This window comes from Geothrix sp., assembly GCF_030219325.1.
Taxonomy (GTDB): Bacteria; Acidobacteriota; Holophagae; order Holophagales; family Holophagaceae; genus Geothrix.
The window spans coordinates 1,127,464-1,238,183 of sequence record NZ_CP126625.1; the positions used below are offsets into that span (position 1 = coordinate 1,127,464).

The following is a 110,720-nucleotide window of genomic DNA, read 5'->3' on the forward strand; positions in this document are numbered from 1 at the left end:
CAGGATCCGGTCCGCGCCGAAGGTGGCCGCCAGGCCCACGTCGTTGGTGTAGAGGTCCACCAGGTTCTCGCCCGCCACGGTGACGCTGAACTTGAACTTGCGGGGCAGGTACGTGGCGCCGAAGAGGCGCTCCTGCTCCTTCTCCGGGTTCACGCGCTCGCCATCCAGCCAGATCTCCGCATAGGCGTTGGACACGGCCTGGAAGTGCGCGGCGAGGCGATCCACCACCGCGTCCAGTTGCGCGAGGTCGCGCCGCAACCAGGGATTCGGCGCCTGGGTCACCGTGCGCACCACGTCGCCGCAGGCGCCCTTGGTGGTCTGCAGGGCCGCGTGGAGGCCCTGCAGCGTGGCCTTGAGGTCGCCCTTGAGGACGCCGTGCAGCTCGATGCTCTGGCGCGAGGTGAGCCGCAGGGTGCCATCGCCGTAGCGGTCCGCGAGGTCATCCCAGGCCAGGTACTGTCCAGCGCTGAGGCGGCCCCCTGGGATGCGGCCGCGCAGCATCAGCACCGGCGGCTTCTCCTTCTCGAAGCGGTCCTTCTGCTGGTAGAGGCCGTGGAACTTCACCAGGGTCTGGGCCTCCTTGGAGAAGGAGGGCTCCGGACTGGCGAGCTCCTCGGCGAGGCTCCCCCGCAGGTGGCGGGAACCGGCCTTGAGGGCTTCGATGGGGCTGGCGGTCATGGGCGCACCTCCACGGGGAGAACCTCTTCCTGGAGCTGGCGCAGGAGGGAGCGGAGCACCTCGGCACGGCGGGCAGGATCAGGTAGCGTCCGCTTCAGCTCCTGGCGGAGACGGACCAGGGCTTCGAATTCGGGGAGGGTCTCGTCCGGCACCAGGCCCTCGAGGGCCTCCCGCACCACGCGGCTCAGGCCGGCGAAGGCGCCCTCGGTGGAAATGGCGGCCACGAAGGGGCCCCGGCGCAGCACGCTGGGAAAGAGGGCATCGCAGGAGGCGGCATCGTCCACGGCATTGACCCACAGGCCCCGGGCCCGCGCCTGGGCGGCCACGAAGGCGTTGGCGTGCGGATCATTGGTGGCGCTGATGACCAGGTGGGCGCCCTCCAGATCCTCCGGGGCGAAGGCCCCCGTGCGGAGCTCCGCGTCGAAGCCCTCCAGCTCGTCAAGGAAGGGCCGGGTGAAGGCCAGGGCGACGACGCGCAGGCGGCAGCCCGTGGGCCGGAGGGCCCGCAGCTTAGCCTGCGCGACGCTCCCGGCGCCCACCACGAGCACCCGCTTCCCGCGGAGATCCAGAAACAGGGGCAGCAGGCTCATGGGACAGCTCCTGGGTCGGGTGGAAGCGGTGGTGGAGGGACTCGCCGATGAAGAGGATTCCGGGGCCATCGGTGACGGGGTGGAGGGAGCCGGCGGCGGCGTGGGCCAGGGTCGAGAAGGTGCTGGTCTGGCCGGGACACTGGGCCTGCTCCACCAGCGCCACCGGCAGACCCGGCGGGGCGCCGTGGTCCAGCAGGGTGCGCGCCAGGCCCTGGAGCGTGCGGGTGCCCATGTAGACGGCGATGGTGCCGCGGGAGGCGGCCAGGTCCCGCCACGCGGCCGGCGAGTCGGGCAGGTGGTGCCCCTCCAGGATCGTGATGCGGCGGCTGACCTCGCGGTGGGTGAGGGGGAAGCCCGCGCCCGCCGCGGCGGCCTGGAGGGCGCTCACGCCGGGGATCACCTCGAAGGGGACGCCCGCGGCTTCGAGGGCCAGGGCCTCCTCGCCGCCCCGCGCGAAGATGAGGGGATCGCCACCCTTGAGGCGTGCCACCCGCCGGCCGGCCCGCGCGTGGCCGATCATCAGCTGGTGGATGTCGGCCTGCGGGGTGCTGGTCCTGCCACAGCGCTTGCCCACGGCGATGGCCAGGGCGCCGGCGGGGAACAGGGTCGCGAAGGCGGGATCGATCAGGGCGTCGTAGAGGATGACCTCGGCCGCCTCCAGCGCCCGGAGGCCCCGGACCGTGATCAAGTCGGGACTGCCGGGGCCAGCTCCGACGAGGCTGACGAATCCCGGGGGCTGGGAGGGGAGGTGGGACATCGGGACCTGGGTATGGGCGGGGGCTGAGGGATTCAGAAGGAACTCGACGGGGCGGAAGGCCCGGGGAATGGCCAGAGCCAAAGGTTCGCCCGGTTTGTGATAATTGTCAAGTTTGTTAATTAAAATAGTTATATATTAACGACGATTTCATTCATACATTTGTTTGTGGCGACAGGTTCTCCCTGGTGGCGGTGCCCTCTCACGACTACACTCGCCGCACGCGGCGGCGGGCCAGAGAAGGGCCTGAATAGGCACGGCGCGATCCACAGGAGCTGGCCATGACCCAAGAGCCTTCCAGCCCGATGCACCGAGTCATCAAGCCCAGGGCGTGCTGGGACCAGCTGGTCCTGCCCCCGGAGCAGCTGGACCTCCTGCACCAGGTCACCGATCAGGTCCGCCACCGGCAGAAGGTCCAGGAGACCCGGGGCTTCGCCGAACGGATGCCCCGCGGGCAGGGCATCGCCGTCCTGTTCGCCGGCGGGCCCGGCACGGGCCGGAGCACCGCGGCCAAGGCCATCGCGGGCGCCCTGCAGCGGGACCTCTTCCGCGTCGACCTGTCCGCCGTGGTCAGCAAGTACATCGGGGAGACGGAGAAGAACCTGCGCCAGCTGTTCGCCGCCGCCGAAGCCAGTGAAGCCGTTCTGTTCTTCGATGAGGCCGACGCCCTGTTCGGCAGGCGCAGCGAGGTCAAGGACAGCCACGACCGCTACGCCAACCTCGAGGTGGCCTACCTGCTGCAGGAGATGGAGGCCTACAGCGGCCTGGCCATCCTGGCGACCAATCACAAGCAGGCCCTCGACCCGGCCTTCCTGCGGCGCCTGCGCTTCGTCATCGACTTCCCCCCGCCGACTGTCCCCGTGATTCCGCGGCTGGTACCCTGACGACCATGGCTCTCGAACTCCTCGCCCCCGCCAAGAATGCGGAACAGGGCATCCTCGCGCTGCGTTGCGGGGCGGACGCGGTGTACATGGGCGGTCCCCAGTTCGGCGCCCGGCAGGCGGCGGGGAATGGGCTGGAGGATTTCGAGCAGGTCACGCGGGAGGCGCGGCTCTGGGGCGCGAAGGTGTTCGCGACCCTCAACACCATCCTGTTCGACGCCGAGCTGGAGGCGGCGCGGCGCCAGGCCTGGGAGCTGTACGAGGCCGGCGTGGATGCCCTGATCATCCAGGACATGGCCTTCCTGCAGATGGACCTGCCACCGCTGCCGCTGCACGCCAGCACCCAGGCGGCCTGCGACAGTCCGGAGCGCGTGGCCTTCCTGGCCAGCGCGGGCTTCAGTCGCGCCATCCTGGCCCGGGAGCTGAGTCTGGACGACATCCGGGCCATCCACGGGGCCGCGGACATCGAGCTGGAGGCCTTCGTCTTCGGGGCCCTCTGCGTGGGCGAGAGCGGGCAGTGCTACCTGAGCGGCGCCATCTGCGACCGCAGCGGCAACCGCGGGGAATGCGCCCAGCCCTGCCGCGCGCCCTGGAACCTGGTGGATGCGTCGAACCGGGTGGTGGTGCGGGAGAAGCATCTGCTGAACATCCGGGATCTGGATCTTTCCGACCACCTGGAGGAGCTGGCCGACGCCGGCATCCTGAGCTTCAAGATCGAGGGGCGCCTCAAGGATGCGGACTACGTGAAGAACATCGTCAGCCAGGTGCGCCGCAAGCTCGACGAGCTGCTGCAGCGGCGGCCCGAGCTGGGCCGGGCCTCTCTCGGCTCCGTGAGCCAGACCTTCGCGCCGGATCCCACCAAGACCTTCCAGCGGGGGCTGTCCAGCTACCGCATCGACGGAGAGCGCCGGCCCATGGGGAACCTGGATTCAGGCCGGCACCTGGGCGAGTTCATCGGCGAGGTGCGCTCCATCCAGGGCGACCGGCTGGTGCTGGACGCGACCACGGACCTGCATCCCGGCGATGGCCTGGCCTTCGTGGATGGCGTCGAGGTGGCGGGTACCGTGATCAACGCCGTGGAACCCCGCCAGCTCTTCGTGCAGGATCCCTCCCGCATCCGGCCCGGCACGCGGCTGCACCGCAACCTGGACCTGCACTGGCTCAGGGCCCTGCGCAGCGCCAAGGTGGAGCGCCGCATCCCGGTGCAGGCCACGCTGGACTTCCCGGAGGGGGCCGTGCGCCTGCGCCTGGAGGACCCCGCCGGTCTCCATGGGGAAGCCCAGGCCCCGGGGGACTTCGCGTCGCCCCGGGACGCGGAGGCCGCGGCCAGGACCATCCAGGAGGCCCTGGGCCGCCTGGGGAACACGCCCTTCGAACTGGCGGGGCTGCAGGTGGCCGAACCGCGCTTCGTGCCGGTCAGCGCGCTCAACGCCCTCCGCCGGGATGCAGCCACTGCGTTGGAGGCCCTGCGCCGGGCCCCGCGGACCCGGGAGGGGCGCCGGGCGCGGGCGCCGAAGCTGAATCCGCTGCCCGTGCGCGGCCTGGATTTCACCTGGAACATCGCCAACCGGGCTGCCCGCGCCTTCTACGAGCAGGCGGGCGCCCAGGTCCTCGAACCGGCGGCGGAGCTACAGGCCAGCCTCGACGGCCGGGTGGTGATGACCACGCGGCACTGCGTGAAGTACGAGATGGGCTGGTGCCATGTGCATGAGAACCCCGAGCCCTGGGTCCGCGTGCCGGAACCCCAGGGACCCGTCTTCCTGGAGAACGGCCCCACGCGCCTGGAATGCCGCTTCGACTGCGCCCGGTGCCGCATGGAGCTGGTGCTCTGCGAGCCGCAGGGGCAGGGGTGAAGCCCGGCGAAGGGGCCTGGGATGTGGTGGTGGTCGGCGCGGGACCCGCGGGTCTGCTGGCGGCGGGACGGGCCGCCATGCTGGGCGCCCGCGTCCTCCTGCTGGAGAAGATGGAGAAGCCGGCCCGCAAGCTGCGGATCACGGGCAAAGGGCGGGCGAACATCACGAACATGAAGGCGCTGGAGGAGCAGCTCAAGGAGATCCAGCCGGAGCCGCGCTTCCTGCGCCAGGCCTTCCAGGCCTTCTTCAACCGCGACCTGATCGCGCTGCTGGAGGCGCAGGGCGTCGCGACCAAGGTGGAACGCGGCGACCGCGTGTTCCCCGCCAGCGATCTGGCCTGGGACGTGGCGGACGCCCTGGTGGCCTGGGCCGGGGCCCAGGGCGTCGAGATCCTCCCCCACGCCCGGGTCGAGCGCCTGGTGATCCACGAGGGCGTGTTCACCGGCCTTGGGGTTGCGCGCAAGTCGTCCCGGACGCCACTGGAGATCGAGGCCCGCTGTGGCATCCTCGCCACCGGCGGGCAGTCCTATCCCGCCACGGGGTCCACGGGGGACGGCTACCGCTTCGCCGAGGCCACCGGGCACCGGATCGAAGCCCTGCGGCCCTCCCTGGTGCGCATCGAGACGCGTCCGGTCCATGAAGGTGCCCAGGGACTCACCCTCAAGAACGTCAACCTGACCCTCTGGATCGACGGGAAGAAGCAGGCCAGCGAATTTGGCGAAGTGGAATTCACGGCCAGAGGACTGGCGGGCGCCAGCGTCCTCCGGCTCAGCCGGAAGGTCGTGGACGCCATGGCCGCCGGTCGGATGGTGGCAATGACCCTCGATCTGAAACCGGCCCTGGATCCGGCGAAGCTGGAGGCGAGGCTGGCGCGGGATCTCGAGGCCCATGTGGGTGGCACCTGCGGCCCCCTGCTGCGGTCGCTCCTGCCGACGCCTCTCGTGGCGGTGTTCTGCGAGCGCCTCGGCCTGGGCCCATCGGCACCCGCGGCTCAGATCCAGGGCTCGAAGCGGAAGCAGCTGCTGGGCCTGCTCAAGGAGCTGCGCTTCGAGGTGACGGGCCACGGGAGCTGGGAGGAGGCCATCGTCACCGCCGGTGGCGTCTCCCTCAAGGACATCGACCCCAGGACCATGGCCTCGCGGAAGGTGGGGAACCTCCACTTCGCGGGCGAGGTGCTCGACCTGGACGCGAACACCGGTGGCTACAACCTCCAGATCGCGTTCTCCACAGGCTGGCTGGCGGGGGAATCCGCGGCCCGGCAGGCCGTCGGATCATGGCTCGGGGGGGCCTCCCTGACGCCCTGAAGCGTGGTGCCTCAATCGGCCTGGGCTTCCCCGGATGCGGCGCGCCTGGTCCACGCCAGGATGAGCCGGAAGATCGCGTCCAGCCCTTCGTCCGGCAGCGGGCCGCGGTTGGCCTGGCGCAGGGCGGCGAGGAGCCGATCCTCCTGGGCGGCATCGAAGAAGCTGATCCCCTGGGCTTCCTTGTGCTCCTTGAGGCGCCTGACCAGCCCGATCCGCGCGTTGAGCGCCTCCAGGACCCTCAGGTCGAGCTCGGCGATCTGCGCCCGATGGGCCTGGATGATCGGATCTTGGTTCGAATGCACCACTTCCCCTCCCTTGCCGATAATGCCGCTGCGGCTCTTCGCATCATCCAGGTTGGATCCCGGTGTGCTTTTAAGCACATTCTCGCCCGCTGGATGGATGCGGCGGTTCCATTCCGAGTAGCCTTGGCCCCAGTTCATCCTACATCCATGCCAGCCTGCCTCCATTCCCACCCATGGGATGGAGCAGGTCCATATTCCAAACCATAGGAGGGGTCCTGCCATGAGCAGTGAGATGTACGAGCACATGCGCACCAATCCGAAGTTCCAGACACTCGTCGCCAAGCGGGGGCGGTTCGCCTGGACCCTGGCCTTCATCGTGCTGGGGATGTTCTACGGCTTCGTGCTGCTGGTGGCCTTCAAGCCCGCCCTGCTCGGCCGGCCCATCTACCAGGGCTCCATGGTGACCATCGGGGTCGCCTTCGAACTCTTCATGTTCATCTTCTTCTGGGTGCTCACCGCGGTGTACGTGCGCAGGGCCAACGGGGAATTCGACGAACTGACCGCGGACCTCATCAAGGACGCCTGGAAGGAGAACAAGTGATGCGCCTCCTGAACCGCATTGGCCTGGCCCTGGGCCTGCTCGCCACCTCCGTCATGGCCCACGCGGGCCCGGCCCTGGATGGCATCCAGGAGAAGCAGGCCACCAACTGGCACGCCATCATCATGTTCTGCCTCTTCGTGGCCCTGACCATGGGGATCACCTACTGGGCCGCCAGCCGCACCAAGTCCACCGCCGACTTCTACACCGCGGGTGGCGGCATCACCGGCTTCCAGAACGGCCTCGCCATCGCCGGCGACTACATGTCGGCGGCCACGCTCCTGGGCCTCAGCGCCATGGTCTACGGCCAGGGCTACGACGGCTACATCTACATGCTGGCCTTCTTCGCCGGGTGGCCCATTATTCTCTTCCTCATGGCCGAGCGCTTACGGAACCTGGGCCGCTTCACCTTCTCCGACATCACGGCCTACCGCCTGGACCAGGGCAAGGTGCGCACCATGGCCGCGATCTCCTCCCTGACCGTGGTCTGCTTCTACCTGTTGGCCCAGATGGTGGGCGCCGGACAGCTCATCAAGCTGCTCTTCGGCCTAGAGTACAAGATCGCCATCTTCGTCGTGGGCATTCTGATGATGTTCTACGTCATCTTCGGCGGCATGGTGGCCACCACCTGGGTGCAGATCATCAAGGCCTGCATGCTCCTCGTGGGCGGCACCCTGGTCATGGTCCTGGCCATGAGCAGGTTCGGCTTCTCGTACCACAACCTGGTCCAGCAAGCCACCGCCGTGCACAAGCTCGGGCCCAAGCTCATGTATCCGGGCAGCCTGCTCGCCGATCCCGTGACCGCCATCTCCCTGGGGCTCGGCCTCATGTTCGGCACCGCCGGCCTGCCCCACATCCTCATGCGGTTCTTCACCGTCACCAACGCCAAGGAGGCTCGCAAGTCGGTGCTGTACGCCTCGGGTTTCGTGTCCTACTTCTTTAACGTCATCTTCCTCATGGGCCTCTGCGGCATCCTCATCGTGGGCCAGAACGGCTCCTTCTTCGAGGGCGGGAAGATCGGCGGCAAGCTCATCGGCGGCGGCAACATGGTCGCCATGCACCTGGCCAAGGCCGTGGGCGGCAACATGCTGCTGGGCTTCCTGGCGGCGGTGGCCTTCGCCACCATCCTGGCCGTGGTCTCGGGCCTGGCCCTGGCGGGTGCCTCCGCCATCTCCCATGACCTCTACGCCCGGGTCATCATGAAGGGCAAGGCGTCGGAGTCTACCGAGATCAAGGTCTCCAAGATCGCCACCATCTGCCTGGGCTTCGTGGCCATCGTGCTGGGCATCCTCTTCGAGAAGCAGAACATCGCGTTCATGGTGGGCCTGGCCTTCGGCGTGGCGGCCGCGGCGAACTTCCCGGTGCTCATCCTCTCCATGTACTGGAAGGGGCTCACCACCCGCGGCGCCCTCTGGGGCGGCTACGGCGGCCTCGTGTCCGCCGTGCTCTTCGTGCTGTTCTCCAAGTCGGTGTGGGTGGACGTCATCGGCAACAAGGCGGCCCTCTTCCCCTACACCCAGCCCGCCCTCTTCGCCATGCCCATCGCCTTCCTGCTGGCCTTCATCTTCTCCAAGCTGGATGGCAGCGAACGCGCGAAGGCCGAGATCGAGGCCTTCGAGGATCAGTACGTCCGGGCCCAGACGGGCTTCGGTGCCGCCACCGCCACCAAACACTGAAGCCTGGCTCGGCCAGGTGTCCAGGACGGCCGGGATCCCCCTCCCCGGCCGTTTCTGGTTCAGAAGTGCGTGTGGCCCTCCTGGTCTGCCAGGCTGGCCAGCTGACGGCGGGGATCCCCGACCCTCCGCAGGCCCGAGAGGCTCGCGACGCCCGCCTGCTGGAGCAGGGGCAGGAAGCGCTGGAAGAGCTGGGCGGTAACGTAGGCATCTCCAATGGCCGAGTGGGCTGCTTCCACCGGAATCTCGAAGGCTTCGGCCAGGTCGAAGAGGCTGGGGGCCGGAAGCTCGAGGGCGAAGGCGGGGTGGTCCACGGAGCGCCGCCGGAGCCAGCCGAACAGGGACAGGGTGTCCACCGCCGCATTGCGGAAGGGGGCCCGCCCCGACCGCTTGGCATCCCGGTTGAGGAAGGCCAGGTCGAGGGCGAGGCAGTGGCCCACCAGGACGGTGCCCGCCGCGTAGTCCAGGAAGGAGGCCAGCACCTCGCCGATGGCGGGCCGGGCCTCCAGCTCCGAGGGGGTGATGCCGTGGATCACGACGGTGCGGCCATCGAGCACGGCGGTGGGTTTCACCAGCTCCTGGAAGGCGTTCCCCAGCTCGATCCGCCCGCCCTGCATGTGGAGGGCCCCGATGGCAATGATGTCATCCCGGCGGGCGTCGAGGCCGGTCAGTTCCGTATCGAGCACTGTGAACCGGAGCTCGGGAACCGGCAGGTCCCCGCCGGGTGACCACCCGCCCAGCTTCCCCCGGCCCCATGCCATCAGACCCATGCTGCGCCTCAGATGATGAAGGATTTGTACCGGTCCATGACCTGGTCCTGGACCTTGAGGATGAGGCGGAAGGCGTTCTTGAGGGATTGCCGCTCGAGGCTGCTCAGGCCGTCGTAGCGGATGAAGTTGTCGATGGGCTGCCCGGCCTCCGCCTGCCGGTACTGGTGGTGGATCCTCAGCAGGGTGACGAACTCGAAGGAATACTCCAACTCGTCCACCAGATCCGAGATGAGCGAGGTGCCGCTCCGCAGCGCCTCCAGGCGGTCCACGGTGGAGACCTGCTGGATCCCCTTCTCCAGGGCGAAGAGCCGGGCGATGTCCACCAGGGGCGCCACGGCCTTGATCTTCAGGTTCAGGCCATCCTTGTGCTCGCCGTTCCGCTCCACGGCCACTCCCCCGAAGAAGCCCAGGGGCGGCCGGTTGCGCACGAGCATGTTGGCCAGGAAGCCCAGGAAGGTCGGGTAGTCCGGGATGAGCCGGCCGAAGTGCTCCCGCAGGCCCCAGGCCAGGGACCGGTCGCCGTGCAGCGGCCTGAAATCGAAGAAGATGAGCGACTTGAGCACGGCCTCGGGGGTGGGTTCGGAAATCCAGGTGCTGAAGTACCGCTTCCACTGGGCGAGGGGCTGGCACCAGTCCGGGTTGCTGGCCATGTAATTGGCCGGGCAGGCCTCGAACCCGCACTGGACCAGGCCATTGCGCATGAACACCGCGAAGCGCCGGAAGTACTCTGCGACCCTGGGTTTCTGGCTGTCGAAGACATCCGCATAGATCAGGGCGTTGTCCTGGTCGGTCCGGAAGGTCTGCTCCTTGCGCCCCTCGCTGCCCAGGGCGAGCCAGCAGTAGGGCACGGGCGGGGGCCCGAGCTCCCGCTCGGCCAGTTCCAGCACCTTGCGCACCACCCGGTCGTTCAGCTCCGAGATGATGCGGATGATGTTGGTGGCCCGGGCGCCCTCGCGCAGCAGCACGCCGATGATGGACATGGCCTTGCGCGAGACGGGTGCCAGGCCTTCCAGGGTGGTTTGGTGCTCGATGTCCTCGGAGAAGGCCAGGGGGCTCCGCCCCTGCAGCACCAGGAAGTCATGGTTGGTCACCACGCCCCGGATGGCGCCCCCCCGGGTGACGGCCACGTGCTCGATGTCGCACTGCAGCATCTTGAGCACCACCTCGAAGCAGGGATCCTGCTCGTCCACCGAAACCACCGGGTGGCTCATCACCCGCGAGACCGGGCCGTCGATGGGCTGCCCCTCGGCCACCACCCGGGTGCGGAAATCCGAATCCGTGAGGATGCCGATGGGCTCCCCGTTGGGCCCGACCACCAGGGCCGCGCTCTGCCGCTCCTCCGCCATGCGGCGGGCCGTCTGGCGGATGCTCGTGTCCGCCTCCACGACCGTGGTGAACCGCTGGCAGATCTCCCCCACCTGGGCCGTGAACAGCAGGTGGTCGCTGCTCTCCAGGAACAGGCTCTTGCCCTGGATCTCCCGGGAGGTCATGTCGGCGTACTTGGTGAGGTGGAACTGGAGCAGGTATTCGGTGATGGCCGGGTGGCTCAGCACCAGCTCGTTGAACCGCTCCTTCGGCAGCAGGTAGCAGGTGGTGTCCTGGATGGCCAGGATGGTGGTCCGCTGCTGCCCGCCCATGAGCGAGACCAGGCCGAAGGTCTCGCCCCGCTCGCGGTAGTCCACCACCACCTCATCCCCGTTACCCTCGGGGCGCAGCGTGATCTTGACCGCCCCCTTCTTGATGATCTGCAGGTGCTCGCTGACGGGTCCGTCCTGGTGCAGGATCACCTCGCCCTTGGGATGGAAGGCCATCGTCAGGCTCTGGACCAGTTCCCGCAGCAGGGGCTCCTCCAGGAACTGGAAGGGGGGGACCTGGGACAGGAACCGGACCGTCTCGTCGATCAGCATGGGCCAACCCTAGCACTCAGTTGATGCGGGTCTTGCGGCCCTGCCACTCCTTGTCGCGCAGCAGGAATTTCTGGATCTTGCCGGTCGAGGTCTTGGGCAGGGCGCCGAACTCGATGTGCCGGGGCAGCTTGAAATTGGCCAGGCGGGTGCGGCAGTGCGCGACCAGCTCTTCCGTGGTGACCGAGGCGCCCGGCTTGAGCGTCACGAAGGCCTTGGGCACCTCGCCCCACTTAGGGTCGGGCACGGCGATGACGGCGCACTCCATCACGGCGGGGTGGGAGACCAGGGCCTGCTCCACCTCGATGGTCGAGATGTTCTCGCCGCCCGAGATGATGATGTCCTTGGCCCGGTCGCGCAGCTCGATGGCGCCGTCCGGGTGCTGGACGCCCAGGTCGCCGGAGTGGAACCAGCCGCCGTGGAAGGCCCTTTCAGTGGATTCCACGTCCTCGAAGTAGCCCGTCATCACGACATTGCCGCGCATGACCACCTCGCCCATGGTCATGCCGTCCCGGGGCACGTCCTGCATGTCCCCATCGACGATGCGCACCTCCCCGGCACAGACGTTCGGCATGCCCTGGCGGGCCCGCAGCTCCGCCTGCTTCGCCGGGGGCAGCGTCTCCTGCCCGGGGGCCGGCACGTTGATGGTGAAGGGGCCATAGACTTCCGTGAGGCCGTACACGTGATCCAGCTGGAAGTTGAGTTCCGCCATGCGGGCGATGAGCGTCGGTGAGGGTGGCGCCCCCGCCGTGAAGAGCCGCACGGGCCGCTCGAGGCGGTGGGCGGCGGGATCGGTCACGAGCATGGTGCAGACCGTGGGGGCCGCGCAGAAGTGGGTGACGCCGCCATCGAAGAGCCGCCAGGTGGGCCCGGACTCGATCTTGGGAATGCAGATGCTCTCCGCGCCCACGGCCGCCAGGCCCCAGGTGAAGCACCAGCCATTGCAGTGGAACATCGGCAGGGTCCAGAGGTACTGGGACTCGGCCTGCACCCGGTGGTCGAGCACCATGGCCAGCGCGTTCAGGTAGGCGCCCCGGTGGTGGTAGACCACACCCTTGGGCCGGCCCGTGGTGCCGGAGGTGTAGTTGATGGTGATGGGCTCGTCCTCGCTCGCCAGCCAGGGTTCCACCGGGGCCTCGGAGCCGCCCTGGAGCAGGGTCTCGAACTCGGGGCCCTGTACGATGCGGGGGACCGTCGGCGGCACGCTGGCCAGTTGCGGCAGCAGCTCGGGCGACACGAAGACCTTGGTGGCCCCACTGTGGCTCACGATGTAGGCGATCTCATCCGGGTTCAGGCGGGTGTTGATCGCCACCAGGATGCCCCCCGCCAGCGGGACCGCGAAGTGCGCCAGCAGCAGCGGCTCGGAGTTGAAGGCGAGGAAGGCCACGCGATCACCCTTCTGGAGACCGCCCGCCCGCAGCGCCGAGGCGAAGCGCCTAGCCCGGTCGCGGAATTCCCGCCAGGTGTATCGCTGGTCGCCATCCGTGACGGCGGGGCGTTCCGCGAACACCTCGCCCGCCCGCTCGAGCAGAAAGATGGGCGAGAGCTCCTGGCGGTTGGGCTGGGTGACCCGGGGCAGGGAAGGGGAGGGCTGCATAGGAGGCCTCATGCCGAGCCATCCCCGAATGAGGGAATGGCGTTGGGTTGCAAGGGAGTTGTAGCCACAATGCCACAGCCCCGGCCCGGGTCCCATCCCTCAATCTTCGGCCGGCCAGGTTCTCCGAGGCCGAGGTTGTTGGGGAAGGCGATCTCCTGGTCGTTATATTTGTATAAGATCATCGTGGGCCCTGAAGGAAGGGACGACGGCCGGATGATTGCATTCCGATGAAATGGAAGCGTGCTGTGCCCCTCTTTCGGGGGAGTTGCAACAAGGATTGGGAGGTGGATCTTGAAGGGCTGGCTGCGATTCTTCGTCTCCGTTCTGGTTCTTCTGCCTCTGCGGGTGGCAGCCCAGGAGAGCAAGGGCTTCGTCTACCTGGCTAGTACGATCGGCCCCATTGATGCCGGGATTGTGGACGCTCTGGAGATCGCCTTTGAGAAGGAGACCGGCATCCGCGTCAGGCATGTGGGGGCAGGGACTGGCGCGGCCTTGGACCTGGCCAGACAGGGCAACGTGGACCTGGCCCTGGTGCATGCCAAGGCTCTTGAGGAGAAGTTCGTGGCCGAAGGCTACGGACTCCAGCGGGTGCCGCTCATGTACAACGATTTCGTCATTGTGGGGCCGGCTTCGGATCCTGCCGGTATCAGGGGTTCCAAGAGCGCTGTCGTGGCCCTTCAAACCCTCGCTGAGAAATCTTCACCGTTCATCACGCGTGGCGACAATTCAGGCACTCATGTGGCCGAAAAGGAACTCTGGTCCAAGGCGGGCGTGAAGCCTCAAGGAGCCTGGTACAAAGCCTTCTCCAAGGGCAGTGAGGGCAACGTTCCAACGCTTCTCTACACCGATGCTCAGGGTGCCTACACCGTCATCGACCGGGCAAGCTACCTGGGTGCGAAGGACCGCATCAAGCTGGTCATTCTGGTGGAAGGGGACGAGGTGCTGCTGAACCACATGTCTCTGATCCCTGTGAACCCGGCCAAGTGCCCGAAGGCCAACCTCAAGGATGCAATGACCTTCCTGGATTGGCTCACCGCCGCTGATCGGGGCCAGAAGCTCATCGCGGAGTTTGGCAAGGAGAAGTACGGCCAGTCCCTGTTCATCCCCGAATCCAAAGCATGGAAGGCGGCGCACGCTTCCAGGTAACCCGAAACGGGCATTCCCAGATTGACCAGTCAGAAAGTGAACCTTGTCCATCCTCGAAATAGGATGGCTCTCCACGCCTGACGCAACTCCGCACCATTGATTCGCAGGTCTCAAGCAACTGGCGAGCTAGGGTGTTGCCTCCACCGGCAAGGGCGGCGCTGCTCCATGTCGGGTGCAGGTTTCCGCTGGTTCGGTGCCGGAGATGAAAAACTCGTCCTGTTTCTGAGGGCATTCCTCCCGGGCGAGGAGTCCGGTGGCGGGATCGATGCTGCGGGTCACGACGGTCTCCGGCCTGGCGAAATCCATGGCAGGCCGGGAGGTCACGACCTTGTTCATGAACCGTTCCCAGATTGGGGCGGCGACGGTCCCGCCCGTGAACCCTTTCCCGCCAGACCGGGGCTGGTCGTACCCGATCCAGATGCCCGTCAGCAGGTTCGGCGTATAGCCCACGAACCAGGCGTCCACGCCGTCGTCAGTGGTTCCGGTCTTCCCGGCGGAGGAATGGGCCTGGCTGAAGCGGTGAAGGGACTTGGCGGTGCCGTAGGTCAGGACGTCCTTCAGCATCTGAGTGGTGACGAAGGACGCTGCCGGAGACAGCACCTGGGATACGACTGGTGGGTTCTCGATCCAGACCTGGCGTCTGCGGTCGTAGATCCGGAGGATGGTCCTGGCCTCGGCCTTCATGCCTCCCGTGGCCAGGGGCGTGTACACCTGCACCAGATCCTTCAGGGTGACCTCGTCCGTTCCGAGAGCCAGCGAGAGGCCGTTCTGGGCGTGCAGCGAAAGGCCCATCCTTCCGGCAAATTCCACGAAGGCCGGCACACCGACGGCCTCCAGCACCTTGACGGTGATGATGTTGTTGGAGTGAGCCAAGGCCTGCCGGAGGGAGAGCTCCCCGAATTGTTCCCGGCCGTAGTTCTGGGGTTTCCAGACCTGGCCATTCCCGGCGTCGTAGGCCACGGGGTCATCGCTCCAGAGGCTGGCGGCGGTGAGGCCCTTTTCCATGGCCGCGGCAAAGATGAGGGGCTTGATGGCTGAGCCGGGCTGACGCCTGGAGACGAAGGCGCGGTTGATGGCGCCAGGGACTCCTTCAGCGTCCCCCACGGCGGCGAGGACGTCGCCTGTAGTCGGATCCAGACAGACCAGGGCGCCCTGCAGCCCAGGGGAGAGCCGCTTGACGCCATCCTTCAGGGTCTTTTCAGCCGCCTTCTGCAGGTCCAGATCCATGGCGGCGATCACCTCCAGACCCCCCTGCTCGACGGCTTCGGCCCCCAGGCGCCCGATCAGCTGCGCGCGGATCTGGGCCAGGTACTGCGGGGCCTGCCCCAGGGGGCGCGTGGCCGCGCCGTGGGCCTGGAGGGCCAGTTTGCGCTGAGTCGAAATGAGCTTGAGATCCTCCATGCGCTTGAGGACGACGTCCCTCCGTCCCGCCACATCGACCGGTTTCCCGAAGGGGTTGTACCGGCTCGGGTTCTTGGGTACGCCCGCCAGGAGGATGCATTCGCCCTCGGTCAGTTCCTCCGGGCTCTTGTCGAAGTAGAGACGGGCGGCCTGGACGATGCCCTGGGCGCCATTTCCGAAATAGATCTCATTGAAGTACATCTCCAGGATCTGCTGCTTGGTGTACTGCTTCTCGAACTCCAGGGCCAGCTTGGCCTCCTCGAGTTTCCGGTCGAAGGTTCGGGCTGAGGTCAGGAATTTGTTCTTGATCAGCTGCTGGGTGATGGTCGAGCCCCCCTCGGCCATTCGTCCCTTGAGCACATCCTTCATCGCCGCTCGCGCGATGCTCCGGTAGTCGAGGCCGGAGTGCTCGTAGAACCTGGCATCCTCCACCGCCAATAGCGCCTGCTGAAGGAAGCTGGGAATCCGTTCGAGAGAGGCCCAGTACCGGTTCTGGGGCGGAATGCGACCCACGTACCTGCCCTGGCTGTCGAGCACCGTGACGGAGCTGACCCCGGTCGGCAGGGGGGGGAAGGTCGCGAAGCTGCTCTGGGGTGGCTGGCCGGCAGCCAGGCCCTGAACCGTGCCCAGCATCAGGAGCACCGCACCACGCCACGGACCGCAATGGGATCGCTTCAGATGGATCATGGTTCGATTTGAACACTGATTCGTGTCGCCTGCAGAGCAGGGGGCTTGACGGCTGGACCGTCATCACATCAAACTACACCCCATGAGGTGCTAGTTTGAATTCATCCATGTACGGCGCCGGTGCGGAATACGCCCTGCACTCGCTCCTCACCCTGGCGACGCGGCCGGAGCCGGTGAGCGTGCGGGATCTGGCCACCTATCAGAAGATCCCCGAGCGCTTCCTGGCGAAGGTCTTCACCCGCCTCAAGAAGGCGAAGCTCGTGGCGAGCATCGAAGGCATCTCCGGCGGCTTCGCCCTGGCCCGCCCGGCGGCGGAGATCCGGGTGATGGAGGTACTGGCGGCGGTGGATCCGGACCGGACCCTGTTCGCCTGCGCCGAGATCCGCAGCAACTGCGCCCTCTTCGACGCCACGGCCCCCGAATGGGCCACGGTGGGGACCTGCCGGATCCATGCCTTCATGCTCGATGCCGAGCGGGTCCTCCAGGATTTCCTCGCCTCCAAGACGCTGGCGGACCTGGTCTGCGAATTCGAACACAAGGCCCCGAAGGCCTTCCTCCAGGACACGGGAGCCTGGTTCCAGCAGCGCAAGGACACCCGAACCCAACGAAACCCCATCAACCGGAACGGTTGATCCACAGGAGAAAACAGCATGAACGTATTCGTCGCGGGAGCGAGTGGGGCCATCGGCCTGCCCCTGGTGGCCGCCCTGGTCCGCCAGGGCCATGGGGTGACGGGCATGACCCGTTCGGAACTCGGAGCGAAGAACTTACTCGCCCTGGGCGCCAAGGTCGCCCGGGTGAGCGCCTTTGATGCGCCCGCGTTGGAACAGGCGCTGCGGGAGGCGGAGGCCGAGGTGGTCATCGATGAGCTGACGGCGCTGCCGAGGGATCCGGCGGAATACGGCGCGGCTTTCCCCGGGGATCGCCAGCTGCGGCTCGAGGGCGGTGGCAACCTCCACCGCGCCGCCCAGGCCTGCGGCGTCCGGCGCTACATCCAGCAGGCCAGTGGCTTCTTCCTGCGCGCGGAAGCAGGGCTGGCCGACGAATCCGCGCCTCTGGCGGTCGACGCCAGCCCGGGCATCGCCGCAGGCGCGCAGATGTACGCCGAGATCGAATCGCGGCTGCGGAACCACTCGGGAAAGATGGAAGGCGTCCTCCTGCGGTACGGCTTCTTCTACGGCCCGAACACCTGGTACCACCCCGATGGCGCCACCGGGGCCAGCGTCCGCCGGGGGGAATTCCCCATCATCGGCCAGGGCCAGGGGGTCTGGTCCTTCGTGCACGTGGACGATGCGGCCCTCGCCTCGGTGGCCGCCCTGACGGCCGATCCGGGCACCTACAACGTCGTCGACGACCACCCGGCCCCGGTCAGCGCCTGGCTGCCGGAGTTCGCCCGCTGGGTCGGCGCGCCGCCTCCGCCCCACTGCACCGAGCAGGAGGCGCTGGATGCCGCCGGACCGGATGCGCTGTATTTCGGCACGAGGCTCTGCGGTGCCACCAACGCGAAGGCCAGGCAGGCGCTGGATTTCCGCCCCCGCCGCCCGGAATGGCTTCAGGCTTGATTGCAGGCGATCATCTGAAGGTCTTCCGCTCCAAGCAGTCCATCCGATCCACCCCTCATGCCAGGAGGCAGTCATGGTCATCCCCGAAACATTGCTGGAAGTCTTGAAGCAGGATGGCGTGGTCGCCATCGCCACCCTGGGCCAGGACGGCCCCCACATGGTCAACACCTGGAACAGCTACATCCGCGTGACGGAGGATGGGCGATTCCTGATCCCGGCCGGCTACATGCAGCAGACCGAGGCCAATGTCGCGTTCAACAACCAGGTGCTGGTCACCCTGGGGAGCGCCAAGGTCGCCGGCCAGCACGGCCCCGGCACCGGCTTCCTGATCAAGGGCCAGGCGGCCTTCCTCGCGTCTGGGCCTGATTTCGACGTGCTGAAGGCCAAGTTCGCCTGGGCCAGGGCCACGCTGGCCATCACCCCTGAATCCATCACCCAGACGCTCTGATCCCCGGCCGTCCCACTCGATCCCAGAGGAAGCCCCATGCCCACCGATACCCCGACCCTCATCACAGCCAGCGCCATGGCCAAGGATCTGGGCGTCTCCGACGCCAAGATCAAGAAGGCCATCCTTGAACTGGGCCTGGTACCTGCAGCCAAGAAGGGGTGCTGCAGCTACTACAGCTCCGAGGACCAGAAGAAACTCAAGGCCATCCTCGGATAGGCGTGGCTGGGCCGCCTGCGGACACAAATTCGGGTGAACCCTCCGAGCCTGCACGCTGCGCTCCTGAGGAAACAGAACGTGTGGCGGCTTCGGGGCGGGCGTAGTGGCGCTGTTGGCCGGTCGGTGTGCTTGCGTGGTAAGTTCGGCGTCACCATGCACAGGGATCCTTCCGCGCCCCTGGTCTGCCCTCTCCCCTTGTTTCTCAATCGCAGAATCTCGTGTCCTACACCCCTTCCATCCGATGGCCTCGACTTCGGTTTGAACGTCGCGGGCCACTGCCACCGGCGGGCCCCGGGGCCCGCGCCCAGCGGCGGTGGATCGCGTTCGGCGCGGCGCTGGCCCTGGGGATCTTCCTTTACCTCGGCGCCCTGACGCTGCTCCGCACGGCACCCGCCCGGCGCGCCCTCCGCGAACGGGCCGTCGCCGAGCTCGCCCGCCGGCTACCAGACGCGCATCTGGAGGGCGCGGTCGGCGTGGACGCAGCCTTCCAACTGGTGATGGGACCGATCCTGCTCGGCCCAGCCGGGGATGGGGCGCCGCTCCTCATGGTCGACCGGGTCACCGTTCGACCCCGTCTGTGGCGCCTCGTCAGCGGTCACCTGGAGGCCGGGACCGTCACCCTGCAAGGCGTGCACATCCAGGCGGGCGGACAGGGGGAGCGTCTCGCGGATCTCGCGCACGCCCTCCGCCCAGACAAGCCGCGAGCGACCAGCCCGGGGCCGGGACACCATGTGCCTGAGCCGCCGGTGGTCGCATTCTCCGGGCTGGAGGTGCGTTTCGAGGGCCCGCCGTCCAGACGGCCGCCCGTCGTCCGACCCCTCGTCCCATCCCTCGTCTTTGGTCCGCTGGGCGGGCGCATTCACCTCGATCGTCTGGGCGAGCGCACCCATGCCTCGATCGCAACCGAGGGACCAGGGCGCGCGGTGGGCGCGCTGGAGGTCACCTGGGGCGGCGGCCCTGGCGCGCTGCGGATCCGACTTCACGGGCTGGGCGCGGAGGCGCTCCCGGAAAGCCTGCGCGCGGACCTACCCTTCGAGATCCGAGCCGGTGCGGTCGACCTCTTCTTCGAGGCCCCCCACGTTGAGAGGCTCTCGCGGGGCGAGGGCCAGCTCACGCTCGCCACACGCAACCTCACGGTGTTCGCGGAGGGGCTCGCTCCCGAACCCGTGGGCCCGCTCTCGCTCCACGTCGCGGGTCGCCTGCGGTGGGACGCCGGCACACGGACTGCGGCCCTGGCGGAGGCCACCGTGGCCCTGGACGATGCGGGGCGTGCCGCGCTGAAGGTCGTGCTCTCGGTCGCGGCCCGCCCCGAACCTCACTTCGAGCTCGCGCTCCGCGCGACCGCGGTGGACTGGACGGTCCTTGCCGCATCTCTCCCCCCGACGCTCGCGCCTCCGCGCGGAGCCCCGGGGCTCACGGGCCTGCTGGCCGGGGCACTCAAGGTCGCCGGTCCCCTTCGCCAGCCGGCCGAATGGCAGGTCGACGGAGAGGTGGACCCGAGCCACCTCGTGCCAGCCCTGGGCAACGGCGGACCCGATCTGACGCGCCCCTTCGTCTACGAGGCCCTCCTCACGCGTGGCGGCAGGCGGCAGATGACCATCGGCCCGGAAAATCACTCGTTCGTGCCGCTGGGCGAGCTCCCGAACCACCTCGTGCGCGCGGTGCTCGAAAGCGAGGACGCGGGCTTCTACGGGCACAAGGGGTTCGACCTGTCCGAAGTCCAGGAGGCCCTGTCCAATGGGGGCCGCCTGCGCGGGGCTTCCACCCTCACCCAGCAGCTCGCGAAGAACCTCTTCCTGTCACGCGACCGCACGCTCTCGCGCAAGGTCCGCGAGGCGCTCGCGACCGTCGCGCTCGAGGTGGCCGTGGGCAAGCGCCGGATCCTCGAGATCTATCTCAACCTGGCGGAGTGGGGTGACGGTGTGTATGGGATCGGCGAGGCCGCCCAGCACTGGTTCGGCAAGGACGCACGCACCCTGAGCCTCAAGGAGGCCACCCTGCTCGCCACCGTGATCCCCAACCCGGTGCGCTATGAAATGTACCGCCGGCGAGGCGCACTCACCCCCGCGTGGGAAGAGCGCGTGAATGACCTGCTCGCAAAGCTTCACACCACAGGCGTCATCGACGACGAAGGCCTGCGTGCCGCGGAGGCGGAGACGCTCACATTTGCCGGAGGCCCGCCGCTGAATCGAGGCCAGTCTGGGAAGCGGGTGAAAGGTGAGTGAATGCGGAGGAGAGCGAGTTTAACGAGAGACCCACTGACACTCGGCCATGGTGCTCTCAACCCAGGGGCCAGCAGGGTTCCGGTGGATCTCGATCCATTACCGCAAGCAGCTGGCTGAAGACGGCTGTCGTACCTGGCGATCAGATTTCCTGAGCAGCCTTCAGTTCCTGTGACCGTCGGCGTTCTGCCCGCGTCAGAAACACCACGGCCACGAGTACGAATCCGAGCGAGATCCAATTCTGAAGGCTGGGGAGGCGGCTCTTGAACAGCCAATGGCCCAACAAAGTGGCCGTGGTCCCGGCCACGAGCGAGGTGAGGCGATTCATGAGACCCGTGAAGGTGGCCGTGCGTCCCTTGAACATGAAGATGAACACGGAAAAGAAGGCGACCAGACCAAAGGCGAGACCGGAGAGGGACGCCCACAACCAGCTGGGATGAGGTGACTGAACGGCGCCGACGAAATCTGTCATCTGCCGGACTCCTGCCAGAGTCGGGAAGGCTCTTTGGGCATAGAACGCGCCCATGGCCAGACACACCATCGTTATGGTGGCGGCGATCTGCTCTACAGCAAAGAACGCCTTGTTGTCCAAAGGTGCGCCCTTTGGCCGCGTATTCTTGTAGTAATTCATGATGTAGATGCGGATGGCGTACGATGCGATGTAGCTGGTGAAGACCACCACCGCTGCGTGGTTGCGCAGGAAGGCGAAACCTCCGGAATGAGACCCGAAGAGCTCGATGCAGGCTGCCAGAACGGCAAAGGCCACGGCGGCGTTCTCTTCCCAGTAAATATGCTTATCCAGGATCCCTTGGGCGATCTGTAAGCCATCCACCACGCGTCCGATGACGATCACCGAAGCCCGCATGATGACCATGGCCACCATCACCGAAATGGGGAGGGTGTACATGAGCGTCGTGGTTGGGATGACGATGGCAGTGCAAATCCCACTCGGAATGATGTAGAAAATCTCCGAAGGAACCGTGACGCCCCAGATTCGAACAGGGCGGATGGAGGCGAGGCGCCACCACCCCAGGGCCACGGCAGGGACGAGACAGGTCAGGGTGGCCCCCAGGGTGTTGTAGCCCAGGAAGGCGATGTCGTTCATCCGGGGAGTGCCCAACGGGGTCTGGGCGGAGCCGGTGAAAGCCTTCACGACTAGGCCCGTGAGGACATAGAAGAAGAAGTAACCCCCACAAAGCTGCAGGAGTCGTTCGGTGCTGCCCTCAGTCGTTTTCCACATGGCGTTACCGGTCCAAGTGCCGGAATTGGACACCGGCGCGTCGTGGAGGAGGTGGGCATGGAGTGCTCGTGACCATCGGGAAATCCTTCGTCCGATCGAGGTGGTGGAAGTAATAAGGACCTGTAGGTTGAGAATTGATCATGCCACAGGCAGAGCGATTGGCCCACGCTCACCAGCCCCAGAGTGGGTTGGGCCAGCGTGGTTTCGAGCCGCCCGCGAAGAACAGACTGTGATCGATGGGTTCCCTGCCGGAGATGTGGCAACCGTCGCCGTCAACGATTCGCACCTTCTTCCGCTGCGAAAGCCCTCCAAGCTGTCTTCGCGGGGCGCTCATCGGGTGGCTGCCACTCGCAGGGTCAAATTCCTTGCTCTCCGCCCATCTCGTCGGCCCACACCATCACGATTTGAAGGGGGTCCGCTGCGCGGTCCCCGGCCTCGCTCCCGGCCCTCCACCGGGAGCACAGTGCCCCGCACTGTGCTCCCTTCGCCTGTCGGCTCAGGGCGGCGGAACCTCCCTCCCGGAGGGCCTCCGCGATCCCACTCGCAGGTTCAAATCCTGCCGTTCTCCGCCGGTCTCGTCGACGCACACGATCAGGATTTGACCGGGGTCCGCTGCGCGGTCCCCGGTCTCGCTCCCGGCCCTCCACCGGAGGGCCTCCGCGATCCCACTCGCAGGTTCAAATCCTGCCGTTCTCCGCCGGTCTCGCCGACTCACACGATCAGGATTTGAACTGGGTCCGCTGCGCGTCCCCGGTCTCGCTCCCGACCCTCCCCCGGAGGGCCTCCGCGATCCCACTCGCAGGTTCAAATCCTGCAGGCTGTTCCGGGCGTACGCGAGAACCGGAGCACTCGGCTCCGGTCATCGTTCGTTTGGTAGCGGGGGCAGGATTTGAACCTGCGACCTTTGGGTTATGAGCCCAACGAGCTACCGGACTGCTCCACCCCGCGGTAGGGACTTGAGTGTAGCAGGGATTGGGGGAACGGCAAGGGCGCATGTCGGGCGGGACTTGGTATGCTCGACGGACGCTCGGGAGTATCGATGGGACGGCGCTTGATCGCTCTGCTGGTGGTGTTTGCCGCCGTTGGACTGGCGGCGGGGCCGCGCACCTGGACGCCGGAGAAGTGGTTCGACAAGGCCCGGTCCCCCAGGATCGCGAACTACCGCATCGAGGCGACGCTGGACTTCGAGCACAAGACGCTGCAGGGCCGGGAGACGATCTCCTGGCGCAATACGGGCTCCGCGCCGACTCAGGAGCTGCCTCTGCACCTCTATCTCAACGCCTTCAAGGGGCCCCAGAGCCAGTTCGTGAAGGAGAGCGGCGGCCACCTCCGGAGGGACCAGCTGGAACAACAGACCGAGGCGTCCTCCTGGGGCTACTGCCGGCTGACCAGCGTGCGGATGGAGGGACGGGATCTGGATGGCCACGATGGCGAGGATGAGACGGTGCGGTGGCTGAAGCTGCCCCGGGCCGTTCCCCCGGGCGAGACGATCCATGTGGACATCACCTGGGAGAACCGCTATCCGAAGGTCTTCGCCCGCAGCGGCTGGGCGGACGACTTCCTCATGTCGGGGCAGTGGTTCCCCAAGGTCGGCGTCTACCAGGGCGACCGTTGGAACTGCCACGCCTACCATGCCAACACGGAGTTCTTCTCGGACTTCGGCACCTACGACGTGGTCCTGTCGCTTCCCAACGCGCTGGGGCTGGCCCATACGGGGACCCAGACCAACCACGTGACGGAGATCGAAAAGGATCCACAGCGCCCCTTGAATGTCATCTGGCGGCTCCACGCCGAGGACGTCCACGACTTCGCCTGGGCCGTGCGCCCCAGCGCGGCTTGGCGCGAGCCGGCGATGTTCGAGTACCGCGGCGTGCAGGTCTTCTACTACATCAATGGCCCCAACCGGGGCAACTTCCAGCGGCAGCGCCGCGCCGTGGAAAGTGCGCTGCGGTGGAGCGAGGAGTGGTTTTTCAAGTACCCCTATCCCACGCTGACGGTGATCGATACGCCGAAGGAGGCGGGGGGCGCCGATGGCATGGAGTACCCGACCCTCTTCACGGCCAGTTCGGTGGCCTTCGACCCACTGGGGGTGCGGGAGCCCGAGGTGGTGGCCATGCACGAGTACGGGCACCAGTACTTCTACGGGTTGCTGGCCAGCAACGAGTTCGAAGAGGCCTGGCTGGACGAGGGCTTCACCAGCTGGTTCACCCACAAGGCCATGGAGCGGAGCTACCACTCGATCCTGGGCGGGCGGCGCTTCCAGGTGGGAACGGACTTCCTGGAATGGGTTGGCTACTGGCATCTCCCGAGCGCCGATCCCCTCACCCGCTTCGGCTTCAAGACCCTGAACATGGAGAGCTACTTCGTCACGGCCTATGCGAAGCCCACCCTGCTGCTCAACCAGCTGGAAGCCATGCTGGGGCGCCCCGTGATGGAGCAGGTCCTGCGCGCCTACGCCCAGGAGATGGCCTACCGCCACCCGACCCGCCACGACTTCAGGCGCATCGCGGAACGCGTCTCCGGCCGGGACCTGGGGGGCTTCTGGCGGGATTTCGTGGAGGGGACCGAGGTCCTCGACTACGCCATCCGGGGGGTGAAGACCCGGGAGGTCACCCAGGGGGGCTGGCTCTTCTCGGACAAGGTGCCGGTCTTCGCCTCGCCCCAGCCAGCGGCTCCGGGCCGGGTCGGATCCATCACGCTGGAGCGGAAAGGCGGCCTCCGCGTCCCCATCACCCTGTGGGTTCGCCTGGAGAACCGGGAGGAACAGCGGCTCGTCTGGGACGGGCAGGACCGCTGGATCACCTACGAGTTCGACTCGCCCGTGGCCGCGGCGGTGCTGGATCCCGATGGCAACTACCCGATGCTCAAGGACCGCCTCCACGCGAGCTACACCCCGAAGCCCGTGCGGCGCGGCTTCCACTACTGGGCGCAGATGGCGTGCGGCGCCGTGGCCGGCTGGCTGCAGGGCTGCGGGATCGGCTGATCGGGCAGGCTTCAGGCCTAGGGCCGTTCCGGCGCGGCATCCCCCATGCGGATGGACCGGATGCCGCCCTTCCCATCCAGTTCGATGAGGATGGGGAACCAGACCAGGCCGAGCCGCTCGAAGGCGGGGCGGCTGGCGGCGAAGTGCGCGGTGCTGCCCGCGGCCTGCAGCCGTTGCTCCAGGGCCCGGCCCTCGGCTAGCAGCAGCTCCGAGAGGGAGGCATCCCGCTCATCCAGGCCGCCCGAGGCGCTGGGGATGATCCAGGCGGTGCCGGGCGGCAGGGCTGGAGGAGGTCCCTCATCGAGGGGGCAGATCCAGATGCGGGCACCCAGCTGGTCCAGGCCCAGGTCGCGGTAGGCCAGGCCCGGCAGGGTCCAGAGGCGCAGCGTGGGTGAAGGGCCACCGAGGCGCCCGAAGAGCCCCTGGAAGGTTTTCAGGATGGCTTCGGAAGCAGGGCCCGTCGCGGACCGGAGGCTCGCAAACCGGGCCTCGTCCTGTTCGGCCAGGGCCCAGCACAGGGCGTGGCGGAGGGCGTAGCCGCGGGTCAGGGCCGGGCCGGCAGTTCGAAGGCGATCCTCCCAGGCCCGGCGGATCCCCGGGTCGAAGACCCCGGTCCTGACCTGAACCTGGCCCCACCGCCAGAGAGCCAGTGCGCTCCCGGTTTCCTGGAGGGACAGCGCCTTCAGGGCGGCCGCAAGCCGTTCCTTCGGTACCGTCGGCAGGCGCCGGAGGGCCTCCGTTTCCAGCCGCTCTCGCCCGGCGGCGAAGGGAGCGGCGGGCATGCCCCCTCCGGGATCGAAGGTCGCCGCACGCCTCAACCACTGGTACCGCAGGGCCGCCTGGCCCTTCAGCTTCGGCGGCGGGGGCAGGGGGCGGCCCCAGTCGAAGGCCTCCAGCAGGGCCGCCAGGGCCTCGGCACCACTGGGCGCAGACGCGGTGATGGCAGGCGGGGTGGACGATGGTGGGAGCGGCATGGCGCCTCGCTTGGTGGCAAACTGGTCCTCCGCATCATACGGGAGTCCCCTTGTCCGCCTCTGCCTTGATCCTCACGCCCCGCGAACGCCTCGTGGTGGCCCTGGACGTCCCCACGGCGAAGGAGGCGGTGGCCATGGCCGAGCGGCTGTCGGGCCGGGTGGGGATGTTGAAAGTGGGACTGGAACTCTTCTGCGCCGAGGGCCCGGCCTTCGTGAAGGAGCTGCAGGCCCGGGTGCCGGTCTTCCTCGATCTGAAGCTGCACGACATCCCCACCACGGTGCGGCGCGCCCTGGAGGCCGTGCTGAAGCTCGATCCGCGCCTGGTGAACGTCCACGCCCAGGGCGGGCCGGCCATGCTGGAGGCGGCGGTGGAGGCCATCCGCGCCCACCGGGCCGCCGGTGGCCGCACGGAGCTGCTGGCCGTGACCGTGCTGACCAGCCTGGACCGCGAGGCCCTGGCGGCCCTGGGCCATGCCGGCCAGCCCGAGGACCTCGCGCTGGCCTACGCCAGGCTCGCCCACCAGGCCGGTTGTGCGGGCGTGGTCTGCTCCGCCTGGGAGGCCACCGCCATCCGGGAGGCCTGTGGTGAGGCCTTCCATCGGCTGACCCCCGGCATCCGTCCTTCGGGGGCCGCCACCCAGGATCAGGCCCGGGTCATGACCCCCGCCCAGGCCCTGAAGCAGGGCGCCACCTGGCTCGTGGTGGGGCGGCCCATCACCCATGCGGCGGATCCCGCGGCCGCGGCCGAGGCCATCGTGGCTGAGATGCAGGCCTAGGTTCCTGATGTCAGCCGGATCGCCCCTCGTCTTCCGCCCCTCCTTCGCCCAGCGGGCCATGGCCATGCTCCTCTTCGCGGGCTCCTGGCTGGTGGGCGTCCGGGCCCTGGCCCAGATCATGGAACGGCTCCCGGTCCTGCGGGCCTCGCTGAAGGTGGCCGAGGCGGCGGGCGAGCCGACCTGGTCCTTCTGGGTGGCCGTCACGGCGGCCTTCGGCGCGGTGGTGGCCGGCAGCGTGCTGTTGCTGGGGACCCTGCTGGGCGTGCTGATGGTCGAGGGCTCTCAGGTGCTGGTGGACGACCTGGGCCTGTCGGTGGAGCACAACGCGCTGCCCGCGCCCATCGCGCGGCGAGTGGGCGCGGGCCGGCTGCTCTGGAAGCAGGTGTCCCGCATCGAGCGCTCCGGCCCCTTCTTCGTGCTGCGGGGCGGCGGTGAGCCTGCCCTTGGGCGGAAGGACCCGACGCTGCGCTTCCTCATGGTGGACGAGCTGGAGCGACTGGTGCTCATGATCCTGGAGCGCAGCCCGCACATCCGGCACGACGACTGATGCCCGGCTGGATGGAGGTCTTCGGCTTCCTCACGGGTGCGGCCTGCGTGGCCCTGCTGGTGCGGCAGAACATCTGGAACTGGCCGCTGGGCATCGCGAACAACCTCGTGTTCATCGCGCTGTTCTACCGCACGGGGCTCTACGCGGACGTGGGCTTGCAGGGCTTCTACATCGTGATCTCCGTGTACGGCTGGTGGAGCTGGCTGCACGGCGGCCGGGACCACGGCGCCCTGACCGTGAGCCGCGTGAGGCCGGTCATCGGGGCCCTGCTGCTCCTGGCCGTGGCGGCCATCACGGCCGTGCTGTCCTGGCTGCTCCGGCGCTACACCAACAGCACCGTGCCCGTGCTGGATTCCCTCATCACGGCCCTCAGCCTGGTGGCGCAGTTCATGATGACCCGCAAGTGGATCGAGAACTGGCCCGTGTGGATCGTGGCCAACTGCATCTCCGTGGGCCTGCTGATCTACAAGGGGCTGTATGTCACCAGCGGCCTGTACCTCGTGTACCAGGTGCTCTGCGTCATGGGGCTGCTGGAATGGCGGCGGGCGCTGAAGCGCGAAGCTACACCTTCGGCCGGCTGAGGTAGGCCTCGGCGCCCTTCATCTCGGCCGTGGGGCCGTGGGCCGGTCTCTTCGGGCGGGTCCTGCTCTGCTTCATGCCCCACAGCGCCGCCAGCCCGGTGGCTTCGGGGTTGCCCGGGGCCAGGGCCAGCACCTCGGCCAGGTCGGTCCGGGCCTTGACGGTTTGGCCCAGCTTCTCCCGCAGGAGGGCCCGCTTCATGAACCCCCAGGGGTTGGCGGGTTCCTTCGCGATGATCTCGGCGTACTCCGCCTCGGCTTCGGTCCAGTGGCCCTCCTCCTCGGCGGCCTCGCCGCAGAGCAGGTTGGTGACGGCGCAGAAACCCAGCCAGCGCTTCTGCTCCGCGAACTCGGCCGGGGAGAAGCGGGACCTGGCCTTGGCCCGCTGGGCGGCCTGGTCCAGGTGGCGCAGGGCCTTTTCCGTGTGGCCGTCCACCCGGGCGAAGATCTCCGCGTCGCCGCTGGCCCGGTAGAAATCCTTCTGGATGCGGCCCTCGGCGCGGTACTGATCGAACATCCGCGTGCCGGGGTACAGGGCGAGGGGACTGATCTGGCAGTCGCTGGGCCGGGTGTCGTGGATGAAGGCGGCACTCTCCTCCACGTCCGCCCAGGTCTCGCCGGGGATGCCCGTGATCAGGTAGATGCCCAGGTTCATGCCCACCTTGCGCACCAGGTCCAGGGCGCGGCGCGCGTGGCGCAGGTTGGTGCCCTTGTCCAGCAGGACCAGCACCCGCTCGCTGCCGTGCTCCACGCCGAACTGCATGAACTCGCAGCCGGCCCGCTTCATGGCCACCAGGCGATCCTCGTCCACCAGGTTCACCCGGCTCTGGCAGTTCCAAAGGGGGTGGAGACCGCTGCCCTGGATTCCTTCCATCAGCTTCAGCACCCGGTCGCGATTCGCGGTGAAGGTGTCGTCCCGGAAGCTGAAGTAGGTGAGGCCGTGCCGTTCGCGCAGCAGGCGCATCTCGCGCAGCACCGAATCGGCCCCGCGGAAGCGGATGGAGGTGCCCCAGAACTCCGGCGTGTTGCAGAAGTTGCAGGTGGCGGGGCAGCCCCGGCTGCTGCTCAGGTAGGCCAGCTGCCCCACGTCGTCGAGGAAGTCGGCCTCCAGGTGCTCGGCGGGCACGCCGACGGTGTCGAGGTCCTCCAGGGGGGGCTGAGGCAGGGTGCGGCCCCCCCGCAGGATCAGGCCCGGGGTGCGCTGCCACAGGTCCGATCCTGGGGCGGCCTGCAGGCGCTCCACGATGCCCAGAAGCACCGTCTCGCCCTCCCCCTGCACGATGGCATCCAGGGCGGGGCAGTCCTCGAAGACTTCCTGGGACAGGTGGGTGGGGTGGGGACCTCCCGCCAGGAGGATCGCCTCCGGGCAAGCCTCCCGCGCCCAGGTCAGCAACTCATAGGAGCGCTTGCGGTTGAAGGTGAACATGGAGATGCCCAGCACCGCCGGGTTCTGGGCCCGGAAGTAGGCCAGGACCTCCTTCCGGCCCTTGCCGCTCAGGTTGGCCACCCGGCAGGGGAACGACCGGGATTTGAGCATGGCCTGCAGGTAGCCGAGACCAATGGGCAGGAAGGTCATCCACTCGTCCCCGAAGCCACTCCGGGGGGCGCTGTAGGCAAGGAGGGTGTGAGGAGGGGTCATGGGATCCGAAAGCAGAGCTTTCCAGTGTACGGAACGGAATACATGATGGAAGCAAGAACACTTGTGGAGGAGCCTTGGCAGGCAACCTGATCCGGAATCCGGAGACCATCCTGGAGATCTTCCAGCGCGCGTGCGGTCGCCGTGAGCTGCTGATCCTGGTGACGCCCTACCTCCGGTTCGAATCGTCCTTCGTCAAGGTCGATGGCTCCGAGTTCCACGTCGTGGCGACCATGGGCCAGGAGGACGCCACCTTTGGTCTGCGCAACGCCGGGCTGAAGATGCGGTTCCCCCACGGGGTCAGCTTTCTGGAGGCCCCCACCGAGATGAAGGGCTTCGGCATGTACGACGGCCGACGCACGCTGCGTTTGCGGTTGCCGGATGTGCTCCAGGACGAAGATCACCGTGGCTCGTACCGCGTCGACCGCGTGGGCCGGATCCCCGTCACCTTCAGCACGCCCAAGTACGACCTGATCGTGGGGACCCTCGTGAACGTCAGCACCACAGGTGCCAGGATCTACAGCAGTCGGGATTTCATGGATGGGGAGTTGGAGCCGGGACAGGAAATGGCTGTGACCATCCAGGTGACGGACCAGATCCGCATCAACAGCAAAGTGAAGCTGCGCCATGTCCAGGGCCGCACCTTCGGCGTGGAGTACCGCCCACAGCTGGATGAGCAGGTCCTGCACCCCCTGTCCCGCTGGGTCTTCGAGAAGCGGGAGGAGGATCTCGAACGGATCGCGCAGCGCGGCGTGGAGACCGCCACCCCTTCCGGGGTCCCAAAGGTGGTGCTCGGCCGGCCCACCGGGCTGGTCCTGGTCTCCGGGGACGCGGCCCTGGAGGAGTCGCTGCAGGGACTCCTGGGCGGGCTCCAGGCGCTCAAGCGGGTACCCCCCACCATGGCGGCCCTGAAGGATGCCCTGAACCTGAGGCCGGCCCTGGTGCTCTACCACCTGCCCAGCCTCAGCCTGGATGAGCGTCGTCGCCTCAAGCCGATGGTCGAGAGCATCCAGGGACGGGTGCCCTTCCTGCTCCTGGGGACCGGCATCGAGGGTGGCGCCCTGCTCGAACTGGGCACGGAGCTCAAGGCCGCGGTGTCCATCGTGTTCAACCCCGAGCGCGGCACCTTCTTCCAGCGCCTCGTCCAGGGCGTCCTGCGCCGCACCTACGAGGGCGGGGAATCCCCCATGGCGCCCATGGACGCCGAACCCGCCTGACGCTTGTCAAGCCTCGTTCGGAGGGGCGGGAACCGGTAGAATCAAGGCTTCCGGAGCCTCCATGTCCGCTGCCCACGAACCGGCTGTCACCGAATCCCTGGCCCTGGAGTTGGGGCTGTCCAAGGACGAATGGCAGGTCATCCTGCGCCTCCTGGACGGCCGCCTGCCGACCTACTCCGAGCTGGGCGTGTTCAGCGCCATGTGGAGCGAACACTGCTCTTACAAATCGAGCCGCATCCACCTGAAGAACCTGCCCACCGAGGGCCCGCGGGTCATCGAGGGCCCCGGCGAGAACGCGGGCGTGGTGGACATCGGCGACGGTTGGGCCGTGGCCTTCAAGATGGAGAGCCACAACCACCCCAGCTTCATCGAGCCCTACCAGGGCGCCGCCACGGGCGTGGGGGGCATCCTGCGCGATGTCTTCACCATGGGCGCCCGGCCCCTGGCCAACCTGAACTCCCTGCGCTTCGGGGACATCAACGCCCCGCGCATGAAGGGCCTGGTCAAGGGCGTGGCCGCGGGCATCGCCGGCTACGGCAACTGCATGGGCATCCCCATGCTGGGCGGCGATGCGGCCTTCGACGCCAGCTACAACGGCAACATCCTCGTGAACGCCTTCACCCTGGGCGTGCTGCGCAGCGACAAGGTCTTCAAGGGCTTCGCCTCCGGTGTGGGCAACAAGGTCATGTATATCGGCTCCAAGACGGGCCGCGACGGCATCCACGGGGCCAGCATGGCCTCGGCGGAATTCGGCGAGGGCAGCGAGGAGAAGCGGCCCACGGTGCAGGTGGGCGACCCCTTCACCGAGAAGCTGCTGCTGGAAGCCTGCCTCGAGATCTTCAAGACCGATTGGGTCATCGGCATCCAGGACATGGGCGCCGCGGGCCTCACCTCCAGCAGCTTCGAGATGGCCAGCCGCGCCGGGACCGGCCTGGAGATCCGCCTGGACCAGGTGCCCCAGCGCGAGGAGGGCATGACGCCCTTCGAGCTGATGCTCAGCGAAAGCCAGGAGCGCATGTTGCTGGTGGCCCGGCCCGGCTGCGAACCGAACATCATCGCCGTGCTCCACAAGTGGGGACTCGATGCCTGCGTGGTGGGGGAGGTCACGGACAGCGGCCGCTTCATCGGCAGCTGGCACGGCGCGTCCGTCATCAACCTGCCCATCCAGCCCCTGGTGGACGCGGCGCCGAAGTATGATCGGCCCCGCCAGCGCCCCGGCTACCTCGATGCGGTGAACGCCGCGCCGCTGCCCGCCGACCTCAAGCCCACCGAGGTGGAGCGCACCCTGCGCCAGATCCTCCAGCAGCCCACGGTGGCCAGCAAGCGCTGGATCTTCGAACAGTACGACGGCACCGTCCGAAGCAACACGCTGCTGGGCATGGGCCGCGGCGACGCGGGCATCATCCGCGTGAAGGACGAGGCCGGCCAGGATACGAACAAGGCCGTGGCCATGAGCAGCGACTGCAACAGCCGCTTCTGCTACCTGGACCCCTTCTGGGGTGCGGCCCACGCCGTGGCCGAAGCCTGCCGCAACCTCGCCTGCGTGGGCGCCGAGCCCATCGGCCTCACGGACTGCCTCAACTACGGCAACCCCGAGAAGCCCGAGAACATGTGGACCTTCGAGCAGGGCTGCCTGGGCATCCGCCAAGCCTGCCTAGCCCTCGACGTGCCCATCGTCAGCGGCAACGTGAGCCTCTACAACGACACGGAAGGTCAGAGCATCTTCCCCACGCCCATGATCGCGGCGGTGGGCCTGGTCGAGGATTGCGCGGGCCCGGTGGCCATCGACGCACCCGATGCCACGGCCCTATCGAAAGTGGGCAACCGCATCTGCGGTTCCAGCTTCCGCGCGGCCCACGATGGCATCTTCCTGCTGGGCGAGACCCGCGAGGAACTGGGCGGCAGCGAGTACCTGAAGCTGCGCACGGGCCGCACCGAGGGCGCCTGCCCCGAGCTGCGCCTGGACGAGGAGCTGCGCCTGCAGGCCTGCGTGCGCGAAGGCATCCGCCTCGGGCTGATCCGCAGCGCCCATGACACCAGCGAGGGCGGCCTCCTGACGACGGTGCTCGAAAGCGCCTTCGGAGGCGAGATGGGCTGCCAGCTGATGCTGACCAAGGGCGCCCTGCGCCTGGACAGCCTGCTCTTCGGCGAGTCCGTGGGCCGCATCGTGGTCAGCGTCAGTGGCGAGGGCGAAGGCAGCCTGGCGACGCTTTGCGCCACGCACCGCGTGCCCTGCGCCAAGATCGGCACCGCCGGCGGCGCTCGCCTCACCGTCGCCGTGGACGGCCAGCCCCTGCTGGACGCGGATGCCGCGGAGCTGAAGGGGCTGTACGCCAACGCCCTGGAAGCGGCCCTGGGCTGATCCTGAGGACGCCTTGCCCACCCCCGGGAAGTCCCCCCAGCCGCCCCTGCTCTTCCTCGGCTGCCTGCTCCTGGGTGCGGGACTCCGATTTGTCCACCCCCTGGGCCTCGGCCTGCCGCTGACCGTCAGGCTGGGCCTGGGCGGGCTGATGCTGGGGCTGGTGATCCTCCACGGTGGCTGGGGCCTGCTGACCTTCCGGCGCATGGGCACCACGCCGGAGCCCAATGGCGTGGCCTCGGCGCTCCTGACCTCGGGCCCCTTCCGCTGGACGCGGAACCCGCTCTACCTCGGCCTCGCGACCCTGATGGTCTGCTTCGGCATCCTGCTGGATTCGGCCTGGGTGCTGGGTATGGCCCTGGTGCTGGTCCTCCTGCTGGACCGTCTGGTCATCGTCCGGGAGGAGGCCCGCCTGCTCGCCTTGTTCGGGGACGAATATGAGGCCTACACCCGGCGCGTGAGGCGATGGCTATGAGGCCGCTTTCGCGGTTCGCGGCCCTCTGCCTCCTGATCGCCGCCCCGCTCATGGCGGCCGACGAACACCGGCAGATCGAGAACCGGCGGCTCAGCTGGACCGATTTCCGGGGCGTTCCCGAAGCGGACAAACCCTTTGACGCCTACACCTACTGGACTGTGCACTACCGCTACGAGGCGCCGGTCCGGGAGGGCGATGGCTTCCGGATCACGGTCAGGGTCTGGAACCAGCTGGGGGATCGCTCCTGGGTGCGACCCCACGCCCTCCGGGGCGCCCGAAGTGCCGAGCTCCTGAACCACGAGCAGGGGCACTACACGCTGGGCCTTCTGTGCGCCCTGGAATTCAAGAAGGCGGCCACGGAACGCCGGTTCGGCCCGCGCCCTCAAGTGGAGATCAGAGACCTCTTCGATCAGGTCCTGCGGAAGTACGTGGACCTGGAGAAGACCTACGACGCCGAGACCCAGCACATGCGGGACCGGGCGGCCCAGCGGACCTGGGACCAGCGGCTGGCGCAGATGGTCGGCGAACGCTGGGTGGAGCGCTGACGGTTCACATCCCCATGGCGATGGGGGTCTTGAGCTTCCCCAGGAGGGCGCGCAGCGTCGCCTCATCCGATTTGAGGATTGCCTTGAAGGCCGCGCGATCCGTGTGGTGGATCTCCCGCTGGAGGTCCTCGAGGCGGTGCTCCAGGGTCCGGGTGAGGAGTTCCATTTCCTTGGCGTCCAGATCGAGTTCCATGGCGTCCTCCTGCGCGGCCCGGGGAACCCTCGGGTGCGGGCCATGCCCGGAGGAAATATCGGGCCCTCTGCTGGTTGGCGCCACTCCGCCTCGATCCATCAGGCCTCGAAGTACAGGGCCATCTCGTAGGGGTGGGGACGGTTGCGCACGGCGGCCTCCTGGGCGCGGAGGTGCTTCAGGTAGTCCTCCAGCTGCAGGCGCTCGAAGGTGCCCCCGGCCAGCAGGAAGTCCATGTCGCCCTCCAGCGCGTCGCAGGCTTCGGTGAGGCTGGTGGGCAGGCTCTTGATCTTCCGGCGCTGCTCCTCGTTCCAGCTGAAGATGTTCTGGTCGATGGGGCCGAAGCCCAGGGCCGTGGGATCCATCTTCTTCTGGATGCCGTCGATGCCCGCCAGCAGCTGCGCCGCCAGGGCCAGGTAGACATTGCAGGTGGCGTCGGGCGGACGGAATTCGAAGCGCGCGGTCTCCGGCTGGTCCGCGTACTTGGGCACCCGAATGGCCGCCGAGCGGTTGCCCAGGGAGAAGAAGGCGCTGATGGGGGCCTCGAAGCCCGGCACCAGGCGGCGGTAGCTGTTGGTGCTGGGGTTGGTGATGGCCAGCAGGGCCGGGCCGTGGGCCAGGATGCCGCCGATGTACCAGAGGGCCTCCTGGCTCATTTTGCCGTAGCCGTTTTCGTCGTAGAAGAGGTTCTTCCCGGCCTTCATGAGCATCTGGTGGAAGTGCATGCCGCTGCCGGCCTCCCCGTAGAGGGGCTTGGGCATGAAGGTGGCCGTCTGGTCTTTTCGATGGGCCACCATCTTCACCACGTACTTCACGATCTGGGTGGCGTCGCCCGCCTTCAGCAGGGGGAAGAGGGGCGTCTCGATCTCGCACTGGCCGGGGCCGCCCACCTCGTGGTGGTGGTACTTCACCTCCACGCCCATGCGCTCCATTTCCATGCAGATCTCGGCGCGCAGGTTGTAGAGCTGGTCCTTGGGCGCCATGGCGTGGTAGCCGCCATGCAGGGGGATGAAGTGCCCGTGGCCGCCCTCGTGGCTGTGCCAGTCGGCCTCACGGCTGTCGACGCGGTACGAAGCCGTGTTCACGCCGTTCTCGTAGCTCACCTTGTCGAAGACGTAGAACTCGTACTCGGGCCCCCAGATGCTCTGGTCGGCGATGCCCGTCTCCCGGAGATAGGCCTCGGCGCGGATGGCGATGTTGCGGGGATCGACGGAGAAGGGCGCCTTGGTGTCGGCCTCGAAGGCCGAGCAGATGAAGCTGAGGGTGGGCAGGTCCCAGAAGGGGTCCATGTAGCCGGTGGCCAGGTCGGGGATCAGCACCATGTCGCCGGACTTCACGGACTTCAGCCCCACGCTGGAGCCGTCGAAGCCCACGCCGTCCCGCATGAGCTGCTCGTTGAACTGCGAAGCCGGGATGCTGACGTGGTGCCAGCGGCCCCAGAGGTCGCTGAAGATCAGGTCGATCATGCGGACCGAATGCGCCTGGATGTACTGCCGAGCCTGCTCGAAACCGGTGAACACGGGGCCTCCACGGGACCCGGTCATTGTAGATCGACGAATCAACAAAGAGTGTGATCTGGCTCAACCCTCGCTCAGGACCGGAGGATCCGCCCCGGCAGCAGGAACAGGCCCCGCACGATCCCGAAGGCGCCCTCCACGGCGAAGCCCAGGATGCGGAAGGGCAGGAGCAGGAGCCAGATCAGCGGATAGAGGATCAGCGCCAGGATGGCCAGCGGCCAGCAGAAGATCAGCAGAATGAGCCAGAGCAGGAACGCGACCATGGGGACCTCCTCGGAAAGGCTGCGCAGCTCCTCCTCAGGATGCCGCTCCAGATCGGCGAGCCCGCGCCGGGAATCGGCGGACGGTCGTTGCTATGATCCATCCAGCCTTCCAAGGACAGCCCATGACCCGCCATCCGGATTCCCCAGCCTTCGATCGCCGCACCTTCCTGGGCGCGGGCCTGGCCATGAGTGCCGGCGCGCTCATGGGGGCGGGCAGGAAGGCTCCGGCCGCCGCGGGCCTGGTGCTGGAGGAGGCCAGCATCGAGTACCTGCAGGCCGGATTGGCCGGGGGGCGCTGGACTTCGGTGGACCTGGTGCGCCGCTACCAGGCGCGCATCCGGGCCCTGGACCAGTCCGGCCCGAAGCTGAACTCGGTCATCGAACTGAACCCGGAGGCTCTGGCCATCGCCCAGGCCCTGGATGCGGAGCGCAAGGCGGGGAAGCCGCGCGGGCCGCTGCATGGCATTCCGGTGCTCATCAAGGACAACATCGACACCGCCGACCGCATGAAGACCACGGCCGGCTCCCTGGCCCTGGCGGAGGCGCCTGCGCCCAGGGAGGACGCCTTCATCGTGGCGAAGCTGCGTGAAGCAGGCGCGGTGGTCCTGGGGAAGACGAACCTCAGCGAGTGGGCCAACCTGCGCTCCACCCGCAGTAGCAGCGGCTGGAGCGGGCGCGGCGGCCAGACGCGGAATCCCTACGCCCTGGACCGCAGTCCCAGCGGCTCCAGCTCCGGCTCGGGTGCTGCCACCGCGGCCAGCCTCTGCGCCGCGGCCGTGGGCACGGAAACGGACGGCTCCGTGGTGAGTCCTGCCAACGCCAACGGCCTGGTGGGCCTCAAACCCACGGTAGGCCTGCTGAGCCGCAGCGGGATCATCCCCATCTCCCACACCCAGGACACGGCCGGGCCCATGACGCGCACGGTGCGCGACGCGGCCCTCCTGCTGGGCGCGATGGCAGGCACGGATTCCAGGGATGCCGCCACCCGCGAGGCGGATGCCCGGCGGGATGTGGACTACACCCGCTTCCTCGCGAAGGGCGGCCTCAAGGGCGCCCGTCTCGGCGTGGTGAAGAACCTCCTGGGCGTCCACGCCCACGTGGATGCGGTGATCCTGCCCGCCCTGGAGACCCTGAAGGCCCAGGGGGCCACGCTCGTGGACGTGGAGCTGAAGTCCGCGGCCTACGACGATGCGGAATTCGAGGTGCTGCTCTACGAGTTCAAGGCGGACCTGAACGCCTACCTCGGGGGCCGGGGCGGCGCCGTGGAGGACCTGACCACCCTGATGGCCTTCAACGAGCAGCGGCGCCAGGAGGAGATGCCCTTCTTCGGCCAGGAACTGCTGCAGCAGGCGCAGGCCAAGGGGCCGCTGACGGATGCGGCGTATCTGAAGGCCCTCGACACCTGCGCCCAGGCCCGCCGGGACATCACGGGCCTGCTGGAGAAGCATCAGCTGCAGGCGCTTGTGGGCCCCACGGGCGGACCGGCCTGGCTCATCGATCACGTCAACGGCGACAGCTCCAGCCTCAGCTTCTCGAGCCCCGCGGCGGTGGCCGGCTGTCCCCACCTCACCGTGCCGGCCGGCTTCGCCTTCGGGCTGCCCGTGGGGCTGTCCTTCGTGGGCGGCCCCTGGCAGGAAGGGATTCTGTTCAGGCTGGCCTTCGCCTTCGAGCAGACCACCCGGGCGCGGCGGGCGCCGAGGTTCCCGGCGACCGCCGCCGTACCCCGTTGACATCCACCCCGGCCCCCCGCACCCTGGGCCATTCCCCACAGGAGCATTCATGAACCGAGCCCTGCTTGCCCTCCTCTTCGCGGCCGCCTCCGTGGCGGCCCTGGCCCAGACCAAGCCCGCGCCGGCGCCAGCGGCCAAGCCCGCCGCCCCCGCCGCCAAGCCGGCCGCTCCCGCTCCCGCGGCGAAGCCCGCCAGCGCCATCCTGGCCAACAAGGACTCCAAGACCTACCACCGCGCCGACTGCAAGGCCGCCGCGAAGATCAAGGAGGCCAACAAGACGTCCTTCGCCTCCGCTGCCGAAGCCGACAAGGCCGGCTACAAGGCCTGCAAGGTCTGCAAGCCGTAGGAAGTCCTCAGTCCTCAGTCAAATGACCATTCGTGGAGGTTCCTATGAAGGTGCTGCTTCCGATCCTGCTCGGCGCGTCTCTGGTGCTCTCGGCCCAGATTCCCACCAAGGAAGAGCTGAAGGCCAAGGCGGACGCTGCCGTGGATGCGGGCAAGGCCAAGGCCGATGCCAAGGCTGAGGACGCCAAGGCCAAGGCCGACCAGAAGGTCACGGACGCCAAGGCCAAGGCGGATGCCAAGGCCGACGCCAAGGCGGGCGCCATTCCCGGCGCCAGCGACAAGGTGAAGGCCGCCACCGCCAAGGGTGAGGGCGCCGCCAAGACCGGCACCGACAAGGCCAAGGGCAAGACCAAGAAGGGGGCCGAGAAGGGCGCCGCCAAGGCCAAGGCCGTCACCGAAAAGGCTGCTAAATAAGCATTTCTCTAACTCCAAAAAAAGGGCGCCGGAAGGCGCCCGTATTTTGGAGTGAGGACGAAGTCCTACTTCTTCGGGAACTGCCGGTCGTAGGCTTCCTGGGCGTACTCGCTGGGGGGCACGCCGAAGCGGCGCTTGAAGGCGCGGGTGAAGGCGCTGGCGTCGTAGAAGCCGAGGATCTTCGCCACGTCGCTGGGCCGCTCGCCGTTGGCCAGCAGGGTGACGGCGCGCTGCAGGCGCCGCTCGATGAGGTACTGGTGGGGCGTGGTGCTGGTGGCCTCGCGGAAGAGGCGGATGAAGTGGTCCGGCGTGCAGCGGGCCATGGTGGCCAGCTCAGGCACGCTGTTCTTGGCGCCCAGGTGGACTTCCATGTGGTCCAGCACCAGCTGCAGGGTGGAGCGGTTCAGGCGGTAAGGGAAGCGGCCCCGGTCCTCCTTCTCCGTCAGGCGCGACAGCTCGGCGCCCAGCAGGATGAGGAACAGCTCGCGCGTCATCAGCTGCACGCCATCGGGATTCGTCAGCTCCTGCGTGAAGATGCTGAAGAGCTGCTTGAGGCTGAGGCTGCGCAGCACGGCGAAGCTGGATTCCTGCCACTTGCGGGGCGGATGCTGCAGGGAGGACAGCAGGGGCTCGGGGAAGGGTCCTTCCATGAACAGCGCCGTGAAGCCGAAGGGCGTGTTCGCGTGATGGCGCTTCAGCGTGTGGCCGAAACCCGGCAGCAGCAGGGCCAGGTCGCCGGAGCGGATCACCCCCTCCTCGCGGTCCTCGCCGGTGCACACGCGCACGGCGTGGGTGGGCTGCAGCAGCGTCCAGGCGTCCCGGGCGGGCAGGATCTTGGACGGCACAGGATCGCGCTTGAGCACGGCCAAGCGGAGCGGTCCACTGGTATAGGTCAGGAGGTTTTTGGCTTCTGGGTCGCTCATGGCTCAGGAATAAAAAGAGATGCCTACCGAGGCATTACGGGAGGATGACAGGAAAATCATCCTGAGGACGGGCGATTTTCACAGCGCCGTCATTTGTGATCCCCGTCAGGCCCGGGCGAAGGCTGCCGCGAGGCTCCTGAACATGCCGAGGCCGCCTGTGGGGCCGAGCTTGGGGTCCACGGCCCGCTCGGGGTGGGGCATCATCCCCAGCACGTTGCCCCGGACGTTGACGATGCCCGCGATGCCGTTCATGGCGCCGTTGGGCACGTGGGCCTCGCCGATTTCGCCCTTCGAGGAGCAGTAGCGCAGGGCCACGCCGCCCCGGGCCTCCAGGTCCGCCAGGTCTGCGGGATCCAGGGTGAAGTTGCCTTCGGCATGGGCGATGGGCACCTGGAACACCTCGCCGGGCTTCATGGCCCGGGTGAAGGGCAGGTCGGCCCGCTCCACGCGCAGGTGGACGTCGGCATGGATGAAGCGCAGCGACTCGTTGCGCAGCAGGGCGCCGGGCAGCAGCTGGGCCTCGCAGAGGATCTGGAAGCCGTTGCACACCCCCAGCAGCAGGCCACCGTTGTCGGCGTGGCGTTTCACGTCAGCCATGATGGGCGCCAGGGCCGCGATGGCGCCGCAGCGCAGGTAGTCGCCGTAGCTGAAGCCGCCGGGCACGAAGACCAGTTCGGTGTTCTCGGGCAGGCGCGTCTCCTGGTGCCAGACCGGGATCGTCTCCCAGCCCATCACCGTGCCACAGGCATGCAGGGCGTCGTGATCGCAATTGGAGCCGGGGAAGACCGGCACGGCCACCCGCATCACAGCACCTCGATGGAGGCCTTCTCCATCACAGGATTGACCAGGAGCTTTTCGCACATGGCCAGGGCCCTGGCCTTCACCTCGGCGGGGTCCGTGCCCGGCACGTCCATCTCGATGAGGCGGCCGATGCGGACGTGGTCCACGGCAAAGCCGAACCCATGCAGGCCCTGTTCCACCGCCTTGCCCTGGGGATCCAGGATCCCGGGCTTCAACTGCACCGACACACGCACCTTCATGGGGCCCTCCGGCTTCCAGTCTACCTGAGGGAAGCCCTTCAGCCGCGTGGCTTCCAGCGGTGGGCTTCCAGGTCCAGGTTGCCCAGGTCGTCCACCTCGATGCCCTCGTCGCGCAGGCGCCCGATCTGCTCGAAGGCGCCCCACCAGCGGCCCCGGCTGGGCACGTAGCCCCGGGTGTTGACCACGCGGTGCCAGGGCAGCCTGGTGCCCTCCGGCAGGCCCGACAGCACCATGCCCACCTGCCGAGGGCGCTGGGGGAAGCCCGCCAGGGCGGCGATCTGCCCGTACGAGGCCAGCCGGCCCTTGGGGATCTTCTTCACGATGGCCAGCACGGCGGCGCGAAAGTCCGCGGGCGGGTCTCCCGGCTCGATGCGCTTGCTGCTTTTCACTAGGCCTGCACCCCCGGGCGCTGGTCTGCGGGCACGCGGGAGCAGAAGCCTCCTTCGTAGCTGTGCCAGTGGCCCAGGTCCTCCTCGGGGTACGCCCAGCACCAGTAGCCGTCGCCGGAGTCGAAGTCCACCAGCCAGAGCCCCTTCACCTCCGCCTCCAGGTCGTTCATGCTCTGCTGCCAGCTCTGCACCAGGACCTGCAGCCGCTCCCGCAGGGCCTCGGCCCGCGTCTCGTCCTTGGCATCCTCGGCCTGGCTCAGTTCCTCAGCCAGACTGGCGGCCAGTGTGTAGACAGGTTCCGTCGTGGCCTTCACTTGCGGCATCAGGACCCGCGCTTCGTCCAGGGTGAAAATGCGGCCCATGGTGCCTCCGTTGCTCCATGATAAACCCATGCGGTTCGTGCCCCTGATTCCGTCGAGTTTTGATCCAGCGCCCTGGCTGGCCCTGGGTCCGGTCACGCTCCAGTGGGACGGCGTCCTGCACGGGCAGTGGCCCCAGGTTGCGCGGCGGGGGGTGGCCATCCATGCCGTCCACCTACCCGGCGAAGCGCCGGTGGAGGAGGCCCTGGAGGTGCTGCGGCACGGGCTCGGCGCGGATTTCCTGGTGATTCCCGTGCGGCATCCGGAGACGCGCGAGGCCGGCTTCCGGATCCTTGGGCACCTGGAGACCCTGCTGGAGGCCACCTCGGGGCGGGGGATCAAGCTGGCACTGCATCTGGAAGCGGGCTCGGAAGCCACGGTGCTGGACCTCCTGCACCAGGCCCGCGCCGAGGCCGTCGGCTTCTGCTGGCATCCCGCCATCCTGGACGCCGAGCCGCTGGCCGACCGGCTCTGGTGCGCCGTATGCGAGCCGCGGACAGACCTTCATCCACTCCAGGCTTTGGGCTACCGGTGGGACATGGCCATCGCCGCGACGGACCCGGAGGCCTTCCGCACCCAGGCCGAGGCGTTGGGGGTGGCGTACCCGCCGGTCATCTTCCCTGCGGAAATGCCCACCACGATGCTGGGACGACCCGTGGTGCCCGACGACAGCCTCGTCTTCGGCCGGCACCTGAACCGGGATGGGGAGCGCGCTTGACCCGGACCCTGCTCGTCATCGCCGGCGAGGACTCCGGCGACCTGCACGGCGCGGAACTGCTGCGCGAGTTGAAGCTCCGCGAGCCCGGGCTGAGGATCATCGGCGTGGGCGGCCCCCGCATGACGCCCTTCCTGGACCGAAAGCTGGCCGACGTGAAGGACCTCGCCGTGGTGGGCTTCATCGAGGTCATCCGGCACCTGCCCCGGCTGAACCGGCTCTTCAAGGAGATCCTCGCCGCCGCGCGGGAGGAATCGGTCTCCGCGGCCCTGCTCATCGACTATCCCGGCTTCAACCTGCGGCTGGCCAAGGCCCTGCGGAGGCAGCAGCCCGGCGTGAAGCTCCACCAGTACGTGTGTCCCCAGGTGTGGGCCTGGAAGAAGGGCCGCATTCCGGATCTGGGAACGACCCTCGATACCCTCTACTGCCTTTTCGACTTCGAGCCGGAGCTGTTCCGCGGCTACCCCGTGGACGCCCGGTTCGTGGGGCATCCCCTGGTGGAGGTGGTGAAGCCGGAGTGCGACCGCGGCACCTTCTTCGGGGAGACGGGGCTGGATCGGGCCAGACCCCTGGTGGCCCTGCTGCCCGGCAGCCGCACGGGGGAGATCCAGCGGCTGCTGCCCCCCATGGCCGAGCTGGCCCGGCGATGGCGGCAGGAGCGGCCCGAGGTCCAGTGGGTGCTGCCCGTGGCGCCGACGCTGGACCCCACCTTCGTGAGGGCCCACCTCGGCGGCGCCCCCGTCACCCTGGTCCAGGACCGGACCTACGCCGCCCGGGCCTACGCCGATGCGGCCCTGGTGGCCTCGGGGACCGCGACCCTGGAGACGGCCCTGCTGGGCACGCCCTTCGCCATCGTCTACCGGCTGAACGCGCTCACTTACCAGATCGCCCGGCACATCGTGAAGGTGCCCCACTTCGGGTTGGCCAACGTGGTGGCCGGGCGGGAAGTGGCGGTGGAACTGCTGCAGGACGAGGTCAATCCGGAGCGCCTCGGGGTGGAGCTGACGCGGTTGCTGGAGCCCGAGACGGCTCGGCGCGTGCGCGCCGAGCTGGGGGACGTGCGCGGGCACCTGGGCGAGCCCGGGGCTGCCGGGCGCGTGGCAGAAGACCTGCTCGGGAAGCTCTGACCGGTCCAGGGACGAACCTTCACGACCCCTCGCGGCATCTCAGGAAGGGAGGTGTCCCATGAACCCCATGCTCCTGACCGTTCCGATGCTGGTGCTGCAGGTCCCCCAGACGCCGCTGCCCGAGGTGGAGGCCAAGGATCTGGCACCGGCCCCACGGGGGCCCATGGCCCCTCGCGTCCCCGATGCCGGCGCCGAGCGCAGCGCCTTCGGCCAGGCCCGCCATGCCGCCCGCCGGGGGCCCTCCCTTCCCGCCGTGCAACTGCCAGGCGGCAGCGTCCGCGTGAAGGACCGGATCCCCGACATCAGCGGGTGGCGGGCCTACGCCATCGAGGTGCCTGGTGGCGCGTCCGTGAAGGCGCACGTGGTGGAGGGGCGCAAGGGCTGGTTCCGCGTTCTGGGCGTGAACGCCTGGGGTCGCGAGGAGGTCGGACTGCTGCAGAACCGGATCGCCACCGGGGAACCCCAGGCCACCTACAAAAACCCCGGTCCGGAGCCCCGCACGATCTACTTCATCGTGGACACGCTGGATTCCAACATGACCGGCGAGGCCTTCACGCTGGAAGTCACTCGCGGCGAGTAGGTACCTGGTCGATCGCCACCGCCATCCGCTGCGGCAGGGCGTCCTGGAAGGTCTTCCGCAGGGGCTCCGGGGCGCTCTGCCAGGCTTTCAAGGCCTTGGTCCGGCTCGGGTAGGTGCCGAAGCAGGCCTGCCAGAAGCGGAGCCCATCCTTGCGGACGAAGGGCAGGATCAGGAGGTCCGCCGCCCTGGATCCCGCTGCCCGGGCCACCAGCTTGAGGCCCTCCGAGCGGCCTGACACCACCAGCCGCATGGTCCAGGAGCCTTCCGGGGCTGCGCTCCTGAGTGCCTCGCCACGGTGGAGGGCCTCATTCAGGTCCATGCGGTCCAGGGGCTTGATGGCCTCCTCGGGGCTCTCCAGATCCTTCTCCGTGAGCATGCGCCGGGGGGCCTCCACCCGCACCTCCACACTGCGGGACGAGCCGCCCATGAGGTTGCTCACGCTCAGGGTGTAGACCGTGGTCTTGTCGGGCACCACGGCGATGCTGGACTGGCCGTCCAGCTCCAAGCCGCCGGGCTCCAGCCGGACCTTGGCATTACCCTGGCACAGCCAGCGCAGGTCCACCTGCTCGCCGGGTTTCACCACCGTGCGGCTTGCCTCGAAGGTGCAGACCGTGGCCGTGGCCGGAGGAAGGGCCGCCGTCAGGCGCCCCAGCACGGAGACCTCCACGGTGCGGCTCTGGCCCCCGGCGGCGTTGTTGGCCGTGATGGTGTACCGCGTGCTCTCCAGGGGGGTGACGGTGACCTCGCTCTTGCCGTCCAGTTCGAGACCGCCGGGCTCCAGGCGCACCTTAGCGCTGCCGGCGCACTCCCACTTCAGGACGACGGGTTCGCCGGGCAGCACGGCCTTGGCACTGGCATCGAAGGCGCAGATCCGGGCCGGATCCCCCAGAGCCATGCCGGGCGTGACGCGCACCTCCGCCTTGCCCAACTCGGCCCCGCCAGGCCGGGCATCGAACACGCGGTAGGTGGTGGTATAGGCCGGTCGCAAGGTCACCTGGAACTTCCCGGGCAGCACCATGCCGCCTGGCTCCAGGCGGATCTGCGGCGCCTGCGGACAGGCCCAGGTCAGCAGCACCGATTCGCCGGGCCGAACTTCTCCAGGCTCCAGGCTCAGGGTGCAGGGCGTGGGGGCCTGGGCCAGGCAGAGGAGCAGGGACAGGGGCAGGAGCAAGGGCATTTTGGGAGTGTAGCCCGGGTGATCGGATCGGTGCGCCACCGGCCTCCCGCCCGTCCGGGCACAAGACCCTGGACAAGGGGGTTAATATTCTTTCCGACTATCCCAACATCCGGAAAGGAAGGCCTCTTGCCTGTGCGGGTCGTCCCGTTGCAGTGACGCCGCCCCGCGCCGCCGCCCCATGGATCCCCAGCTCCTCATTCCCCTCCTGCCCGGTGACGTGGTCGGCCGCTACCGGGTGGAGGACTTTGTCGCGGAAGGGGGCATGGGCCAGGTCTTTCGCGCCTGGGACACGACACTCGAACGTCGCGTCGCGCTGAAGGTCATCCGCGCCGAGCATGCCAGCGAGAAGGCGGCGCTCGTCCGCTTCCAGCGCGAAGCCCAGATTCTCGCCAAGCTCGACCATCCGGGCATCTGCCATGTGTACGACTGGCTGGACCATCGCAGCACTTTGGTGATGGCCATGGAGTGGGTGGATGGGGAACCGCTGTCGGCCTTGATCGAACGGGGGCCGCTGCCGGTCCAGCGGGTGATCCGGCTGGTGCGGGAAGTGGCCATCGCCCTGGCCGCGGCCCACGCGAAGGGCGTGGTGCACCGGGACCTGAAACCGTCGAACATCCTGGTCACCTGGGACGGGGCGGCCAAGATCCTCGATTTCGGGTTGGCCAAGTCCCTTGGGCAGGCCTCCTCGGAGGATACGGAACCGGGGTGGTCATCTCCCGCGGGCGAGGACGCCTCCACGGACTACTGCGGCGAACCCGTCACGTCGCTGACCCAGCCCGGCATGATCATGGGCACCCGGGGTTTCATGGCGCCGGAGCTGCTGATGGGGGAGACCGGATCGGCCAGCGCTGACCTGTACGCCCTGGGCGTCATCACGGCCATGGCCCTCACGGGGGAGAAGAACCAGCCTGATCACGGCAGGGGCAATCCCTGGGCGCGGAGCGTGCTGAAGCGGCGCTCGGGTTCGGGTTTCCAGGCCCCGGGACCACGGGCGCTCTGGAACCTAGTGGACCGCCTGCTGTCTCCCGATCCCGACATCCGCCCTGCGGCCCAGGAGGTGGTGCAGACGCTGGACCGCCTCTCGGCGCCCGCTTCGCCCGTGTGGTGGGTCACCCTCACTGCGGCCAGCACCCTCCTGGTGGCGGGGCTTGGCTTCTGGTCCTACGCGCGCGGGGCCATCCCGGAGTTCTCCGCCACCCGCCAGGCGCGGCTGGTGGTGGTGCCGATCCGGAACCTCACCCCTGAACCGGCCCTCGACCCAGAGGCCGAGATCGTCACCACCGACCTGCTGGAGCACGTCCTCCGCTCCTTCCCGCAGGTGCGGGTGGTGCAGGATCTGGGCAAGGACGATGAACGCCCCCGGCTGAAGGGCGAGCCGTCGGAGTTTCTCCCCCGCCTGCTGGAGCGTACGGGAGCGGACCTCATTCTGTTTGGAGAACTCTCCACCCTGCCCGAGACGGGCCAGAAAGCCCTGCGGGTGAGGCTGCTGGACCGCCACGGCAGGCGGCGGGCCAGCCGTGAAGTGCTGTCCCGAGGCATGGAGTACGAGCCGGAATGGTCGGTGCCGGCGCTGGTCCAGGAACTCAGCCGTTCCGTGACGCCGCTGGGCCGGCCCCCGGAATTTCCGCCCCTGCCTTCCAAGGAGGCGCTTGAGGCTTATGGCCAGGGGCTCGACCTGCTGAAGCGGGGGGACGCGATCCGGGCCCTTCCGCTGCTGGAGCGGGCCGCGCACCTCGCCCCGCGCTACGCCCCGGCCGTCATGCGGTATGGCCAGGTGCTCTACGAGCGGGGGGATTCCAAGGCCCTGCCCACCTTCATGTGGGCCCATACCACCGCCCGGGAGATGGCCGATCGATATGCCGAGGCCGAGTCCCTGATCGGCCTCGCCCTGCTGGCCCGCCGGAACGACAAGCGGTCGGATGAGGAGGTGCCGCTCCTGGAACAGGCGCTCAAGCTGGGGGAGGCCACCGGGGACACCGATCTCCAGGCCCTGGTCCTGGATCACCTGGGGGTCCACTGGACCACCCGGGAGCGATGGGGCCAGGCCCAGCAGGTGCTCCGGTCCGCCGAGGAGAAGGTCACGGCCACGGGAAACCGGGGCCTTCGCGCCTCCATCCGGGTGGACCTCGCCAACCTGGCCAAATACCGGCCCGACGGTGCACCCCAGGCCCGGGCCCTGTACCAGGCCGCCTACGAAGATGCCCAGGTCAGCTTGAACCCGAAGCACCGAGCGGTCGTCCTGAACAACCTGGCGGTGATGGACCTCGATGAGGGCCGGGTGGCTCAGGCGGAAAAGGCCATCCAGGAGGTGCTGCTGCTGCGAAAGGAGCTTGGAGATGTGGAAGGCGAGTACAGAGCCACCCTCCTGCTGGGCATCGCCGCCTACATGCAGGGTCGGCTGGACCAGGCCGCCAGCCGCTTCGAGGCCACCCTGAAGGGCGCCCGGGAGCACGACATGGTCCTTCTCCAGGGGCGGGCGCTCTATCGCCTGGGGGATGTCCTGCGAACCAGGGGAAAACCGGTCGCGGCCTCCCAGCGCCTGCTGGAGGCGCTGGATTGCCTGCGGAAGAAGGGCACGCCCCAGAATCAGGCCGAGGCCCTGGCCACCTTCGCCGAATGCAGGGCCCGCCAGTCGGATGCCACCGGCGCCGAGCGGCTCATCGAGGAGGCCCGGCGCCTGGCCGGCAGGGATATCCCGCATGTCTGGCGTGCCAGGGCCTGGGTGGACCACCAGCAAGGACGGGACAAGGCCGCGATGGAAAACCTGTCGCAGGCCCTGGCCCTGCCGAGAAGTGAAGACCCCGAGCACCAGGACGAGCTGAAGGCTCTCCTCGCTGCCTGGTCTGGCAAAGCGAGAACGCGCGCACCTTTGAAACGAAACCCGAACCCCTGAACCCGTCATCCACCCAAGGAGGCGTCATGAACAGCAAGCCCTTCAGGCATGACACGATGAACGACCGGATCGACCCCGGAGGTGCGAAGGGATGGTGCTTCGATCAGGTCGACGAGAACCAGGAGAACCCTCGGAGCATCCATCTCAAGGCCCTGAAGAAGTGGCATGTGATCACCTTCGACCACACCGGCAGGGAGATCACCACGCCGATGCCAGATGGCGAGTACACCCTTCTTTTCCCGCCCGGCTCGGCGAACCTCTCCCTGCTCATCATCGACCCGGACCCCGGCGGTGGTGAGCGGGCCGGCGTCCCCTTGCCCTGACCCGACTTCGGTCCTCCCTTCGCAGCACTGATCCTCAAGGCCCTCCCCACCACCCCGGCCCCCATTCCAGGAGATGCCATGTGCTCAGCGACGCTCTACAGGCAAAGACAGTTCGAAATGGACCCGACCGAAGCTGCGACGGTCACCATCGTGGTGCTCGGCGACTGGGAAATCCAGGGGCCGAAAGGCAAATCGCAGTGCCTCCCTCCGGGCAGGTACAAGCTCATCTTCACGCCGAGATCGATGACCTCGCTGAAGCTGATCGTCATCGACCCGGATCCCGGAGGGGGAAGGCCCTAGGCGCCCTCAGTTCCCCAGGTACGTGAACCAGAACCGCACGCCGAGATACTGCCCCTCGTACCCCTCCGGCAGCCGCTGGAGGGGCGCGGAGCGCAGCACGGCCATGCGGGCGCTCTCGTCCATGGCCGCGTTGCCGCTGGGGATCTCCACGCGCACGCGGTCGAGGCTGCCGTCCCGGGCGACGCGGAAGTAGATCTGCACCCGGCCCTGGGTGCTGGAGACGCGGTTCCAGTTGCTGGTGATGCGGGTCTGCACCTGCTGCAGGTACCAGGTGTAGGGAAAGTCCCCGTCCACGCCCCCCACCAAGCCCACGCCGCCCTGCACGCCGGAGGTGGGGTTCAGTCCGGGGATGCCACTGCCCGCGCCGAAGGCCGCCCCGTTACCGGTGCCCACGGCCCCGGCCACGGGGGTCGGCGTGGCGGTCTTGCCCTTGGCGGCCGTGGTGCCCGTGCCCTGGCTGGCGGCGTCCTTGTTGTCGCCCCGGGCGGCGGCCGTGGTGGTCTTGGCGGCGAAGGGATCGGGGGCGGTGGCCGAGGGGGCAGTCTGGCGGACCGGGGCCACCTCCTCCACCCGGCGCAGGCGCTCTCCGGACTTGCCCACCTCCATGGCCTCGGAGCCGCCGGAGGCGCCGGCCAAGGCCGAGGGCAGGTTCACCCAGGTGACCTTCACTTCCTCGGGCTTCTCCGCGCCGCCCCCCCGGGGCCAGAAGAAGGCCACCCCCAGGGTCAGGTGCAGGGCCAGGCTCAGGGCCAGACCGGGGCCCCAGCGCAGCTCACCGAGGTGGGCGCGGCTGCGGAGGTAGGCCTGCAGATCCTGGCTCATCTCAGGTCGATGGGGGGCGCCGCGGGGGCAGCGGCGGTGACGAAGCCCACCTGAGTGAAACCGGCCTCGCGGATGGCGTCCACCACCTGGATGACGCGGCCGTAGGGCACGTTGTGGTCGGCGCGGACCAGCACGGGCCGCTTGCCGTCACTCTGGGCCTTGGCTTTCAGCTGGTTGGCCAGGACGGGCAGGGGCATGAAGGCCTGGCCGAACTGCAGGCGCCCGTCGAAGGTGATGGAAACGGTGAGCGCCTCGCTCTCCAGGTTGCGTCCGGTGCGGCTCTCCGGAAGCTTCACGTCCACGCCCGTGGTCATCATGGGTGCCGCGATCATGAAGATGATCAGGAGCACCAGCATCACGTCGATGAGCGGCGTCATGTTGATGTCGGCCATGGCGCCGCGCCTGGATCCTGGGGTGAAGGCCATGCTGCTCCCGGGCTAGAGGGCTCCAGTCTAACGCGTGGCGACCCCGGCAACGGCGCGGCTGGATCCCGGGCCCTGCGGCCCCGGTCTCCGGCAGACCGCCCGCCGGCCCAAGAAAAAGCGGGAGCCCCGGCTCCCGCTTTCCTCCTGGATCAGAGAACGCTATTCGACTTCGCCGGCCAGGGCAGGCACTTCCGCCAAGGGTGCGGGGGACTTCGACTTGCCGAGGGTGGCGTGGAAGGTCTCCCAGTCCAGCTCCTTCTCCCAGCTGGCCATGACCACGGCGGCGATGCAGTTGCCGATGTGGTTGGTGATGGCGCGGGCCTCGGACATGAACTTGTCGATGCCGAGGATCAGGGCCATGCCGGCCACGGGGATGCCCGGCACCACCGCCAGGGTGGCGGCCAGGGTGATGAAGCCGGACCCGGTGACGCCCGCGGCGCCCTTGCTGGTGATCATGGCCACCACTAGGATGCCCATCTGCTGGCCCAGGGTGAGCTCGATGCCCAGGGCCTGGGCGATGAAGAGCGAGGCCAGGGTCATGTAGATGTTGGTGCCGTCCAGGTTGAACGAGTAGCCGGTGGGGATGACCAGGCCCACGATGGACTTCGACAGGCCCAGCTTCTCCATCTTCTCCATGAGCGGGATCAGCGCCGACTCTGACGAGCTGGTGGCCATGACCAGCAGGAGCTCGTCCTTGATGTAGCCCACCACCTTGAAGATGTTGAAGCCCGCCAACCGGGCGATGATGCCCAGAACCACGAAGATGAAGATGGCGCAGGTCGCATAGAAGAGGAAGATGAGCTGGGCCATGGGCACCAGCGACTTCAGGCCGAACTTGCCGATGGTGTAGGCGATGGCGGCGCCGGCGCCGATGGGGGCGAGGTAGAGGATCTGGTGCATGACGCCGAAGAACATCTTGCTGACGTTCTCCAGGAAGCCGATGAGGGGCGCCTTGTACTTGTCGTTCATGGCGGCCACGGAGAAGCCGAGCAGCACGGAGATCAGCAGCACCTGCAGGATGTCGCCGTCCGTGAAGGCGCTGAACATCGTCTTGGGGATCATCTTCAACAGGTGCTCCGAAACCGTCATGTGCTGCGCCTGCGCCACGTACCCGGCCACCAGCTTGGGATCCAGCTTCGATGGATCGGCATGGAAGCTCCGGCCGGGCCCGAAGACGTTGGCCATGACCAGTCCGATCACCAGCGCCAGGGTGCTGACGATCTCAAAATAGAGGATGGCCTTGCCGCCCACGCGGCCGGCCTTCTTGATGCTGCCGGAGCCCGCGATGCCCAGCACCACGCTGCAGAGGATCACGGGCGGGATGAGCATCTTGATGAGGGCGATGAAGCCGTCGGCCAGGGGCTGCATCTTCACCGCGATGATGGGGAAGAAGTGGCCGAGCAGGGCGCCGAGGACGATGGCGACCGCGACCCAGTTGTACAGTTTCGTTGCAGCGCGCTTGATCATGGGACCTCCGGGGGGTTTTCCCTATCCTCGGCGGTCCTGGTGGAAGTCGGTCGTTCTGGAAGTTGATTCCAGGAATTGGAACTTTTGTAAGCGGCCTTGTAACGCCGGTCACAGGAACCGGTGGGCCTCGCGCAGGTAGGCCCGCTGGAGCTGGAAGCGGTGGACCGGCCGGCCGCCGGTGCCATAGCCGGGTTCCATGCGGAGCACCTTCAGGGTGCAGAGGAACTCGAAGTACTTCCGGACGGACACCCGGGAGATGCCCACCTGCTGGCCGATCTCCTCGCTGGTGAACCAGGAGGGATCCCCCTGCCAGGCGGCGATGGCCTGCAGCACCTTGTCCAGGGTGTTCCGGTCCAGGCCCTTGGGGAGCCCTTGCGTCGCCGGCCGCTCGGCGGGACGGCGGGCCAGGCGCTTGTCGAGTTCGGTCTGGTCGAGGGTCTGCCCCTCCCGGATCAGGCGTCGGGTCTCGCCATAGCGCTCGAAGGCCTGCTTGAGCCGCTCGAACTCGAAGGGCTTGATGAGGTAGTCCACCGCGCCCAGCTTCAGGGCCCGGTCGATGGTCGCCGCATCCCTGGCCGCGGTCACGAAGATCACATCCACATCCAGGGCCTGCCTGCGGATCTCCTCCATGAGCTCGAGGCCGCTCTGCCCGGGCATGAAGATGTCCAGCAGCAGCAGGTCCACGGTGTGGGTCCGGAGCAGGTCCAGGGCCTCGGAGGCGCTCCGGGCGGAGGCCACCATCTCGAAGCCCGGCACCCGCCCCAGGTACAGCCGGTTGAGCTCGGCCACCATGGGATCGTCTTCGACCAGCAGCACGCGGATCATGGTTCCTCCCCGGGCAGCGGGATGGTGGCTGAGAAGCGGGCACCGCCCTCGGTTTGATTCTCCGCCAGCAGGCGCCCGCCGCGGGCCTCGAGGGTGCGGGCCACCTGCCAGAGCCCGAAGCCCCGGTGCTCGCCCTTGGTGGAGGCCCCCCGGGAGAAACCGCGGGCCCGGATGGATTCCGGCAGTCCAGGCCCTGTGTCCTCGACGGCCAGGTGCAGCCAGGATCCCTCGGGGCGGAGGACCACGCGGATCTCGCGGCGGGGCCCGTCCCCGATGGCCTCGACCGCGTTCTCGAGGAGGTTGCCCAGGATGGTGACCAGGTCGTGGGAGAACCCGTCGTCGGCGCCCGGAGATAGCGAAGCCTCCGCATCCAGCTGCATGTGGATGTTCTGCTCCCGCGCCGAGGCGAAGCGCGCCAGCAGGAAGCCGGCGACGACGGGGTCCTTGATCCGCTGGACCACGAAGCCCACCTCGTCGTCGAGGCGGCCTGCCACGCCGGTGATGAAGGTCTTGAGGCGGTCGTATTCCTCCAGCCGGACCAGTCCGAGGATCACGTGGAGCTTGTTCATGAACTCGTGGGTCTGAGCCCGGAGGGCATCGGCATAGAAGCGGACCCCGGTCAGCTGCTCGGCCAGGCGGTTCACCTGGGTCTTGTCGCGGAAGGTGGCCACGGCCCCGGCAATGCGCCCATCCACCAGCACCGGGACGCGGTTCGTCAGGATGGGCAGGCCCAGGATGTCGCCCTCCTGGTCGTACTCGGCCTGGCCGGTCTCGATGATGGTGCGGAGCCTCGAACTGGGCAGCACCTCCTCGACGTTGCGGCCCACCAGCTCGCCGTGGCTCCCGGCCAGCGCGAAGAGCCGCAGGGCCTCCTCGTTGACGATGGTGACGACCAGATCCCGGTTCACCCCGATGATGCCCTCGCGGACTGAATGGAGCATGGCGTTGCGCTGCTGGAGCACGGTCGAGATCTCCTGGGGCTCCATGCCCATCAGGATCCGCTTGATGCGGCCGGCCAGGTACAGGGCACCCAGGATCCCGGCGGCGAAGCCGATGACCCCGCCCAGGGCGATGCGCTTGCGGATGCTGACGACGGCGCGGTCCACGCCGGACTGGAGCAGCCCCACGGCCACGGCGCCCACCTGCCGGTCCCCATCCCGGACGGGGGTGAAGGCCCGCAGGGAGACGCCGAGCGTGCCCTTGGCCACGGAGAGGTAGGATCGCCCCCGATAGACATCCGCATCGTCACCACCGGCGAAGTGCGCCCCGATGAGCGACCGGTTGGGGTGGGAGAGCCGGAGGCCGTTCATGTCGATGACGACGACATAGTCCACGCCCGATTCGATCCGGATCTGTTCGGCCAGGTCCTGGACCTGACCTGGAGGGCGCCTTCCCACCAGCCCCTCCCGCACCACTTCAGACTCGGCCATGATCCGCGACAGCAGCACGACCTTTTCGCCCAGGGCCTCCCGGGTCTGCTGCTCCATCCGCCAGTGCACCAGGATGCCGGTGAGGAGCAGGGCCAGGCCCAGAATCAAGGAGACCAGGAGGGTGATCCTGGTCCGGAGCTGGAGGATTGGGCGCACCCGCGGCATGTTATGGATCATCCTAGCCGGTCCCGGCCAGGAGAGCGTCACCCCGGGGCTACAGGCTGACCGGCGCCACCAGGTACTTCCCCTTGGCGTCCCGGCTCACGGTGCCCGCGGGGATGTCGGGGTCGTGCTCGAAGACGCAGACCGTGCCGTCCCCCGTGACTTCCGCGAGCACTTTCTGGCGCTCGTCCACGCAGGTGACCACGTCCAGGTCGTAGCCCATGACCCAGGCAGGTTGGATGTGGCGGGCCGTGGGGATGAGGTCGGCCAGGTACAGGAGGCGCTGACCGCCGCCTTCGACCACCACGTTCTGCAGGCCTTCGATGTGGCCGGGGGCGGGACGCACGGAGATGCCGGGCAGGATCTCGGTGGTGCCTTCCACCGTATCCAGGATGCCCGCGGCCTCCATGGGTTCCCAGTTCTGGGGCAGGTAGCTGGCCTTCACGCGCAGGTGCGGGTGCCTGGCATCGGCGAGATCCTGGGCCTGCACCACGTAGCGGGCGTTGGGAAAGCTGGGGACGATCCTGCCGTCGGCATCGAAGCGCGTGCTGCCCCCCGCGTGGTCGAAGTGCAGGTGGGTGAGGATGCAGAGGGTGATGTCCTCGGGCTTCACGCCGTGCCCGGCGAGGCTGGCGTCCAGCACGCCCCGGCCCTGGAACTTGAAGCGGGCCATGAAGTCGTCGGTCTCCTTGTCGCCGTTCCCGTTGTCCACGAGGATGACGTGCTTCCTGCCACCCACCTCGCCGCGGATCAGCAGGCAGTTGGTGGCCATGAGGATCTGGTTCTCTTCGTCGGCGGGGTAGATCTTGTTCCACACCACCTTGGGCACCGTGCCGAACATGGCGCCGCCATCCAGCCGGAAGGTGCCGCCGCTGACGATCTGGACATCCCAGGGACCGAACTGCATGGAGACCTCCTAGAAAGCCAGGACTTTCCTGGCGGCGGCCAGCACCTTGTCGGTGTTGGGCAGGGTGGCGCGCTCGAGGATGCGGTTGAAGCCCACGGGGGTGAACTCCGAGCCCACCCGCTCCACGGGGGCATCCAGCCAGGGGAAGCACTCGGAAGCCACGATGGCCGCCAGCTCGCCGCCGAAGCCGCCGAAGACCTTGTCCTCGTGGGCGATGAGCACGCGATGGGTTTTCTTCACGGAGGCGATGATGGCTCCGGTGTCCAGGGGACTCAGGCTGCGGAGGTCGATGACCTCTGCGGACTTCCCCTCCTTCTCCAGCTTGGTCGCGGCTTCCAGGGCGAAGTGCACCGGCGTGCCATAGGTGAGGATGGTGAGGTCGGTGCCCTCGCGGCGGACGCGGGCCTTGCCGAAAGGTACGGCGAAGTCCAGGGGGATGGTGGCGTGGGCCATCTTCGCGTTGTAGAGGAACTTCGGCTCGAGGTACAGGGTGGTGCCGCGGCTGCGCAGGGCCGTGCGCAGCAGGCCCGCGGCGTCGTCGGCGAAGGCGGGCACCACCACACGGATGCCGGGCAGGGTGGTGAGCCAGCCCTCCACGTTCTGCGAGTGGTAGAGACCGCCGCCGATGTAGCCGCCGGAGGCGATGCGGATGGTGATGTTGGGCGAGAACTGGCCGTTGCTCCGCCAGTAGTCGTGGCTGGTCTCCACGATCTGCTCAGCGGCGGGCCAGATGTAGTCGGCGAACTCGGCACCCTCCACCACCACGCGGATCTTGTCGTCGAGACGGACGAAGCCGTTGGCCGTGCCCACGATGTAGTCCTCGGCGATGGGGCCGTTGAACACGCGCTTCTCGCCGAATTCCTGCTGCAGCCCCTTCGACACGTTGAAGATGCCGCCCTTCTCCTTGTTGGCCATGTCCTGGCCCCAGATGAAGGTGTCGGGATTGTGCCGGAACTCCTCCTTGAGGGTCTGGTTCAGGGCCGCGATGAGGCTCAGGGTCTCGCCCGTTTCGCGATGCGTGCCATCCGGGTACTGCTCCGATACCCAGCCTTCGGGGATGACGAAGTCGTGGATGCTGGCGGGGTCCGGATTGGGCGCGGCCATGGCCTTGTCATGGGCGGCCAGGTAGCGGGCCTGGTTGTCGATCTCGATGGCCTTCAGCTCATCCTCGCTGAGCCCGTGCTCCAGGCAGTAGGCCCGGAAGCGGGGCAGGGGATCCTTGGCCTTGGCCTCGGCGCGTTCGGCGTCGTCGCGGTAGAGCTCATGCCGGTCCGAGTTGGAGTGGCTGCCGATGCGCACGCAGGTGGCGTAGACCATGGCCGGTCCCTTGCCGGTACGGACGTAGGCCAGGGCCTCCTCCATGGCCCGCATGGAATCCGGGAAGTCGAGCCCGTCGCACTTGATGATCCGGAGGTTCGGGAAGCCGCTGAAGTTGTCGCAGATGTGCTCGTTGGCGCTCTGGTCCCGCTTGGGCACCGAGATGCCGTAGCCGTTGTCCTGGACGACGAACACCACGGGCAGCTGCTCGCGGTCGGCGCCGTTGATGCTCTCGAAGCAGTAGCCTTCGGACAGGGAGGATTCCCCCTGGCTGCTGAAGACGATGCTGTCGCGGCCATAGGTTTTCACCGCGCGGGCCAGGCCCACGGCGTGCTGGGTGTGGTTCCCCGTGAGGCTGGACACGTTCTGGATGCCGATGGAGGGCTTCGCGAAGTGGTTGCTCATGTGGCGCCCGCCCCCCGCGACGTCCGTGGCCTTGGAGATGCCGTTGAGGATGATCTCCTCGGGGGTGAGGCCCGCCGCCAGGCAAGTGAGCATGTCGCGGTAGTAGGGGAAGAGGAAGTCGCGGCCGGGCCGGAATGACAGGCCGGCGGCCAGCTGGATGCCGTCATGACCGGCGCAGGGCGCGTGGTACGACCAGCCGATGGCCTGCTTCAGGTAGTTCGGGGCCTTGTCGTCCAGCAGACGGCCGAGGTGCATCAGCTCATACCAGTGGCAGAGATCCTCGCGGCTGGGGCCTTCGCGGCCATCCAACGCGTTGAGGGCCGTCTTCACCAGGGTCGGAGTGTCCAACATCCACCTCCAAAGATCCGGACTCTCACCGGCTGTACCAGAGCCTTTCATCATCCCATGGACCCGCGGACGGGGCCAACCGGCAGACCTGGGCGCAGGACTCAGCCGTGGTTCCAGAGGAGGGCGGAACCCTCTCGATTGGCGTCCGTAAAGGCTTTCGCCACGCGACGCAAAGCCGACTTCATGGTCATGTCCTTGCCGTCCGGAAGCCATAGCGTGGCTCCGGTCGGATGGTTTCCGACGGTGGCGCGAAGGCGGGACAGCAGTACTTCCGCGCCCGAATCGCTGGTGTGCGGCAGGAGCAGCAGGTACTGGTCCGTGGACAGTTCCACCAGGAGATCCTCGCCACGGAGGTGGTTCATCACCGTGGCCAGCCGGCCCTTGGTGCCCGGAAGCATGGGCTGGGACCACAGGGCGAGGGCCATGGGTTCCCGCCGCCGCCGGGCCATGAAGAGCGTGGAGCGCAGCCAGATGTCCAGGTAGCGGCGGTTGGGGAGGCCCGAGCGTGCGCTGAGCAGGGCGCTGTCCTCCACGATGGCACTGCTCAGTTCCAGAGCGTCGAGGGCGGCCTGCAGCTCCCGCTTGAGGTTCTCGGATTCCAGCGTCCGCGCGATGAGATGCCCCATGGTGCGCAGCAGGGCCAGCTCGGCGCGGGTGAACGGCCGGGGGGCGTGGTGCTGCACGCAGAGGGTGCCCACCGCCTGGTCCCCCACCTTCAGGGCCACGCCGGCATAGGCGCGGATGCCGAGTTCCAGATGGCCGGGCGACTTGCGCCAGCGGGGTTCCCTGGCCGCATCGGGGATCGTGAGCGTGCGGTCCGGATGGGCGATCACGAAGGGACAGAAGCCCTTTTCCGGGGCCTCGAAGATGCGGTCCATGTTGGCGCGGGGGGCCACCGACCACCAGAACACCTCGTGGCCGAGCCCGGTGATGCGGGTGAGGAGGGCCCGGTCCACCCCGAGGGCCTGCACCAGCAGCGCCAGCCCGTGTTCGAAGAGCCGGGCCGAGTCGGTCCGACTGTCGTGCAGCAGCTCGGACAGCGAGGCAAGGTGATCCGCGGTGCCGGTGCGACGCTTGACGGGTTTGGCCACCACCACGCGGATCTCCGGAAGTGCCTTTAGGGTGCCCGCCTTTTTGCCGGGCGCAACCCCTACCTGGGGAGAAGGTGGAACCTGGGACTTCCGTCCTACCAGCTGACCACACGGAGGCTGGGACTGATTTCCTCCTGGAGCAGCCCCTCGATGTAGTGCAGGGTGCCGCTGGTGGAAGAGGGGCAGGAGCCGCAGGCACCGTGATAGCTGATCTGGAGGGTCTGGCCGTCGAAGGAGATCACCTCCAGGCCACCGCCGTCGCCGGCCAGCCCGGGGCGGATGCGGGTGTCGAGCAGGTGGTTGATGCGCTCCAGGACGGCCGCGGAATCACCGCCCGTCACCTGGCCCCCGGCCTCGCCCGTGTCGTTGTCCGGCAGGCGCAGATCCTCGATGGCCTCGCAGATGGGATCGATGAGGTCGCTCCACTCTGCCGAGGGCTCCTTGTTCACGGTGACGAAGCGGTCCATGTAGAACACGGAGGTGACCTTGCCCAGACCGAACAGGCAGGAACCCAGGGGATCACCCACCGCGGCTCCGAAATCCTTGAATGATCGGGAACCCGCCTTCAGGATGGCCGGATGCACCAGGAACTTCAGGGCGTCGGGATTGGGCGTGGGTTCGATGTTGATGACCTTGGGCATGGCGGTCTCCCGATAAAGTTTACCAAATCCGTCAGGATTTACGAGGGCCCATACTAAGAGTGCCTAACAACACCCCGACGAGACCGCGATGAAGCCAGGCAGGATGCACCGCAAGGAAGGGCCCGCAGGGCAACGTGGTTCGTTGTTCAAGGGACCTGACGCCGCGGGGCACCTGCCTGGCTTCATCCCTCCGGGCGAGGGCCGGCGGGCGTCGCGATGCCGCGTCACGCTCGTCGCGCGTAGTACCCGCTACGCTTTGACTCGCGTTCCTCGCCTCGCTCGCCCGGCGACCCTCGCGCGGCCCCGTGGGGGTTTTGTTAGGCACTCTAAGCCTGGAGACCCCATGACCCGTCGCAAGGCCATCCTCAGCTGGTCCAGTGGCAAGGATGCCGCCTGGGCCCTGCATGTGCTGCGTCTGCAGGGCAAGGTGGAGGTCGTGGGGCTGCTCACCACCACCAATGAGGCCTTCGACCGGGTGGCCATGCACGGGGTGCGGGAGGTTCTGCTGGAGACCCAGGCCGAAGCCACGGGCCTGCCGCTCTGGAAAGTGCCCCTGCCCTGGCCCTGCTCCAATGAGGCCTACGAGGCCCGCATGGCGCAGGTCTGCGTCCGAGCCGTGACTCAGGGCATCGAGGCCATGGCCTTCGGCGACCTCTTTCTGGAGGATGTGCGGGACTACCGCATCCAGAAGCTGGCTGGTACCGGGCTGGAGCCCCTCTTCCCCATCTGGGAGCCGGATACGGCCCGCCTGGCCCGGGACATGATCGGGGCGGGGCTGAAGGCCACGCTCGCCTGCGTGGATCCGAAGGTCCTCGGTGCGGCCTTTGCGGGCCGCGACTTCGATGGGGACCTGCTGGCGGCATTGCCAGCAGGCGTGGATCCCTGCGGCGAGCGGGGCGAGTTCCACACCTTCGCCTGGGACGGCCCCATGTTCCAGCATCCGGTGGCGATCCGCCGCGGCGAGGTGGTGGAGCGGGATGGTTTCGTCTTCGCAGATCTGGTGCCCGCGTGAACGGCGTCCAGGCCCCTGGAGCCCTCCTCGAGGATCCCGGCCGGCCCCTCGTCCTGGTGACGGGCGCCACGGGCTACATCGGGGGCCGGCTGATCCCGCGGCTGCTGGCGGCGGGCCACCGGGTGCGCTGCCTGTCCCGAAATCCCCAGCGGCTGGCGGGCCGGCCCTGGCCGGGGGTGGAATTCGCGCGGGGAGATGTCTCCGACCCTGCGTCCCTGGAAGCCGCTCTCGCAGGCGTGGCGCAGGCCTACTACCTGGTGCACGCCATGGGGGAGGACAGCCCGGATTTCCGGGGCCGGGATCTGCGGCAGGCCCAGACCTTCGCGGAGGCCGCCGCGAAGGCCGGTGTGCGCCGGATCATCTACCTGGGCGGCCTGGGGGACGCCACCGGGCACCGGAGCGATCATCTGGCCAGCCGCCATGAGGTGGGGACCGCGCTGGGTTCCCTCGGCGTGCCCGTGCTGGAATTCCGGGCGGCCGTCATCGTCGGCAGCGGCAGCGCCAGCTTCGAGATGATCCGCCACCTGACCGAGCGCCTGCCAATCATGATCACGCCGCGCTGGGTGAACACCCGCTGTCAGCCCATCGGCGTCCGCGACGTGCTGGCCTACCTGATCGAGGCCCTGGAACACCCGGAGGTGAACGGCATCTTCGAGATCGGCGGCCAGGACGTGCTCGACTACCGGAGCATGATGCTGGGCTATGCCGAGGCCCGCGGACTGCGCCGCCTCATCCTGCCCATGAACGTGCCGCTGCCGGTGCTGTCGGTGCTCTGGGTGGACCTGGTGACGCCCATCCCCCTGCAGCTCGCGGGACCCCTGGTCGAAGGCATGGGCACCGAGGTGGTGGTGCGGGACGCCCGGGCCCTGGAGGTGTTCCGGGTGCAGCCCCTCAGCTACCGCGAGGCCCTGGCCCTGGCCCTGCAGCGCCTGGACGAGGATGCCGTGGAGACCACCTGGGCCTCCAGCCTCTCCGGCGAGCCGGAAGGACGGGAGCTGGGCTCCCACGAGGGCATGCTGCTGGAGCGGCATCATCGCCACGTGAAGGCGCCACCCCAAGTGGTGTTCGACACCTTCTGCGCCCTGGGCGGCGAGAGCGGCTGGCCTGCGGGAAACTGGCTCTGGCAGATCCGGGGCTTCCTGGACCGCGCCCTCGGAGGCATGGGCATGCGAAGGGGACGGCGCCATCCGACCCGGCTCCGGGCGGGCGACCCAGTCGATTTCTGGCGGGTGGAGGCCCTGGAGCCGGACCACCTCCTCCGCCTGCGGGCCGAGATGCGGATCAGCGGTAACGCCTGGCTGCAGTTCATGGTCAAGCCCGAAGGCCCGGGCTCGCGGCTGGAGCAGACAGCCTTCTTCGAACCGCATGGCCTGCTGGGCCTGCTGTACTGGTACGCCTCGCTGCCCTTCCACATCCTCGTGTTCCCGGTCCTGATCCGCACCTTGAAGCAGCGCGCCGAGGCCGCCGTGGGAGAATCGAGGCAAGGACGGTGACCATGTACGACGCACAACGGGAGGCCTGCGTGGCTGCGGCCCAGGCCGGCGGGGAGGTGCTGCTGGGCTTCTTCCGGAAGCTCGATCCCGCCACCATCACGGAGAAGACCAAGAACGACGTGGTGAGCGAGGCCGACCGCGCCGCCGAGGCCGCCATCCGCACCGAGCTAGCTCACCGCTTCCCCGAGTACGGTTTCCTTGGCGAAGAAGGCGGGAGTCATGGCAGCGCCGAGATCCGCTGGATCGTCGATCCCCTGGACGGAACCCTGAACTTCGTCCAGGGCTTCCCCCACTGGTGCGTGTCGGTGGCCCTGTGGGACGCGGTCGGCCCCGTGGTGGGCTGCGTGCTGGATCCCCTCCGCGGGGACTGCTTCCTGGCGGTGCGGGACCAAGGCGCCACCTGGAACGGCAGGCCCATGCGGGTCTCCCAGCAGGCGGGTCTCGACGGCGCCTTCCTGGCCACGGGCTTCGCGTTTCAGCTGGGTGACCGCTGGCCGATGTTCAACGCCGCGCTCGGCCGCGTCTTCCCCCGCGCCAAGGGCATCCGCCGCGCCGGCAGCGCCGCCCTGGATCTCGCCCACGTGGCCTGCGGCATCTTCGACGGCTACTTCGAGCTGGGACTCAAGCCCTGGGACATCGCCGCCGGCGCCCTGCTGGTGCAGGAGGCCGGCGGGATCATCACCGATTGGGAAGGCGGGCAGACCTGGTTCGCGAGTGGCAGCCTGGTGACGGGGACGCCAGGGGTGCAACCTGGGCTGCTGACGGAGTTGCGCGGGTAGGCTGGTCCGCGCCGGAACCTAGCGCTTGACCCGGTGGACCGTGAGCACCACGACGACGCCGTGATCCTTCACCACGGAGGTCCCCACGACCACCCGCTCGTCTTCCCGCAGGGAGATGGGCGTGTTGAACTTCGCGAGGGTGCCCGATTTGGTGGTGGCCTCCTCCTCCAGATCGAACCGGAAGGTTCCCACCTCCAGCGTGGAGGGCCCCTCGCCCTGGCCCCCGAGCCGGAGCCCCTGGGCACGCCACTCCACCTTCATGCGGGGAGCATCCTTGCCCTCAGCGTTGCCCAGCGCGCCCGGCAGGACATAGCCCAGTCCGGAGGTGTCGCTTCTCGCATTGTCCAGGACCTGCACCCGCTGGACGAAGCTGGCGGCCAGCGCGTAGCCGCGGTAGGTCAAGGTGCTCTTCAGCTGCTTCACCACGTCCAGGAGTTCCGGCGGCAGATTCCCATCCTGCACCGATCCCTTCGACGCGAAGAGCACGTGGAGGGTCAGCTCCATGTCCGTGGCCTTCTGGATGGCGGGGGGTGTGTCCAGGCGCTTGATCGCCTCCTCGATGGCGGCGAGGTTTTCCGGGAAATCCCGAACGGTGATGGTGCTGAAGCCCTCATCCTTGGACCAGCTCATCCTGGCCCCCCTGGTGCCACTGCCCAGAGGTTCGAGGCTCATCTGCAACCGGAAAGGATCCCGGTGCTGGATCACGAATACCTTGCTCCGCATGGCCTTCAAGATGGCGGGATCTGGCTCGGTCGGATGGGGTTGCGCAGTGGGCGTGGCGGGGGGCGCCTGGGCCACCAGGGCCGAGGCCAGCAGGGTGGCGAGGGCGAGGGTGCGGATGATGGTCATGATTTCTCCTCCGTGGATGGGGTTGTGTCGGGCAGGGGCTTGCTCTGGGCCAGCCAGATGATGCGGATGGTGGGATCGGCGGTCTGGAATTCGATGCGGGCCGGGCCGGCCGCGGGCGAAGCTTCCCGTGGGGAGGCGGCGGGCCCTCGGGTATGGGGCGTAGGCGGATCCTGCCGGACGGCCATCGTCGAAGGTGGCTGCGGAGGCTGTCGGGGGGCCCTGGGAGCTGCCGTGGGCTGTGGAACCGCAATGGTAGGGCCCTGGCGCCACAGGAAAACGGTGAGCAGCAGCGAGGCGGCGCAGGCGGCCAGCAGGGCGGAGCGGGGAATGAGGCGGCGGGGCGGCTTGGCAGCCGTTTCCGCGCGGACCTGCGCCATCAGCTGGTGGCGCAGGCGCTCCCGATCGGCGGCGTCGAAGGGCGAGGCCATCGCCTCCCGCAGCTGGATCTGGCTGGCGCGCAGATCCTCGGCGGCGGACCGGCAGTCCGGGCACTGGGCGAGGTGGTGATCCACGGCGGTCCTGTCCGTGGCGTCCAGGTCGCCTTCGACCCAGAGGGGAAGCTGATCGAGAACATGGAGTGTCATGGACGGCCTCCGTGGGGATGCAACAGGCGGGCACAGAAGGCCTGGACCTTGGCGCGGGCTGAGGCGGCCTGGGAACGGATGGTGACGGGACGGACGCCGAGGATGCGGGCGGCTTCCTCCGTGGAGAGGCCCTCCAGGTCCCGTAGCACCAGGGCGGCGCGCTCGGCTTGGGGCAGGCTTTCAAGGGCTCGGTGCACCAGGGCGCGGCGCTGGTACAACAGGGCGGTCTCTTCCGCATCCGCGGCCGCGGGATCACCGGGCAGGGTGTCCATGGCGTCGAGGGGCACGGGCAGGGGACCCCGCTTGCGGGCCAGGTCACGGCAGACGTTCACCGCGATGCGCACCAGCCAGGCCTCGAAGCGCTCGCCTAGGCGGAAGGTGTGCAGGGACCGGAACACCCGGAGGTAGGTCTCCTGGGCGGCATCCTCGGCCAGGTGCCGGTCTCCGAGCATCCGCCAGGCCAGGGCCAGGACGCGGGCCTCGGTGCGGGCCATCAGGTCCTCGAAGGCGTCCACCTCGCCGCCGAGGATGCGCTGGATGAGCGGCGCCAGCGGATCCTCCGCCGGGGCTTCCGGGAGGGAGGCGAACCCCTCGTCCATCAGCGCGGCCTTGGATCCCGGAAACACGTCACGATTCCTCCCTCACCTATCCATACCGGGAGAGCGGGCAAAGCGTTGACTGGAAGCTTGAGAATCAGGCCTCGCCCTTGGCGCGCCGGCTGTAGACGACGACGTAGAGGCAGAGGGCGATGAGGGCGCCGAGGCCGATCCACTCGCCCAGGGCCCCCTCGGCGGCATGGGCGCTGAGGACGGGGAAGCCGTCCCGCCAGGCGTCCTTGGCCTTGATGGCCGAGGCGATGACGCCCATGATCGCGCCACCGGCCATGAGGCCGCTGGCGATGAGCACGCCGCGGTTCTCCCGGGCCTTGGCGTCGGCCTCGCTGGTGCCGGCCTTGGGCCGGTTCACCCAGTAGGACAGGAGGCCGCCCAGGAAGAGGGGCGTGTTCAGCTCGATGGGCAGGTACATGCCCAGGGCGAAGCCCAGGGCGGGCAGCTCCACCATGCGCAGCACGATGGAGAGCATGACGCCGAGGCCGAAGGCGTACCAGCGCAGGGGCATGGACACGGTGCCGAAGATGCCTTCGAGGATGGCCTTCATGGCGCTGGCCTGGGGGGCGGGCAGGGCGTTGGTGCCGATGGCGTAGGCGCCGTCCGGCAGCTTCTGGTTGGCCAGCAGCCACATGGCCAGGCCCGTGAAGAGGGCCGCCACGAAGGTGCCCACGAACTTCCAGGCGATCTGCCGGGCGGGCGTGGCGCCGATCCAGTGGCCGATCTTGAGGTCGGTGCTGAAGGCGCCGGAGGCCGCCAGGGCCGTGCAGACGATGCCGCCCACCATCATGGTGAGGAACATGCCGTAGCCGCCGGTGAAGTGGAGCTTCAGCATCAGGCCGCCGGTGATGACCAGGGTCAGCATGGTCATGCCGCTGATGGGGTTGGTGCCGATGGTGGCGATGGCGCGGGCCGCCACCGGGGCGAAGAAGAAGGCGATGACCATGATGACGGCCGTGGCCACCAGGGCGGGCACCAGGGAATCCTTGATGCCCAGGCCGAAGGAGAGGAAGAGCAGGATGCCCAGGGCGCAGGCCACCAGGCCCGTGGCGATCATGCCGCCCGGCAGGGAGCGGTCGGTGCGCGCGACGGCGACGGCCTCGGCGCCGGGCTTCTCGCCGGCCAGCAGGGCCTTCATGTTGCTGATGATGGAGCGGATCATGTTGGGCATGGAGGCGAGGACGCCCATGACGCCGGCGCCGGCGATGGCGCCCACGCCGATGATGCGGATGTAGGAGAAGAAGACCTGCTCCGGGCTCATGTCGGCGATGAGCTTGGTGCCCGGCGCGATGATGAGCGGCACGTGCTGGCCGATGGCGTGGAAGAGGGGCACCAGCACGAACATGCTGAAGATGGAGCCGGCGGCCATGACGGCGCTGTAGCGCAGGCCGATGATGTAGCCGATGCCCAGGGTGGCGGCGTTGTTGAGGAAGTTGAAGGCGAAGAAGCGTTCGCGCAGGGCGGTGCCGATCCAGACGGTCTTGAGCGTGAGGTTCTCACCCATGACCCGGAAGACGCTGGTGAGGGAGTCATACAGCATGCCGATGCCCGCGGCCACGGCCAATTCCTTGGCCTGGTTGCCGGCCTTCTCGCCCGTCACCAGGATCTCCGCGGTGGCGGTGGCCTCGGGCCAGGGGAAGATGCCGTGGTTCTCGACCATGAAGTGGTGGCGCAGGGGGAGGATGAAGAGGATGCCGATGCAGCCGCCCAGGAAGCTCACCAGGCAGACCTGCCAGAGGGTGGGATTGGGCACGCCGCTGCCCGGCGTGTTGGCCAGCACGTAGAGGGCCGGGATGGTGAAGGCCGCGCCGCTCACCACGTGGCTGCTGTTGGCGCCGATGGACTGGATGATGACATTCTCCAGGATCGTGCTCTTGCGGGGGAAGAAGCGGCTGAGGCCCACGGCCAGGATGGCGATGGGGATGGCGGCCTCGATGCCCTGGCCCAGTTTCAGGGCCAGGTAGGCGGCGGCCATGCTGAAGATGGCGCAGAAGATCAGACCCAGGACGATGGCGCGGGGCGTGGTCTCGGGCAGGCCATCCTGGGGCACCAGGGGCACGTAGGCCTCGCCGGGCTCCAGCGCCCGCCGCGCGTTCGCGGGCAGACCCTTGATCTCCTGGGGTTCGGATCCGTGGGACATGGGTGCTCCTGGGGGGCGCTAGGCGGAATAGGCTTCGAGGACGGATTGGACCACGCGGCGCGAAAGCCCGTGGTAGCCGGGGCTGGCGGCGGCGAAGATCTCGCGGGCCAGGGCACGGGTGCGGGGTGATCCACCCAGGGCACCGTACAGGGGGCGCAGATACTTCATGCGGCCCACCCGCAGGAGCACCTCCCGGATGCGGGCGAAGGCCGGCTCGTAGTCCGCGGCGGCGGCCAGGGTGAGCCACTCCACGAGGATCTCGTGATTCCCGCGGCCCATGAGCTGGAAGTGCTCGTCGAGCCAGGCACAGTCGGCCTGGGTCAGCTGGCGGGGCAGCTTCTGGAGATAGACCTGCAACTCGGCGGGCTTCCAGCCAGCGATCTGCTGGGCGCTGGGCCGTCCCCCTGCCGCCCAGCTCTCTGCCAGCTTCGTGAGGCCGTCCAGCTGGGCGCTGCGGAACTCCGGTGCGGTGTCGGGCAGGCCGGGCTGGTCCAGGTAGGCCCGGGCATTCACGGCTTCCAGGGCGCCGGGCAGCTTGGCCTCCGCGAAGGCGCAGAACTGCTCCGTGGTGATGGACGTGAAGCGGAAGGCGTCCATGTAGTCGCGGATGAAGCGGAGGAACCGCTCTTCGCCCACCTCCTGCTCCAGGGCCGCCACCAGCCGGGCGCCCTTCTCGTAGGGGATGCTGGAGAAGGCATCGTCCGGATCGATGCCTTCCAGGTGCATGCGCAGAACCGTGAGGTGGGGTTCGTTCTTGAAGCGGGCCAGGCTGTCCTCCAGGGCCTTTTGGCCCATGGCCCAGCCCAGTGCGGCGGCGTCGTCGCCGTGCAGGGTGCGGAGGATGCGCCGCTCCGCCCACACCGTGAAACCTTCGTTCAGCCAGAAGTGTTCCATGCTGGCGTTGGTGACGAGGTTGCCGGTCCAGCTGTGGGCCAGCTCATGAGCCACCACGTCCACCAGGCTGCGGTCGCCCGCCAGGAGGGTCGGGGTGAGGAAGGTCATGCGGGGGTTCTCCATCCCGCCATAGGGGAAGGAGGGCGGCAGCACCAGCATGTCGTAACGGTCCCAGGGGTAGGCCCCGAACAGCGCCTCGGCCTTCAGGATCATGTCCTCCACGCCCGCGAATTCCCAGGCGGCCGAGGCGACGGTTTCCGGCTCGGCCCACACGCGGGCGCGGGGGCTGAGTTCGCGGGATTCCAGCCGTCCCACCGCCAGGGCCATCAGGTACGACGGAATGGGCTGGGGCATGTTGAAGCGGTAGAGGTGGCGGCCATTCCCGAGCGACTCATCCCCGGCTGGTCCAGCGGACATCACGGCGGTGAGGCCTTCGGGCACCGTCACTTCCGCTTGGTAGGCGATGCGGGCGACCGGCGTGTCCTGGCAGGGCACCATGGTGCGGGCATGGATCTGCTGGCACTGGCTGAAGAGGTAGGGCGCGACCTTGCCCTCGGTCTGTTCGGGCTCCAGCCACTGCAGGGCCATGGCGTCGGCGCCGGTGGCATAGGTGATGGCCACTTCCTGGGAGTCCTGGGGCACCTCGATGCGCAGGCGCTGGCCCAGGATGGCGTCCGCCTCGCCCAGCTCCCAGGCGACGGGACCGTGGCCCGGCACCTGCACCGTGCGGATGTCCAGGCCCTTGGTGTCGAGATCGAGCGGGCCGCCGAAGGTCTTCCCGAATTCCAGGACCACCTCGCCGTCGATGCGCTTGGCCTTGAAATCCACCGCCAGCTTCAGCCGCAGCCGGCGGGCCTTGGGCTGGGCGGCATCGTAGTAGGAATGCGGATCGGGGCGATGCATGGGGGCCTCGTGGGAACCGCCCATGATCCCATGGCTGATCGTTCGTGCCAGTCACAAGCGCTCAGAACGGCGCAGGCCCCGCGATGCGGGGCCTGCGTAGGGAATGGCCTTTGGCCGTTCCTTTTCTATCTGAAAACCGCAGGTTTTCAGCCCTGCGCTAGTCCTCGTCCGGAGCGAGCCCCTCCACCTTCTTCACCTTGATGACGTCGCCGTGCTCCTTGACGATGCAGCGCAGCCAGTCCTCGGGGGCCTTGGGGTGGGTGACCTCGCCCTTCTCGTTGCGCACGTTGCCATCCAGGTACTTCCAGATGAGGAACTCGCCCAGCTTCCGCCAGCGGGCATGCAACTGGGCAGTCTGCTTGGCGGCGTACTGGGTGAGGTAGTCCTTGGCCTGGGCCGGATCCTTCTTGAAGAGGTCGAGGGCGGTGCGGTCAACCTCGGCCTGGTCCGCCAGGTAGCGGCCCTCGTATTCACGCTGCACCTTCTGGACGTCCACGATCATGTCGCTCCAGCGGGTGTAGGTGTAGTTCGAGACGAAGTTGAAGGTCCAGAAGGCGCTGTCCCAGTTGAACTCGCTGAAGTTGCCGGTGCCCTCGGCGAAGGCCTTGGGGGGCGCCTGGATGCCGCAGGAGATGGGCACGTAGACGGTGGTGTAGGTGTCGTCCACGCCGAACCAGATGACGCCGCCGACGGGATCGGGCATCCAGGAGCGGCTCTGCGTCACGAAGGAGAAACCGGTCTGCTGGGTGCTGATGGCCCGCTCATGGACGTAGTCCTGGCCGTCGATCTTGAAGCCCATGGGCCGCCAGCGGTAGGGCAGCTTGTAGGGCCCGGCACCGATGTCCTTGGTCATGTCGAAGTCGGTGCCCTCGTAGTGGTCGCGCATCAGGGCCATGGCGTCCTGCACGGCCAGCTTCTCATCGGGCTTGATGAAGAGCGGCATGGGCTTGGCGCCCTTCTCGGCCTTCACGAAGTCCATGGGGATCTTCTGGCTCTTGGCGGCGCGGTTGAAGATGCTCCACACCCGGGCCTCGCAGGCGCGCAGGGCGCCGAAGCTGAGGGGGGCGTAGGCATCCACGAAGCTGAAGTTCTTGTCCTCGCCCTTGAACCAGCCCTTCTCCCGGGCGAAGGGGATCAGGTCCCTGCTGAACAGGGCGGTGGCGGGATCGTTCTGGGGGAACTGGCGGATGCGGGCCTGGTTAGCGTGGGCGCTGATGGTCCCGTCGGGCAGCTTGTAGGCCACCCAGAGGGCGCCGGTCTGGCCCTTGCCCTTGCCGATCATCTCGAGAATCCACACTTCGTTGGGGTCGGCGATGGAGAAGCTCTCGCCCTCGGAGGCATAGCCGTAGGTTTCGGCCAGGCTGGTCATGACCTGGATGGCCTCGCGCGCCGTCTTCGCCCGCTCCAGGCCGATGTAGATGAGGCTGCCGTAGTCCACGATGCCGCTGGGGACGTGCAGTTCCTTGCGGCCTCCGAAGGTGGTCTCGGCGATCACGAGCTGATGCTCATTCATGTTGCCCACCCGGGTGTAGGTGAGCGCCGCCTCGGGAATGCGGCCCAGGGGCTTGCCGGTATCCCACTCCACGATGTCGCGGAAGGTGCCGGCCTGGTGCCGTCCACCCGCCTTGAAGTAGAGCTCGCCGTAGAGGGTGTGGCTGTCGGCGGAGTAGGTGATCATCGTGGAGCCGTCCTTGCTCGCGCCCTTGGTGACGAGCAGGTTGGTGCAGGCCTCCAGGGCCGCGCCAGCGGCGAGAAGGGTGGTGAGCAGGACGAGGGGGCGCAGGCGCATGGAGATCCTTCCGGTTCGGGGGGTCAGAAGCGGAGGCTCGCGCCGAAGGTCAGGTAGGACCGGCGCGAACCGTAGTTGGGATGGCGGTGGAACACCAGATCACTGTTGACGAGACGCGCCTCCAGCGCGGCGTGGGGGTTGAACCGCCAGCCACCGCCGGCGCTGAGGGTGAAGCCCCAGTCGGTCTCGGTGTAGGTGCCGCCGTAGGCGGTGCTGGTGGGCCGGAGCGTTTCGTTCCACAGGGTGCCGCCCATGCCGAAGATGCCGAAGAGGCCGCTGCGGCTGTGGTCCTCGAGATGGGGCATCCACTCGTAGGCCACGGAGTAGGCTTCCATGCGGCTGCGGGCGAACTGGGGGCCGGTGACCCAGGCAGAGCCATCCCAGGTGGTGGTCAGGCCTGTCTGGACGGCGCCCTTCGAATCCATCTGGAGGTAGTCGATGCGGATGCGGCCCAGGTGGCGACTCTCGCGGTTGAAGTGGATCTGGAGGCCGGCCTGGAAGCCCGTGTTGAAATTCGATTCGAGGTCGTTCAGGGGGGCGACGGCCGCCAGGCCGATCCCCATGCGGTTGCCGCCGGGGTTCTCCTGGGCGCAGAGGCCCAGGGAGGCGAGCAGGAGGAGGGCTCCGGGCGTCTTCATGGGGGGCAGGTTACCAGATGGCCGGGCGGTCCTTTTCGGGCCGCTTCATGGGGTCACCGTCTTTGCAGCCGAAGGCGTCGAAGAACTCCGGCAGGTTGGACAGGGGCCCGTTCACCCGGAACTTGGCGGGGCTGTGGGGATCGGTGTTGGCGCGCAGGCGCGTGGCCTCTTCGCGGGTGAGGGTGCGCCAGGTTTCGGCGTAGCCCAGGAAGAAACGCTGCTCGGGCGTGAAGCCCTCGATCCTGCCCACGGCCGGCTTGCCTTTCTGGCTCAGCTTCCAGGCATCCCACGCGATCTTGAGGCCGCCCAGATCGGCGATGTTCTCGCCCAGGGTGAGGTGGCCATTCAGGTGCAGGCCGGGCAGGGGCTCATAGGCATCGAACTGTTTGGCCACGAGCTCAGCGCGCAGGTTGTAGGCCTTCTCATCCTCGGCGGTCCACCAGCTCTTCAGGTTGCCGTCGGCGTCGTATTGGCGGCCTTCGTCGTCGAAGCCGTGCGTCATTTCGTGGCCGATGGTGGCGCCGATGTTGCCGTAGTTCACGGCGTCGTCCGCCGTGGCATCGAAGTAGGGCGGCTGCAGGATGCCCGCGGGGAACACGATCTCGTTCATGGTGGGGCTGTAGTAGGCGTTGTTGGTCTGGGGCGTCATGTCCCATTCGTTCCGGTCGATGGGCCTGCCGAGGTTGGCCAGCCGGCGCTGGAATTCGAAGCGGCGGGTCTCCAGGACATTCAGGACGTAGGGCTGAGGCTGGATGTCCAGTTTCGCGTAGTCGCGCCACACGTCGGGGTAGCCGATCTTCACGCGGATGGCCGCCAGCTTCTCCTTGGCCTTCACCTTGGTGGGGGCGCTCATCCACTCGAGTCCCTCGATGCGGGCCTTGAGCGCCGTGCGCAGGTTCTCGACCATCTCCAGCACCTTGGCCTTGCTGCTGGCGGGGAAGGCGCGTTGCACGTAGAGCTTGCCCAGGGCCTCACCCAGCCCGCGATCCGCGGCGAACATCACGCGCTTCCAGCGGGGGTGCTGGGCCGTGGTGCCCTGGAGCCTGGTGCCGTAGAAGGCGAAGGCCTCCTCCTCGAAGGCTTTCGGCAGGGCCGAAGCCGAACTGCGGAGCAGGGTCCAGCGCAGGTAGACGCGCCACTGGTCGGCGGGCAGCTCCTGGATCATGCGGCCCAGCTCGGCCAGGAAGGCCGGCTGGCGGACCACGAACCGGTCCGGCGTCGGCACGCCCAGGGCCTTCAGGTAGAGGGCGCTTGGGAAGCCGGGTGCCGCCGAGTCAAGCTGGGCGGGGGTCATGGCGTGGTAGATGGCGTTGGGATCCCGCTGCTCGACGCGGGTCATGCTGGCCTTGGCCAGGCGCGTCTCCAGGGTCAGGATGCGGTCGGCGTCCTTGGGATCCAGGCCCGCCAGGCTGAGCGTCTTGGCCACGTGGGCACGGTAGGCCGCAAGGAGTTCCCTGGATTTCGGATCGTCCTTCAGGTAGTAGTCCCGGTCCGGCAGGCCCAGGCCGCCCTGGCCCAGCACCATGGAGTAGCGGCTGCTCTCCTTGTCATCCTGCTCGACGCTGAAGGAGAAGGCCGCGAACGCGCCCACCCGGTGCAGGTCCGCGAGGACGGCCGCGAGGCCCGCGGCATCCTTTACGCCGTCGATGCGCGCGAAGAGGGACTTCAGCGGGGCGATTCCTTTGGCTTCGATGGTCTTTTCATCCATGCCGCTGGCGAAGAAATCGCCGACCTTCTGGGTTTCGGAACCGCGCGCAGCCTTGGCTGCGGCGGCCGATTCCATGATCTCCCGCAGGATCTGGTGGGTGCGGGTGTCGATTTCCTGGTCGACGCCATACCGGTCGTATTCGGCGGGGATGGTGGTCCGCTTCGCCCAGGAGCCCACGGCGAACTGGAAGAAATCCTGGGTGGGTTTCACCGAAGGGTCGAGATTGGCGGGATTGAAGCCCTTGTAGGGGAGCTGGGCGTTCAGGGCCAACGAGGCCACCAGGGGGAGGGCGAGGCAGGATAGACGCATGGGGGCTCCGGGGCATTCAGCATAGGCACCGGGCCAGGGGCGGGGGGACACACCTGGGCCCGGTTTGACGGTTCGTCAGGTTCGGACTACCAGATGGCGGGGCGCACCTTCGCGTCACGCTTCATCGGTTGGCCGTCGCCGCAGCCGAAGGCGTCGTAGAACTCGGGCAGGTTGGACAGGGGGCCATTGACCCGCTCGCGGCCAGGGCTGTGGGGGTCGGTCTTGAGGCGCACCGAGAGGGCGGCCTCGCGGATGTGGTTGCGCCACACGGTGGCGGCGCCCAGGAAGAAGCGCTGGGGCCCGGTGAAACCCTCGATGGGGGCGGGCACGGGCTTGCCCTTGAGGCTGTTCTGGTAGGCGGCGAAGGCGATCTTGAGGCCGCCGATGTCGGCGATGTTCTCGCCCAGGGTCAGCTTGCCGTTCACGTGCTCGCCCTTGAGGGGTTCGTAGGCGTCGTACTGCTTCACCACCAGGTCGGTGCGGGATTCGTAGGCCTTCTTGTCCGCATCGGTCCACCAGTTCTTGAGGTTGCCCTCGGCGTCGAACTGGCTGCCGCTGTCGTCGAAGCCGTGGGTGATCTCATGGCCGATGACGAAGCCGAGGGAGCCGTAGTTCACGGCGTCGTCGGCCTTGGGGTCGAAGAAGGGGGGCTGGAGGATGCCCGCGGGGAAGGTGATGTCGTTCATGGAAGGGTTGTACGACGCGTTGACGGTGGGGGGGGTCCAGCTCCACTCCTTGCGGTCGATGGGCTTGCCCAGCTTGGCCAGGTTCTCCTGGATGCGGAACATGGCCGCCCGGCGCGTGTTGCCGAAGAAGTCATCCCGCTTCACCTCGAAGCCGTAGGTCTTCCACTTGTCGGGGTAGCCGATCTTCACGGCGATGGCGTCCAGCTTCTTCATGGCCTGCTGCTTGGTGTCGGTTCCCATCCAGTCGAGGTTGGTGATCCGCTCGCGCAGGGCCACCCGGATGTTCTCGATCATGTCGAGCACCCGCTTCTTGGATTCGGGAGGGAAGGCGACTTTCACGTACAACTGGCCGAGGGCATCGCCGAGAGAGCGGTCGGTGGCCGCCTCGATGCGCTTGGCTCGCGGCTCCTGTTCAGGGGTGCCGTTCAGGACCTTGCCCTGGAAGGCGAAGGATTCCTCGCCGAAGGCCTTGGGCAGGAGGCTGGCGGAGCTGTTCAGGGCGTGCCAGCGGAGATACGTGCGCCACTGGGGTGCGGGCACGGAGCTGGCGATTTTTCCGAAAGCCTCGAAGTAGGAGGGCTGGCTGAGGTTCAACTCCGTCATCTTCACGCCGCGGGCCTGGAAGTAGCTCTTCCAGTCGAAGCCCGGCGCTTCCTTGGCCATCTGCTCGAGGTTGCGCTTGTTGTAGGTCTTCTGGGGATTGCGCTGCTCGACGCGGGTCCACTGGACCTGGGCCATGCGGGTCTCGAGATCCAGCACCACCTTGGCGCGGACGGCGGCCAGGGCGGGAGCGTCGCCCGCCAGCTGGAACATCCTGGTGATGTGCTGCTCGTACTTGGCGCGGATGTCCTTGCTGCGGGCGTCATCCTTCAGGTAGTAGTCGCGGTCGGGCAGGCCCGTGCCCCCCTGGCTGAGGTAGCCGAGATACTGGGTGGACGCCTTGGCATCCTGCCGGACGAAGAAGCTGAAACCGCCGGGCAGGCCCTGGGCGTGCAGCTTGGCCAGCAGGGCTGGCAGCTGCTTGGCATCCTTCAGTCCCTCGATGCTGGTCAGGACGGGCTTCAGGGGGGCGAGGCCACGCTTCTCGATGGCGGCCTCGTCCATGCCGGCGGCGTAGAAGTCGCCCACCTTCTGCTGGACGCTGCCTTTGGCCCAGGTGGTCTTGGCGCTGGTCTCTTCCAAGATCTGCTTGAGGATGGCCCGATTGCGCTCGCTCACTTCCTCGAAGGCGCCGAACCGGGGCTTGTCCGACGGGATGGTGTGGGTCTTGAGCCAGCCGCCGTTGGCGAAGGTGTAGAAGTCCTCGCAGGGCCGGACGGTGGTGTCGAGGTTCACGGGATCGACCCCGGGTTTGGACTGGGCGGCGAGCGAGAGAGCCGCAAGGCCCAGACACAGGCCGAGGGAGGCGCGGAGGGGGGAGGGCATGGTTAACCTCGTAAGATGAGGGTAAAAGCCTATCAGGAAGGCCGGCGCAGCGATATGTGGATCACCTTGTCAACTTCCGCATGGACCGAGCCTGCCTGGTCCACCAGGCGGATCGTGTAAGTCCGGTCCACCTTGGGCTGTTCCTGCAGCAGGCGCCGGATCTCCTCCAACTCGGAGGCTTCGATGCAGAAGGTGGCCGTCAGGGTGCCGCGGCCGGGCTTGCGGAACCGGATGGTCGCGGCCTTGTCCCAGACCTGGTAGTCCGGTCCCAGGTTCTTCATGAGCATGAGCATGTAGAAGGGATCCACGGCCCCGTAGAGGCTGCCGCCGAAGATGGTGCCCACGTAGTTCCGGGTGCGCCAGGACAGGGGCAGGCGAATCCGGACCTCCTGCCAGTCCGCGGCGATGAAGGTGACGCGTCCGCCCGTGCCCCGGTAGCAGGGCCACAGGTTGAAGCCCCAGCGCATGAGGCGGGTGCGGAACGACTCAGGCAAGGGCCACCTAGAACCGGACGGTGACGTTCTCGCCTTCCTTGATGTGGACCGTATCGATGAAGCGAACCTGGCGGGCCCCGTAGGTGAGGATGAGGCTGGAGGTGCGCAGGCCGTGGCCGAAGTGCAGCACGCCCTTGAGCAGGTTGCCGTGGGTGACGCCGCAGGCGGCGAAGACGATCTGCTTGCCGGGACAGAGGTCGTCGGTGAAGTAGATCCTGCCGAAATCCACGCCCATGGCCTCGGCCTTCTCGCGGCTGGCGGTGTTGGTGTCCACCTTGAGGCGGCCCTGGATCTCGCCGTTGAGGCACTTCAGGGCCGCGGCGGAGAGCACGCCCTCGGGAGCGCCCCCGGTGCCCATGACTGCGTGGATGCCCGTGCCGCTGACGGCCGCGCTGATGGCGGCGCTGAGGTCGCCGTCGCCGATGAGCTGGATGCGGGCGCCGGCGGTGCGGATGTCGGCGATGAGCTGGGCGTGGCGATCACGATCCAGCACGCTGACGGTGATCTCGGAGACCTGTCGGTCCAGGGACTTGGCGATGATCTTGAGGGTCTCCCCGACGGGGGCATCGAGGCTCACCTTGCCCTTGGCCGAGGGGCCCACGACCAGTTTCTCCATGTAGAGGTCGGGCGCATGCAGCAGGCCACCCCTCTCCGTGGCCGCCATGACTGCGATGGCATTGGGGGCGCCGGTGGCGCAGAGGTTCGTCCCTTCCAGTGGATCCACCGCGATGTCCACCTGGGGATGGTCACCGTCCAGATCGGCACCCATGCCGACCTTCTCTCCGATGAAGAGCATGGGCGCCTCGTCCCGCTCGCCTTCGCCGATGACGATGGTGGCATCCATACGGACGGTTTCCATGGCGGTCCGCATGGCTTCGACCGCCAGCTTGTCGCTGTGCTTGCGCCGGCCATGGCCGATGGAGGTGGCGCAGGCGATGGCGGCCTGTTCGACCACCCGCAGGAATTCGAGGGACAGGGTCTGTTCCATGGGGTCGCTCCCGGGGAGTCTTGGTGGCGGTAGGTCAGGCCAGCCGGTTCACGCTCTGGCGGATCCAGTCAAGGAAGGGCTCGGAGCCCTCCTCGATGGGGAACATGAGGATCTCGGGGACCTCGTAGGTGTGCAGGTCGGTGATCACCTCGGAGACCTGCGGGAAGAGCTCCCGGGTGGTCTTGATGATCAGCATGACCTCCTCATCGAGGTGGGTCTCCCCCTTGAAGTAGTAGTAGCTCTTGATGCTGGGGACGATGTTCACGCACGCGGCATAGGCCTGGTCCACCAGGGCGGCGGCGATGGTGAGGGCGGTTTCCTCGCTCCCGCAGGTGGTCATGACGGTGCAGACGTCGGTCATCGTGAAGGCTCCCCGTCCGGCGAACGGAACTGGTCATTGTAGCTTGGGAGGCGCGAGGGCACGGATCACGAAAGGCGAGGTGTGGCAGGCCCTTCGGTGGGATCGTGGTCTGACCACGGTGGATGTTGGGTTTGAAGGAATGGGAGGTTGCGGTGGGGTGATGTGGGGCCGCATGTGTGGGGAGTGTTCTCCGTCTTCCCCGGTGACCCATGAGGGCCTTGGATTCGAACTGCGTCTGGCTGGGCCAACCGCGGTCTTGCTCCGACACTCCGCCTAACGCACCGTGCCCTGCGCGGTGCTCCCCTTCGCCACTGGCTCAGGGAGGCGGAGCCTCCCCCGCGCTGTCTCCGCGATCCCACTCGGGCGAAGGCCTGAGGGGTGGTGAGTGCGGGCGACTAAATGTCGCCCGCCGAACCGGGCACCCCTCGGCTTGAGCATCATTCCGGGGTGGATCGGGCCGTTCCCCGTACTTCGTATTGACCCATCAGGGGGAGGATTCGAACCGCGTCTGGCTGCGCCAGCCGCCGGTCTTGCTCCGGCGCGACATCAAGTCGCGCCTCCACAAGCCCACTCGGAGGTCCGGGCCGTTCCCCGTATTTGGCGCCGACTCATCAGAGGGAGGATTCGAACTGCGTCTGGCTGCGCCAGCCGCGGTCTTGCTCCGACAGCGCCCCGCGCTGTCTCCGCAAGCCCACTCGGAGGTCCGAATCCCCTCGCCTGCTTCCGACCAGAAAAATGGGGGCCGGATGGCCCCCGTTTTTCTGGTCGGGGCGAGAGGATTCGAACCTCCGACCTCTCGGTCCCGAACCGAGCGCTCTACCAGGCTGAGCCACGCCCCGACGAAGGTTTGACTCTACTGGAAACGGGCGGGGGCGTCCAGCCTGGCTATTCGGACTCGAGTCCGAGGCGGATCCGTTCGAGACGGCGGGTGTGGAGGAGGCGGAGGGCGCGGCGCAGGGGGTCGGGATCCTCGTGGCGGTCCGGGGCCTCCGCGGGCGGGTCGCAGGGAATGATCTGCAGGCCCTTGAGGCTCAGGCCCAGGGCACGGTGGATGCGGTCGCGGACCTGGGGCCAGACGGCCTCGGCGGCTTCGCGGAGGGCCGCGATGCGGGTCAGTTCCCAGCAGCCCATGACCAGGACGTCCCGTTCCACCCGCAGGGGGCGGGTCCGGTCCGCGAGGGCGGGGCCGACCACGAAGTGCCAGGCCTGCCGCAGGCGGGCCTCGGCCTTCTGGTTGGGCTGGCGGGCCCCGATGGGGACGAGGCGCGGGGCGCGTCTCATGGCTTCCAGCGGGGCGGCGGCAGGGGTGCACAGGCCCGCTCGCCGTTCAGCAGCAGCGGCGAGGCCAGGGTGGGAATCATGGTGTTGGTCTCCACCTCGAAGAGGGGCTGGAGCAGGTTGTGCAGGGTGCCGCCCTGGCGGTACAGCACCTCGTCCACGCTGCGCACGCGGCTGGCGGGGATGGCGTTGGACTCGCACAGGGCGAGCACCTCCTCCACGGTGCTCTGCAGGGTGCGGGCCTCGATGAGGGGGACGAGCTCCTCCCGATCCCTGACCCGGCCGCGGTTCTTCTTCCACTCGGGACGGGCTTCCAGATCCAGGCCCAGCCACATGGCCAGCACCTCGAACTGGCGGTCGCTGCCCACGCCGATGGCCACGTCGCCGTCCTGGCAGCGGAAGGACTGGTAGGGCACGATCTGGGGATGGGCGTTGCCCCAGCGGCGGGGCGGTTCCCCGGTCATGAGCGAGCCCGCGGCCACGTTCACCAGACCCGCCAGGGCGGCCTCCATGAGCGGCACTTCGATGTGGAGGGCCTCGCCCGTGCGCTCGCGGTGGAGGAGGGCGGCCTGGATGCCGTTGGCGCAGTAGAGGCCCGCCAGCACGTCCACCAGAGCCACGCCCACCTTCATGGGGCGGCCGTCGGGTTCGCCCGTGATGGCCATCCAGCCGCTCTCGGCCTGGATGATGAAGTCGTAGCCGGCGCGGCGGGATGCCGCGACATCCGAGGCGAAGCCGCGCACCGAGGCCAGGATGAGCTTCGGGAATTTCGCGTGCAGCCGCTTCCAGCCCAGGCCCAGGCGATCCGCGGAATCGGCGCGGAAGTTCTCCACCAGGACGTCGGCCTCCTTCAGGAGGTCGAAGAGCTGCTCCTTGCCCTCCTCGGTGTGGAGGTCGATGGTGCGGCTGGTCTTCCCCCGATTGGCGCAGCGGAAGTACGCGCTCTCCCCGGTCTCGCCGTCCTCGAAGGGCGGGCCCCAGCCCCGGGTGGGATCGCCTTCGGGGGGCTCCAGCTTCTGCACCTCCGCCCCGAAATCCGCCAGCAGCTGCGTGGCGAAGGGGCCGGCCAGCACGCAGGACAGGTCCACGATCCTGAAGTGGGACAGGGGCTTGGGCATCCGGAATCTCCGCTTCTCAGCCTACTTCATGTCCACCTGGACCTCGCCTTCGAGGTAGGCCTGGGACCTGAACCCCTCGCTGCCAGTGGTCACGGCGGCCACCCGGAAGGCCCTCAGGGTGCCGCTGAGCTGGAGGTTCGGGGCCAGCTGCCGGTTGAGGCCGGCCTGGACGGCCTCGCGCAGGCCCTGGAACTGCTGGTCCATGAGGAAGTGGGCCTTGTCCGTCAGCACCCGGCGCAGGTCCGAGTGGTAGATCCAGTCGCCCAGCCGGGCCAGCCAGCTCTGGCTGTCCAGGGTGAAGTCCAGGTCGGTGAGGCGCAGCGAGCTGGTGGCTGGATCGGACAGGGGCTTCCCGGACAGCGTGACCTTTCCCGTGATGCGGCCCTTCAGCCCGACCTCCAGCATGGCCTTGCCCTGCTCGCCCCAGACGCGGGCGGAGGTGATCTCGAAACGCCCCTTGTCCGTGTCGAAGGTCTTGCCCACCACCTGGGCGGCGAACTGCTGGCTGGCGTGGGTGTAGGCGAGGTCCGCCTCCACCCGGAGGCGGAAGCCGGGCTTCGGGCTCGCGTTCACCTCGAGGTCGGGCAGGGGCGTCGCCTCCGCCTGGGGTTTCGCACCGAGCACCAGCCGGGGCTGTGCCTCGATCTCCGGCGTGATGATCAGGGTCCGCCCCTGGGTGGCCAAAGGGGCGAGGCGGACGCGGCGGGGCTGGAACAGGAGGTAGAGGTCCTTTCCCAGCTCGATGGGCTGGCTGAACTGCGTCCAGGCCTCCTGGGCCTTCTGCCGGGCCAGGGCGTTCTCGCGGACCAGCCTGCCGAGCAGGTCGGCCCCCGCCCTTAGGTTCTCTTTCATGCCCGCCGTGACCTGGTCGGTGATGTCGAAGCCGAGGAAGGTGACTTCGCAGGTGTTCAGCGGCGTGACCTCGAAGGCCGTCTGCCGCAGGTCCACCCCCCAGCCGGGAAGGACGCCGATATCGGTCCTCAGGTCCAGCAGGACCCGCCGTGGCGGCTCGGGATCACGGCCACAGGAGCCCATCACGGTGAAGTGGTTGCCGATGGTCCGCAGACCCACGTCCATGCCGAAGTTCGCCACCACCCGCACCGCGACCTGGGCGTCCTTCACCCTCACGGTCAGGGGTTCGCGGATCAGGTTGAACCGGAAATAGGTCCTGGGTCGGCCCTTGATCTCCGCCCAGGTCTCGATGCCGGGAGGGGACAGCGGCACCTGGGCCTCCACCTGCTTCAGCAGCGGGACGAGATCCACGCGGATGGGCAGGGCCAGGGTCGAGGGCTCGAGCTCCTCCACGAAGGCCGAGGGCGCCGGCGGGGTCTGGGCCCGCAGGGGCAGGACGAGCAGGAGGAGGATGAGGGATGGACGCATGGGGACCCGCAGATCCCCAAACGCTACCAGATCAGCTCGCGGCCACGGTCCGGCGGTAGGCGGCGCTCAGGGTGGCGGCGATCTCCTCGGGGCTGTGGCCCAGGAAATCCTGGCGCTGCATGAGGTGCACCAGCTGCCCGTCCTTGAGGATGGCGGCCTGGGGGCTGGTGGGCATGGCACCCTCGAAGTATTCCCGCGCCTGGGCCGTGGCCTCCTTCTCCATGCCCGCGAAGACCGTGACCAGATGGTCGAACCGCAGGCCCTGGGACCGGAGCGCCTCGGTCACGCCCGGGCGGGCCCCGGCCGCCGCGCAGCCGCAGACGCTGTTCACGACCAGCAGGGTGGTGCCGGGCTTCTGCAGGGCCTCGTCCACCTGGGTGGGGGTCAGGAGCTGCTGGAAGCCGACCTGGGTAAGCTCATCTCGCATCGGGGCGACCATGTGTTCGGGGTAGTTGGACATGCCATCCTCCAGGGGATGAAAAAGCTTACCAATTAAGTCAGGATTGATCCAGATCACATCTCGGGAGGAACCATGCGACTGGTGCTGATGGGGGGAAGCCTCCGGCCCGCTTCGCTCAACGCAAGGCTGCTGGGGTACCTGGCCCGGACGCTGGAAGCGCGGGGCCATGAGGTCTCGACCTTTTCCGGTGAAGCCCTGCGCCTGCCGCTCTACGAGGATGGCGAGCCCCCCGCCGCTGCCGCCCAGGCCCTGCATGCCGCCCTGGCGAAGACGCAGGGCCTGCTCATCGTGTCGCCGGAGTACAACGCGGGGATTCCGGGCCACCTGAAGAACGCCGTGGACTGGCTCAGCACCATGAAGCCCAGCCCCTGGGCGGGTCTGCCGGTGCTGCTCTGCGCGGCGAGCCCCGGGGCCTTCGGCGGCGCCCGCGGGCTGATGGCCTGGCGCGCCACCCTGGCCAACATGGGGGCACTGGCGCTGCCCGAGGCGATCACGGTGCCGCATGCGGACCAGCAGCTGGATGCGGAGGGCGCGCCCACCGATGCCCGCACCGCCGCGTCCGTGCCCAGGACCCTGGACGCCTTCCTGGCCCTGGTGGCCCGGCTGCGCTAGGTTCGAGCCGTTTCTGCCATCCTGAAGGGTCTTCTCCGGAGCCGCCATGAAGGACTTCCTCAAGAGTTTCTTCGCCACCCTCCTGGCCCTGATGGTGGCCGGGGGCTTGGCGTTCGTGCTGTTCTTCGGCCTGCTGGCGGTCATCGGGTCCTCGGGCAAGCCGACCGTGCCGGGCAAGGCCGTGCTGGTCTTCGACCTGGACACGAGCTTGTCGGATGGCGAACGGGACACCGAACCCAGTGAGGCCATCACCGAGGCCATGGGCGGCGGCGGCGCCCACAGTCAGGTGCTGCCCGTGATCATCGAGGCCCTCGACCGGGCAGCCTCGGATTCTCGCATTACCGCCCTGTTCCTCACGGGGAACCTCCAGAGCGCGGGCCCCGCCCAACTGCGGGAACTGCGGGAGGCCATCCAGCGGTTCAAGGCGAAGAAGCCGGTGCTGGCCTACAACCTGGGCTGGGGCAAGCGGGACTACTACCTGGCCGCGGGCGCCACGACGGTAATCATCAACCCCTTCGGCGAGATGGAGGTGAACGGCCTGGCCAGCGAGCCCATGTTCTTCGGTGAGGCCTTCAAGAAGTACGGCGTGGAGGTGCAGGTCACCCGCGTGGGCAAGTACAAGAGCGCGGTGGAGCCCTTCATCACCGACCGCATGAGCGATCCCAACCGGGAGCAGATCCAGATGCTGCTGGACGACATCTGGGGCGAGTGGAAGGACACCGTCGCCAAGGACCGCAAGAAGCAGCCCGCCGACCTCCAGGCCATCGCTGACGAGCGTGGACTGCTCGAAGCCGAGGATGCCAAGAAGCTCGGCCTGGTGGACCGCATCGCGCCCTACGACGAGGTGCTCGACGAGCTCAAGAAGCTGGCCGGGAAGCAGGCCAAGGACAAGGATTTCCCCCAGATCACCCTGGCCACCTACGCCGGGATACCGGGTGAGGCGAAGACCGGCAAGGCCCGCATCGCCGTGCTGGTGGCAGAAGGGGAGATCGTGGATGGCGAAGGCAAATCCACCCAGATCGGTGGCGAGCGGCTCAGCCGCGAGCTGCGGCGCCTGCGCCTGGATGAGCGGGTCAAGGCCGTGGTGCTGCGCGTGAACAGCCCCGGCGGCAGCGCCTCGGCCTCGGAGCTCATCCAGCGGGAAGTCGTGCTCACCAAGAAGGTGAAGCCCCTGGTGATCTCCATGGGCCACCTGGCGGCCTCCGGCGGCTACTGGATCAGCACCTATGGCGATCGCATCTTCGCCGAGCCCACCACCATCACCGGCTCCATCGGCGTCTTCGGCCTGCTGCCCAACGTGAAGAAGCTCGCCAACGGCCACGGCATCACCTGGGACAGCGTGCAGACCGCCAAGCTGGCCAACCCCATGACCCTGACCCGTCCCAAGAGCGATCTGGAACTGAACCGGATCCAGGGTCTGGTGGATCACATCTACGAGCAGTTCGTGGCGAAGGTGGCCGACAGCCGGAAGATGAAGAAGGAGGCCGTCCATGAGATCGCCCAGGGCCGCGTGTGGTCCGGCCGCGAGGCCGTCAAGCTGGGCCTGGTGGATGAGATCGGCGGCCTGGGCGCGGCCCTGAAGCACGCCGCGAAGATGGCCAAGGTCGAGAACGATTTCTACGTGGCCGGGCCCGAGCGCGAGCCCGATGCCCTGAAGGACCTGCTCAGGAGCCTCGGCCAGGGGAAATCGCGGAAGCTGACCAAGCCCGGGCCCGTGGATGCGCTGGCCGAAGCCTTCAAGCTGCAGCTGGAGCGGGTCTCGGCCCTGAACGACCCCCGGGGCGTCTACGCCCGCATGGCCTTCGAGATCGACCTGAAGTAATCCGCCCTTCCCATCCACAGGGGGCTCCCATGCTTGGATCCAGACCCATGTCCGACTGGATCCAGGCCTATGGGGAGAGCCACCAGCATCCCGTCAACCGCGCCTGCCACACGGTCGGCATTCCCCTGGTGACGCTGTCGATCCTCCTCCTGCTCGCGGCGCCCCTGGTTCCGTGGCTCTGGAAGGCCGGGCTTGTCCTGTTCGGGGTGGGCTGGTTCTTCCAGTTCCTGGGCCACGCCGTGGAGGGGAAGCCCCCCGAGTTCTTCAAGGACTGGCGCTTCCTCCTGGTGGGGCTCCGCTGGTGGGCCCTCAAGGTGTCGGGCCGCGTCCCTCCCGCGCCCTGAGATCCGGCGGGGGGAAGGACTGAGCAGAGCCTGAGGCTATGCTGAAGGCCTATGGACTCGTCTTCCTTCATCTCCGCCATCGTGCTCCTGGTCCTGGTCACGGATCCCCTGGGCAACATCCCGCTCTTCGTGGGGCTGCTGCGCCAGGTGGATCCCGCCCGGCGCCAGCGGATCATCGTCCGCGAGGTGCTGTTCGCCTTCGCCATCCTGGTGTTCTTCGCGCTCTTCGGACAGCGGGTGCTCAAGCTCATGCACCTCACGGACACGTCGCTGGGCATCGCGGGCGGGGTGATCCTCTTCCTCATCGCCCTGAAGATGGTGTTCCCCCATCCCGAGGGCCGCGGCGCCGACCACCCGCTCCACGGGGAGCCCTTCCTGGTGCCCCTGGCCATCCCATTCATCGCGGGCCCCTCCGCCATCGCCACGGTGCTGCTGCTGGTGAGCCGCGAGCCGAATCGCCTGTGGGAGTGGCTGGGCGCCCTGTCCGTGGCCATGGCCATCTCGGCCGTGGTGCTGGGCTTCGCGGAGAAGATCGCCGACTTCCTGGGGGAGCAGGTCACCATGGCCTTCGAGCGGCTCATGGGCCTGGTGCTGACGGCCATCGCCATCGAGATGCTCCTGGCGGGCATCCAGAAGTTCCTGCTGCAGGTGCGGGTCGCCTAGAAACGGCGCTTCAGGCTCAGCTCCAGCGTGAAGTCCGCCACGGGCTCGTAGGTGCCGTCCGGAAGCTTCACGGCGGCCTGGATGTGCATGGGCTCGGTGATGCGGTCCTCGGATTCGAGGGCCCGCCTGACCTGGTCGCGGATGGCCTGCCCCTCTTCGCAGATGAAGTAGACGTCGGATTCGGGGCGCTTGAGGAACTGGGCCTGGAAGGCCTTGAAGACCAGGTTCACCTTGGCGCCGGAGCGCTTGATCTGATCCATGGCCAGCAGGCCCCCGGCGCAGTCGGCCCCGATGGCCAGGGCCCCGAAGTACATGGAGCCAAGGTGGTTCTTCGACCAGCGGCGCAGGGGCACCTTGATCACGCAGCGGGTCTCGGACAGCTCGATGACGCTGGGCCGCACCGAGGCCAGCAGGGGGATCTTCAGCCAGCCGAAGAGGCGCATGCCGAAGGTCTGCTTGAAGCGCTCCAGCCCCGAGCCCATGGATCAGTCCCCGACCTGGTTCACGTCGAGCAGGCCCTCAGGCGGATCCAGTTCCAGCCGACGGTTCGGCAGGTCGAGCGTCCACCAGGCCTTGATGTAGGGGATGTCGCGCTGACCCGTGCGGCCGGGCCGCAGGTCCCGCATCACCACCATGTCGTAGCCCGCGGGGCCGGGGTCGAGGCGCAGGACTTCGCCGACCTTGCGCCCGGCGATGAAGACCTCGCAGCCGATCCACTGGTGCCGGAAGCTCTCGCCCTCGTCCAAGGTGGCCTCGGCCTCGGGCATCCACAGGGCCCAGCCCTTGAAGGGTTCCGCCGCCGTCCGGTCCGGCAGGCCGGCGAAGGCGAGGCAGGGCCGGTCCTGGTGCCAGCGGAAGCTGCGCAGGCTGATGCCCCGGGCGGGCGGGGCTGGTTCGCCCTGCTCCAGGTTCTGGTGGGGTGGGGCCAGCACCAGGCCGGTCATGCCTTCCAGGCGCTCCGGTTCGTCCATGAGGGCGTGGAACAGGAACTCGCCCTTGAGCCCCTGGACCTTGGCCAGATGTCCCGAGAGCAGCATCAGGCCTCCTGCTCGTCCCCGTCGTACAGCTCGAGATCCACCGACAAGCCGGCCTTCTCACCCGCGGTCTTGCAGAGGGTGCGCAGGGCCGAGATCATGCGGCCGTGCTTCCCGATGATGCGGCCGCGATCCTGGGGGTCGGCGAAGACCAGCACGTCGCGCCTCCGCCCCTCGCCTGAGATCTCCACCCGGAGGGCGTCAGGGTGGTCCAGCAGCGGCGTCAGCACATCGCGCAGGAAGGCTTCGAGGTTCATGGCTTCTCCGGGGAGAACAAAGAAAGCCGGACCACTGGCCCGGCTTTCGTGGATCTGAGACGGGCTACAGGACCTGGTTCTTCTTGAACAGGTCGAGCACGGTCTTGGAGGGCTGGGCACCCTTCTGCAGCCAGGACTTGGCCTTCTCCACGTCGATGCGGACCGCCTCGCCGGCGCCGGCGATGGGGTTCACGAAGCCCAGCACTTCCACGGCCTGGCCGGTGGGGATGCGGTCATTCTCGGAAACGACGATGTGGTAGAACGGGCGCTTCTTGGCACCATTGCGAGCAAGACGGATCGAAAGCATGGGCACTCCCTGAGCAGGAAAGTGTAGCGCGGAATGGCCCATCTCCCAAGGGTTAATTGCGCGCAGGCCGACCCCCTGACGGCATCACGGCTCAAAGGCGGAAACCGGGAAGCTCCCCTCCAGCACGGCCTGCCGCTCCCGGATGTTCCGCCGCAGGGTCGGCCAGCGGGGGTGTGTCCGGACCCTGGCCAGGAAAGGTGAGGTCTCGTACCAGGCTGCGCAGCTGAACCCCTGCACGAAGGCGCGGGTGGCGCAGTCCACCCCACGGTCTGCGTCGCCGAGGATGGCGTAGGCCTCCGCCTCCTTGAACGTCCACTCGCCGTCCGGGATGTGCAGCTTGCCGCGGATCTCGTCCATCTCCCGCAACTCGATCAGTCCGTCGCTGGAGCGGCCTTCGAGGTAGGCGAGGTACACGCGGCACAGGTCGCGGAAGTGGGTCGGTATCGCCCCCGGGTCGCTTCCGGCCCTCATGAACCCCAGGGCCGGCTTGTCCTGCCCCTGGAGGAGGGCGAAGTAGCCCCTGTAGAAGAGGATACTGGCGTCCTGCCGGAGGGAACCGGTCTTTGCGAGTTCCTGCCCGAAGGCCTCCAGATCGCCCAGGTAGAGGTAGGTGGTCTCGGCAAACCAGGCGGAAGGCGAGGCCAGGGGGCCCAGCAGCCTGGCCCGTCGGGCCAGGGCCCTGCGGGCGACTTCGAGCAGGCCCGAGGTCCGGCTGGCGTAGGCGATGCCGAGATAGAGGTCCGGCAGGTCGGTCCGGAGCCGGACCGCATCCCGCAGCGCCTGCAGGGCCATGCTCTGGTTCCCGGTATCGGTCAGCATCATCGACCACAGGAAGGTGGCCCGCGGGTGGCCCGGGACGAGCTCCACGGCTTTCTGGAAGGCGTGGTGGGTGCGTGAACCCAGGCCAATGCCGGCCTGGCGGGGATCCACCCACAAGCTGCGGTAGAGGTGATCTCCCAGGACGGTCCAGCCGGTGGCGCACCGGGGCTCGGCCTCTACGAACCGCTGGGAGGCCTCCAGGTGGGCGGCGGCGCTCGGGTCATCGCGGATGGACAGTCCCTCCAGCAGGAGCCAGAAATTCGGGGAGGACGCCGGGATCAGGGCGTCCAGCTGACGGAACCGGAGGGGCAGGGGCCAGTGCTGGACGATGTGCCTCATGGCCCGCTGGGGTTCCTGCGGGGCCAGCGCGTCCAGAGCCCAGGGTTTCCCGGCGCGGACCCGATCCACGGTGTTCCACTCCAGGGTCATGGCCAGCTGGTCCCCGCTCCGGCGCCCCGAAAACCGCAGCAGGCGGGTGTCGGGAGGCACCCGGTCGAGGTCTGCCGGGGACGGGAGCCTGGCTGCATGGGTGACGGTGGCTCCCGAAAGCACCTCGAGGCAGTCCGAGAGGAGGACTTCCATGCCCGACCCGACGTCCTTCCCCTGGTCGTCCAGGGGCGATGCCAGGATCAGCACGCGCCCGGCGGATTGACGGCTTGTGATGAAGGCAACCGTCGCCGCCAGTCCGAGCAGGACCAGGATCAGGGCGATCCAGATGCTGGGACGGGCCATGACTGAACGTGGATGGGGCATGGTCTCCTAGAAGGGAAGGTTGGGGCCGCCGCCCATCTTGGCCATGCGCTGCATCTTGGCCATGAACTTGGGATCGTTCATCTGGCCCATCATCTTCTTCGTCTCCATGAACTGCTTCAGCAGCTGGTTGATCTCGTGAACCGGGCGGCCGCATCCCGCGGAAATGCGGCGCTTGCGCTTGCCGTCCAGCAGGTTGTGGTTGTTCCGCTCGGCGGGCGTCATGGAATTGATGATGGCTTCCAGATGCTTGATGCGCTTGTCGGTGGCCACCTGGGCCAGCTGGTCCTTCATCTGCCCGAGCCCCGGCAGCATGCCCAGGATCTTGTTCATGGAGCCCAGCTTCTGCACCTGCTGGAACTGCTTGCGCATGTCCTCGAGCGTGAACTGGTTCTTGGCCAGGCGCTTGGCCATGACCTCGGCTTCCTTCTCGTCGATCTTGTCCTTGGCGTGCTCGATGAGGCTGAGCACGTCGCCCATGCCCAGGATGCGCTGGGCCATGCGGTCCGGGTGGAAGCGCTGGAAGTCCTCCAGCTTCTCGCCCTCACCCACGAACTTCAGGGGCTGGCCCGTGGCCTGCTTGATGCTGAAGGCCGCACCGCCGCGGGTGTCGCCGTCGGTCTTGGTGAGCACCACGCCGGTGATGCCCAGCTTCTCGTGAAAGGCCGTGGCGCTGCGCACCGCATCCTGGCCCGTCATGGCATCGGCCACGAAGAGGATCTCGTCCGGCGCGGTGGCGCCCTTGATCCGGACCAGCTCCTCCATCAGGGGCTCGTCCAGGTGCAGGCGGCCGGCGGTGTCCAGCACCACCACGTCCCAGCCCTTCAGCCGGGCTTCGGCCAGGGCGGCGGCGCAGATGGCGACGGGATCCTTCTCCTCCGTGTGGAAGGAGGGCACGCCGGCATCCTTCGCCACCACGTGCAGCTGCTCGATGGCTGCGGGGCGGTAGACGTCCGCGGGCACCAGCAGCGGGGAGCGCCCGAGCTTCTTGAGGAAGACCGCCAACTTGCCGCAGCTGGTGGTCTTTCCGGCGCCCTGGAGTCCCACCATCATCACCACCGTGGGTGGCTTCGACGCGAAGGCGATGGGGTGCTCGGGGGCCTGACCACCCATGATCTCCACCAGCTCGCGGTGGACGATGTCGATGAAGGCCTGGGCCGGGTTGAGCCCCTGCATGACCTCGGCACCGAGGGCCTTCTCCTTGACCCGCTGCAGGAAGGTGCGGGCCACGCTCACGTGGACGTCGGCCTCCAGCAGGGCCATGCGCACCTCGCGCAGCACGGCCTCCAGGTTGGCTTCGGTGAGCTTCGACTGGCCACGGAGGGCCTTCATGGCCTGGCTGAGCTTCTGGGTAAGGCTGTCGAACATGGGACTCCGGTGGGGACCAAACGACCATTGTAGGTGGCGTCGAGGACTTTCCCCGTGTGGAAACAGGATCCTCAGGCATAATCCTGACCGATGGAGTCGGGATAATGCCCAACCACCTTTCCGGAAGCCTCAGCCCCTACCTGCTCCAGCACGCCCACAACCCCGTGGACTGGCATCCCTGGGGCGAGGCGGCCCTGGCGAGGGCCCGGGCGGAGCAGAAGCCCATCTTCCTCAGCATCGGCTACAGCGCCTGCCACTGGTGCCATGTCATGGAGCGGGAGAGCTTCGAGAATCCGGCGGTGGCCGCGGTGCTGAACGCCCACTTCGTGAGCATCAAGGTGGATCGCGAGGAACGGCCCGACCTGGACGATCTCTACATGGACGCCGTGCAGACCCTGACGGGGCGGGGCGGCTGGCCCATGAGCGTGTGGCTCACTCCAGACCTGCAGCCCTTTTACGGCGGCACGTACTTCCCGCCCGAGCCCCGCGGCGGGATGCCGGGGTTCATCCCCCTGCTCAAGCGCATTGCCCAGGTGTGGCAGGACGACCGCGCCGGAGTGGTGGGGCAGGCGGCGGCGCTCGCTACGGAACTGCGGCGCCAGGCCGAGGTGGAGGCGGGAACCCAGCGGCCGGGCGACGCGGTATTGGAGGCGTCCCTGGCCCAGCTGCGCCGGGGCTTCGATGGGCGCTGGGGCGGGTTCGGCCCGGCCCCGAAATTCCCCCAGCAGATGGCCGTGGACCTGCTCCTGGCCAGGGGCACTGCGGAGGATCGGGCCATGGCCCTCCGTACCCTGGACGCCATGTGGGAGGGCGGCATGTACGACCACCTGGGCGGCGGCTTCGCGCGCTACAGCGTGGATGGCCAGTGGCTGGTGCCCCATTTCGAGAAGATGCTCTACGACAACGCCCAGCTGGCCTGCTGCTACCTGACGGCCTTCCAGGCCACCGGTGAGCCCCGTTACGCGGCGGTGGCGCGGGAGACCCTGGACTACCTGCTGCGGGACCTGCGCGACCCCAGCGGCGGCTTCCACTCCAGTGAGGACGCGGACAGCGAAGGAGAAGAAGGCAAGTTCTACGCCTTCACCCCCGCCGAGGTGCGGGAAGCACTCGGGCCGGTGGACGGGGACCGGTTCTGTGCGGCCTTCGGCATCACCGATGGCGGCAACTTCGAGCACGGGGCCAGCGTCATCCACCGCTTTTCCTGTCCTCGGGAAGCTTCGCTTTCCGAGGGAGAAGAGCAGACCCTGCGGGAGCGGCTGCGGCTCTGGCGGGACCGGCGGGTGCGGCCCGGCAAGGACGACAAGGTGCTGGCCGCCTGGAACGGCCTCGCCCTGTCGGCCCTGGCCCGGGGCGCCCAGGTGCTGGGCGAGCCGCGGTACCTGGAAGCGGCCCAGGCCTGCGCGGCCTTCCTCCGCAGGGAACTCTGGCGGGAGGGAGGGCTGCTTCGGGTGTGGCGCCGGGGCCGGGCGCACACGGCGGCCTTCCTCGAGGATCATGCGGCTGTCGTGGAGGGGCTGGTGGATCTCTTCGAGGCGGACTTCGATCCGGCCTGGCTGCGCTGGGCCGAGACGCTCGGGGAGATGATGCTGGCGCGGTTCCATGATCCGGTCGATGGCGGGTTCTTCAGCACGGAGGCGGACCAGCCGGATCTCCTCTTCCGGCAGAAGCCCGGCTTCGACAATGCCATTCCCAGCGGCAACACCCTGGCGGCCCGGGCACTGCTCAGGTTGTCCCGCCACCTGCAGAGGGAGGACTTCCGGTCCGCGGCCGAAGGGACCCTCCAGTGCTTCGGGCCCTGGATGGAGCGGGCGCCCAGGGCCTTCCTGGGCCTGTTTGGCGTGCTGGACCTCGTCCAACGGGCACCGCTGGACGTGGCGCTGTCCGGCCATCCCGAAGATCCGCTCGTCCAGGACATGCTGGGCGAGGTGTACCGGCGCTTCCTGCCTGGCCGGGTGCTCTCGGTCTCCGGCGACCAGTTGCTGCCACTGCATGAAGGCCGGGGCCTGAGTCCGGGACGGCCCCTGGCCTTCGTGTGCCGGGGCAGGACCTGCGCCGCTCCGGTGGGAACCAGCCGGGAACTCGGGGACCTGCTGCAGGACTCACCGGTTCCGATGTGATCCCGTCCCCTCCAGGTGGGAGATACACTGATTTTACCATCCAGCCCCGTCTGAACAGGAACCTGGGATCTGTCGGATCCGGGCGTGGCGTGGCAGACAAGGGGCAGCCATGAAGAACTTCGTGCTCAAGATCGACCCGCTGACGGGCGAGGACTACTACGAGGTCTACCTCCGTGGGCGGCAGCTGCTGAACAATCCCCACCTGAACAAGGCCTCGGCGTTCACCAAGGAGGAGCGGCTGAGTCTGGGGCTGGACGGCATGCTGCGGCCCGGCATCGCCACCCTGGAATCCCAGCTGGACCGCACCTACGAGGCCTTCCTGCGCAAGCCTGACGACATGGAGCGGTACATCTACCTCTCGGGCCTCCTGGACCGCAACGAGGTCCTGTTCTACCGCCTCCTCCAGGACCACCTGGACGAGATGGTCCCCATCATCTACACGCCGACGGTGGGCCTGGCCTGCATGCAGCTGAGCCACATCCAGCGCCGCTTCCGGGGCATCTACATCACGCCCGAGAACATCGCGAACATCGACCAGATCTTCCACGGGCTGTCACAACCCCAGGTCAACCTCATCGTGGTGACCGACGGCGAGCGCATCCTGGGCCTGGGCGACCTGGGTTCTGACGGCATGGGCATCCCCGTGGGCAAGGTCAGCCTCTACGTGGCCGCTGGCGGCGTGCACCCCGGGGTCACTCTGCCCATCACCCTGGACGTGGGCACCAACAACCCCCGCCTGCTGGAGGATCCCCTCTACCTGGGCATCCGCAAGCCGCGCCTGCGGGGCGTCGAGTACGAGGAACTGGTGGAGAAGTTCGTCCTCGGCGTGAAGCGGAACTTCCCTGGCGCCCTGCTCCAGTGGGAGGACTTCGCCAAGCAGACCGCCTTCAAGAACCTCGACCGGTACCGCGAGCGCATCCTTTCGTTCAACGACGACATCCAGGGCACGGGCTCGACGGCCCTGGCGGCGCTGATGACGGCCATGCGCATCAAGAAGAGCCGCTTCCAGGATGAGCGCTACGTCATCGTGGGCATGGGCCAGGCGGGCACGGGCATCGCCCTGAACATCCTCGCCATGCTGAAAGAGGAGGGCCTCTCCGCTGAAGAAGCCCGCAAGCGCATCTTCGCCGTGGACATGCAGGGCCTACTCCTCGAAGGCGATCCCCTGCTGGAGGACCCCCAGGAGCCCCTGGCTCAGCGCCGGGCCTGGGTGGAGGGCTGGCGGCTGGACGATCCGTCCCGCATCGGCCTGGGAGATGTCATCCGCAACGCTCACCCCACCGTCCTCATTGGCGTCACCGCCCAGCCCGGGCTCTTCAGCGAGGCGATCCTCGCGGAGACCGCCAAGCACTCAGAGCGCCCCATCGTGCTGGCCCTCTCCAACCCCACCCACAAGTGCGAATGCACGCCGGAGGCCGTCTGGAAGGCCACGGACGGCAAGGGCCTGGTCGCCACGGGCAGCCCCTTCGAGCCCATGGACTGGAAGGGACACACCCTCCAGGCCTCCCAGTGCAACAACATGTACATCTTCCCGGGTGTCGGTCTCGGCGCCCTGGTCTGCAAGGCCACCCGCGTGACGGACGGCATGTTCCTGGCGGCCAGCCGGGCCATCAGCGAATTCGTGACGCCGGAGCAGGAAGCCATGGGGCTGCTGCTGCCGGAAATGAAGGACATCCGCAAGGTGTCCGCCTCCGTGGCCAAGGCCGTGGGCATCGAGGCCCGCAACGCAGGCCTGGGACGCCTGCTCGACGACGACCAGATCGGCGCCGTGGTGACCAAGGCCCAGTGGGTGCCGGCCTACCCGGCCTACCGGCCCGGGGCGTTGCGGTACGAAGATTGAGCGCTGGTTCCCCCTTGTAGAAGGGGCGTCCTGGCCTAGCCTGGGGGGTGGGAAGAGCCTCTCTTTCCTCCCACGGGGCGACCGTTTTCGCCAGCCCCTTCCGGCCAGCGTTTCATGAGGCCGAGACTACCGGGCACCCTTCGGGGTGCCCTTTCTCAACGGCACTTGACAGCTTGATCAAACTACACAAACTGGTCTACACAATCTTATGTAGAGGTTTCCGTGATGTCATCCGTCAAACCTACGGAAGTGGAGTTGAAGTTTCTTCAGATCCTCTGGGAGCGGGGGCCATCCGCAGTGAAGGAAGTCCATGCCCAGCTGAACCGCCGGGAGGAATACACCTACACCGGGACTCTGCGGATGCTGCAGGTCATGCTGGAAAAGGGGCTGGTGATCCGGGATGAAAGCCAGCGCAGCCATGTCTATGCGGCGGCCCACAGCCGCGCCGCCATGGAGGGGGGCCTGGTCGCCGACCTGACGGAGCGGCTTTTCGGGGGATCGGCAGCGGCGCTCGTGCTGGCGGCGCTACGCTCAGGGCAGGTCAGCCTAGAGGAGAAGGCCCGCATTCGCGAGGCGCTCGGCAAGGAGAGGCGATGAACGCCGGCATCCAGATTCTGGGATGGGCCTTGCTGCACGCGCTCTGGCAGGGCTGCCTGCTCGTGCTGCTGGCGGCCTTCTGCGGGATGTTCCTGACGGGCCAGCTCCGGCACAGGATGAATGCCCTGGCCCTGGGGCTTTGCCTGATCCTGCCCGCGCTCACAGCCTGGCATTTCCACCAGCCTGTGCCCGCAGCCGCGGGTCCGGTGGAGGTGACGGAGCAGGTGGAACGGACTCCGGTCAGATCCTTGTCCCATCAGCCGCCCTCCGTACCGCTCTTGATTCGGCTTGAATCCGCACTGCAGCCACTTCTGCCGCGGCTGGTGGCGCTGTGGGCGCTTGGCGCGTCGATCATGGCGCTGCGCCTTGGCGGCGGCCTCGCGCTGAGTCTGCGCTGGAAGCGGCAGGGCCTCCCTGCGCCCGGCCCCTGGCAGGATGCGATGGATCGGGTTGCCAAGCGCATGGACCTTCGGCGGAGGGTGCCCCTGCTGCTCTCTTCGAGGGGCGGAACGCCGGTAACCCTTGGTTTGTGGAAGCCTGTCGTCCTGATGCCGGCGGTTCTGCTCACCAGCCTGCCACCGGATTACCTGGAGGCGCTCCTGGCCCACGAGCTGGCGCATGTGCGCCGCCTCGACTACCTCGGCAACCTCATCCAGGGAATCATCGAAGCCCTGCTTTTCTTTCATCCAGCCGTCTGGTGGCTCTCAGCGAGGATCCGCACCGAGCGCGAGGAACTGGCGGATGAACTCGCGGCACAGAGCCTCGGCGACCCGCGGCGTCTGGCTCTGGCCCTCAACGCGCTGGATGATCTCCAGCCCGACCTTCGACCCCCGATATTCCCGGCCCTTGCGGCCCGAGGAGGACGTTTGCTGACACGAATCGAACGGCTGCTTTCCACGAAGCCCATGGCGGGATCCCCGTGGGGGCTCGTCACCCTGTTGCTGCTTCCCTGCGCGGTTCTGGCCCTGCACGCAGGTGCTCCTTCCACCACTCCGATTCCGGCGCCCACCGCCCTGGTGGCGCAGATCGATGCCCTGGCCGCCAAGGAGGGGCTGGATCCCCAGCTGCTCCGGAGCATGGCCTGGGTGGAGAGCGGCTTCAGCGCCAAGGCCAAGAGCCCTCTGGGCGCCATGGGCCTGCTCCAGGTCATGCCGGCCACGGCCGAGGCCTACGGCGCGAAAGATCTGAATGACCCGGCCCAGGTGATGGCGGCGGGCGCGAAGTATCTGCGCTTCCTCCTGGACCGCTACCAGGGGGACGTCGAGAAGGCCGTAACGGCCTACAACTGCGGCGAGAAAGCCCTGGATGGGGGCCAGATCACTGAAGAGGCGACCCGCTACCGCACCCTCGTGATGGGGGTGCTGAAGGCGAAGGCGGTGCAGCCGGAGGCGCCGTTGGCGGAGGGGGAGGTCCAGGGTGTCATCCGTGGCATCGGGGATGAGTTGATGGTTCACCTGCGCATCAGCAGCCGCGGAGACCTGAAAGTGGAGCTCCTGTCCGACGGTGTTCCAAGCGGTTCCGTGATCGTCGGGAACAAGGAACCGGCAGGGAAACAAGGGGTCGGGCTCTGGGAGGAGGTCCGGCCCAATATCCGGATCAAAGCTCCGAAGGCTGGCGCCCCCCTCTCGATTCGCGCCGCAAATCCATTGACGGGCTGGCGGGGGGAAACCCAGGTGCTGCCGGACGCGCCCTGGAAGACCTTCAGCTTCCGAATGGAAGAGCCCAAGCCATAGTCCCATCTGGTACAGCAAGAGGCCCGGCGGTGCCGGGCCTCTTGCATGCACGTTCTGAAATCAGGCGGCGACGACGCGGCGGCTGCGATGCATCACTTCGGCTTCGAGCTCGGCTTCGAGGGCCTGGACCTGACGGAGCACGGCGAGACCGCGGGGCGAGCTGCCCATCTGGCGCTCGAGCTGGTTGAACACTTCATGCAGGCGCTCGGCGGTGGTCCAGAAGGCGGGGTTGTGCTGTCGCGCTGCGGTGTCCATGTGCATGGTGGCTCCGTGGGCTTCCTGGACAACATGATCGTGTTTGCTTGTGACTTAGGCTAGTGATAGGCATCACAAGAAATGTCATGAGTTACGAAGTTTTTTGTCACGACCGCCGTGACAATTTCCGAAGTCATTGAAAAACATGACATCCAGGTCGTCCAAGGGCCGGGTCAGGCCCTGCGGCTGGCCAGCAGGTGGCCGATGGCCACGGCCGCCGCGTCGGCCGCATCGGCCGCCAGGGGCTCCTTCAAGTTCAGCAGGGTCATCACCATCTTCCCCACCTGGCCCTTGTCCGCCCAGCCATACCCACTGACGGCCTTCTTCACCTGCATGGGGTTGTAGTCACCCACCGGCAGCCCGTGCAGGGCCGCCGTCAGCAGGATCCCCCCGCGGATCTGGCCCAGCTTCAGGGCCGTGGCGGCGTTCTTTTCGACGAAGGGGGACTCCACCGCCATGAAACCGGGGTGGTGAGCGGCGATGGCCTCGGACAGGCGACCGTGGATGAGCAGGGCCCGCTGGTCGAAGTCGGTCCCCCGGGGGTTGCGGATGACCCCCGCCTCCACCAGGGTCAGCCGGGACCCGAAGCGCTCCACCACGGCCCAGCCGCAGGCCAGGGAGCCGGGATCCACGCCCAGGCAGCGCACGGGCGAGGGCGGGACGATCACCGGCCCTTCCGCTTGCCGGTGCCCCGGACGCTGCCTTTCGGCGGCTTTGGACTCGCCTCCCGGGTTTTCCCGGCGGTGGCACGGGCCTTCTTCGGTGGGCGCTGCTTTGAGGCCGTTTCGCGGCGGGGGCGTGGCTCGTCCGATCGGGTTTTCCCCCCCCGCCGGGGCTTCTCCAGATCACCTTCCCGCAGCACCGCCGGAGCCGCGAGGGTGGGCACGAACTGGAGGACCTTGCCATGGGCATCCTGGGCCTTCGCCTCAGTGACCCAGGCGCTGATGCGCCGGAGGTCCTCATCCACGGTGGTGATCTCCACTTCCACCGCATCGCCGATGGTGAGCACCACCATGCCCCGCTGGCCCGTGGCCTTGGTGCGGTGCTCGTCCACCCAGAAGTTGCCGCCCAGGGCCGCCAGGGGCACGCCCACCTCCACGAAGGGTGACTCGAGCGTGACGAACATGACCTTGGCGGAGAAACCCTGGATGCGGCCCTTGAAGCGCTGGCCGATCCGGGCCTTCATGAGCAGGCAGGCCTTCCACTTGTCGTTCTCGCGCTCGGCCTCGGTGGCCTTCTGTTCGCAGTCGCTGGCGCCCTTGGCGAGCACCGCCAGCTGGCTGTGCAGGCCCTCGGGCAGCTTCTGGCCCCGGAGCACCTTGCGCAGCAGGCGGTGGACGATGAGATCCGGATAGCGCCGGATGGGGCTCGTGAAGTGCAGGTAGTCCTGCAACGCCAGGCCCGAGTGGCCGATGTTGTCGACGTTGTACTCAGCCTTCTTCAGGCTGCGCAGCAGCAGCGTGTTGATCATGGCCTCCAGGGGCCCGCCCCGGATCTTGTCGAGCATGACGTTGAGGTGCTCGGGCGTGGGCGCCTCCTTGGGCTTGAGCAGCCCGAAGGTGCGGGCCACTTCCGCGAAGATCTCGAGCTTCAGCGCATCCGGCTCGTCGTGGATGCGGTAGATGGAGGGGATCTTCTTCCGGGTGAAGAAGCGCGCCACCGTCTCGTTCGCCAGCAGCATGAACTCCTCGATCATGCGGTGGGCGTCGTGGCGTGGATAGCGCCGCGCGTCGATGGGTCGCCCTTCCTCGTCGAAGATGAACTCGGCCTCTTCCGTGTCCAGGTTCATGGCGCCCCGGCCCAGGCGGATCTGGGTGAGCTGCCGTGACAGCACCAGGGCCTCGTCCAGCAGGGCGCACAAGGGCTCGCCCAGTTCGGCCCGCTTGCGCTTCGACAGGTCGATGCAGGCTTCCTTCACTTCGTCATAGGTGAGCCGCTTCGCGCTGCGGATGACGCTTTCAGAAAGTCGCGTCTCCATCACTTCCAGCTCCGGCGAGATCGTCATCCAGGCCGTCATGGTGAGCCGGTCGACGCCCTCGCGCAGGCTGCAGAGGTCGCCGCTGAGGCGCTCCGGAATCATGGGAATGGCCTCGTCCGGGAAGTAGACCGAGGTGCCCCGCAGGCGGGCCTCCTCGTCCAGGGGGCCGCCCTCGGCCACGTAGTGGCTCACGTCGGCGATGTGGACGCCCAGGAGCCAGCCGCCACCTTCAGATTTCGGCAGGATCTCCAGGCTGATGGCATCGTCGAAGTCCTTGGCCGTGGGCGGATCTACCGTGCAGGTGAGGGTCTCACGGAGATCCTCCCTGCCCTGGATCCACTCCGTGGGAATGGCCGTGGGGAAGGGTGCCAGCTCGCGCATGACCGCGTCCGCAAACTCAGTGCGCAGGTTGAACAGGGCCGCCGTGAGCCTGTTCTCGATCTTGAGGTCGGTCTTCTTCCCCAGCCTGGCGACCACGGTGCCCCGCAGCTGCTTGGCCTCGGGATCGGCGTCGAGCCTGACGCTCACCAGCTCACCATCCTCGGCCAGGTCCGTGGGCGGCACCGAGATGATCTGGGCCAGGCGTGGCTCCAGGGGCACCACCCGCCAGCCCCAGGGCTGCTTCTGCAAGGTGCCGGGCAGGGGGACGTCACCGCGCCCCTTGATCTCGAGGACCCGGGCCTTGAGGCGGCCGTCCCAGCCCTCGCCGTTGACCTCGGCCACCACGCGGTCGCCGTGGATGGCGCCATGGGCATCCCGCCAGTCCACGAGCAGGTCCATGCGGGGCCCCTTGGGCGCCCCCAGGATCCTCAGGAAGCCCCCGGCACCCTCGGGGTGGCCCAGGAAGGTGGCTTCGAAGGTCTCGTACGGACGAAGCCCCGCAGCCAGGGGCTTCGGGGCTTCGCGGGAGGGCCGTCGGTCGGGGGTGCGGGCCGGACTGCGGACGGGGATGCGGGGAGTGGAACGGCGGGTCATGCCTTCAGGGTACAGGCCCCGGGGCGATCAGGCCTTCTTTCCCTTTTTGGCGGGCTTGGCGGGGGGGGCGGTGACCTTGCCGCTCAGGAGGTCGAGCTGATGCTGGACCTTCCTGTTCTCGGGGTCGAGGACGGCCAGCCGGTTCAGCCACTGGGCCTTGCCGGACTTTTCAGTGAAGCGCTCGAGGTAGGCGGGGGTGGAGATGACCGCTTCCACCCACTTGGTCTTCTCGCCCTTGCCGGCTTTGTAATCGGCAATCTGATCGGCTTCGCTCTTGAGCTTGTCCTCCATCACCTTCACGAGCGGGTCATAGGCCTCGTTCTCCCGCTTGGTGACGTCCAGGTAGGTCTGGAAGAACTTCACCCACTTGGCGCAGTCCACCACTTCCTTCTCGACCCCAAGGGCCAGATCCAGTTCCTGGCGCTCACCGGGATCCAGCGCGCTCTTGCCCTTCAACTCCTTGATGCGGCCGTCGTTCTCGTCCAGCACCTGCTGGGCCCGGGCACCCGCCTGCTTGTAGTAGGCCACGGTCTGGGCGAAGGGTTCCTTCACGCCGACATAGGATTCATTGGCCAGGGCCTTGGCGGTCTTCGCATACTCCAGGGCCTTCTCCCAGGCTCCGGCGGAGTCCGCTGCCTCGGCGGCCAGACGCAGCGCTTCGGCCATGTCGAGGTTCGCCGCGCAACTCTGGACGAGGGTCGAGTTGTCCTTCTTGTCGAAGGCGGGACGGGTGGCAGGCAGCAGGGCCTCGGTCCGCTGCACGGCCTCGGAATACTTGAACTCGGCCAGCAGCTGTTCAACCGCAGGCCTCTCGGCCTTCACCCGATCGCCGAGGGACGGCGCTGGCGCCTGGGCCAGGAGGGCCGCAGAGAAGAGGACGGAGCAAAGGAGGGCGGATGTGCGCATCGTTTGGACCAATGATGAAAGGGGGGAGCCCCCTGGGAGAAGCTTGGATTGTCGCGGGATTCTCGGGACTTGCCTAGTCCCGTCTGGTTGGACTCCACCCCCCTGCAGGTCAGCAGGGGGACCTCCGGGCCTTTTCCGATTGGTCTGGCCAATGCATGTGATTGGGATCACCCCAGTGTTTCGGCCATTCCCTGAATCTCGGCCTTGATCCTGTCCATCTCCTCGCGCTCGATCTTCCTCGCGGGGTGATGAAGCAGGCTCCGGGGGAGCCTGCGGAGTCGGGACCCGGCGAGGGTGAGCATCGAGACCGTAGGCGGGGTCACCCCAGTGTTTCGGCCATTCCCCGAATCTCAGCCTTGATCCTGTCCATCTCCTCGCGCTCGATCTTCCTCGCGGGGACCCCGCCCCAGGTCTCCCCCGCCCCCACCCGACTCCCGGGCAGCACCACGCTCTCGGGCAGGATGGTGGCGTCGTCACCGATAATGACGTCCCCCATGACGCAGCAGGCCAGGCCCAGGGTGGCGCGATGCCCCACGGTGACGGGGGCGATGACCAGGTTGCCGCCGCCGCCGTAGTGGGCGAAGATGCGCACGCTGCCGCCCAGGGCCGCGTCGTCGCCTACGCTGATGAGCTGGGGATCGCTGATGTATTCGGTGTTGATGAAGGCGTGGCGGCCGATCTTCATGCCCATGGCCTTCAGGAACCAGACCCCGAAGGGGGTGAGCGTCACGAAGGGCAGGAAGGTGAAGCGGACCAGGTAGAAGAGGCCATTGTGGAGGAACCAGGGCAGGGCATGCAGGGTGTAGTAGCCGCCCTTGAAGGGCTTCACCCGGGTGGGCAGGACCCAGTTGTAGAGGGGGACGACCAGCAGGAGCACCAGGCCGAAGATGAAAAAGCAGAGGGCCAGCGCGAACCCCGACACGATCCAGGGCAGGGGGCCGGCCAGGGGGACCGCCCAGGCATGGAGGCGGGACCAGATCCACAGCGCCGGGGCCAGAGCCAGGCCCAGGGCCGTGGAGGCGAGCGTGTACATCAGGAGGACCGCCAGGCCATAGGCGATGCGCGAAAAACGCCGCAGCAGACGGTCCAGCCAGTTCTTGGGGGGCGGGTTCTTGGTCTGGTCCTTGGCGAAGGGCTGCATGCTCATGCCACCAGCGTAACGAATAGGATGGAGGGATGGATCTGGTTCTGCTCCGCCTCTCCGCCCTCGGCGACATCCTCCGGGTAATGCCCGCCTGGGCCAACCTGCATGCCGCATTTCCGGGAACCCGCTTCCGGGCCGTGGTGGAGGACCGCCATGCCTTCCTGCTGGAGCCACTCCCCTGGCTGGAGCCGGTGATCGTCAAGCGCCGCCGCCTGTCGAATCCCTTCTCGGCCCTGGGCGAGCTGCGGCGAGTGGCCGGGCTGATCCGGGGGGGCGAGGCCAGTCTGGATTTCCACGGCATTCTCAAAGCCGCCCTGATCCCGAAGCTGGCGTCCATTCCCGAGCGGTGGGGAGACGGAGTCACCAAGGAATTCGCCGGATCGCTCCAGACCCATCCCCTGGCCTTCCACCATCAGACGCGATACGACCAGGCGCTCGGGTTGGCGGAGGCTTTTGGCCGGAGCCGGGGAGTCCAGGGCCTCGGCCGGTTCCAGGCGGTCCTGAAGGGCGTTGATCTTCCCGATCCCGGGGCCATCTGGCACGAGGAGGCGAAGCCCCGGATCGTGCTGGTCCCCGGCGCCTCCCGGCGCGGCGCCATCAAGCGCTGGCCCCTCCGGCACTGGATGACCCTGGCGGCGGGGCTGAGGGGCCGCTTCGACCTCCGCTGGTCCCTGGGACCGGAGGAGGAAGATCTCCGGACCTGGCTGCCGGAGGCCACGGGTATCGAGGCTCTGCCCCGGCTCGGTTTCTGGCAGCTGGCCTCGGCTCTCCGGCAGGCGGACCGCGTGGTCGCGCCCGACACCGGCCTGCTGCACCTGGCCGTGGTCCTCGGCGTTCCGGCGCTGGGGCTCTATGGTTCCAGCGATCCCGTGGTCGCCGGGCTGCCGGCCGGGGCGGGCCGAGTCCTGCGCACGGGCATCGCCTGCGCCCCCTGCCGGGAGCGCGCCTGCCAGCGCCGCCAGTGCCTGGAGGAGCTCCTGCCGACGAAGGTCTCCGCGGCCCTCTTGGAGGGACCGGCCGCTAGTGGAGGTTGAACTTGAACTTCCCCTCGTGGCATTCGAGGCATTTGACGATCGGCGGCTGATGCTGGCGATGGCATTCCGTGCAGGGGATTTCGCCCAGGTGCGAATCGTGGGGGTTCGGTTTGGCGTCCTTCGTGAGGGCCTTCATGGCGGGGTAGTCGCCATGGCAGGTCATGCAGGACTCTGAAGCCACCGCCTTCTTGGTGGGCTTCTCCTCCTGGTGGCAGTCGTAGCAGTGCACCCCCGCCTTGGCATGGTGGGCCGGCAGGCTCTTCTTCCCCTCCTGGGATTGGACGGGCAGGCCGCAGAGCAGGCTGAGGGCGGCAATGGCGAGGCAGTGGTTCACACCGGTCATGTCAGGTCCATGGGTTTTCCAGGGTCGGGAACGAGGAATCTGCCATCAGTCTACCGGAGGCTGGCCCGGACCCCTAGGCCCGGGTCGATCCATGCTCCGGCAGGCGTCTGGTCGCACGGTCAACCGGCAGGTGGCGTGACCTTCATCACCATTCCTGCGCTTTGTCGGATGGTCACGGCGGGCGTGTGTGCGATCATGACCCGTTGGGCGTCTAAATATGTCCCACTCAGGAGCCATTGCTTTCAGTCTGCATCGTGAAGGCCGAAAACCAGTGGCACCCTTGATGCGGTCATCCTTCGAGAGGATTCCCATGAGAACATTCCAAGCCCGGTTGGTTTCTGGTCTGATCCTGGCGGCAGGCATCTGTGGCCTCGGGACCCTGCAGGCCCAGACCGCCCAGCCTCGGGCCAAGGTGCCCGCCACCATCCCGGGCTATCAGCCCCAGGTCCAGGTCAAGGGACCCATCGACCTCATCGGCACCGATGCCCTTTCCGATCTCGGAGATGAATGGTCCAGCGCCTTCCGGAAGGTCCATCCCGAGGCCAACCTGATCTACCGGTCCAAGCTGACGACCGATGCCATCAAGGGGCTCCTGGACGGTTCGAGCCTCCTGGTCATCTCGGCCCGGGAGTTCACGGCGGACGAGAACAAGGCCTTCCAGGCCAAGTTCGGCTACATGCCGATGCGCATCCCGGTCTGTCTCGACGCCAACATCGTGTTCGTCAACAAGAACAACCCCATCACCTCCATCACCATGGAACAACTGGACGCCATCTACTCCAAGACGCGGCTGGGTGGGTCCAAATCCGCGGCGGTCGTCTGGGGCGATCTGGGCCTCAAGGGCGAGTGGGCGAAGCTGCCCATCCAGGCCTATACCCGCGCGGCCGGTTCCGCCACCCGCTCTTCCGTCGGCGAGAAGGTCCTGCTCAACGGGGAATTCCGGACCGGCATCCAGGACCGGGAAGATGGCTCCGCCCTGGCCGAGGCCGTGATGACCGACCAGTCCGGCATCGCCATCGGTACCATGTCGTCCTGGTACTTCGCCAACAAGGTGCTCGCCGTGGTCCCCTACCACGGTGAGGACGCCCGGTTCCCCAACCAGGAGAACGTCACCACCAGCAAGTACCCCATGCCCCGGCTCTACTACGCCTACCTGAACCGGACGCCCGGCGCCCCCCTGCCTCCGGCCGTCAATGAGATCATCCACTTCATCCTCACCCGGGAAGGGCAGAACGCCGTCGCGGATTCCGGCCTCCTGCCCGGACCACCGGAATTCATCCAGATCGCCCTCAAGCGCCTGAGCCGCTGAGCGGTTCCACCTGAGGAAGCAGCGGCCCCATCCGGGGCCGCTGCTTTGTTTGGCCTCATCCCCTCCGCCATCCCGTGGTGCCGTCCTTGCGGTCCTCCAGAACGATGCCCAGGGCCTTCAACTGGTCGCGCACGCGGTCCGCCTCGGCCCAGTTCCTGGCGACCTTGGCCGCCCTCCGGGCTTCAATCAGGGCCTCGACCTCGGCATCCAGGCTGTCGGTGGCCTGCGGCCAGGCCGAGAAGATGGCATCAGTCTCATCCAGGAAGGCCACCACGGCATCCCGCTCCTCACGCGAGAGAGCGACGTGGTCATCCTGCGCGTTCAGGTCGCTGACGAGCGTGAAGATGGCCGCCAGGGCCTCGGGTGTGTTCAGGTCATCAGCCATGGCCGCCCAGAAGGCCTCGCGGGCCTGCTCCAGGCGCGCCAGCGGATCCACAGCCTCCTTCCAGGGACCGCCACCGGGCTGTCCCTCGCCCTCCATCCGGGTGCGGAAGGCCCGGATGCGCTTGAGGGAGTTCTCCGCGGCACGGAGTCCCTCGAAGCTGAAGTTCAGCACCTTGCGGTAGTGGTTGCTCTGGATGGCATAGCGCAGGGCGAGGGGATCCACCCCCTTGTCGATGAGGTCGCGGAGCGTGAAGAAGTTGCCCAGGCTCTTGGCCATCTTCTGGCCCTCGACCATGAGGAATTCGCCGTGGACCCAGTGGTTGACCCACTGGTGGCCCAGGCAACCCTCACTCTGGGCGATCTCGTTCTCATGGTGGGGGAAGATGAGGTCCACGCCGCCGCTATGGATGTCCACGCGCTCACCCAGCAGCTCCAGCCCCATGGCGGAGCACTCGATGTGCCAGCCGGGGCGCCCGGGGCCCCAGGGGCTGTCCCACCAGGGCTCGCCCGGCTTGGTGGCCTTCCACAGCACGAAATCGGTGATGGAGTCGCGCTCGTACTCATCCGCATCGACCGAGGCCCCGGCCTGCATGCCCGCGCGGTCCAGGTGGGCCAGGCAGCCGTACTGGGGCAGCCCGGCGATGCGGTAGTAGACGCTGCCCTCGCGGACATAGGCCAGACCCTTGGCTTCGAGTGCCTGGATCAGGCGGATCATCTGGGGGACGTAGGCGGTGGCCTTGGGCAGGAAGTCCGCCCGCTGGATGCGCAGGGTGTCCAGGTCCTCCAGGAAGATGGCCGTGTACCGGTCCGTGAGCGCCGTCATGGCCTCGTGTCGCTCGGCGTTGGACGCGTCCACGGGCAGGGCCCCCTGGGAGTCGCGGATGATCTTGTCCTCCACGTCCGTGATGTTCATGCAGTGCCTGACCTCGTGCCCGGCGGCCTGGAAGGCCCGCTTCAGCAGGTCCTGGAAGAGAAAGGTTCTCAGGTTGCCGATGTGTGCGTAGTTGTAGACCGTGGGCCCGCAGGTGTACAAGGAGATCTGTCCATCCAGGATGGGGACCACGGGATCGACCCGCCGCGTCAGGGTATTGAACAGAGCCAGGGTTCGCCGCATCTTCTTCATGGTTCTAGCAAACCATCTTTTCCCTTCGATCCAAAGCCTCCCGGAGACCCGATGAGTCTGTTCGGCGGCAGCAAGCAGGACGAGGCCCTGGCCGAGCGGGACGAGCGCCTGCGGAAGCTGGGCGCCGAATGCCATTCGGTCCAGGCCCGGCTGGAGGGCACCCAGGAGCTGGTGCGCCACCTGGACGAGGATCGGGACCTGCTGCTGAGCGCCCTCGAGCGCATGCGTCCTGGTGGCTCGGACCAGGCCCTGGCCCAGATCCTGTTCGATGTCAGCTTCAAGCCCCTTGGCCTCGCCTGCTTCTATGTGGCCGTGGCGGATTGGAACCAGGACCAGCTCCGGTTCGTGCTGTACCACGAAGGCGGCCGGGCCCGGAACCACCCCTCCCGCCGTCTGTCGGACCGGGCCGGACTTTCAGAGCGGGTGCTGGCGGGGCGTCGTCCGGTCTACATCCGCACCATGGAGGAGGGGCATGCGGCGGGCAGCCTGCTGACCGCTGCGGAGCAGGCCACGGGCCTCATCCCCCATTCCTGGTACGGGGTGCCGCTGGGCTGGGGCAGCCGCCCTTCCGGTCTGGTGAGCTTCCAGAGCTTCCAGACGGATGCCTTCAGTGAGGGGCGCCGCCGGGTCATGGACGCGCTGGCGGGCCTCATGTCGACCTGCATGGGCAGTCCGGATCCGTCTCAGCGCCCCTGAACCAGGGCCAGCAGGTCGTCGGGCAGCACCCGCGCCCGGTTGTCCGAGCCCGCCACCAGGTGGACACTCTCCCCCTCGGCCAGGAGGACGCCGTCCCGCTCGATCCGGTAGCCGAAGATGATGCGGCGACGTCCGGTCTCCAATAGGGAGGTTCGCACCTGGACCAGTTCGTCGTAACGGGCCGGCGCCCGGAAGCGCACCCGGATCTCGTTCACCACCAGACGCACCCCTCGGGCTTCCCAGTCCGCGTAGCTCTGGCCCAGCTGGCGCAGGAAGTCGCTGCGGCCCAGTTCCATCCAGACCGGATAAGTGGCGTGGTGGACGATGCCCATGGCATCGGTTTCGGCGTAGCGCACTCGGAGTTCGGTCAAAGATTCCATGGCATGAGCGTACATGAAAAAGCCCCGCATTCGCGGGGCCTTGACGCTGCACGGATGGGGGCTCCCGGTTACTCGACGGTGACGCGGACGTGATCGCCCTTGTCCGTGGTGATTTCCAGCAGCAGGTCCCCCGCCTTGGCGTCGGACAGCAGCTTCTGGAGCTGTTCGGGCTTCATGCCCTTCTTGGTCTCGCCGTTGACCTTGATCTCGCCCTCGCCGGCCATGTCGAGCACGCCCTTGGCCAGGCTGATGGGCATGCGGATGTGGACTTCGGTCGGTCCGTCCACGCCTTTCTGCTTGTGGTGGTGCTGCATCATGGTCTTGGAGACGATGTCCACCTTGATGAACCGCGCGCTCTGGGCGGCCAGGGGAAGGCTGAGGCTGGCCGCCAGGGCCAGCGGGATCATGATGGCGCGCATGGGCGGCCTCCTTGGAAGGATTGGGGTTCGGCACTCGCCGGGTCGCTTGGGATTACGGGCCGCGGAACGGGGGGATTAGCCCGGGTATCCTGAAACCTGGAACGAAACCCGGCCTGCCTCCATCCAAATCCTGCGGTCCGTCCGCCAACTCCTGGAGCCCCTGCATGAAAGCCCTCGCCGCCTTGCTTCTGATCGCCGCCCCGATGTTTGCCTCGGGCACCGTCAAGTGGGAGCACGACTACCAGTCCGCCCTCAAGCGGGCCAAGGCCGAGAAGAAGGTCGTCTTCATGGATCTGTGGACCGAGTGGTGCGGCCCCTGCCTCCGCCTCCAGAAGGATGTCTTCCCCACGCCCGAGGCCCAGGCCGCCCTCGCCAAGGTGGTGCCCTTCTCCGCCCTGGTCCAGAAGCGGGACGGCACGCCCGTCGCCGAAGGCACCAAGCTCTCCGAGACCTTCAAGCTGACCGCCTTCCCCACCATGGTGATCCTCGATGCCGAGGGCAAGGAGCTCCGCCGCCAGGTGGGCGCCTTCCGCAGCGGCGCCGAGTTCGCCGCCTGGCTGAACGCGAAATAGGCGGAGCCTCCCGTCATTCATTCATCCGCGGCGGCCTCCGGGCCGCCGCGGTGTTTCACCACGCCCAGGCGAGTTCACGGCCGGTCAAAGATCCTTCACGCCCGCAGGGGTTTTCGGGGGCTTGGGCAGGCGCTGCTTGAGGCCCTCCAGTTCGTCCTGCTGGGCGCCCATGCTGGGGCGGGGCGGGGGCGGTGGAGGCGGCTTCTTCGGGTTGGGCGGGGGGGGCGGTTGCGCGTCCTTCACCAGGGTCTGCAGGTCGTGGATGGCCTCCCGCTGGCCGGGCTGTTCCAGCAGCAGGCGCTCCAGCAGGGCACGGGCCTCGGCGGGCCGGTTGGATTCCACGTGGGCGCGGGCCGCCAGCAGCAGGGCCGGGGCGCGCCAGGCCGGAATGGGGCGCGGGGAGCCCTGCCCCACCAGGGGTGACAGGGTCTTCAGGGCGTCCTCTGGAAAGCCGGTCCGCAGGTCGATCTGCGCCGCGAGCAGCACGTGGGCCGGCCGCGCGTCGCCCGGGCGCCACTTCCGGGCGCCGGGGAGGTCGCCGCCCTCGATGGCCCGCTGGGCCAGCCAGGCCTTCACCGCGGGCGGGGCCCAGGCGCTGCCCTGGGCCTGCAGGCGGGAGGAGCCCAGGCCCAGCAGGAGCAGGAGGATCGGTCGCCAGCGGGCCAGTGTCTTCCCGGAAAAGAACAGCCACAGCGCCAGCCCCGCCAGGGCCAGCCAGGCGCCCACCTCGGGGTGGGCGGGCTGCAGGGAGCGCCGGGCGGGCAGGGGCAGCCTGCCGGCGGCCAGGGCCTGAAGGCCCGCGGCGGCATCCTCGCCATCCTTGAACACCTGCCCCTGGGTGGCCTGGGCCAGGCGGGTCAGGAAGTCCGGGTGGGCGGTGCTGACGGCCGGCTCGGGACCGGGGGCCGCGGCAGCCTGGGCCCGGACCGGGACGGCATGGGGCTGGCCGTCCCCGTAGGCCAGTACGCAGACCGGGATCCGCGCCCGCTTGAGGGGCTCCAGAGCGTGGTTCAGGGCCTCCTCCGGCGCCTCCCAGGTTTCCTCCCCGTCGCTGAGGAGCAGGATCACGGCGGGCAGGTCGTGATCGATCTGGGCCGCCACCTGGGGCAGACCCCGGCCCAGGCTGGTGCCGGGCGAGCCGACTTCGCCGGGCACCACGGCGCGCAGGGCCTCCCGCAGCAGGGTGCGGTCCTCGCCGGGCGGATGGATGGGGATGTCATCGCCCGTGAGCAGGTCCAGGCCCCAGCGGATGCCGGGCTGGGGCCGCGACCAGATGCGGTCCAGGGCGGTCACGGCGGCCTCCCACCGGGTGCGGCCCTCCGCATCGGGCACGGTCATCGAGCGACTGGCATCCAGCACCACGTGCACGGTCAACCGCGGGAACTCCGGCAGCCCCCACCGGGGTTCCGCCAGACCCAGACCCAGGCCCGCGGCCATCAGCGCCATGCCCAGCCCCTGCCAGAGCGGACGCTGGCCCACCACCTGCACGCCGAGGCCGGGCCGGAGGTGGGCGCGCAAGGCCAGGGCCAGCACCAGGAGCACGACCCCTGCCGTAGGGGCGAGCACCCAGGGATGGGAGAAGGGCAGGTTCATGGCCCCTCCACCCAGGCGGGCCGGGGCCTGCCCCGCTTGAAGGCCAGATCCACCGCCAGGGGGAGGGCCAGCAGCGCGGCGGCCAGGAGGCACCACAGGGCCATGGGCCGGCCTTCCGTGGGCGGATCCACGGGCAGCAGTGTCTTCTCCAGGCGATCCACGGAGGCGAGGCTGTTCTCGAGACCGGCCGGATCCTCGGCGCTGAAGGACTCGCCGCCCGTGAGGTGGGCGACCTGCTGAAGGGTGGCGTGGTCCACCTCCACCCGGAGGCGGGCGAAGCCGCCGCCCTCCAGGGGCACGAGGCTCTCGCCATTGCTGCCGATGGCCACGGCATGGATGCGGATGCCGTTGCGGCGGGCCTCTTCCGCGGCCTCCAGGGGGGTCACCCGCCCCCGGTTCTGCACGCCATCCGTGATCAGCAGGATGACGCGGCTGCGGGCCGGGCTGTCCTCCAGGCGCCGCACCGCGGTCATCAGGGCCGATCCGATGGCCGTGCCGTCATCCCGGCTGTCGATGTCCAGGCGCGCCAGCATCCGCAGCAGGCGCAGGTGGTCGGCGGTGAGGGGGCTCAGCGTCACCGGATGGGCACTGAAGAGGATGAGGGCGAAGCGGTCGTCCGGGCGCCGCAGCACGAACTGGGCGAGGGTGCGCCGGGCCGCATGCCAGCGGTCCTCGTCGGGCCGGTCGAGGATCCGCATGCTGCTGCTGCCATCCAGCACCACGGCCAGGTCCACCACGGGGGCGATGCCCCGCAGCGGCGTGCGCCACTCGGGGCCCGCGGCGGCGAGACCCAGGGCCAGGGCCAGCAGGATGGGAATCCAGTGGGAGGTGAGGCGGGCCAGCCGGCTGGAGGGACGCGAAGAGGGGATGCCCCAGCGGTAGACGACCCGCCAGGCCCAGACCACGAGCGGCACCGCCAGCAGCATAAGCAGGGGATGGCGGAGGGCGATCACGGCCGGACCTCGCCCGGGGTCTTCGCGGCATGGATTACGGCCACCAGCTGCTCAGCGGAGGGGAAGGGCGGCTCGGACCGGCCGAAACGGGCCGCATCCAGGCTGCGGAGCCACTGCACCCAGGGGCCCAGGGCCCGATCCTGGAAGTCCGTCGTGCCCCAGGCCCGGGCCCCCTCGCCGAAGCGCGCGGCCAGCAGATCCCGGCCCCGGCCGTGGGCGGCATCCAGGGTGGTCCGCTCCCGGTCGGCCGGCGGCCAGTGGCGCTGGAAGGCGTGGACCGCATGGGTCAGCCGGCGCTGGGCGGAGCCCCGCCGCCAGCGGCGGACGCCCCAGCCGGCGAGAGCCACGGGCGGCACCAGCAGCAGGCTGGCCCAGGCCCAGGGGAAGGGGATGGCCGGCAGGCGATCGTCGTTGCCCCCGCCAAAGCCCACCCAGGGGCCGCCGTAGGGGATGCTGCGGGGCACCCACAAGCGCAGCTCCGGGCTGCGCTGCCCGTTGCCCAGGTCCAGGGCGGGGATCACCGCCAGGCCGGGTTCCAGGGCCTGCACCTGGAAGCGCCAGCCGCGACCGTCCGGCAGCGGTTCCAGGGCACGCAGGTACAGGGGCCCCAGGCGGTCCTCCACGGTGGGTCGCGGCGGAGCAGGGCTCGCGGGGTCCTCCTCGCGCAGCTCCAGCACCAGCAGCTCCCCCAGCTTCGGCTGGGTCGGCGCTTTCCAGGCCGGCGCGGCCATGACCGACAAGCACCCCAACAACACCAGGATTCCAGTCTTTCGATGACTCGGATTTCGCCCGTGAAATCCGAGCAGGGAGAGGCGATGGGAGGAACCCACGGCCATTACGCGCCCCCCGCCCGCAGCCAGCCGTTCAGCTTCACCACGGGATCATCCAGCAGATCCCAGCGCTGCCGCTCGATGGCCGGACTGAAGCCGGGATCGGGCCAGGTCATTCCCTTCCGGTCCGAGTGGTCCTCGGGCTGGAACCACACGAGGCGGTGGCGCGTGGCCAGGGGCTTCAGCAGGGGTGCCACGCCCTGCAGTCCCGAGCCGTTGCTGAAGAGCCAGAGCCGGTGTCCCTTGCCGTGCTCGCCCCAGTGGCCCAGGGCCTCGCGCCAGGAGGCCTCGGTGGGAAGGGAGGGACCGCGCTCCGCCAGGGTCTCCAGGATGCGCAGGCCGTGGATGCGGCCGCGCTTGGGGGCGATGCGCAGGGCCGGGGTGCGGTGGTCACCGGGCACGATCAGGCCCAGGCGGTCGCCTGTGGCCTGCAGGGTGGCGAAGGCCGCGCCGCAGAGCTCGAGGGCCCAGCGCAAGGGAGAGACGGGATCGCCCAGGAACATGGAGGGCGAGGGGTCCACCACCAGCCACAGCACCAGATCGCGGCTGCTCTCGAAGCGCTTCATGATCGGCTCGCCGGTGCGTGCGGTCAGCGGCCAGTTGATGAAGCGCGGATCATCGCCGGGAACGTAGGGCCGGTTCTCCACGAAGGTGAGCCCCGTGCCCTTGACCTTCGAGGGATGCAGGCCCTCCGTGCCGCCGCCCAGCCGCCCGCGCAGGCGCAGCGGCAGACGGCGCAGGCGGGCGAGGAAGCGGGCGGGCAGGGGCATGGGAGTTCAGTATGGCGCAGGTGCCGGGGCTCCAGGCCGGCCGGGTGTGGTTCCTACCACTTCACCCTTACCCGATACGTCAGCGTGGCGCTGCCCTCGGGGGGCACGGTGACCTTGAAGCGGGCCGTGCCCGAGGCCTCTTTGGTGGGCGGGACGCTGCTCTGCAGCACCTCCCAGTCGCCGGGCATGGGCTCCAACAGGCTCACGGTGACGGCCTCCTTCTTGGCGTTCTTCAGCGCCACTTCGAAGGCCGATTCGTACACGTAGCCGAACTTCCCCTGGCGGCCCAGGCTCTTGAAATCCGTCTGCTTGCGCTTGGCCGTGACGTCGAAGGCGTCGCCCAGCTTCATGCGCACCAGCTCGTTCTTGGGCGTGTGGTCCACGTTGTCCTCGCCCACGAACTGGGCGCGGCCCTCGCCGTCGCGCTTGTAGACGCGGATGATGCCCTTGGGCAGGGGCATGCCCAGGCGGCTCGACTCCTTGTTGTCGAACTCCACGAACACGCCCACCTTCTGCTTCTCGCCCAGGTCGCCGTAGCTGCCGGAGTAGTAGTGGTTCTGCCCTTGCAGCAGGTATTCCTTGCGCACCGGCACGCCGCTGGCGCTGAGCAGGGCCACCTGCTTGGTCTGATTCACCGCCAGGGTGGTGGGGCGATCCAGGGTGTAGAGGTGGTATTCGAAGAGACTCTCTTCCGCCATTTTGGGGGCGGCGGCTTTCATCCGCATTTCCGACATGACGGCGCCCGCGGTCATGTCCCGGCGGGGCTCCCGCGCCCGGTTCACGTCCCCCGCCACCAGCTGCAGGGTGGCGTTGGGATAGGCAGCACCGCTCTGGTTGGTGAGGGTCACCCAGCCGCTGAGATCGAGGGTCTTCTCGTCGGATGAGAGGTTGGCCACGTAGTCGGCGCGCCAGGAGA

At 68.0% G+C, this 110,720-nt stretch carries 108 protein-coding genes and 2 tRNA genes (2 of these 110 only partly in view); 43 read left to right on the forward strand and 67 right to left on the reverse strand.

Translation table 11 applies throughout. The features are described from left to right. The 3 genes in view from QOZ81_RS04990 to cobA are tightly spaced (each overlapping or abutting the next) and all read right to left on the reverse strand, a layout consistent with a single transcriptional unit that may run on beyond the window. A protein-coding gene (locus QOZ81_RS04990; RefSeq protein ID WP_291200677.1) for an NADPH-dependent assimilatory sulfite reductase hemoprotein subunit crosses the window boundary here: on the reverse strand, positions 1-678 show its 5' end (the start). Its footprint begins 957 nt before the window's first position; only the first 678 of its 1,635 coding nucleotides appear in the window; the start codon lies at positions 676-678; its stop codon lies beyond the left edge, outside the window. Next, on the reverse strand, positions 675-1,268 hold the full coding sequence (locus tag QOZ81_RS04995) for a precorrin-2 dehydrogenase/sirohydrochlorin ferrochelatase family protein (RefSeq protein WP_291200674.1): 594 nt from the start codon (positions 1,266-1,268) through the stop codon (positions 675-677). Before QOZ81_RS04995 ends, QOZ81_RS04990 begins: the two co-directional genes overlap by 4 nt. Beyond that, positions 1,189-2,025, reverse strand: coding sequence for a uroporphyrinogen-III C-methyltransferase (gene cobA, locus QOZ81_RS05000; RefSeq protein WP_291200671.1), 837 nt, complete (start codon positions 2,023-2,025; stop codon positions 1,189-1,191). Before cobA ends, QOZ81_RS04995 begins: the two co-directional genes overlap by 80 nt. Before the next feature lie 278 nt (positions 2,026-2,303). Between cobA and QOZ81_RS05005 the strand changes: the two genes are divergently transcribed. From QOZ81_RS05005 to QOZ81_RS05015, 3 genes are read left to right on the forward strand one after another with little or no spacing between them, the layout of a single operon-like run. Further along, positions 2,304-2,906 (forward strand): ATP-binding protein, encoded by a 603-nt coding sequence (locus QOZ81_RS05005; RefSeq protein ID WP_291200668.1) that lies wholly within the window; start codon positions 2,304-2,306, stop codon positions 2,904-2,906. A 5-nt stretch (positions 2,907-2,911) separates the two neighbouring features. Next, a complete protein-coding gene (locus QOZ81_RS05010; protein WP_291200665.1) occupies positions 2,912-4,756 on the forward strand; it encodes a peptidase U32 family protein in 1,845 nt (614 codons plus the stop codon). Then, complete coding sequence (locus tag QOZ81_RS05015) at positions 4,753-6,060, forward strand: NAD(P)/FAD-dependent oxidoreductase (RefSeq protein ID WP_300715354.1); 1,308 nt, start codon at positions 4,753-4,755, stop codon at positions 6,058-6,060. Before QOZ81_RS05010 ends, QOZ81_RS05015 begins: the two co-directional genes overlap by 4 nt. An 11-nt stretch (positions 6,061-6,071) precedes the next feature. On the opposite strand, the gene QOZ81_RS05020 is transcribed toward QOZ81_RS05015, so the two are convergent. After that, positions 6,072-6,527, reverse strand: a complete 456-nt coding sequence (locus QOZ81_RS05020; protein ID WP_300715355.1) for a chorismate mutase — start codon at positions 6,525-6,527, stop codon at positions 6,072-6,074. 55 nt (positions 6,528-6,582) lie between these two features. Between QOZ81_RS05020 and QOZ81_RS05025 the strand changes: the two genes are divergently transcribed. Then, positions 6,583-6,903: a DUF485 domain-containing protein gene (locus QOZ81_RS05025; RefSeq protein WP_291200656.1), complete on the forward strand. Its 321-nt coding sequence runs from the start codon at positions 6,583-6,585 to the stop codon at positions 6,901-6,903. Further along, positions 6,903-8,576: a cation acetate symporter gene (locus QOZ81_RS05030; protein ID WP_291200653.1), complete on the forward strand. Its 1,674-nt coding sequence runs from the start codon at positions 6,903-6,905 to the stop codon at positions 8,574-8,576. The genes QOZ81_RS05025 and QOZ81_RS05030 overlap by 1 nt, the downstream gene beginning before the upstream one ends. Before the next feature lie 59 nt (positions 8,577-8,635). Here QOZ81_RS05030 and QOZ81_RS05035 read toward each other — a convergent pair whose 3' ends face one another. Genes QOZ81_RS05035 through QOZ81_RS05045 form a run of 3 tightly spaced genes read right to left on the reverse strand, consistent with a single transcriptional unit; the run spans position 8,636 to position 12,844 of the window. After that, positions 8,636-9,343, reverse strand: a complete 708-nt coding sequence (locus QOZ81_RS05035) for a 3'-5' exonuclease (RefSeq protein ID WP_291200650.1) — start codon at positions 9,341-9,343, stop codon at positions 8,636-8,638. A gap of 8 nt (positions 9,344-9,351) precedes the next feature. Continuing rightward, on the reverse strand, positions 9,352-11,250 hold the full coding sequence (locus tag QOZ81_RS05040; RefSeq protein WP_291200647.1) for a DUF294 nucleotidyltransferase-like domain-containing protein: 1,899 nt from the start codon (positions 11,248-11,250) through the stop codon (positions 9,352-9,354). 16 nt (positions 11,251-11,266) lie between these two features. Continuing rightward, positions 11,267-12,844 (reverse strand): acyl--CoA ligase family protein, encoded by a 1,578-nt coding sequence (locus QOZ81_RS05045; RefSeq protein WP_291200644.1) that lies wholly within the window; start codon positions 12,842-12,844, stop codon positions 11,267-11,269. Between the two features lie 291 nt (positions 12,845-13,135). Here QOZ81_RS05045 and QOZ81_RS05050 point away from each other — a divergent pair, with 291 nt between their 5' ends. After that, positions 13,136-13,990 (forward strand): substrate-binding domain-containing protein, encoded by an 855-nt coding sequence (locus tag QOZ81_RS05050; protein ID WP_291200640.1) that lies wholly within the window; start codon positions 13,136-13,138, stop codon positions 13,988-13,990. Between the two features lie 126 nt (positions 13,991-14,116). Here the strand turns inward: QOZ81_RS05050 and QOZ81_RS05055 are convergent, their stop codons facing one another. Then, entirely contained in the window at positions 14,117-16,024 is a 1,908-nt protein-coding gene (locus tag QOZ81_RS05055; protein WP_291200637.1) for a transglycosylase domain-containing protein, read from the reverse strand. Between the two features lie 161 nt (positions 16,025-16,185). Here QOZ81_RS05055 and QOZ81_RS05060 point away from each other — a divergent pair, with 161 nt between their 5' ends. From QOZ81_RS05060 to QOZ81_RS05080, 5 genes are all read left to right on the forward strand, one after another. Then, positions 16,186-16,710, forward strand: coding sequence for an RrF2 family transcriptional regulator (locus tag QOZ81_RS05060; protein WP_291200634.1), 525 nt, complete (start codon positions 16,186-16,188; stop codon positions 16,708-16,710). 18 nt (positions 16,711-16,728) lie between these two features. Continuing rightward, positions 16,729-17,640 carry an NAD-dependent epimerase/dehydratase family protein gene (locus QOZ81_RS05065; protein WP_291200631.1) on the forward strand — a complete coding sequence of 304 codons (912 nt, stop codon included), beginning with the start codon at positions 16,729-16,731 and terminating at the stop codon, positions 17,638-17,640. A 73-nt stretch (positions 17,641-17,713) separates the two neighbouring features. Further along, a complete protein-coding gene (locus QOZ81_RS05070; protein ID WP_291200627.1) occupies positions 17,714-18,088 on the forward strand; it encodes a pyridoxamine 5'-phosphate oxidase family protein in 375 nt (124 codons plus the stop codon). 36 nt (positions 18,089-18,124) lie between these two features. Continuing rightward, entirely contained in the window at positions 18,125-18,304 is a 180-nt protein-coding gene (locus tag QOZ81_RS05075; RefSeq protein WP_291200625.1) for a hypothetical protein, read from the forward strand. A gap of 218 nt (positions 18,305-18,522) precedes the next feature. Beyond that, complete coding sequence (locus QOZ81_RS05080) at positions 18,523-20,529, forward strand: transglycosylase domain-containing protein (RefSeq protein ID WP_291200622.1); 2,007 nt, start codon at positions 18,523-18,525, stop codon at positions 20,527-20,529. A gap of 139 nt (positions 20,530-20,668) precedes the next feature. On the opposite strand, the gene QOZ81_RS05085 is transcribed toward QOZ81_RS05080, so the two are convergent. Further along, positions 20,669-21,631, reverse strand: coding sequence for a hypothetical protein (locus tag QOZ81_RS05085; protein WP_291200620.1), 963 nt, complete (start codon positions 21,629-21,631; stop codon positions 20,669-20,671). Between the two features lie 1,006 nt (positions 21,632-22,637). Continuing rightward, positions 22,638-22,714, reverse strand: a tRNA-Met gene (locus tag QOZ81_RS05090). A gap of 103 nt (positions 22,715-22,817) precedes the next feature. Between QOZ81_RS05090 and QOZ81_RS05095 the strand changes: the two genes are divergently transcribed. After that, positions 22,818-24,749: a M1 family aminopeptidase gene (locus tag QOZ81_RS05095; protein ID WP_291200617.1), complete on the forward strand. Its 1,932-nt coding sequence runs from the start codon at positions 22,818-22,820 to the stop codon at positions 24,747-24,749. Between the two features lie 17 nt (positions 24,750-24,766). Here QOZ81_RS05095 and QOZ81_RS05100 read toward each other — a convergent pair whose 3' ends face one another. Then, positions 24,767-25,723: a hypothetical protein gene (locus QOZ81_RS05100; protein ID WP_291200614.1), complete on the reverse strand. Its 957-nt coding sequence runs from the start codon at positions 25,721-25,723 to the stop codon at positions 24,767-24,769. A gap of 50 nt (positions 25,724-25,773) precedes the next feature. Between QOZ81_RS05100 and pyrF the strand changes: the two genes are divergently transcribed. Genes pyrF through pnuC form a run of 3 tightly spaced genes read left to right on the forward strand, consistent with a single transcriptional unit; the run spans position 25,774 to position 27,627 of the window. Further along, on the forward strand, positions 25,774-26,499 hold the full coding sequence (gene pyrF / locus QOZ81_RS05105) for an orotidine-5'-phosphate decarboxylase (protein WP_291200612.1): 726 nt from the start codon (positions 25,774-25,776) through the stop codon (positions 26,497-26,499). Between the two features lie 7 nt (positions 26,500-26,506). Further along, a complete protein-coding gene (locus QOZ81_RS05110; RefSeq protein WP_291200608.1) occupies positions 26,507-27,046 on the forward strand; it encodes a hypothetical protein in 540 nt (179 codons plus the stop codon). Beyond that, positions 27,046-27,627, forward strand: a complete 582-nt coding sequence (pnuC, locus tag QOZ81_RS05115; RefSeq protein WP_291200605.1) for a nicotinamide riboside transporter PnuC — start codon at positions 27,046-27,048, stop codon at positions 27,625-27,627. The genes QOZ81_RS05110 and pnuC overlap by 1 nt, the downstream gene beginning before the upstream one ends. On the opposite strand, the gene QOZ81_RS05120 is transcribed toward pnuC, so the two are convergent. Beyond that, positions 27,608-29,263 (reverse strand): B12-binding domain-containing radical SAM protein, encoded by a 1,656-nt coding sequence (locus QOZ81_RS05120; protein ID WP_291200602.1) that lies wholly within the window; start codon positions 29,261-29,263, stop codon positions 27,608-27,610. The two genes, pnuC and QOZ81_RS05120, sit on opposite strands and share 20 nt — an antisense overlap. 74 nt (positions 29,264-29,337) lie before the next feature. Between QOZ81_RS05120 and QOZ81_RS05125 the strand changes: the two genes are divergently transcribed. The 4 genes from QOZ81_RS05125 (at position 29,338) to QOZ81_RS05140 (ending at position 33,856) form a co-directional block, all read left to right on the forward strand. Then, positions 29,338-30,477: a PilZ domain-containing protein gene (locus tag QOZ81_RS05125; protein WP_291200599.1), complete on the forward strand. Its 1,140-nt coding sequence runs from the start codon at positions 29,338-29,340 to the stop codon at positions 30,475-30,477. Between the two features lie 61 nt (positions 30,478-30,538). Further along, complete coding sequence (gene purL / locus QOZ81_RS05130; RefSeq protein ID WP_291200596.1) at positions 30,539-32,839, forward strand: phosphoribosylformylglycinamidine synthase subunit PurL; 2,301 nt, start codon at positions 30,539-30,541, stop codon at positions 32,837-32,839. 13 nt (positions 32,840-32,852) lie between these two features. Then, positions 32,853-33,311: a methyltransferase family protein gene (locus tag QOZ81_RS05135; RefSeq protein ID WP_291200593.1), complete on the forward strand. Its 459-nt coding sequence runs from the start codon at positions 32,853-32,855 to the stop codon at positions 33,309-33,311. Further along, complete coding sequence (locus tag QOZ81_RS05140) at positions 33,308-33,856, forward strand: DUF922 domain-containing protein (protein ID WP_291200590.1); 549 nt, start codon at positions 33,308-33,310, stop codon at positions 33,854-33,856. The genes QOZ81_RS05135 and QOZ81_RS05140 overlap by 4 nt, the downstream gene beginning before the upstream one ends. 4 nt (positions 33,857-33,860) lie before the next feature. Here the strand turns inward: QOZ81_RS05140 and QOZ81_RS05145 are convergent, their stop codons facing one another. The 3 genes from QOZ81_RS05145 to QOZ81_RS05155 all read right to left on the reverse strand — a co-directional run bounded on the left by QOZ81_RS05145 (position 33,861) and on the right by QOZ81_RS05155 (position 35,826). After that, positions 33,861-34,049, reverse strand: coding sequence for a hypothetical protein (locus tag QOZ81_RS05145; RefSeq protein WP_291200587.1), 189 nt, complete (start codon positions 34,047-34,049; stop codon positions 33,861-33,863). A gap of 98 nt (positions 34,050-34,147) precedes the next feature. Next, positions 34,148-35,566, reverse strand: a complete 1,419-nt coding sequence (gene glnA, locus QOZ81_RS05150; RefSeq protein ID WP_291200584.1) for a type I glutamate--ammonia ligase — start codon at positions 35,564-35,566, stop codon at positions 34,148-34,150. Positions 35,567-35,637: 71 nt separating this feature from the next. Beyond that, positions 35,638-35,826, reverse strand: a complete 189-nt coding sequence (locus QOZ81_RS05155) for a hypothetical protein (protein WP_291200581.1) — start codon at positions 35,824-35,826, stop codon at positions 35,638-35,640. Positions 35,827-35,948: 122 nt separating this feature from the next. Between QOZ81_RS05155 and QOZ81_RS05160 the strand changes: the two genes are divergently transcribed. From QOZ81_RS05160 to QOZ81_RS05170, 3 genes are read left to right on the forward strand one after another with little or no spacing between them, the layout of a single operon-like run. Further along, positions 35,949-37,556 carry an amidase gene (locus QOZ81_RS05160; protein WP_291200578.1) on the forward strand — a complete coding sequence of 536 codons (1,608 nt, stop codon included), beginning with the start codon at positions 35,949-35,951 and terminating at the stop codon, positions 37,554-37,556. Positions 37,557-37,605: 49 nt separating this feature from the next. Beyond that, on the forward strand, positions 37,606-37,902 hold the full coding sequence (locus tag QOZ81_RS05165) for an Ada metal-binding domain-containing protein (RefSeq protein ID WP_291200575.1): 297 nt from the start codon (positions 37,606-37,608) through the stop codon (positions 37,900-37,902). 44 nt (positions 37,903-37,946) lie between these two features. Continuing rightward, positions 37,947-38,315: a hypothetical protein gene (locus tag QOZ81_RS05170; RefSeq protein WP_291200573.1), complete on the forward strand. Its 369-nt coding sequence runs from the start codon at positions 37,947-37,949 to the stop codon at positions 38,313-38,315. Positions 38,316-38,380: 65 nt separating this feature from the next. On the opposite strand, the gene QOZ81_RS05175 is transcribed toward QOZ81_RS05170, so the two are convergent. From QOZ81_RS05175 to QOZ81_RS05195, 5 genes are all read right to left on the reverse strand, one after another. After that, the gene (locus QOZ81_RS05175; protein ID WP_291200570.1) at positions 38,381-39,238 is read right to left on the reverse strand and encodes an AraC family transcriptional regulator; all 858 of its coding nucleotides are present in this window, start codon (positions 39,236-39,238) and stop codon (positions 38,381-38,383) included. A gap of 105 nt (positions 39,239-39,343) precedes the next feature. Further along, positions 39,344-40,042 carry a phosphoribosylformylglycinamidine synthase subunit PurQ gene (gene purQ / locus QOZ81_RS05180; RefSeq protein WP_291200567.1) on the reverse strand — a complete coding sequence of 233 codons (699 nt, stop codon included), beginning with the start codon at positions 40,040-40,042 and terminating at the stop codon, positions 39,344-39,346. Then, a complete protein-coding gene (gene purS, locus QOZ81_RS05185) occupies positions 40,042-40,278 on the reverse strand; it encodes a phosphoribosylformylglycinamidine synthase subunit PurS (RefSeq protein ID WP_291200564.1) in 237 nt (78 codons plus the stop codon). The genes purQ and purS overlap by 1 nt, the downstream gene beginning before the upstream one ends. Before the next feature lie 38 nt (positions 40,279-40,316). After that, positions 40,317-40,667 (reverse strand): MGMT family protein, encoded by a 351-nt coding sequence (locus QOZ81_RS05190; RefSeq protein WP_291200561.1) that lies wholly within the window; start codon positions 40,665-40,667, stop codon positions 40,317-40,319. Beyond that, positions 40,667-41,029, reverse strand: a complete 363-nt coding sequence (locus QOZ81_RS05195) for a DUF2203 family protein (protein WP_291200558.1) — start codon at positions 41,027-41,029, stop codon at positions 40,667-40,669. The genes QOZ81_RS05190 and QOZ81_RS05195 overlap by 1 nt, the downstream gene beginning before the upstream one ends. A 28-nt stretch (positions 41,030-41,057) precedes the next feature. On the opposite strand from QOZ81_RS05195, the gene QOZ81_RS05200 reads away from it, so the two are divergent. Genes QOZ81_RS05200 through QOZ81_RS05210 form a run of 3 tightly spaced genes read left to right on the forward strand, consistent with a single transcriptional unit; the run spans position 41,058 to position 43,448 of the window. Beyond that, complete coding sequence (locus QOZ81_RS05200; RefSeq protein WP_291200555.1) at positions 41,058-41,744, forward strand: hypothetical protein; 687 nt, start codon at positions 41,058-41,060, stop codon at positions 41,742-41,744. Then, entirely contained in the window at positions 41,741-42,868 is a 1,128-nt protein-coding gene (gene lpxB / locus QOZ81_RS05205) for a lipid-A-disaccharide synthase (RefSeq protein WP_291200552.1), read from the forward strand. Before QOZ81_RS05200 ends, lpxB begins: the two co-directional genes overlap by 4 nt. A 58-nt stretch (positions 42,869-42,926) precedes the next feature. Beyond that, positions 42,927-43,448, forward strand: coding sequence for a hypothetical protein (locus QOZ81_RS05210; RefSeq protein ID WP_291200549.1), 522 nt, complete (start codon positions 42,927-42,929; stop codon positions 43,446-43,448). On the opposite strand, the gene QOZ81_RS05215 is transcribed toward QOZ81_RS05210, so the two are convergent. Next, positions 43,432-44,664 carry a hypothetical protein gene (locus tag QOZ81_RS05215; protein ID WP_291200547.1) on the reverse strand — a complete coding sequence of 411 codons (1,233 nt, stop codon included), beginning with the start codon at positions 44,662-44,664 and terminating at the stop codon, positions 43,432-43,434. The two genes, QOZ81_RS05210 and QOZ81_RS05215, sit on opposite strands and share 17 nt — an antisense overlap. Before the next feature lie 139 nt (positions 44,665-44,803). Here QOZ81_RS05215 and QOZ81_RS05220 point away from each other — a divergent pair, with 139 nt between their 5' ends. The 3 genes from QOZ81_RS05220 to QOZ81_RS05230 all read left to right on the forward strand — a co-directional run bounded on the left by QOZ81_RS05220 (position 44,804) and on the right by QOZ81_RS05230 (position 48,141). Further along, positions 44,804-47,518, forward strand: a complete 2,715-nt coding sequence (locus QOZ81_RS05220; RefSeq protein ID WP_291200545.1) for a protein kinase domain-containing protein — start codon at positions 44,804-44,806, stop codon at positions 47,516-47,518. Positions 47,519-47,544: 26 nt separating this feature from the next. After that, on the forward strand, positions 47,545-47,841 hold the full coding sequence (locus QOZ81_RS05225; RefSeq protein ID WP_291200542.1) for a hypothetical protein: 297 nt from the start codon (positions 47,545-47,547) through the stop codon (positions 47,839-47,841). 78 nt (positions 47,842-47,919) lie between these two features. Then, on the forward strand, positions 47,920-48,141 hold the full coding sequence (locus QOZ81_RS05230; protein ID WP_291200540.1) for a hypothetical protein: 222 nt from the start codon (positions 47,920-47,922) through the stop codon (positions 48,139-48,141). Between the two features lie 6 nt (positions 48,142-48,147). Here the strand turns inward: QOZ81_RS05230 and QOZ81_RS05235 are convergent, their stop codons facing one another. The 9 genes from QOZ81_RS05235 to QOZ81_RS05275 form a co-directional block, all read right to left on the reverse strand. Beyond that, positions 48,148-48,963 carry an energy transducer TonB gene (locus tag QOZ81_RS05235; protein ID WP_291200537.1) on the reverse strand — a complete coding sequence of 272 codons (816 nt, stop codon included), beginning with the start codon at positions 48,961-48,963 and terminating at the stop codon, positions 48,148-48,150. Next, complete coding sequence (locus tag QOZ81_RS05240; protein WP_291200534.1) at positions 48,960-49,388, reverse strand: ExbD/TolR family protein; 429 nt, start codon at positions 49,386-49,388, stop codon at positions 48,960-48,962. The genes QOZ81_RS05235 and QOZ81_RS05240 overlap by 4 nt, the downstream gene beginning before the upstream one ends. Before the next feature lie 159 nt (positions 49,389-49,547). Continuing rightward, positions 49,548-50,855, reverse strand: a complete 1,308-nt coding sequence (gene dctA / locus QOZ81_RS05245) for a C4-dicarboxylate transporter DctA (RefSeq protein WP_291200531.1) — start codon at positions 50,853-50,855, stop codon at positions 49,548-49,550. A 108-nt stretch (positions 50,856-50,963) separates the two neighbouring features. Beyond that, positions 50,964-51,680: a response regulator gene (locus QOZ81_RS05250; RefSeq protein WP_291200528.1), complete on the reverse strand. Its 717-nt coding sequence runs from the start codon at positions 51,678-51,680 to the stop codon at positions 50,964-50,966. Continuing rightward, entirely contained in the window at positions 51,677-53,275 is a 1,599-nt protein-coding gene (gene dcuS / locus QOZ81_RS05255) for a DcuS/MalK family sensor histidine kinase (RefSeq protein WP_291200525.1), read from the reverse strand. The genes QOZ81_RS05250 and dcuS overlap by 4 nt, the downstream gene beginning before the upstream one ends. Before the next feature lie 49 nt (positions 53,276-53,324). Further along, entirely contained in the window at positions 53,325-54,179 is an 855-nt protein-coding gene (locus QOZ81_RS05260) for an MBL fold metallo-hydrolase (RefSeq protein ID WP_291200522.1), read from the reverse strand. Between the two features lie 9 nt (positions 54,180-54,188). After that, positions 54,189-56,156: an alpha-ketoacid dehydrogenase subunit alpha/beta gene (locus QOZ81_RS05265; RefSeq protein WP_366082984.1), complete on the reverse strand. Its 1,968-nt coding sequence runs from the start codon at positions 56,154-56,156 to the stop codon at positions 54,189-54,191. A 194-nt stretch (positions 56,157-56,350) separates the two neighbouring features. Beyond that, positions 56,351-57,340 (reverse strand): GAF domain-containing protein, encoded by a 990-nt coding sequence (locus QOZ81_RS05270; protein ID WP_291200516.1) that lies wholly within the window; start codon positions 57,338-57,340, stop codon positions 56,351-56,353. A gap of 95 nt (positions 57,341-57,435) precedes the next feature. After that, positions 57,436-57,981, reverse strand: coding sequence for a NifU family protein (locus QOZ81_RS05275; protein ID WP_291200513.1), 546 nt, complete (start codon positions 57,979-57,981; stop codon positions 57,436-57,438). A 343-nt stretch (positions 57,982-58,324) separates the two neighbouring features. Between QOZ81_RS05275 and QOZ81_RS05280 the strand changes: the two genes are divergently transcribed. From QOZ81_RS05280 to QOZ81_RS05290, 3 genes are read left to right on the forward strand one after another with little or no spacing between them, the layout of a single operon-like run. Then, a complete protein-coding gene (locus QOZ81_RS05280; RefSeq protein ID WP_291200510.1) occupies positions 58,325-58,993 on the forward strand; it encodes an adenine nucleotide alpha hydrolase in 669 nt (222 codons plus the stop codon). After that, positions 58,990-60,486 (forward strand): SDR family oxidoreductase, encoded by a 1,497-nt coding sequence (locus tag QOZ81_RS05285; RefSeq protein ID WP_291200507.1) that lies wholly within the window; start codon positions 58,990-58,992, stop codon positions 60,484-60,486. The genes QOZ81_RS05280 and QOZ81_RS05285 overlap by 4 nt, the downstream gene beginning before the upstream one ends. 2 nt (positions 60,487-60,488) lie before the next feature. Continuing rightward, positions 60,489-61,265, forward strand: coding sequence for an inositol monophosphatase family protein (locus QOZ81_RS05290; protein WP_291200505.1), 777 nt, complete (start codon positions 60,489-60,491; stop codon positions 61,263-61,265). Between the two features lie 18 nt (positions 61,266-61,283). On the opposite strand, the gene QOZ81_RS05295 is transcribed toward QOZ81_RS05290, so the two are convergent. The 17 genes from QOZ81_RS05295 to QOZ81_RS05375 all read right to left on the reverse strand — a co-directional run bounded on the left by QOZ81_RS05295 (position 61,284) and on the right by QOZ81_RS05375 (position 79,877). Continuing rightward, complete coding sequence (locus QOZ81_RS05295) at positions 61,284-62,114, reverse strand: hypothetical protein (protein ID WP_291200503.1); 831 nt, start codon at positions 62,112-62,114, stop codon at positions 61,284-61,286. Beyond that, entirely contained in the window at positions 62,111-62,698 is a 588-nt protein-coding gene (locus QOZ81_RS05300; RefSeq protein WP_291200500.1) for an anti-sigma factor family protein, read from the reverse strand. The genes QOZ81_RS05295 and QOZ81_RS05300 overlap by 4 nt, the downstream gene beginning before the upstream one ends. Then, the gene (locus QOZ81_RS05305; protein ID WP_291200497.1) at positions 62,695-63,324 is read right to left on the reverse strand and encodes an RNA polymerase sigma factor; all 630 of its coding nucleotides are present in this window, start codon (positions 63,322-63,324) and stop codon (positions 62,695-62,697) included. Before QOZ81_RS05305 ends, QOZ81_RS05300 begins: the two co-directional genes overlap by 4 nt. Positions 63,325-63,391: 67 nt before the next feature. Next, a complete protein-coding gene (locus tag QOZ81_RS05310) occupies positions 63,392-65,446 on the reverse strand; it encodes an OPT family oligopeptide transporter (protein WP_291200494.1) in 2,055 nt (684 codons plus the stop codon). An 18-nt stretch (positions 65,447-65,464) separates the two neighbouring features. Further along, complete coding sequence (locus tag QOZ81_RS05315) at positions 65,465-67,243, reverse strand: M1 family metallopeptidase (RefSeq protein ID WP_291200491.1); 1,779 nt, start codon at positions 67,241-67,243, stop codon at positions 65,465-65,467. A 157-nt stretch (positions 67,244-67,400) separates the two neighbouring features. Beyond that, the gene (locus QOZ81_RS05320; RefSeq protein WP_291200488.1) at positions 67,401-69,032 is read right to left on the reverse strand and encodes a dipeptidase; all 1,632 of its coding nucleotides are present in this window, start codon (positions 69,030-69,032) and stop codon (positions 67,401-67,403) included. A gap of 23 nt (positions 69,033-69,055) precedes the next feature. Beyond that, the gene (locus QOZ81_RS05325) at positions 69,056-69,670 is read right to left on the reverse strand and encodes an outer membrane beta-barrel protein (RefSeq protein WP_291200485.1); all 615 of its coding nucleotides are present in this window, start codon (positions 69,668-69,670) and stop codon (positions 69,056-69,058) included. A 10-nt stretch (positions 69,671-69,680) separates the two neighbouring features. Further along, positions 69,681-71,687, reverse strand: a complete 2,007-nt coding sequence (locus tag QOZ81_RS05330) for a M13 family metallopeptidase (protein WP_291200482.1) — start codon at positions 71,685-71,687, stop codon at positions 69,681-69,683. 86 nt (positions 71,688-71,773) lie between these two features. Further along, positions 71,774-73,798, reverse strand: coding sequence for a M13 family metallopeptidase (locus tag QOZ81_RS05335; RefSeq protein ID WP_291200479.1), 2,025 nt, complete (start codon positions 73,796-73,798; stop codon positions 71,774-71,776). A 32-nt stretch (positions 73,799-73,830) separates the two neighbouring features. Beyond that, positions 73,831-74,292, reverse strand: a complete 462-nt coding sequence (locus tag QOZ81_RS05340) for a DUF4442 domain-containing protein (RefSeq protein ID WP_291200476.1) — start codon at positions 74,290-74,292, stop codon at positions 73,831-73,833. Positions 74,293-74,299: 7 nt separating this feature from the next. After that, positions 74,300-75,280, reverse strand: coding sequence for a class II fructose-bisphosphatase (gene glpX / locus QOZ81_RS05345; RefSeq protein WP_291200473.1), 981 nt, complete (start codon positions 75,278-75,280; stop codon positions 74,300-74,302). Positions 75,281-75,314: 34 nt separating this feature from the next. After that, the gene (gene cutA, locus QOZ81_RS05350; RefSeq protein WP_291200470.1) at positions 75,315-75,641 is read right to left on the reverse strand and encodes a divalent-cation tolerance protein CutA; all 327 of its coding nucleotides are present in this window, start codon (positions 75,639-75,641) and stop codon (positions 75,315-75,317) included. Between the two features lie 762 nt (positions 75,642-76,403). After that, positions 76,404-76,480, reverse strand: a tRNA-Pro gene (locus QOZ81_RS05355). Positions 76,481-76,526: 46 nt separating this feature from the next. Continuing rightward, positions 76,527-76,922, reverse strand: coding sequence for a DciA family protein (locus QOZ81_RS05360; RefSeq protein ID WP_291200467.1), 396 nt, complete (start codon positions 76,920-76,922; stop codon positions 76,527-76,529). Further along, positions 76,919-78,037 (reverse strand): CaiB/BaiF CoA transferase family protein, encoded by a 1,119-nt coding sequence (locus QOZ81_RS05365; RefSeq protein WP_291200464.1) that lies wholly within the window; start codon positions 78,035-78,037, stop codon positions 76,919-76,921. Before QOZ81_RS05365 ends, QOZ81_RS05360 begins: the two co-directional genes overlap by 4 nt. Before the next feature lie 21 nt (positions 78,038-78,058). Then, a complete protein-coding gene (locus QOZ81_RS05370; RefSeq protein WP_291200461.1) occupies positions 78,059-79,417 on the reverse strand; it encodes a DUF4403 family protein in 1,359 nt (452 codons plus the stop codon). 31 nt (positions 79,418-79,448) lie between these two features. Continuing rightward, the gene (locus QOZ81_RS05375) at positions 79,449-79,877 is read right to left on the reverse strand and encodes a BrxA/BrxB family bacilliredoxin (protein ID WP_291200459.1); all 429 of its coding nucleotides are present in this window, start codon (positions 79,875-79,877) and stop codon (positions 79,449-79,451) included. A gap of 72 nt (positions 79,878-79,949) precedes the next feature. Between QOZ81_RS05375 and QOZ81_RS05380 the strand changes: the two genes are divergently transcribed. From QOZ81_RS05380 to QOZ81_RS05395, 4 genes are read left to right on the forward strand one after another with little or no spacing between them, the layout of a single operon-like run. Continuing rightward, positions 79,950-80,489: an NADPH-dependent FMN reductase gene (locus tag QOZ81_RS05380; RefSeq protein WP_291200456.1), complete on the forward strand. Its 540-nt coding sequence runs from the start codon at positions 79,950-79,952 to the stop codon at positions 80,487-80,489. Positions 80,490-80,535: 46 nt separating this feature from the next. After that, complete coding sequence (gene sppA, locus QOZ81_RS05385) at positions 80,536-82,311, forward strand: signal peptide peptidase SppA (protein WP_291200453.1); 1,776 nt, start codon at positions 80,536-80,538, stop codon at positions 82,309-82,311. Positions 82,312-82,358: 47 nt separating this feature from the next. Then, a complete protein-coding gene (locus tag QOZ81_RS05390; protein ID WP_291200450.1) occupies positions 82,359-82,655 on the forward strand; it encodes an Mpo1-like protein in 297 nt (98 codons plus the stop codon). A 51-nt stretch (positions 82,656-82,706) separates the two neighbouring features. Next, entirely contained in the window at positions 82,707-83,318 is a 612-nt protein-coding gene (locus QOZ81_RS05395; RefSeq protein WP_291200447.1) for a MarC family protein, read from the forward strand. Here the strand turns inward: QOZ81_RS05395 and QOZ81_RS05400 are convergent. From QOZ81_RS05400 to ffh, 6 genes are all read right to left on the reverse strand, one after another. Then, positions 83,315-83,800 (reverse strand): DUF4442 domain-containing protein, encoded by a 486-nt coding sequence (locus tag QOZ81_RS05400; protein WP_300715356.1) that lies wholly within the window; start codon positions 83,798-83,800, stop codon positions 83,315-83,317. The genes QOZ81_RS05395 and QOZ81_RS05400 overlap by 4 nt on opposite strands. A 3-nt stretch (positions 83,801-83,803) precedes the next feature. Continuing rightward, complete coding sequence (locus QOZ81_RS05405; RefSeq protein WP_291200441.1) at positions 83,804-84,355, reverse strand: ribosome maturation factor RimM; 552 nt, start codon at positions 84,353-84,355, stop codon at positions 83,804-83,806. After that, positions 84,355-84,609 carry a KH domain-containing protein gene (locus QOZ81_RS05410; RefSeq protein ID WP_291200438.1) on the reverse strand — a complete coding sequence of 85 codons (255 nt, stop codon included), beginning with the start codon at positions 84,607-84,609 and terminating at the stop codon, positions 84,355-84,357. Before QOZ81_RS05410 ends, QOZ81_RS05405 begins: the two co-directional genes overlap by 1 nt. Positions 84,610-84,673: 64 nt before the next feature. Next, positions 84,674-84,916, reverse strand: a complete 243-nt coding sequence (gene rpsP, locus QOZ81_RS05415) for a 30S ribosomal protein S16 (protein ID WP_291200435.1) — start codon at positions 84,914-84,916, stop codon at positions 84,674-84,676. A gap of 84 nt (positions 84,917-85,000) precedes the next feature. Next, positions 85,001-86,488, reverse strand: coding sequence for a hypothetical protein (locus QOZ81_RS05420; RefSeq protein WP_291200432.1), 1,488 nt, complete (start codon positions 86,486-86,488; stop codon positions 85,001-85,003). 6 nt (positions 86,489-86,494) lie between these two features. After that, complete coding sequence (ffh, locus tag QOZ81_RS05425; RefSeq protein ID WP_291200429.1) at positions 86,495-87,853, reverse strand: signal recognition particle protein; 1,359 nt, start codon at positions 87,851-87,853, stop codon at positions 86,495-86,497. A gap of 104 nt (positions 87,854-87,957) precedes the next feature. Here ffh and QOZ81_RS05430 point away from each other — a divergent pair, with 104 nt between their 5' ends. From QOZ81_RS05430 to QOZ81_RS05445, 4 genes are all read left to right on the forward strand, one after another. Continuing rightward, the gene (locus QOZ81_RS05430) at positions 87,958-89,970 is read left to right on the forward strand and encodes a thioredoxin domain-containing protein (protein ID WP_291200426.1); all 2,013 of its coding nucleotides are present in this window, start codon (positions 87,958-87,960) and stop codon (positions 89,968-89,970) included. Between the two features lie 109 nt (positions 89,971-90,079). Further along, complete coding sequence (locus tag QOZ81_RS05435) at positions 90,080-91,810, forward strand: NAD-dependent malic enzyme (protein WP_291200423.1); 1,731 nt, start codon at positions 90,080-90,082, stop codon at positions 91,808-91,810. 249 nt (positions 91,811-92,059) lie between these two features. Further along, the gene (locus QOZ81_RS05440; RefSeq protein ID WP_366082982.1) at positions 92,060-92,407 is read left to right on the forward strand and encodes a BlaI/MecI/CopY family transcriptional regulator; all 348 of its coding nucleotides are present in this window, start codon (positions 92,060-92,062) and stop codon (positions 92,405-92,407) included. After that, positions 92,404-94,140, forward strand: coding sequence for a M56 family metallopeptidase (locus QOZ81_RS05445; protein WP_291200419.1), 1,737 nt, complete (start codon positions 92,404-92,406; stop codon positions 94,138-94,140). The genes QOZ81_RS05440 and QOZ81_RS05445 overlap by 4 nt, the downstream gene beginning before the upstream one ends. 60 nt (positions 94,141-94,200) lie before the next feature. On the opposite strand, the gene QOZ81_RS05450 is transcribed toward QOZ81_RS05445, so the two are convergent. The 5 genes from QOZ81_RS05450 to QOZ81_RS05470 form a co-directional block, all read right to left on the reverse strand. Continuing rightward, on the reverse strand, positions 94,201-94,401 hold the full coding sequence (locus QOZ81_RS05450) for a hypothetical protein (protein ID WP_291200416.1): 201 nt from the start codon (positions 94,399-94,401) through the stop codon (positions 94,201-94,203). A 167-nt stretch (positions 94,402-94,568) separates the two neighbouring features. After that, a complete protein-coding gene (gene ruvC, locus QOZ81_RS05455; RefSeq protein ID WP_291200413.1) occupies positions 94,569-95,063 on the reverse strand; it encodes a crossover junction endodeoxyribonuclease RuvC in 495 nt (164 codons plus the stop codon). After that, positions 95,060-97,348 (reverse strand): ribonuclease R family protein, encoded by a 2,289-nt coding sequence (locus tag QOZ81_RS05460; protein WP_291200410.1) that lies wholly within the window; start codon positions 97,346-97,348, stop codon positions 95,060-95,062. Before QOZ81_RS05460 ends, ruvC begins: the two co-directional genes overlap by 4 nt. A 27-nt stretch (positions 97,349-97,375) precedes the next feature. Continuing rightward, the gene (locus QOZ81_RS05465; RefSeq protein ID WP_291200407.1) at positions 97,376-98,254 is read right to left on the reverse strand and encodes a hypothetical protein; all 879 of its coding nucleotides are present in this window, start codon (positions 98,252-98,254) and stop codon (positions 97,376-97,378) included. A 319-nt stretch (positions 98,255-98,573) separates the two neighbouring features. Beyond that, entirely contained in the window at positions 98,574-99,401 is an 828-nt protein-coding gene (locus tag QOZ81_RS05470) for a hypothetical protein (RefSeq protein WP_291200404.1), read from the reverse strand. Between the two features lie 29 nt (positions 99,402-99,430). Here QOZ81_RS05470 and QOZ81_RS05475 point away from each other — a divergent pair, with 29 nt between their 5' ends. Beyond that, positions 99,431-100,432, forward strand: a complete 1,002-nt coding sequence (locus tag QOZ81_RS05475; protein WP_291200401.1) for a glycosyltransferase family 9 protein — start codon at positions 99,431-99,433, stop codon at positions 100,430-100,432. Here the strand turns inward: QOZ81_RS05475 and QOZ81_RS05480 are convergent. Continuing rightward, on the reverse strand, positions 100,419-100,775 hold the full coding sequence (locus QOZ81_RS05480) for a cytochrome c3 family protein (RefSeq protein WP_291200398.1): 357 nt from the start codon (positions 100,773-100,775) through the stop codon (positions 100,419-100,421). The two genes, QOZ81_RS05475 and QOZ81_RS05480, sit on opposite strands and share 14 nt — an antisense overlap. Positions 100,776-101,085: 310 nt before the next feature. On the opposite strand from QOZ81_RS05480, the gene QOZ81_RS05485 reads away from it, so the two are divergent. Continuing rightward, on the forward strand, positions 101,086-102,084 hold the full coding sequence (locus QOZ81_RS05485; RefSeq protein ID WP_291200395.1) for a PstS family phosphate ABC transporter substrate-binding protein: 999 nt from the start codon (positions 101,086-101,088) through the stop codon (positions 102,082-102,084). Between the two features lie 55 nt (positions 102,085-102,139). Here QOZ81_RS05485 and cysS read toward each other — a convergent pair whose 3' ends face one another. Next, positions 102,140-103,582, reverse strand: a complete 1,443-nt coding sequence (cysS, locus tag QOZ81_RS05490) for a cysteine--tRNA ligase (protein WP_291200391.1) — start codon at positions 103,580-103,582, stop codon at positions 102,140-102,142. A 60-nt stretch (positions 103,583-103,642) separates the two neighbouring features. On the opposite strand from cysS, the gene QOZ81_RS05495 reads away from it, so the two are divergent. After that, positions 103,643-104,287 carry a hypothetical protein gene (locus QOZ81_RS05495; protein ID WP_291200389.1) on the forward strand — a complete coding sequence of 215 codons (645 nt, stop codon included), beginning with the start codon at positions 103,643-103,645 and terminating at the stop codon, positions 104,285-104,287. Here QOZ81_RS05495 and QOZ81_RS05500 read toward each other — a convergent pair. Both QOZ81_RS05500 and QOZ81_RS05505 read right to left on the reverse strand, forming a co-directional pair. Then, positions 104,275-104,667 carry an acyl-CoA thioesterase gene (locus QOZ81_RS05500; RefSeq protein ID WP_366082122.1) on the reverse strand — a complete coding sequence of 131 codons (393 nt, stop codon included), beginning with the start codon at positions 104,665-104,667 and terminating at the stop codon, positions 104,275-104,277. The two genes, QOZ81_RS05495 and QOZ81_RS05500, sit on opposite strands and share 13 nt — an antisense overlap. Before the next feature lie 68 nt (positions 104,668-104,735). After that, positions 104,736-105,086, reverse strand: coding sequence for a hypothetical protein (locus tag QOZ81_RS05505; RefSeq protein ID WP_291200383.1), 351 nt, complete (start codon positions 105,084-105,086; stop codon positions 104,736-104,738). 164 nt (positions 105,087-105,250) lie between these two features. Between QOZ81_RS05505 and QOZ81_RS05510 the strand changes: the two genes are divergently transcribed. Next, entirely contained in the window at positions 105,251-105,658 is a 408-nt protein-coding gene (locus tag QOZ81_RS05510) for a thioredoxin family protein (protein ID WP_291200381.1), read from the forward strand. Positions 105,659-105,742: 84 nt separating this feature from the next. On the opposite strand, the gene QOZ81_RS05515 is transcribed toward QOZ81_RS05510, so the two are convergent. The 5 genes from QOZ81_RS05515 to QOZ81_RS05535 all read right to left on the reverse strand — a co-directional run. Continuing rightward, the gene (locus QOZ81_RS05515) at positions 105,743-107,251 is read right to left on the reverse strand and encodes a vWA domain-containing protein (protein WP_300715358.1); all 1,509 of its coding nucleotides are present in this window, start codon (positions 107,249-107,251) and stop codon (positions 105,743-105,745) included. After that, on the reverse strand, positions 107,248-108,204 hold the full coding sequence (locus tag QOZ81_RS05520; RefSeq protein ID WP_291200377.1) for a VWA domain-containing protein: 957 nt from the start codon (positions 108,202-108,204) through the stop codon (positions 107,248-107,250). Before QOZ81_RS05520 ends, QOZ81_RS05515 begins: the two co-directional genes overlap by 4 nt. Beyond that, the gene (locus QOZ81_RS05525) at positions 108,201-108,959 is read right to left on the reverse strand and encodes a hypothetical protein (RefSeq protein ID WP_291200375.1); all 759 of its coding nucleotides are present in this window, start codon (positions 108,957-108,959) and stop codon (positions 108,201-108,203) included. Before QOZ81_RS05525 ends, QOZ81_RS05520 begins: the two co-directional genes overlap by 4 nt. Positions 108,960-109,039: 80 nt before the next feature. Beyond that, positions 109,040-109,804, reverse strand: a complete 765-nt coding sequence (locus QOZ81_RS05530) for a DUF58 domain-containing protein (RefSeq protein ID WP_291200373.1) — start codon at positions 109,802-109,804, stop codon at positions 109,040-109,042. Between the two features lie 53 nt (positions 109,805-109,857). Beyond that, positions 109,858-110,720, reverse strand: partial view of a DUF4139 domain-containing protein gene (locus tag QOZ81_RS05535; protein WP_291200371.1) — the 3' portion only. 571 nt of this gene lie beyond the right edge of the window; the window shows 863 of its 1,434 coding nt (coding positions 572-1,434); its start codon lies beyond the right edge, outside the window; the stop codon is at positions 109,858-109,860.

Coding starts and splice junctions, on each gene's coding strand:
- QOZ81_RS04995 (WP_291200674.1), bottom strand. CDS start 1,268: ATGAGCCTGCTGCCCCTGTTTCTGGATCTCCGCGGGAAGCGGGTGCTC.
- cobA (WP_291200671.1), bottom strand. CDS start 2,025: ATGTCCCACCTCCCCTCCCAGCCCCCGGGATTCGTCAGCCTCGTCGGA.
- QOZ81_RS05005 (WP_291200668.1), top strand. CDS start 2,304: ATGACCCAAGAGCCTTCCAGCCCGATGCACCGAGTCATCAAGCCCAGG.
- QOZ81_RS05010 (WP_291200665.1), top strand. CDS start 2,912: ATGGCTCTCGAACTCCTCGCCCCCGCCAAGAATGCGGAACAGGGCATC.
- QOZ81_RS05020 (WP_300715355.1), bottom strand. CDS start 6,527: ATGGAGGCAGGCTGGCATGGATGTAGGATGAACTGGGGCCAAGGCTAC.
- QOZ81_RS05025 (WP_291200656.1), top strand. CDS start 6,583: ATGAGCAGTGAGATGTACGAGCACATGCGCACCAATCCGAAGTTCCAG.
- QOZ81_RS05030 (WP_291200653.1), top strand. CDS start 6,903: ATGCGCCTCCTGAACCGCATTGGCCTGGCCCTGGGCCTGCTCGCCACC.
- QOZ81_RS05035 (WP_291200650.1), bottom strand. CDS start 9,343: ATGGGTCTGATGGCATGGGGCCGGGGGAAGCTGGGCGGGTGGTCACCC.
- QOZ81_RS05040 (WP_291200647.1), bottom strand. CDS start 11,250: ATGCTGATCGACGAGACGGTCCGGTTCCTGTCCCAGGTCCCCCCCTTC.
- QOZ81_RS05045 (WP_291200644.1), bottom strand. CDS start 12,844: ATGCAGCCCTCCCCTTCCCTGCCCCGGGTCACCCAGCCCAACCGCCAG.
- QOZ81_RS05055 (WP_291200637.1), bottom strand. CDS start 16,024: ATGCTGGGCACGGTTCAGGGCCTGGCTGCCGGCCAGCCACCCCAGAGC.
- QOZ81_RS05060 (WP_291200634.1), top strand. CDS start 16,186: ATGTACGGCGCCGGTGCGGAATACGCCCTGCACTCGCTCCTCACCCTG.
- QOZ81_RS05065 (WP_291200631.1), top strand. CDS start 16,729: ATGAACGTATTCGTCGCGGGAGCGAGTGGGGCCATCGGCCTGCCCCTG.
- QOZ81_RS05070 (WP_291200627.1), top strand. CDS start 17,714: ATGGTCATCCCCGAAACATTGCTGGAAGTCTTGAAGCAGGATGGCGTG.
- QOZ81_RS05075 (WP_291200625.1), top strand. CDS start 18,125: ATGCCCACCGATACCCCGACCCTCATCACAGCCAGCGCCATGGCCAAG.
- QOZ81_RS05085 (WP_291200620.1), bottom strand. CDS start 21,631: ATGAACGACATCGCCTTCCTGGGCTACAACACCCTGGGGGCCACCCTG.
- QOZ81_RS05100 (WP_291200614.1), bottom strand. CDS start 25,723: ATGCCGCTCCCACCATCGTCCACCCCGCCTGCCATCACCGCGTCTGCG.
- QOZ81_RS05110 (WP_291200608.1), top strand. CDS start 26,507: ATGTCAGCCGGATCGCCCCTCGTCTTCCGCCCCTCCTTCGCCCAGCGG.
- pnuC (WP_291200605.1), top strand. CDS start 27,046: ATGCCCGGCTGGATGGAGGTCTTCGGCTTCCTCACGGGTGCGGCCTGC.
- QOZ81_RS05120 (WP_291200602.1), bottom strand. CDS start 29,263: ATGACCCCTCCTCACACCCTCCTTGCCTACAGCGCCCCCCGGAGTGGC.
- purL (WP_291200596.1), top strand. CDS start 30,539: ATGTCCGCTGCCCACGAACCGGCTGTCACCGAATCCCTGGCCCTGGAG.
- QOZ81_RS05140 (WP_291200590.1), top strand. CDS start 33,308: ATGAGGCCGCTTTCGCGGTTCGCGGCCCTCTGCCTCCTGATCGCCGCC.
- QOZ81_RS05145 (WP_291200587.1), bottom strand. CDS start 34,049: ATGGAACTCGATCTGGACGCCAAGGAAATGGAACTCCTCACCCGGACC.
- QOZ81_RS05155 (WP_291200581.1), bottom strand. CDS start 35,826: ATGGTCGCGTTCCTGCTCTGGCTCATTCTGCTGATCTTCTGCTGGCCG.
- QOZ81_RS05160 (WP_291200578.1), top strand. CDS start 35,949: ATGACCCGCCATCCGGATTCCCCAGCCTTCGATCGCCGCACCTTCCTG.
- QOZ81_RS05165 (WP_291200575.1), top strand. CDS start 37,606: ATGAACCGAGCCCTGCTTGCCCTCCTCTTCGCGGCCGCCTCCGTGGCG.
- QOZ81_RS05170 (WP_291200573.1), top strand. CDS start 37,947: ATGAAGGTGCTGCTTCCGATCCTGCTCGGCGCGTCTCTGGTGCTCTCG.
- QOZ81_RS05175 (WP_291200570.1), bottom strand. CDS start 39,238: ATGAGCGACCCAGAAGCCAAAAACCTCCTGACCTATACCAGTGGACCG.
- purQ (WP_291200567.1), bottom strand. CDS start 40,042: ATGCGGGTGGCCGTGCCGGTCTTCCCCGGCTCCAATTGCGATCACGAC.
- purS (WP_291200564.1), bottom strand. CDS start 40,278: ATGAAGGTGCGTGTGTCGGTGCAGTTGAAGCCCGGGATCCTGGATCCC.
- QOZ81_RS05195 (WP_291200558.1), bottom strand. CDS start 41,029: ATGGGCCGCATTTTCACCCTGGACGAAGCGCGGGTCCTGATGCCGCAA.
- QOZ81_RS05200 (WP_291200555.1), top strand. CDS start 41,058: ATGCGGTTCGTGCCCCTGATTCCGTCGAGTTTTGATCCAGCGCCCTGG.
- QOZ81_RS05210 (WP_291200549.1), top strand. CDS start 42,927: ATGAACCCCATGCTCCTGACCGTTCCGATGCTGGTGCTGCAGGTCCCC.
- QOZ81_RS05220 (WP_291200545.1), top strand. CDS start 44,804: ATGGATCCCCAGCTCCTCATTCCCCTCCTGCCCGGTGACGTGGTCGGC.
- QOZ81_RS05225 (WP_291200542.1), top strand. CDS start 47,545: ATGAACAGCAAGCCCTTCAGGCATGACACGATGAACGACCGGATCGAC.
- QOZ81_RS05230 (WP_291200540.1), top strand. CDS start 47,920: ATGTGCTCAGCGACGCTCTACAGGCAAAGACAGTTCGAAATGGACCCG.
- QOZ81_RS05235 (WP_291200537.1), bottom strand. CDS start 48,963: ATGAGCCAGGATCTGCAGGCCTACCTCCGCAGCCGCGCCCACCTCGGT.
- QOZ81_RS05240 (WP_291200534.1), bottom strand. CDS start 49,388: ATGGCCTTCACCCCAGGATCCAGGCGCGGCGCCATGGCCGACATCAAC.
- dctA (WP_291200531.1), bottom strand. CDS start 50,855: ATGATCAAGCGCGCTGCAACGAAACTGTACAACTGGGTCGCGGTCGCC.
- QOZ81_RS05250 (WP_291200528.1), bottom strand. CDS start 51,680: ATGATCCGCGTGCTGCTGGTCGAAGACGATCCCATGGTGGCCGAGCTC.
- dcuS (WP_291200525.1), bottom strand. CDS start 53,275: ATGCCGCGGGTGCGCCCAATCCTCCAGCTCCGGACCAGGATCACCCTC.
- QOZ81_RS05260 (WP_291200522.1), bottom strand. CDS start 54,179: ATGCAGTTCGGTCCCTGGGATGTCCAGATCGTCAGCGGCGGCACCTTC.
- QOZ81_RS05265 (WP_366082984.1), bottom strand. CDS start 56,156: ATGCACCTCGGCCGTCTGCTGGACGACAAGGCCCCGAACTACCTGAAG.
- QOZ81_RS05275 (WP_291200513.1), bottom strand. CDS start 57,981: ATGCCCAAGGTCATCAACATCGAACCCACGCCCAATCCCGACGCCCTG.
- QOZ81_RS05280 (WP_291200510.1), top strand. CDS start 58,325: ATGACCCGTCGCAAGGCCATCCTCAGCTGGTCCAGTGGCAAGGATGCC.
- QOZ81_RS05290 (WP_291200505.1), top strand. CDS start 60,489: ATGTACGACGCACAACGGGAGGCCTGCGTGGCTGCGGCCCAGGCCGGC.
- QOZ81_RS05295 (WP_291200503.1), bottom strand. CDS start 62,114: ATGACCATCATCCGCACCCTCGCCCTCGCCACCCTGCTGGCCTCGGCC.
- QOZ81_RS05300 (WP_291200500.1), bottom strand. CDS start 62,698: ATGACACTCCATGTTCTCGATCAGCTTCCCCTCTGGGTCGAAGGCGAC.
- QOZ81_RS05310 (WP_291200494.1), bottom strand. CDS start 65,446: ATGTCCCACGGATCCGAACCCCAGGAGATCAAGGGTCTGCCCGCGAAC.
- QOZ81_RS05315 (WP_291200491.1), bottom strand. CDS start 67,243: ATGCATCGCCCCGATCCGCATTCCTACTACGATGCCGCCCAGCCCAAG.
- QOZ81_RS05320 (WP_291200488.1), bottom strand. CDS start 69,032: ATGCGCCTGCGCCCCCTCGTCCTGCTCACCACCCTTCTCGCCGCTGGC.
- QOZ81_RS05325 (WP_291200485.1), bottom strand. CDS start 69,670: ATGAAGACGCCCGGAGCCCTCCTCCTGCTCGCCTCCCTGGGCCTCTGC.
- QOZ81_RS05330 (WP_291200482.1), bottom strand. CDS start 71,687: ATGCGTCTATCCTGCCTCGCCCTCCCCCTGGTGGCCTCGTTGGCCCTG.
- QOZ81_RS05335 (WP_291200479.1), bottom strand. CDS start 73,798: ATGCCCTCCCCCCTCCGCGCCTCCCTCGGCCTGTGTCTGGGCCTTGCG.
- glpX (WP_291200473.1), bottom strand. CDS start 75,280: ATGGAACAGACCCTGTCCCTCGAATTCCTGCGGGTGGTCGAACAGGCC.
- cutA (WP_291200470.1), bottom strand. CDS start 75,641: ATGACCGACGTCTGCACCGTCATGACCACCTGCGGGAGCGAGGAAACC.
- QOZ81_RS05360 (WP_291200467.1), bottom strand. CDS start 76,922: ATGAGACGCGCCCCGCGCCTCGTCCCCATCGGGGCCCGCCAGCCCAAC.
- QOZ81_RS05365 (WP_291200464.1), bottom strand. CDS start 78,037: ATGCCCAAGCCCCTGTCCCACTTCAGGATCGTGGACCTGTCCTGCGTG.
- QOZ81_RS05370 (WP_291200461.1), bottom strand. CDS start 79,417: ATGCGTCCATCCCTCATCCTCCTCCTGCTCGTCCTGCCCCTGCGGGCC.
- QOZ81_RS05375 (WP_291200459.1), bottom strand. CDS start 79,877: ATGTCCAACTACCCCGAACACATGGTCGCCCCGATGCGAGATGAGCTT.
- QOZ81_RS05380 (WP_291200456.1), top strand. CDS start 79,950: ATGCGACTGGTGCTGATGGGGGGAAGCCTCCGGCCCGCTTCGCTCAAC.
- sppA (WP_291200453.1), top strand. CDS start 80,536: ATGAAGGACTTCCTCAAGAGTTTCTTCGCCACCCTCCTGGCCCTGATG.
- QOZ81_RS05390 (WP_291200450.1), top strand. CDS start 82,359: ATGTCCGACTGGATCCAGGCCTATGGGGAGAGCCACCAGCATCCCGTC.
- QOZ81_RS05395 (WP_291200447.1), top strand. CDS start 82,707: ATGGACTCGTCTTCCTTCATCTCCGCCATCGTGCTCCTGGTCCTGGTC.
- QOZ81_RS05400 (WP_300715356.1), bottom strand. CDS start 83,800: ATGGGCTCGGGGCTGGAGCGCTTCAAGCAGACCTTCGGCATGCGCCTC.
- QOZ81_RS05405 (WP_291200441.1), bottom strand. CDS start 84,355: ATGCTGCTCTCGGGACATCTGGCCAAGGTCCAGGGGCTCAAGGGCGAG.
- QOZ81_RS05410 (WP_291200438.1), bottom strand. CDS start 84,609: ATGAACCTCGAAGCCTTCCTGCGCGATGTGCTGACGCCGCTGCTGGAC.
- rpsP (WP_291200435.1), bottom strand. CDS start 84,916: ATGCTTTCGATCCGTCTTGCTCGCAATGGTGCCAAGAAGCGCCCGTTC.
- QOZ81_RS05420 (WP_291200432.1), bottom strand. CDS start 86,488: ATGCCCCATCCACGTTCAGTCATGGCCCGTCCCAGCATCTGGATCGCC.
- ffh (WP_291200429.1), bottom strand. CDS start 87,853: ATGTTCGACAGCCTTACCCAGAAGCTCAGCCAGGCCATGAAGGCCCTC.
- QOZ81_RS05430 (WP_291200426.1), top strand. CDS start 87,958: ATGCCCAACCACCTTTCCGGAAGCCTCAGCCCCTACCTGCTCCAGCAC.
- QOZ81_RS05435 (WP_291200423.1), top strand. CDS start 90,080: ATGAAGAACTTCGTGCTCAAGATCGACCCGCTGACGGGCGAGGACTAC.
- QOZ81_RS05445 (WP_291200419.1), top strand. CDS start 92,404: ATGAACGCCGGCATCCAGATTCTGGGATGGGCCTTGCTGCACGCGCTC.
- QOZ81_RS05450 (WP_291200416.1), bottom strand. CDS start 94,401: ATGCACATGGACACCGCAGCGCGACAGCACAACCCCGCCTTCTGGACC.
- QOZ81_RS05460 (WP_291200410.1), bottom strand. CDS start 97,348: ATGACCCGCCGTTCCACTCCCCGCATCCCCGTCCGCAGTCCGGCCCGC.
- QOZ81_RS05465 (WP_291200407.1), bottom strand. CDS start 98,254: ATGCGCACATCCGCCCTCCTTTGCTCCGTCCTCTTCTCTGCGGCCCTC.
- QOZ81_RS05470 (WP_291200404.1), bottom strand. CDS start 99,401: ATGAGCATGCAGCCCTTCGCCAAGGACCAGACCAAGAACCCGCCCCCC.
- QOZ81_RS05475 (WP_291200401.1), top strand. CDS start 99,431: ATGGATCTGGTTCTGCTCCGCCTCTCCGCCCTCGGCGACATCCTCCGG.
- QOZ81_RS05480 (WP_291200398.1), bottom strand. CDS start 100,775: ATGACCGGTGTGAACCACTGCCTCGCCATTGCCGCCCTCAGCCTGCTC.
- QOZ81_RS05485 (WP_291200395.1), top strand. CDS start 101,086: ATGAGAACATTCCAAGCCCGGTTGGTTTCTGGTCTGATCCTGGCGGCA.
- cysS (WP_291200391.1), bottom strand. CDS start 103,582: ATGCGGCGAACCCTGGCTCTGTTCAATACCCTGACGCGGCGGGTCGAT.
- QOZ81_RS05495 (WP_291200389.1), top strand. CDS start 103,643: ATGAGTCTGTTCGGCGGCAGCAAGCAGGACGAGGCCCTGGCCGAGCGG.
- QOZ81_RS05500 (WP_366082122.1), bottom strand. CDS start 104,667: ATGGAATCTTTGACCGAACTCCGAGTGCGCTACGCCGAAACCGATGCC.
- QOZ81_RS05505 (WP_291200383.1), bottom strand. CDS start 105,086: ATGCGCGCCATCATGATCCCGCTGGCCCTGGCGGCCAGCCTCAGCCTT.
- QOZ81_RS05510 (WP_291200381.1), top strand. CDS start 105,251: ATGAAAGCCCTCGCCGCCTTGCTTCTGATCGCCGCCCCGATGTTTGCC.
- QOZ81_RS05515 (WP_300715358.1), bottom strand. CDS start 107,251: ATGAACCTGCCCTTCTCCCATCCCTGGGTGCTCGCCCCTACGGCAGGG.
- QOZ81_RS05530 (WP_291200373.1), bottom strand. CDS start 109,804: ATGCCCCTGCCCGCCCGCTTCCTCGCCCGCCTGCGCCGTCTGCCGCTG.